We start from the raw sequence: 110791 nt of genomic DNA on the forward strand, positions 1-110791 counted from the left end.
GACAACACAGCCCACTCGGCATCCGAAAGCTCATGACGACGCACCATGACCAGCATGATCTCTCATCACCTGATCACCTTTGAAGACGATCTCTAGGACTTGTCGGGCACGCTCTTGAAGGTGTCCGGCACCGGCAGGGTGCTCCAGCGGCCGAGCGGCCAGGCGATGACGACGGCCCGGCCGACGACCTCGTCGACGGGGACCATTCCCTGGTTCGGGTCGTCCTGGTGGTAGCGGGAGTCCGCGGAGGCCTGGCGGTGGTCCCCCATCACCCAGACCTTGCCGTCGGGCACGGTGACCTTGAACCGGCCACCCTCGTCGTTGCTGCACGGGGTGTTGCCGGGGAAGACGTACGGCTCGTCCAGGGCGGTGCCATTCACTTTCACCGGCCCGTCGCCCGCGCACTCCACGGTGTCGCCTCCGACGCCGATGACCCGCTTGATGAGGTCCTTCTCCTCGGCGGAAGGCATCACACCGACGAAGCTCAGCACCTTCTGCACGGTGTTGGGCTCGTCCACGGGCACGCCCGCGAGCCAGTCCGCCGGGTCGTGGAAGACGATCACCTCGCCGCGCTCCGGCTCCGACCCGAACCACGGCGTCAGCTTGTCGACCAGGACCCGGTCGCCCTGCTGAAGGGTGTTCTGCATGGAGTCCGAGGGGATGGAGAAGGCCTGCACCAGGAACGTCTTGATCAGCAGCGCCAGCACCAGGGCGACGCCGATGAGGAGCGGCAGCTCCACCCAGAACGGCCGGTTCTTCCGCGTCCTCGACCGCCGTGTGCCCGCACGCCCCATTGCACCGCTCCTCGCCCCGTGTACCGCCCGCCCGTCCCTGGGGGAACGGATCAGGTGATCCACTCTATGGGGCGCGGTGGGCGGTGGGGGACGCCGGAGCCTAGGCGGATTCCGCTCCCACCGGTGGGACCGTCGCGCCCTCCCCGGCGCGGACGGCTTCGACCACGCTCTGGTGGAAGCGGCGGCTCTCCTCCTCGGAGGGGCACGGCACCGGACTTCCGGTGAGGGTGAACCAGTCGGAGGAGCCGCTGTACTGCACGGCCACCGACGCCTGTCCGTCGGACCAGGTCGTATGCACCGTGAGATCGCCGCTCAGGATGCCCGCTTCCACGGTGCGTACGCCACCGGTTCCCGCGTACACTCCGCTGGTCGTCCAAGATGCCCAGCTCATGACGGTCACCTTTCGGACGATGGCAAGCCTGTCCAGCCGACTCCTTCCGAGTATGGCACTGCCGCTGGGACTGTGCACGGGTGTGCGCGGGCCCTGTTCTGCCACCGGTTCTCAGGCGCGTTCCAGCATCCCTCGGACGTAGGCGGCCTGGCCCGCGTGCTGGAGATCCTCGGCGATGACGCTGATCAGCCGGACGCCCAGGGTCACCGGGGGCGACCAGCCCTCGTCGACGATCCGGTCCAGCGCGTGGCCCTCCAGTCCCGCGACGTAGTCCAGGGTCCGCTCGTGCACGGCGTCGAAGTAGCCGAGGAGGAGTTCGGCGGAGTCCACGCGGACGGCGGCGACCTCCTCGGCGGTGTGCCCGTAGCCGGTCGCCGTCCCCTCGAAGGGCAGCGCGAAGCGGTCGGCCCAGCCTTCGGTGAGCCAGATCTGTTCGATCCCGGCGGCGTCGGCGATGTGGTCGTCCTGGACGCGGGTGAGATGCCAGACCAGCCAGGAGATCGAGTTCGCCCCCGCGTCGACGCGGGCGTTGAGGTCCTCGGGCGGGAGTCCTTCGACCGCCGCGTGGACCGCTTCCCCGACCCGGTCGAACGCTTCGGCCAGCATGCCTGCGGTATTCATCCGTCCACCTTCGCCCGAGGGGCCCGCGGCCCCGGGGCACGACACACCGCCGGGCCGGCGGGAGTCGCCGTACGATCTCCTCATGGTCCGGAGCCGCGCGGAGAACGTCGATCAGTACCTGGCCGAGGCCCCGGAGGCCCGCCGGGAGGCTCTTACGGCGCTGCGCGCGCTGTGCCGGGAGGAGCTGACGGGGTTCCGCGAGGTGATGGCGTACGGCATGCCCGCCTATGAGCGGGAGGGGGCGGGGACGGGTGAGATCGCCTTCGCCGACCAGAAGCAGTACATCTCGTTCTACCTGCTGCGCACGGACGTCCGTGACGCGTTCGCGGACCGGCTGGCCTCCCACGACATGGGCAAGGGCTGTCTGCGTTTCCGTAACCCGCGGAAGATCGACTTCACGCTGGTCCGCGATCTGCTGCGGGCGACGGCGGCGACCCGCGGCACGCCCTGCTGACGCGGGGACGGTCCGCACCGGGCGTGCTCAGCGCAGGCCGTGCAGCCAGTCGGTCAGCAGCCGGTTGACCTCGTCGGGGCGTTCCTGCTGGATCCAGTGGCCGCAGCCTTCGAGGATGTGGGCGGCGGACAGGCCGGGCAGGGTCCGTGGGTAGGCGTCGATGGCGTCGGACATCCAGGTGGTGGAGGCGTCCAGGGCGCCGCCGATGAAGATCGAGGGCCGGGTGATGGGTGTGCCGTCCCAGGCGGCGAGGTCCTCCCAGTCCCGGTCGACGTTGCGGTAGCGGTTGAGCGCGCCGGTCAGGCCGGTGCGTTCGAACTCCTCGGCGTAGACGTCGAGGTCCCGCTCGTCGAGCCAGCCGGGGAGCTTGTCGGTGGGGAACCGGTCGGCCATGCGCGCGCCCGGCGGTACGAAGAAGAGGCTTCCGTGGTCGGCGGGGGCGAGCGTGTCGCCGGAGAGGCCCGCGTAGAAACCGGCGAGCCAGCCGCGCACGTCCGGTTCGATCTCCGCCTCGGCGCGCCCGGGCGTCTGGAAATAGCTGACGTAGAACTCCTCCTCGCCGCCGATGCCCGCGAATCCGTCGGTGGGGCGGGGGCCGCCGCGAGGTGCGTAGGGGACGCTGAGCAGGGCGACCGCGGTGAAGACGTCCGGCCGGAGCAGGGCGCTGTTCGCGGCGATGGGTGAGCCCCAGTCGTGTCCGACGACCGTGGCGGTCTCCTCGCCGAGGGCGCGGACGACGGCGGTGTTGTCGGCGACATGGGCGAGCATGCGGTAGGCGTCGGTGGCGGCGGGCGTCGAGGAGCGCCCGTAGCCGCGTACGTCGATGGCGACGGCCCGGTAGCCGGCGGCGGCCAGGGCGGGGAGCTGGTGGCGCCAGGAGTACCAGGACTCGGGGAAGCCGTGGACGAGCAGCACGAGGGGGCCCGTGCCCTGTTCGACGCAGTGGATCCGGCCGCCGGGGACCTCGACCGTCCGGTGCGTGGCGCCGGGAAGGACGGCGGAGGGGCGGGCGGCACGGCCCTGGAGCGGCGTGGTGGGTACGGGGGTGGACTCCGGCATGGCTTCTCCTCGGGCGCCCCGTGCGGGCGGGGCGGTCGTGACGCTTCGGCGGGCGGCCGGGCCGGGAGCCGCCCGGTCACGATCATTCGGCCGGTGCGGCCGCCCGGACAAGGATTTTTGCCGGTCCGGCAAAACCCCCGGTGCCGGGAGTGGTGTCAGACGAGCAGGCTCAGCAGGTGGGCGCAGGCGGCGGACTCGTCCGGGTGGTGGGCGAGGACTTCGTAGGTGCCGCGCTCGAACGCCCCGGTCTCCCAGCCGCCGTTACCGCCCCGCCGGACGAAGAGGAAGTCCGGCGGGGTGGGTACGGGCTCGTGGACGCCCTCGATCCGGTAGTAGCCGCCGGGGATCCGTGCCTCGACGAGTGCGGCGTGCAATGCCCGGCGGTCCATGGCGGGTTACGCGCCGACGGGCGTCAGGTAGGCGTTGTCCAGCAGCCACTTGACGTTGAGCCGCTGCCCCTCGCCCGGGTCGAGGAACACGGCGTCCAGCTTGATCTGCCGGCCGCCGCCGGGCTGCTCGAACCACGGGGCGATGCCGCCCTGCCAGACCCAGAAGGGCTTGGCGACCTTGTAGACGCGGTAGTCGCAAGGGGTGGCCGCTTCACGGGTGTTGAGGTTCTGCGGGGGCAGGGCGCGCTCGGCGTAGGCGTCGCCCGCGGGGGCCAGGTAGCCGCCGTACTCCGAACCGAAGCGGTCCAGGCGCTGGCCGGTGCGGAGCTTGACGGGCTCCTTGTCGATCTCGCCGTTCACCTCGGCGAAGCCGTCGTTGGGCGGGTACTTCCAGCTGCCGGTGTCCGCGGGGCCCTCCCAGTACTTCTTCAGGAAGTCCTTCGGCGTGAGGTCGCCGGTGCGCTGCCAGCCGTTCAGGAGCGGGCCGACCGGGGCGAGCCGCTTGTTCGGCAGCCACTTGGGGCCGAGGCGGGCGTCGCCGCGGAACTCTCCGGTGCAGGGTTCGTGGCGCTCGGCGGCGGGTGCGGGCTTGGCGGGCCCCGGTGCGGCGCTCGCCGCGGGGGCGGAGATCAGTCCGGCGGTGATGCCGAGCGCGGCGAGTACGGTACGCATGCGGTTCAATTCAGGAGTCCCCTCGAGCACTGATGATCCATCAGGACAGCTGACGTAGGGTAACCGCTCGACTACGTGAGGCTTACGCGCCATGCCGCTTTCCGGCCACCGGGAACAGCACCACGCCCCGGCCGCGCAAGGGCGCGACCGGGGCGTGGTGGGCGCGGGGGCATGGACCCCCGACCTGGGCGGTGCTAGCTGACGTTCACGTCGATGCAGGCGTAGAACGCGTTCGAGGTGTCCGCGATGTTCCAGACGGCCAGGATCTTCTGCTGGCCCGTCTTGTTGCCGAAGTCGACCTGGTGGGTCACGGTCGCGCCGGGCTGCGCGCCGCCGTCGTCGAACTCGGCGATCTTGTCACCACCCACGAAGTACTGCCAGGTGCTGGTCGAGTGGCGTGCGGTGATCTTCCACTCGAACTGCTGGGAGCGGTTCACCGGGGTGACCGACCAGCCCTTGGAGTCGTCGTCCAGCTCGGCGAAGCCGCTGTTGCCGCCGCTGCAGCTGGTGAGCCCCTTGGGGCCCTCGACGCTCTGCGGTTCGTACGTGATGGCGCCGCAGCTGACCGTGCCGGCGGCACACTGGGCCTGCCTGCTCGGCGGGTCGGAGATGTAGCCGTGGGCGCTGGCGGAGCTCGCCGGGAGGCTCAGGGCGAGGACCGGGGCGAGCAGGGCGCCGACGGCGAGTGCGGTCTTCCTTTTCGCGTGCATGCTTCTCCTTCACATGAGACCGCACCGCGCGGTGGCGGGCCGTGGGGGGCCCGGCTTCGACGGCGAGGCCTCGGGAGTGTGGGGCCAAGAGGCGCGAAGGGCTGCAAGTCCCTTGTCGGACAAGCCTGATGACAGGTGTCCGGAAAGGCCTTGCACTTGGACTAGACCATACCGACCGACGCGTTCACGTCAAGGGCGGTTCGCGGCGGGCGGCCCCCGCCGAACGCACCCGGGCGGCCGCACGCATCGAGCGCCGCACCCCGGGTGCCGCGATCACTCCTGGTCGTCGCCGTACCGGACCGTGACGCGCTCGAAGCCGAGTGATCCGAGCAGTCCTTTCAACATGGCGGCGGTGTTCTTCTCCGCGCGGGCGGTCAGTTCGCTCTCCTTGGCCGCCTCGGAGATGTGCTGGGCGGCGAGTTTGTTGACCGCCTGCTCGCTGCCGGGGTTGTCGGAGAAGAGGTCGCCCAGCCGGTCGAGGAGACCGCGCTGCTTGGACACCGCGTAGGAACGGTCGGGATCGAGCGCCGGTTTGCCCAGCACCGCGTGCGGCAGCCGGAGTTCGGCCGTGGTGCGGTCCTCGTCGACCACGACGCCGTCGCCGGTGACCTTGCCCAGGTCGACGGAGGCGCCGACGGTGCCCGCGCCGACGAACAGGGTGCGGGTGCCGCGCACCGCGTCGGGCAGGAACTTCGCGTCCTTCTCCAGATCGACGACGACCTGGAAGTTGCCCGAGGCGGCCTCGTACGCGCTCATGTCCTGGATGGACTTGAGCACGGCGGGGCCCGACCGGTCGTGGGTCTCCTCGCCGAAGAGGTCGTCGAGCCCCGGCAGCAGACTGATCCGGCTGCCGGCGAACAGCAGGACCAGTACGGCCGCGCCGATGCCGAGGACCTTCAGCCACCCTCGGGAGGGGCGGGCCTTCCGCTCGCCGTCGCCGTGCGGCGCGGGCTCTGGGGTTACGTCGCTGGACGTCATGTCCTGCGTGTGACCCGCGCCCGGCGCTTTCAGTCCCCCTCCGGCCGCCCGCCCTACGAACTCCCGCACAAAATGGGCCTGTTCCGGTACGGGCAGGCAGACGCCGACGTGCTCTCCCGGCGGCCGGAGCCGCTCAGCGCGGCGAGGCCGCCACCTGTACGCGGTCGCTCTCGCCGTCGGAGAGGAACGACGCCAGCTCCCGGCCCCGGTCGGCCACGGCGGCACGGTCGGCCCGGGTGAAGGTCCGCAGCGGATCCACCGTGACGACGTCTTCGGTGACGCTCCAGGTGGCGGCCACGCGGCCGTCGACCAGCACGACCCGCTCACCGGCGACCGAGAGGCCCCGGTGGGCGTCGTCGATGATGCGGCCGCGGTCCTGGTAGCCGAGGATCGCGTTGTCGAAGGCCGGCAGGAACCGTACCGGGGCGGGGGTGTCCGGATCCGGTCGCGGCGCGCCGGGCAGGTCGAGCAGCTCCCGCCCCCGCTCGTCGCGGAAGGCGACCAGCTCGTCGCGTACGGCGGCCACCGCGCCGGGCAGTCCGGCCAGGCCGGACCAGGCGCGCAGATCGGCCGTGGCGGCGGGACCGTGGGCGGCCAGATAGCGCCGGACCAGCGCCTGGCCGACCGGGTCGGAGCCGTCGGGAGCGGGCGGGTCGACCGGGCGGCCCAGCCAGGAGGAGAGCGCGACGTTACGCACCCCGCCCTTCGTGCGCCACAGCCCGCGCGGTGGCGCCTGGGCCATCGGGACAAGGGCGGCGACCACCAGCTCCCCCAGGGCCCGGGGCCCGGGGCCAGGGCGGCCCGGGGCGAGCGCCCGCACGATCTCGGCCGCGGTGCGGGGCTCCCCGTCGGCCATCAACTCACCTGCTTCTGAGGCGAGTTCGTCGAGATCGACCCCCTTCAGCTCGTCGCGGTAGACGCCGAGCACCCGTTGGCGCAGCATCGCGTCATGGCGGGATCGCCAGGCGAGGACGTCATCGGCGGCGACGAGATGGACCGTACGGCGCATGAGGTGGGTGCGCACCACGCTCCGACCGGACAGCAGATCCGAGAGCACCTTCGGCTCGAAGTCGGTCAGCCGGGACCAGAGCCCGACGAAGGGCTCCTGCGGCTCCTGCGCCTGGAGGCCGCAGAGGTGGGCCACCGCTTCCACGACCGGCAGGTCGGACCGGTCGAGCAGCAACTGCCGCGCGAGCATGGCGCGGTTCAGCGCCCGGTTGTCGAGGACGGTCATCGTGTCGCTCTCTCTCCCTCTCCGTCGTCCGCTGTCGGCTCCCCGTACATCCTCGCGTCCTCACGCGAGGATGTACGGCGCCCCGTCGGTCAGGTCGCCCGCCGCCCGTCGAGCGTCTCGCGCAGGATGTCCGCGTGGCCGGCGTGCTGTGCGGTCTCGGTGAGGACATGGGTCAGCACCCGCCGTACGCTCCACTCTCCCCCGGGTTCGCTCCAGGGCGCCTCGGGGAGCGGGTGCGCGGCCGAGAGGTCGGGGACCGTGAGGATGATCTTCTCGGTGCGGGCGGCGACCTGCTCGTAGGCGTGGAGGATCCCGGCCGTGGTCTCGCCGGGCAGCATCCGGAACTCCTTGTCCCGGTCGGTCATCCACTTCGGGAGCTCGCGTGCGGTACCGGCCGCCAGGTCGTCCCAGGTGACGCCGTCGGGCAGGGCGAAGGACATCGCCGACGGGCCCTCGGTCACAAAGCGCAGCCAGCTGTCCTCCATGGCCGTGACGTGCTTGACGAGGCCGCCCAGACACAGCGCGCTGACCGTCGGCCGCTCACCGGCCTGCTCGTCGCCGAGGCCTTCGGCCGAGCGGATCAGGGCGGCTCGCGCGGTGGCGAGAGCGGCGAGCAGGTCGGAGCGTTCGGCGTCGAGGGGCGCGGAGGCTGTGGTCATGATGATCGGGTCCTTCCGGTGTTTCCGTCGTGCGATCAGGTCGTGCGGTCACGTCGTGCGGTGCGGATCAACCCTCGCAAGGGAAGAGGCCAGGGTGTGACCTCTTCTCCGGTCATACTCGTGTCATGCCGAAGACTTCAGCGCGCCTGCTGGCGCTGCTCTCCCTGCTCCAGGCGCGCCGGGACTGGCCGGGCCGGCTGCTGGCCGAGCGGCTGGAGGTCAGTCCGCGCACGGTGCGGCGTGACGTCGACCGGCTGCGGGAACTGGGCTATCCCATCGCGGCCTTCAAGGGGCCCGAGGGCGGATACCGGCTGGACGCGGGCGCGCAGTTGCCGCCGTTGCTGTTCGACGACGATCAGGCCGTCGCGCTCGCCGTCGCCCTGCGGACCGCCGCCGGGACCGGAGCCGGGATCGGGGAGGCCGCGGCCCGCGCGCTCACCACCGTCCGGCAGGTCATGCCCGCCCGACTGCGCCATCGCGTGGACGCGCTCCAGGTCACCGCCGTCGAGCGCACGGGAGGACAAACGCAGCCGCAGGCCGATCCGCGGGTGCTCGTGACGCTCAGTGCGGCGGTGCACGCCCGCGAGGTGCTGCGCTTCGACCACTCCCCCGCGTACGTGCCGGCCACCGCCGACGCCGCGCCCGCGGTGCGAAGGGTGGAGCCGCACCGCCTGGTCACCTGGGGCGGGCGCTGGTATCTCGTCGCGTGGGACCTGGACCGCGAGGACTGGCGGACCTTCCGCGCGGACCGGATCACCCCGCGCACTCCCACGGGCCCCCGCTTCACGCCGCGCGAGGTGCCCGGGGGCGATGTGGCCGCCTTCGTCGCCGCCCGGTTCCAGGGCTCCGAATCCCCCGGGGAGTGGCCCTGCCGGGGCGAGGTGATCCTCGACGCGCCGGCCTCCGCGGTGGCCGGCCACGTCCGCAACGGCATCGTGGAGGAGTGCGGCCCGGACCGCTGCCGGGTGGTCCTGGGCGCCTGGTCGTGGCCCGGCCTGGCCGCCGAATTCGGCAGGTTCGACGTGGACATCGAGGTCGTCGGGCCGGACGGGCTCCGGGAAGCCTTCGCGCAGTTGGCCCGCCGCTACGCCCGCGCGGCGGGAACGAAGCCCGGAGACTAGCGCCCGACGAGGCGGGTGTCGGTGGTGTCGTCGCTCGTCGAGGTGGTCACGGACGTGGTGATGTGCCCCGCGAGACCCAGCACCAGGAACAGCACCACGAGCCACTTGGCGGCGCTGCTCAGGACCAGCGGGCGGGTGGCGGAGCGCGACCCCTCGCGGGCCACGGCGAGGTCGTCGTCGCCGAACAGGCCCTTGGGGTAGGCCGGGGTGAGCATCATGACGTACGCGGAGAACCGCATCCGGTAGCGCAGGGTGGCCGCCGTCGCCTCGAACAGCGGCCGGGGCATCCGGCCGAGGCACAGCGTGATCAGCCACCAGACGAAGGCCAGCGCCCACCACCCGTACACGGCGAGGCTCTGCACGATCGCCGCCGGGATCATCAGGAAGACGCGGAACAGCACCGCCAGCCGGTTGAGCGGGGTGGGCCGCACCTCGATCCGCACCGGGTAGTCGGCCGGCGGGGTCAGGGCGAAGGGCGGGTAGCGGTCGATGAGCAGCATGTCGCTCGCCGACACGCGCATGTCGTAGCCGAGGACGCCGGTCAGGAAGCGGAACACGGGGTCGGGCAGCCGCCCGAGCACCAGGGCCGCGAACCATCCCGCGATGACGGTGAAGAACGCCGCGATGTGCAGGACGAACAGCACGATGAAGTGCGGGATGAGCAGCAGGAGTCGCAGGAGGACGGTCAGCCGCCGTTGACGTGCCGGTTCGACGATGTCCAGAACGGGCCTGAACTCGTCCGCGTCCATGTCCTCGCGGCCCGGGCTCCACTGACCTTCGGCCATGTCGCTCCTCCTCGGCAGGGGATCCGTACGGCATCCGCGCGCAGGACGTGACCCCACCGTGCGTCCGGTCCCGGCCGCCCGCAAACGGCCCGGGCCCGAACGGGTGCCCGGCTCAGCGCCTGCGGAAGCGGTCGAGCAGGGAGCGGGCGGCCTTCGTCCGGGTGCCCTTCGCGCGGGCGGGCTTCGTCCCAGCGGCCTTCCTCGGCTTGCGCTGCGGCTCGACGGCCTCCGGCTCTCCCTGCCGTTCGGACGAGCCGGGAACGTCGGCGTACGTGTAGTAGCGGTGGCTGATCCGGCGGCCCAGCACGAAGTACCCCAGCAGCGCGCCCGCCGTGTTGAGGATGACGTCGTCGATGTCGAAGGCCCGGCCCGATACCAGCGCCCCCTGGATCAGTTCGACGACGGCCATGACGACGGCGGTCAGCAGCGTCATCCGGATCATGCGCAGGCGGCGCGGCACGAAGAACGGCAGGAGGAGTCCGAACGGCACGCCGAGCAGCAGGTTTCCGCCCGCCTGCTTGCACGCGGCGAGGAAGGTGTAGTCCTCGGCGTACTGGCGCAGCGAGCGGCCGGGGCGGAGATTCGAGGTCACGAGGTCCTCGGAGGCCGGCGAGGGCGTGAGCGTCACCTTGGCCAGCAGCACGGAGAACACCACCAGCCCCAGGAGCACCACCGTCAGGACCGCGCCGCGCACCAGCACACGTACCCATGTCCCCTGGCCTGTACGGGGATCCGCCTCTGCAGTCATGGCCGACGGATGCCCCCGACCGGCCGGAACACACGCCCCGGGCGGGGCGCGGAGCAAAAACTCACCCGGCCGTCCGCGAGCGCCTGCGACGATGTGCGCATGAACGCACCCAAGAAGAGGGACCTGCTGGACGAGGCCGACCGGTTGCGTACGGAGGGACGGCCCGAGGAGGCGCGCGAGCGGCTCCTCGCGCTGACCGCCCAGTACCCCGACGACGCGGAGGTGGCCTGCCGGACGGCGTGGATCCACGACGTGCTGGGGCTGGAGTCGGAGGCGGTGCCGTACTACGAGCGCGCCCTGGCGAATCCGGAGCTCGTCGTGGAGGACCGGCGCGGGGCGCTCCTGGGGCTGGGCAGTACGTACCGGATCCTCGGCCGGTACGGGCAGGCGGTGGAGACGCTGCGCCGGGGCGTCGAGGAGTTCCCGGACGACGGTGCGCTGCGGACGTTCCTGGCGATGGCCCTGTACAACACCGACGAGCGCCACGAGGCGATGCGGCTGCTGCTGGAGCTGACGGCCACGACCAGCCAGGACCCGTACGTACAGCAGTACCGGCGGGCGATCGAGCACTATGCGAAGGACCTCGACGAGACCGTGTGACCCCTGCGGGAGGACCGACGCGGCGCGCCGCGTCGCGGGCGGCGCGCCGGTCCGCGAGCGCCGGGTGCCGAGAATGCTCGGGTGTCCACCGCTCCCCCGGCTCCCCCGCCGTCACCGCCCTCCTCATCCTCTTCCTCCGTGCCCCGGGCCGGTGATGCGCCGTGGCGCGCCGAGGGGGCGCTGCTTCTCCTGTCCGCGGCCTCCGGGGCGGCGGACGCCTTCGTCTTCCTGTGCGTGGGGCAGGTCTTCGCCGGGGTGATGACCGGGAATCTGGTGCTGCTGGGGGCTTCGGCCGCCGGTACGGGCGAGGACGGTGCGGCGTGGAAGGTGGCCGTCGCGCTGGCGTCGTACGCCTGCGGGGTGGCGGCCGGTGCGCTGATGTCCGGGCGGCTCGGCCTTCGGTTCCCGGCGCTGCTGGGGGCGGAGGTCGTTCTGCTGGGGGCGGCGGCCGTGCTGTGGGGGCTGGAGCTGGTCACGTCGTACGGGGACCGGCTCGGGCTGCTGGCCCTGGTGGCGGTCGCGATGGGTGTCCAGGGGCGCGTACGGGTGACGCCGACGAACTACTTCACCGGGACGCTGACGTCGCTCGCGGGCCGTGCGGCGTTGCGGGAGCTGCGTCGCGGGGACGGCTGGGTGCTGGGGCGGCTGGCCGCGGTGGTGGCCGGGGCAGCGGTCGCGGCGCTGGCCGAGCGGTGGTGGAGCCCCGGGGCCGCGCTGGGCGCGGTGCTGATGGCCGCCGGTGCGCTGGCCCTGGAGACGGTCCCGCGCCGGGGCGGCCGGCCGCGGTCGGACAAGGGGAAGCCCCGGCCGGATCGGGGGAATCCAGCCGGGGCGGCTTGAGTGCGGGCGCGAAGGGCGGTCGCCTCTCGGCGGAGGGGTCCATGGGCTTCGGCGGTGCGATCTTCCCGATCTTCCCGATATTTCCCATGGGCCACAGGTGAGCCCGGGGACACTGTCCCCCTCACTCCCACGTATAGATGAACGATAAACCATCCAGGACCGTTCCCGGGAATCCGCCCCCGCGGATGTGATCCACGGCACGGAATCCCCGGCTTCTCCCCTGGTCAGGTCGCGTTCGGCCAGCTTCCGAACGCCTCGCCGGTGCCGTAGCGGCGCCGGAACTGCTCCACGCGGCCCGCCGTGTCGAGCACCTGCCGGCCACCGGTGTAGAACGGGTGGCTCGCCGACGAGGTCTCGACGTCGATGACGGGATAGGTGTTGCCGTCCTCCCATTGCACGCGCTCGCCGGAGTCGGCGGTCGAGCGGGTCAGGAAGGCGACGTCGGCCGCGCGGTCGCGGAAGACCACAGGACGGGACTCGGGGTGGATACGGGACTTCATCGATGCGTTCCTTCCTCACCGCGGGCAGCGGTGGCATACAGGGTCACGAGCCTCTTCCGGGGGTCAGCGGACCTCGCGGAACAGCACGTGGCGGCCGGCGGCGGAGTCGAACTTGCGGAGCTCCAGCCGGTCGGGGGTGTTGCGGCGGTTCTTCCGCGTCACATAACTCCGGCCCGTTCCGACGGTGGACCGGAGGGTGACGACGGGCCTGGTCTCGCTGCGCGCCATGGGCGCCTCCCGATACTTCTGCCGACCCCGCTCCCCTATCGGGAATGGGATTCGTTTTCGTTCTGGTGAGGTAACGCGAGCCACCCCCATGGCATTCCCGCCCCACCACACCCCCCGAACCGCGTGGTCAACTCGCCCCAAACGTAAGCCTGTTCGGATACTCACCGCCCCGGAGAGCCGCCGGCATATGCCAGACGCAAGAACGCATCGAGTGTTGCCAAATCCCTTACGGCCCGCCGCGGCCTGTGCGACAGTCGGTAGCGGTCCACCCTTCAGAACCGGCTAGGCCGCGCCTGTATCGGAGTACGAGATGCCGTCCCCCCTCTTCGCGGACCGCCCCGCACCACAGCTTCCCGCGCATGACGCCGTCGACGACCTGATCCATCGGACGCGCCGGCTGCGGGGGGACGTGGACGCCGTGCGGCGGGACGCCGTCGTGTTCGACGAGGACGACCCCCAGCTGCGCTGGCAGCGCGCCCTGTGCGAGCTGGCCGTGCACCACCTGGACAACCTCGACGAGCAGCTCGGCCAGCTCAGGGCGGGCCTGCCGGGCCCCCGCGCCGAGGACCCCGCCCCCCGGAGCGACGCGGCACCGGAGGGTCCGAGGGCCGGTTCCCTGCTGAACCGGGTGGGCAGCGCCGAGTGGAACCTCCTCACCGACGAGTCCAGCTGGTCCGACGAGCTGTACGAGATCTTCGGCAGGCCGCCCGGGTCGACCCCCCTCTCCCTGGACGACCTGCCGTCCGTACTGCTTCCCGAGGACCAGCCGCAGCTGACCGCCATGGTGACGGGCTGCCTCGTCGACGGCCGGCCGATGGACGGCGAGTTCCGCATCGTGCGCCCCGACGGCGGCACGCGCACCCTGCATATGACGGGCGAGCCGGTGCTCGACGCCGAGGGCTGCACCGCCTCGATGTGGGCGGTCCTCCGGGACGTCAGCGAGCTGCGCCGCAGCGAGCAGGCCGTGAGCAGGAGCCGTGCGTCGGTGCGGCGCGAGGAGCACATCGAGCGCACCGAGCACCGGATGGCCGTGGAGCTCCAGGAGACCGTCCTGCCGCCGTGGCGCGGATCACTGCGCCTCCCGCAGCAGGGCCCCGGCGCCCTGGACATCGCCGCGCACTACCTCCCTTCCGAGTCGAGCGGGCTGATCGGCGGCGACTGGTACGACGCGATGGAGCTCCCGGACGGGCGCACCCTCCTCACCGTCGGTGACCTCACCGGGCACGGCATTCCCGCCACCTCGGCGATGGCGATGATGCTGGGCGCACTGCGCGGCATGGCCGTCGCCGGCATCGAGCCGGGCGCGCTCCTCGGACACCTCAACCAGGTCCTCGAGACGTCGATACAGCCCGCGCTGGGCAGCGCCCTGTGCTGCCGCTTCGACCCCGCCACCTCCCTTCTGTCCTGGGCGCAGGCCGGACACCCCGCACCGCTGCTCTTCCGCGGCGGTTCGGGACGGCTCCTGCCGCCGCCGGACGGCATGCTGCTCGGCGCCGCGTCCCACGCCGTCTTCGAGCAGGACGAGGTACGGCTGTTCCCCGGCGACGTGCTCGTTCTGCACACCGACGGCCTGACCCGACGCGGCGACCGGGGTGCGGGCCCGGAGGCACTGCTCGCCCTCGCCCCCCGGTTCGCGGAGGCCCGAACGGCACAGGAGTGCGTCCGGAGCGTCGTCGAGGAGTTCGGCGGGACCGAACGGCCCGACGACGCGTGCGTGCTGGTCGCCCGTATCGGGGCGTGAGAAAGCGGACGTATCAGGGTGTGAGGGAGCGCGGAGCGGCGCGGCCGGGCCGGGTCAGATCTGCGTGCCCCTGGCCTTCTTCTGGCCCGGCGGCATCGAGAGCTCGATCTCCTCGCGCAGATCCTGGATCCCGGCGTATCCGGCGAACTGACCGGTGAGCCGGTACATTTCGCGGAGCCGGTCCCAGGTGCGGTGCGAGGAGGTCTCCCCCATCGACACCAGCGCGAGCCGGGCGTACCGGTCGGCCTGTTCGGGGTCGTTGGCGATGAAGCAGGCCGAGGCCAGCGAGATGTAGTCGAAGATCTTCGACCGCTGACGCCCGTTGATCCGCAGCTCCAGCGCCTGCTTGGCGTGGCGCTGGGCGATGATCGCGGCCCCCGGGTCGTGCTCGGCCAGCGTGCGGAAGGCGAGCGCCTGCATGCCGTGCATATCGGCCTCGTCGAACATCTGCATCCAACTCGGCGGCGGCACATCGCTCTTGTCCGAGACGAAGAGCTCCTCGGCCTCGCCGAGGGTGCGCCGCATGGCCTGGCCCCGGCCCATGGACGCCTGTGCCCAGGCCTCGATGGTGCGCAGCATGGCCTGCGTACGGGGCAGGGTCTCGTCGCCCGAGCCGGACTTGGCGAGCTTCATCAGATCGAGTGCGTCGTCGGGCCGGCCCAGGTGCACCATCTGGCGTGCCGCCCGGGAGAGCGCTTCTCCGGCGCGTGGCCGGTCGCCGCCCTCGCGGGCCGCGTGGGCGGCGATGACGAAGTACTTCTGGGCGGTGGGTTCGAGGCCGACGTCGTGGGACATCCAGCCCGCCAGGACGGCGAGGTTGGCGGCGACGCCCCACAGGCGGCGCTGGAGATGGTCGGGGTGACGGTAGGCGAGCATGCCGCCCACCTCGTTGAGCTGGCCCACGACCGCTTTGCGCTGCAGTCCGCCGCCCCGGGACGCGTCCCAGGCGCGGAACACCTCGACCGAGTGCTCCAGGGCCTCGATCTCCTCGGAGCCGACCGGAGCGGCCTCGTACCGGTCGAAACCGGCGGGATCGGCGTGCAGGGGATCGTTGGTACGTGGAACATCGGCCGCCAGAGCGGGGTCGCTGTGCAGCCAGTCGTGCATGGGGCCGGCGATGGTTGAGCCGGCGGCGAGCGCGGCGCCCGCACCCACCAAGCCGCGTCGGTTGAGCATGAGGTCCATTCCCGTGAATTCGGTGAGGACCGCTGCCGTCCGTTCGGGCGCCCACGGCAGTTGATCGGGATTGTGTTCCGTCCCGGAGTCACGCCGTTTCCCCACACGCCCGCGTCGGCCGAACCCGAGGTCCTCGATGGTCACGACACGGCCGAGCCGCTCGGTGAACAGAGCCGCCAGCACTTCGGGCACGGGATCACGGGGGGATTCCCCCATGTCGATCCAGCGCCTGACCCGCGAGGTGTCGGTGGCCAGCTGCGGGTGGCCCATGGCCGCCGCCTGCCGGTTCACCATTCTCGCGAGTTCGCCCTTGGACCAGCCGGCCAGGCCGAACAGATCAGAAAGGCGGGTGTTGGGTTCTCCGGTCACTTCAAGCCCCCAGGTTCTCGGCTGACTTGACACTAACCCCCTGTCAGATGCGCTGTGACTATTCGCCAGGGTTCGCCAGGGTCCGCCAGATGGTCTGCCACCCGCGCTCCGGTGTCAGGTAGGAAAGCGCCACCCCGCCCGGCAGCCCTAGGTACTCCCCAGGGTGCCGAACGGCCGTCGGCCGGGTTGGCGCACGCAACTTGTCGGCGCACGAAGGGATCTGTCTCGCCCATGTACACAGCATCGTCCTCCGTGTCCGCCCCGCCCCGTCCGCTCCGCCCGATGGGCGCGGGCGGCGGGCCCTATCTCGCTCCTCACGCCGGCGCACCGGCGCAGGGTCCGGGCCGGGCCCGACGGGCCCCGGGGCCGGGCGCCGGACCGCTCAGCGGAAGAATCGACCTGTCCGGGCCGCAGGGCGCGCAGGTGCGGATGGCCATCGCCTCCGTGCAGCGCATCTGCCCCGAGTTCAACCCGGTCCAGGTGCTGCGACGCAGCGGCCGTTCGGTCCTGATCGTCGGAACGACCGGGCGGGCCACCGCCGTGGCGAAGTGTTTACTGGACCATTCGCCGGCGTGGACCGAGCGGTTCCGGCACGAAATAGCGGCGTACCGCGCGTTCGTCCGGCACCGCCCCCCGGTTCGGGCGCCCCGGCTGATCGCGGCGGACCCGGAGAACTGCACGCTGGTGATCGAGCGGATGCCCGGCCGGGTCGCCGCCCTCACCCGGCATCCGGCGGAGGCGCCGCCGCGGGCCGACATCCGGGCCGCGCTGGGCGCGATCGCCCGGGTGAACGCCTGGCGGCCGCCGCCCGGACTGTTCGAGGCGCCGCTCGACTACGCCTCGCGGATCGCGCGCTATCACGAGCTCGGTCTGTTCACCGACCGTGACCTGGGTGACCTGCAGAAGCTGCTGCACGGCCTGGCGCACGCGGGTGGCCGACAGGGCATGGGGCAGTTCTGCCACGGGGACGCACTGCTCTCCAACATCCTGCTGTCGCCGACCGGTCCGGTGCTCGTCGACTGGGAGCACGCCGGCTGGTATCTCCCGGGGTACGACCTGGCGACGCTGTGGGCGGTGCTGGGCGACGCGCCGGTGGCGCGACGCCAGATCAGCCAGCTGGCCCAGGCCAGGGGCCCGGCCGCACGGGACGCGTTCCTGGTGAACCTGATGCTGGTGCTGACCCGCGAGATCCGCAATTACGAGACGGCGGTGCAGCGCACCATGCGGGAGGCTCCCCCGGTGGGTGCGGGGCAGGACCGGCCCGGTGCGCTCTCCTCGGGCGAGGAGCAGCGGCTGCTGCTGCGGCGGCTGCACGACGACTGCGCCATGGCGCGGCGGGCGGTGCGGGCGGCGGTCGGCACCCGCTGAGCTCGGCACCCGCTGAGCAGGGACGAAGACGAGCGGAGACGAAGACGCGGGCGAACGGCCGCCCCGCCTGCCGAGAACCACAGTGACCGGACCACTGTCCAGACCGCTGTGAAGACCACTGTGAAGAAGAAGCGCGTTGCGGGACCGGTGCCGACACACCGGTCCCGCAGCGCGCTGTTCTGCGTTCCGGGGCCCCTGCGGCGGGTCCGGAACCGCCCCTGTGGGCCCTGCCTCCCCGTGACGGGGTGGTGACCCTGTGCTGCCCCGGGGTCCCCGGCGGGTGAGGCCCGCCACGAGACCCACGTCACCTACGGCCTCCGGTAGTAGGCGTGAGCCCTCCCGTCCGGCGTAACGAGCCGCCCATATGGCTCATAAATTGGCATCTCACGATGAAGAGTAGTAAAGGCGGTCATTGCTTCCCATGTCGGACAGCGCTAACCATGGATCCCGGCAAGCACCGAGTACGAGCCGCGTCGATCGCCCACCGGCGACCGCGACCCGGACCACCCGGTACCTGCCGACGCGGCGCGAAGGCCGCGAAGCCCGTCCCCCATAGGAAGAGCTCACGCATGCCCCGCATCTCCACCCTGCGCATCACCCGCTCGCACAAGATCGCCACCGCCGTGCTCGTCGCGGCCGGTTCGGTCTCCGCCATAGCCGCCACCGGCGGCCCGAGCGAAGCGCAGACCACGGCTGCCCGGTCCTCCATCTCCGTGGAGCCGGTCGCCGCCGCGGGCATCCCGACGGCGAAGGACGCGGCGGCCAAGAAGGCCGCTCAGGAGACCGCCGCCAAGGAAGCCGCAGCGAAGAAGGCCGCCGCCGACCGCAAGGCGAGCGCGGCGAAGGACGCCGCCGAGGAGCGGTCCGAGAAGCAGGCCGCCAACCGCTCCACCGAGCGCAAGGCCGTCACGCCGAAGAAGTTCGCGAACAACCTCGACGGCTGGATCCGCGAGTCGCTCGACATCATGAAGAAGAAGAACATCCCCGGCTCCTACGAGGGGCTGCACCGCAACATCATGCGCGAGTCCAGCGGCAACCCGAACGCCGTCAACGACTGGGACATCAACGCGCGGAACGGCATTCCCTCCAAGGGTCTCCTCCAGGTGATCCAGCCCACCTTCGACGCCTACCACGTCAAGGGCACCCCGAAGAAGCTCACCGACCCGGTCGCCAACATCACCGCCGCCGCGAACTACGCCGCGGACCGGTACGGCTCGATCGACAACGTCGACTCCGCCTACTGAGCGACCGACTTCCGAGCACGCACAGGCCAAGCCGCGATTATGTGACTAATCGCCGTCGTGCGTGCTCCGTATGGCCGAAGGGTAGTGCTGCGCGGACACCACCGGTCCGCGCGTTTCCCCGCGCGGAGGCTTCCGAAAGGCCTGACGCACATGGCACAGCCCTTCTCACTGCCGGACTTCTATGTTCCGTATCCGGCGCGGCTCAACCCTCATGTGGAGGCGGCACGCACGCACACCCGGGCGTGGGCCCGCTCCATGGGGATGCTGGAGGGGTCCGGCATCTGGGAGGAGGAGGACCTGGAGGCGCACGACTACGCCCTCCTGTGCGCCTACACCCACCCCGACTGCTCGGCCGAGGCGCTCTCTCTGGTCACCGACTGGTACGTGTGGGTCTTCTTCTTCGACGACCACTTCCTGGAGCTGTTCAAGCGCACCCCCGACCGGGAGGGCGGCAAGCGGTATCTGGACCGGCTGCCCGCCTTCATGCCGATGGAGCGGGGCGCCCCGACGCCGGAACCGGAGAACCCGGTCGAGGCGGGGCTCGCCGATCTGTGGGCCCGTACGGTCCCGGCGATGACGGACGCCTGGCGGATCCGGTTCGCGGAGGCGACGGAGAACCTCCTCAACGAGTCCCTGTGGGAGCTCGCCAACATCCACGAGGGCCGCATCGCGAACCCCGTCGAGTACATCGAGATGCGCCGCAAGGTGGGCGGCGCGCCCTGGTCCGCCGGTCTGGTGGAGTACGCGGCCAACGCCGAGGTGCCCGCCTCCGTCGCCGACGCCCGCCCGCTGCGGGTGCTGCGGGACGCCTTCTCCGACGGGGTGCACCTGCGCAACGACCTCTTCTCCTACCAGCGTGAGGTGGAGGACGAGGGGGAGAACAGCAACGGCGTGCTGGTGCTGGAGAAGTTCCTCGGCTGCTCCACGCAGGAGGCCGCCGAGGCCGTCAACGACCTGCTGACCTCACGGCTGCAGCAGTTCGAGAACACCGCCCTGACCGAACTCGGCCCGCTCTGCGCCGAGAAGGGCCTGGACCCGACGCAGACCGCCGCTGTGCTGGCGTACGTCAAGGGGCTCCAGGACTGGCAGTCCGGTGGCCACGAATGGCACATGCGCTCCAGCCGCTACATGAACGGCGGCGGCGCGGGCGAGGCCGTGGCCGGCTTCGGCATGTCCGCCGCCTCCATCAGGTTCACGCTCCGCTCGGAGACCGCGCGGGCCCGCAGCCACAGCCATGTGCCGTATCAGCACGTGGGCCCCTCCCTGCTGCCGGACTTCGACCTGCCGTTCGGGACGACGCTGAGTCCCCATCTGGAGGGGGCACGCGTCCGGCTCGTCGACTGGGCGCGGCGGATGGGCATCCTGGAGGCCCAGCCGGGCGTGCCGGGTTCGCACATCTGGGACGAGCGGCGGATCATCGCGATCGACCTGCCGCTGTGCGCGGCGGGCCTGCATCCGGACGCGACCCCGGACGAGCTGGACCTGTCCTCGGGCTGGCTGGCCTGGGGGACGTACGGGGACGACTGGTTCCCGGTGGTGCACGGGCGGGCCCGGGACCTGGCGGGGGCGCGCCTGGCCAACGAGCGGCTGTCGCTGTTCATGCCGCTGGACGGCGAGGGGACGCCGGAGCCGGTGAACGCCCTGGAGCGGAGTCTGGCCGACCTCTGGCGCAGGACGGCCGCTCCGATGGACGTGAGCGGGCGGCGCACCTTCCGGACCGCGATCGAGTCGATGACCGAGAGCTGGCTGTGGGAGCTGGCGAACCAGGCACAGAACCGTATCCCCGATCCGGTGGACTATGTGGAGATGCGGCGGGCGACGTTCGGTTCGGACCTGACGATGAGCCTGTGCCGGCTCGGGCACGGCAGGAAGGTTCCGGACGAGGTCTACCGCAGCGGTCCGATGCGTTCCCTGGAGAACGCGGCGGCGGACTACGCGTGCCTGCTGAACGACCTCTTCTCGTACCAGAAGGAGATCGAGTACGAGGGGGAGGTGCACAACGGTGTCCTGGTCGTGCAGAACTTCTTCGGCGTGGACTATCCGACGGGCGTGGCGATCGTGCACGACCTGATGAACTCGCGGCTGCGGCAGTTCCTGCATGTCGCCGAGGTCGAATTCCCGGTGCTGTACGACGACTTCGGCCTGGACGCCGAGGCGCGGGAGGTCCTGGCGGGCTATGTGCAGGAGCTCAAGCACTGGATCGCGGGGATCCTGATCTGGCACCGGGGCTGCCGCCGCTACCGCGAGGAGGACCTGCGGAACGGCAACGACACCCCCTGGCATCTGAGCGGGCCCACAGGACTGGGCACGTCGGCGGCGCAGGTGACCCGGCTGATGGCCCAACTGGCGGGCAGCCCGGTCTAGGCCCGCAGGCGGCACCCGACCGGGAAACGGTCCGTCGTGGGATTCCCACGGCGGACCGTGGCCGAATTTCATCAGTATCTGACGCCCCTGACCGAAAGCCACCCCTCCGCGCGCCGATATGTCTCCCCGTGAAATGCATGAAGAGAAACATGAAGCGGGCGTGAACACATTCACGGCGGCGGCCGCGGTTCTTCCCCCGGTTCCATCGTCGGCGCTGCTCACACGGGTAGCGGTCCGGCCGGCCCGCATCGTTCGCCGACCCCTACCTATTCGAGTAGTGGTTTCGCCGATGGCCGGATGCCTATCGTTCCGGACGAATCGACCTGAGCGATGTGCGCCGGATCGCCGGCAAAGGGGAGAACCCATGAGTACGCACCACGAGATTTCCCTGACCTCCTATCAGAAAGACATCTGGGCCGCTGAATCCAGGGCCCCGGGCGACCCTCAGTTCAACGTGGTCCAGCACGAGCGACTGACCGGTCCCGTGGACACGGACGCGCTGCGCGACGCGCTGACCCGGACGCTGCTGGGCCACGAGGCGTTCCGGCTCCGGTTCGGCGAGCGGGACGGGGTTCCGTTCCAGTGGTCCGGCGATCCCGGGGAGTGGCCCGGTGTATGGGAACCGGACGAGGATCTCTCGGCCCGGGAGGACCCCGCCGCGGCCGTCGCCGCCCGGCTGGAGGACTTCCTGGCCGAGCCGTTCACCGTCCAGAACTCCCCGCTCGTCTCCGCGCTGCTGGTCAGGGAGAGCTCCGACACGGTCCACCTGGCGCTGAAGGCCCACCATCTCGTCGTCGACGGCTGGGCCCTGAACACCGTGAGCGGCCAGATGTGGGAGGCGTATGCCCGGGACGACGCGGCGGAAGCCGGACGGACCCCGCTCCCCCACAGCGTGGTGGTGGAGTCCGATGCCGCCTACCGGGCCTCGTCCGACCACGGACGCGACCTCGCCTTCCACCGGGACGCCCATCGGGACACGGTCCCCGTGCTCTTCCCGCGCTCGGCGGCCGCCGAGGCTCCCGGCGGCCCGGGGCGGGCGCGCCACGGCTTCTCCATCGACGCCGCGCTGGTGGACCGAATACGGGAGGGCGGCGGGTCGCCCTTCGGCGTCGTCGCCGCCGCTTTCGCCACCTACTTCGCGCGGGTGCACCGCAGTGAGCAGATCGTGCTCGGTGTGCCCTTCCGCAACCGGCGGGACGAGCGGACGCGCTCCGTCGTCGGGCAGTTCGCGAACAGCCTGCCACTGCGGGTGGACGTCCACCCGGACGCGTCCCTGCCCGACCTCGCCGAGCAGGTCAGGACGAGAACGGCCGAGCTGCGCGGCCATGAGCGCCTCGCGCTGGGTGACGTGCTGCGCACGGTCGGGGAGCTGCCGGGCGGTGTCCGCTCGCTCTTCGACATCACCCTGTCGTACGTGCGTTTCCCGGCCGTGGAGGTGCCGGCGGGGATCACCCGGGTGGCGTCGATCATGGCCCCCGTGCACCGGCAGGACGCGCTGGCGGTGACGGTCCACGCCGACGAGGGCGACGGCTCGCTGCGGGTGGCCCTCGACCACGCCCTGGACGTCTTCGACGAGGACTTCCCCGTCACCGGCGTGGCCGAGGGGATCCGCCGGCTGCTGGCGGGCGCGGTGGAGGCCCCCGAGCGGCCCGCCCTCGCGCTTCCCCTGGTCGGCGATGTGGAGCGGGCCGAGCTCGTACGGGCCGCGCGCGGGCCCGACGTCCCCCACCGCACGGACCGCACCCTGCACGAGCTGTTCGAGGAGCGGGCGGCGGCGCACCCCGGACGCACGGCGGTCGTGGACGAGGCCACCGGGGAACGGATCGACTTCGCGACCCTGGACGCGCGGGCCAATCAGATCGCCCGCGCGTTACGGGCCCGGGGCGTGGGCCCCGACGACCGGGTGGCCGTGCTGATGCGGCGTGGGCCGGACCTGCCGGCCGCGCTCCTCGGCGTACTGAAGGCGGGCGGCGCGTACGTGCCCGTCGACCCCGGATACCCGCAGGAGCGGATCGCCTTCCTGCTGCGGGACAGCCGGGCGGGCGTCGTTCTGACCTCGGGCGAGACGCCGCCGACGGCCGTGGACCCGGCCGTACCGGTACTGAACGTGCGGGACCTGCTGCACGGTCCTTCGGGTCCGGTGGAGCCGGCCGCCGGCCCGCACCACCTCGCGTACGTCATCTACACCTCCGGATCGACCGGTCGGCCCAAGGGGGTCATGGTCGAGCACCGCTCGGTGGTCAACCGGCTGGCCTGGATGCAGCGCCGCTACCCGATCGGGGCGGACGACGTCCTGCTCCAGAAGACCCCGATCTCCTTCGACGTGTCGGTGTGGGAGCTGTTCTGGTGGGCGGCCGAGGGGGCGTCCGTGGCGCTGCTGCCGGTCGACGGCGAGAAGGACCCGCGGGACATCCTGCGGACCGTGCGGTCGCGCCGGGTCACCGCCCTGCACTTCGTGCCGTCCATGCTCGGCCCCTTCCTCGATCTGCTGGAGGAGGACCCGGCCCTGCGCGCCGACGCGGCCTCGCTGAGCCGGGTCTTCTGCAGCGGCGAGGCGCTGCCGCCGGCCCGGGTGGACCAGTTCCACCGGGTCTTCGGACCGTACGCCGCCGGCTCCGGTCCGCTGCTGGTCAATCTGTACGGGCCGACCGAGGCCACCGTGGACGTCTCCTATCAGGACCTCCCCGGCGACCCGGCCGGGGCGCCGCAGGGCCGGGTGCCGATCGGCCGCCCCGTCGACAACACCCGGCTCCACGTCCTCGATCCGGCCGGGGCCCCGCAGCCGGCCGGGCTGGCGGGCGAGCTGTGCGTCGGCGGGGTGCAGGTGGCCCGCGGCTATCTCGGCCGTGAGGAGCTGACCGCCGAGAAGTTCGTCGCCGATCCCTTCTCCGGCGAGGGGCGGCTCTACCGCACGGGTGACCTGGCGCGGCTGCTGGCCGACGGGACGCTGGAGTACCTGGGCCGGATCGACGGACAGGTCAAGATCCGCGGCAACCGGGTGGAGCCGGGCGAGGTGCAGAGCGCGCTGGCCGCCGTGGACGGGGTCCGGGACGCGATCGTCGTGGACCGCGCGTCCGCGGACCGCTCCACCTATCTGGTCGGCTATTACGTCTCCGATCTCGCCCTGGACGACGCCGTGTTGCGGGCCGCCCTGGCCGTGACGCTACCCGGCTTCATGGTCCCCGCCCACTTCGTACGGATCGACGCCGTCCCGCTCACCCCGAACGGCAAGGCGGACCGGCGTGCGCTGCCCGAGCCGGCGGTGTCGGGCGCCTCGCCACGTACCGCGACCTCTCCACGCAACGACACCGAACGGCTGCTGGCCGGGGTGTGGGCCGAGCTGCTGGACGTGGCCGAGGTCGGCGTCCACGACAACTACTACGCGCTGGGCGGTGATTCGATCCAGATGCTGCGGCTGCGGGCCGCCGCCGAGAAGCGGGGGCTGCACTTCTCGCTCTCCGACCTGGTCCGCAACCCGACGGTCGCCGAGCTGGCCGCCGTGGTCACCGAGGGTCCGGCCGGGCAGGCGCAGAGCGGGTACGAGCCGTTCGCGCTGGTCTCCCGGGTCGATGTGGCCCGGCTGGAGGGAACGCCGGGCATCGAGGACGCGCAGCCGCTCTCCCGCCTCCAGCTCGGGCTGATCTACCACAGCCGCACCGAGGAGGCCTCCGCCGTCTACCGCGACGTCTTCCAGTACTCACTGACCCTCCCGTGGCGGGAGGAATCGTTCCGCTCGGCCTTCGACCGGCTGGTCGCCCGCCACCCGGCGCTGCGCTCCTCCTTCGACCTGGGGGCCTTCTCCGAGCCGTTGCAGCTGGTGCACGACACGGTGGAGCGCGGGCTCTCCGTCCGCGACCTGCGGGGGCTGCCGCAGGAGGCGGCGCGCGAGGAGATCGCGGCGTACGTCGCCGAACGGCGCTACCACCCGTACGTCTTCACCGATGCCCCGCTGTACCACTTCCGGGCCTTCGTGCTCGCGGACGACAGCGTGGAGTTGGTCCTCAACTTCCACCACGCGCTCCTGGACGGCGGCAGCGTGGCGAACACGGTCAGCGAGCTGCTCCAGGACCATCTGCACCTGACCGGGGCCGGAATCGATGCGGTGCCGGCCGCCGAACTGCCCTCGGCGGCCGGTCATGTGGCGGCCGAGCGCACGTCGTTGGAGTCCACGGAGAGCCGGGCGTACTGGTCGCGGCATCTGGAGGGATCCGCACTCCCCCAGTTCGACGGCTTCCGCCCGCACGAGGCCCCCGGCAGCGAGGAGCTCATCACGCGCCGGCTCGACCTGTCGGATGAACTGGCGTTTGCAGTGCGGGATTTCGCGCGGGAGCACGCGCTGCCCGTCAAGTCGGTGCTGTTCGCCGCCCACTGCCTGACCCTCGGTCTGTTCACCGGCGCCACCGATGTCACCACCGGCCTCGTCACCCATGGCCGACCCGACACGGACGGCGCCGAGCGCATCGTGGGGCTGTTCCTCAACACGCTGCCGGTGCGCCTGGACACCGACCGGGAGAGCCTGCTCGACGTGGCCCGGGAGGCGTTCCGGCAGGAGCAGCGGACCCACCCGCACCGGCGCTATCCGCTCAGCGCCATCCAGGAGGAGCTGGGCGCCACGGTGCTGGACACCGCGTTCAACTACATCCACTTCCGGCAGCTCGCCCCGGTCCTCGCCCTCCCCGGTGTGCGGATGGACGCCTTCCAGGCCTGGGAGGAGACCAACTTCAGCCTGCTGGTCAACGCGGTGGCCGACCCGGCGGACGGACATCTCTGGCTGCGGATGGACTACCGGGGCACCGTCTTCACCCCGGGGCAGGCCGCGCTGTACGCGGATCGGTTCCTGACGGTCCTGGACACGCTCGCCCACCACCCCCACCAGCCCCCGGGCACCGCGCTGCGGGCCGGAGTCCCCGGCCTGGCGCCCGCACCGGCCGAGGCCGCCACCGCGCCGGTGGAGGTGGTCACCGCCGTACGGGAGCGGGTGGAGAAGGCTCCGGACGCGGTCGCGCTGGTCTTCGGCGATGAGCGCTGGACGTACGCCGACCTCGGTCGGGCGTCCGACCGGGTGGCGCGCCGGCTGCTCGTGCTCGGGGCGGCGGCCGGTGACAGCGTCGGCATCGCCATGGACCGCTCCCCCGAGACCGTCGCCGTGATCCTGGGCGTGCTGAAGGCGGGGGCCGCCGCGCTGCCGCTGGACGCCGACTACCCGCAGGAACGGCTCGCGGCGATGCTGGAGCAGGCCCGTCCGCTGCGGGTGGTCGCCCGGCGGGCGCAGAGCGAACTGCTCCCCGAGGGCGTGCCCGTCCTGCTCGCGGAAGACGCCCTGGCCGGGCCGGACGACGGTGGGGAACCCGACGGCGTGCCGCTGCCCGCCATCGCGCCTCGGAGCACGGCCTACGTTCTCTTCACCTCCGGGTCCACGGGCCGGCCCAAGGGCGTGGCGATGCCGCACCGCTCGCTGGCCCAGCTGGTCGCCTGGCAGAACGACGTTCCCAGCGGGGCGGCCGGTGCGACGACCGTGCAGTACGCGCCGCTGAGCTTCGACGTCTCCTTCCAGGAGATCTTCTCCACGCTGTGCGGCGGCGGCACCCTGCTGCTGCTCTCCGGCGCCGAGCGGCGCGATCTGCCCGCGCTGCTGCGGCTGCTGGACCGGGAGCGGGTGGAGCGGCTGTATCTGCCCTACGTCGCCCTCCAGCAGCTCGCGGAGACGGCCGACGCTCTGGGGCTGGTCCCCCGCGCCCTGAGGACGCTGATCTCCTCCGGCGAGCAGTTGCGCGTCACGCCGGAGATCCGGCGGCTGTGCGCGGCGCTGCCCGGGGTACTGCTGGAGAACCAGTACGGCCCCACCGAGTCGCACGTGGTGACGCGTCACACGATGACGGGCGATCCCGCGTCGTGGCCGCCGCTGCCGCCGATCGGGAAGGCGGTGACCGGATCGCAGGTGCTGGTGCTGGACGCGGAGCTGCGGCCGGTCCCGGCGGGCGTCAAGGGGGAGATCCACCTCGGCGGCGTCTGCCTGGCCGACGGCTACCTCCACCAGCCGGAGCTCACCGCCGAGCGTTTCGTACCGCATCCGGACGGCACGCCGGGCCGCCGGCTCTACCGCACCGGCGACCTCGGGGTGGTGCTGCCGGACGGTTCGGTGGTCTGCCTCGGGCGGGCCGACGCCCAGGTGAAGGTGCGCGGCTTCCGGGTGGAGCCGGCCGAGGTGGAGCTCGCGGTGGCGCGGTTCGGCGCCGATCACCCCGGGCTCGCCGAGGTGGCGGTGGTCGCACGGCGGCGCGAGGGCAACGACTCCTTCCTCGCCGCGTTCCTGGTGGGCGACCGCGAGCACACCGATCTGGGCCAGCTCGGCAAGCAGCTGCGCACCGTGCTGCCGGACTACATGCTGCCCTCCCACTACGAGTGGCTGCCCGAGCTGCCGCTCACCCCGAGCGGCAAGCGCGACGACGCCGCCCTGCGCCGCATCGCCCTGACCGCCGGGCGGGCGGGCGACGACACACCCCCGCGCGACGCGTACGAGCACGCGCTGGCCGAACTCCTCGGCGAGCTGCTCCAGTTGCCGGTGCCCGGGGTCCACGACGACATCTTCGACCTGGGCGGCACCTCGCTGACGGCGATGCGGCTGGTGGTCCTCATCGAGCAGCGGTACGGAGTGACCGTCCCGCTCTCGGAGTTCATCGCGGCGCCCACGGTGGCCCAGCTCGCCGAGCGGCTGCGGTCGGGCGGGGTGAACGCGGCGTTCGACCCGCTGGTGCCGATCCGGTCCGGCGGCGACCGGCGGCCCGCGTTCTTCGTCCATCCGATGGGCGGCAACGTCCTGTGCTACGTCCGGTTCGCCAAGTATCTGCGCGACGACCAGCCGCTGTACGCGCTCCAGGCGGCCGGGGTCGACGCGGGGACCGAGCCGCTGCGCAGTGTGGAGGAGATCGCGGCCGGATACGTCGAGGCGATCCGGCGGGTGCAGCCCGAGGGCCCGTACGTCATCGGCGGCTGGTCCTTCGGCGGGTTCGTCGCCTTCGAGATGGCCCGTCAACTGCGCGCCAAGGGCGAGGAGGTGGCCCGTCTCGTGCTGCTGGACACCACCGCCCTCAACCCCGGACGGCGGCTGACCACCGACGACGACGCCCTGCTGGGCTGGTTCTTCTGGGAGCTGCTGTGGCTCCGGCGCGGCGGCGACTCCCCGCTGGAGGCCATTCCGTCCGGGCTCGGGTCGCTGGAGGAGAAGTTCGGCTTCATCGCCCGGCTCGCCGTCGAGGAGGGCGTACTGCCGGCGGGCAGCACGGGGGCGGTGGTGCGCCGGCTCTTCCATGTGTACGAGGCCAACTGGCGGGCCGCCTTCGCCTACCGGCCCGAACCGGTCGACCAGGACATGACGCTGGTGCACGCGTCCGAGCCGCTGCCCGAGGTCCTGGACTCGATGCACACGGCCATCGAGTCCCTGCACCGCGACCCGTCGAACGGCTGGCGGGAGCGGACCCGCGGTGAACTGACCGTCATCGACGTACCCGGCGACCACCTGACCATCATGGAGGAGCCCCATGTGGCCCACCTCGCCCAGGTCGTCACCGAACTGATCGGAGAGTGACATGACGCATGCGCGCCGCAAGGCGATCGTGATCGGTGCGGGCATCGGCGGTCTGACGGCCGCGGTGGCCCTGCGCCGGGCCGGACTGGACGTCGAGGTGTACGAGCGGGCGGCCGAGCTCGGCGCGGCCGGCTCGGGGCTCTCGGTGATGAGCAACGCGCTGGCCGCCCTGGACTCCGCCGGGATCGACCTCGGTCTGGAGAAGCGCGGCCAGGTCCTGGAGTCGTACCGGGTGAAGACGTCGAGGGGACGGCTGATCCGTGAGTTCCCCTTCCCCGAGATCATCGGGCGGCTCGGGGTGCCGAGCATCCTGATCACCCGTTCCGCGCTCCAGGCCGCCCTGTTGGAGGCGGCCGAGGGCATTCCCCTCGTGCTGGGGGCGCAGGCGGAGCGCTTCGATCCGGACCGGCCCGGGGGCGGAGTGAGCGTGCACTTCACCGACGGCACCCGGGCCGACGGCGACGTGCTCGTCGGCGCGGACGGCTTCAACTCGGCCGTACGACGCCGGCTGACCGGCCCGGGCGACGAGCCCTCCCAGGACAGCGGCTACATCTGCTGGCTGGCGCTCGTCCCGTTCGAGCACCCGAACTTCACCCCGGGCTCGGTGACCCACTTCTGGGGCAGCGGGCAGCGGTTCGGCCTGGTCGACATGGGCGACGGCACGCTGTACTGGTGGGGTACGAAGAACATGCCCACCGAGGAGTCGCACGACTGGAAGGGCGGCAAGGAGGATGTGCGGCGCGCCTTCGCCGGGTGGGCCGACGAGGTCCAGCAGGCCATCGCGCAGACCCCGCAGGAGTCGATCCTGGCCGTCCCCTCGCGTGACCGGGCCTTCCTGGAGCGCTGGGGCCGGGGACCGGTGACCCTGCTGGGCGACGCGGCCCACCCCATGCTGACCAGTCTGGGGCAGGGTTCCTGCATGGCGATCGAGGACGCCGTCGTCCTCGCCCGCCATCTCGCCGGGAGCGCCGACAGCACGGTGGCGCTGCGCCGGTACGAGGACGAACGTCGCGAGCGCACCCGGGGCATGGTCGCCGCCTCACGCTCCATCAGCACCTTCGAGCAGTCGGTGAATCCGGTCCGGCGCCCGGTCAGGGACGCCTACTTCAAGTTTCTGCCCACCGGGCGGCTCACCGCCGTCCTGGAAGGCGCACTCACCTTTCCCCGCACCGGACCCGTATCGGAGGACGTCCATGCCGGCCGGTAGGAAGCTCCCCATCACGCCGAACGGCCGCTCCGTTCTGGTCACCGGCGCCTCGTCGGGGCTGGGCGAGGCGTGTGCGCTGCGGCTGGAGCGGGCCGGGTTCGGCGTCTTCGCCGGCGTACGGAAGGAGGCGGACGGCGAGGCGCTGGCCGGGCGGTCAGGGCACGGCCGGATCACCCCGGTCCGCGTCGACGTCACGGACCGGGGCTCGATCACCTCAGCGGCACGGGAGATCGCCTCGCTCGGCGACGGCCGGCCGCTGTGGGGGCTGGTCAACAACGCGGGGATCTGTGTCTCGGGCCCGCTGGAGTGCGTGGACCCGGAGCGGCTGCGGCAGCAGCTCGACACCAATGTGGTGGGCCAGCTCGCGGTCACCCAGGCGTTCCTGCCGGATCTGCGGCGCAGCCGGGGCCGGATCGTCAATGTCACCTCGGGCCTGGGCAGCGTCGCGCTGCCCTATATGGGCGCCTACGCCGCCGCGCAGTTCGCGAAGGAGGCGCTGACCGATGTGCTGCGCCGGGAGCTGCGGTCCCAGCGCATCGGGGTGAGCGTGGTGCAGCCGGGCGCGATCATGACGCCGATCTGGAGCAAGGTGTCGACGGGCGGCGAGGCGGCTCTGGCCGGGGTGGAGAGTGAGGTCGCGGAGCTGTACCGGACGCCGTTCCTGCGGTTCCTGCGGCAGAACGAGGCGGGGGCCGCGGGCAGCGGGACCCGGCCCGAGGACTTCGCCGCGGCGGTGGTGAAGGCCCTCACGGCGGCGCGGCCCCGGTCCCGCTACCGGGTCGGGGACGACGCCCGCCGGGCCGGGTTGCTGGCCCGGGTGCTGCCGGATCCGGTGCTGGACCGCTATCTGCGGCCGCTCACCGCCTGACCGGTCCGCGCTGCCGTGGCCGCCGTCCGCGAGGGGCGGGCGGCGGCCCGGCGCCGGTGCGCGGCCGTCACGAGCGGACGCAACCCTGCCCGGCCGGGACGGCGCGGCCGGGCAGGACGCGCTGCTCGACCGCGCTGAGCAGGTCGATCCGCGAACGCACGCCGAAACTCCTGAACAGCCTGCGCAGGTGGTAGTTGACGGTGTGCGGCGAGACGTCGAGCCGGCGGGCGATCTGCTGGTTGGTCAGGCCCGCCTTGACCAGCCGGACCACGGCGGCCTGCCGGTCGTTCAGCAGGTCCCACGCCGTCGCCTCCGGAGAGTCGGCCGGGGCCGCGGTCCCGGCCGGACCGGGCGCGGGGGGCCCGGCGGCCCGTGCCGTGCGCAGCGCCTCCGCCTCCCGGCGCAGCGCCCGCTGGAGCGCGGCCGGCACGGCGTCGGCGAGGATCTCCCGCATCAGCTCGTTGCGGAACACCGTCCGCCCGCCGTCGCCCGCCACCGCGCCCATCGCACAGGCCTCCTCGCAGAGCGGGATCAGTGCGGAGGGGGCGGTGCGGAGCATCGGCGCGAGGATCTCGTAGTCCAGCTCCCGGCCCAGCACCGCGGCGACGCTGAGGAGTTGGCAGCAGGCCCGCGAGTAGCAGGCCATGGTCTCCTCGATCCGCCGGTGGAGCCGTTCGGGCAGCCGCGTGGACGTGGGGTGGGCCAGACCCGAGCCGGTCTCGACCGCGCCCTCCTCCTGGAGTCCGAGCAGCAGTTCGGCGGTGATCCGGGGGTGGCCTCCCGCCTTCTCGATCAGCCGCCGCAGCGAGGGCGACGGGGGCGCTCCGAGGGCCCCGGTGGCCAGGGCGGTGATGACGCCGGGGGCGAGCGGACCGAGCGTGAGCCGCTCCACGTATCCGCAGCGGGTGGAGAGCACGGCGGCCAGGCTCTCGCAGCTGCGCCCGGTCCGGTGGGCGACGACCCATACGGTGGGCACGCCGTGGGGCCCGCCCCCACGGGCGAGCAGGGCGTCCACCGCGTCGGCGCCCAGGTGGTCCGCCTCGTCGATCAGGACGAGGGCGGGCATGCGGCGCAGCCCCGGGCGGCCGATCCGGCCGGTGCGTCCGACGCCCGGCACCTTGCACCGGCCCAGGGAGGGCAGTTGGCCGCGTACGCATGTCTCGTCGGGGACGCGGAAGCCGAGCCGGGCGGCTTCCTGGGCGCAGGCCTGCAGCAGGCGGGTCTTGCCGGTCCCCGGTGGTCCTTCGACCACCAGGAGGGCGCTGCCGCCTCGCGACGCGTGGTCGAGCGCACGGCGGACGCGGGACAGTTCGTCGTCCCGGCCCCTGAACGGCAGGTCGAACGGGGCACGTAGCACGTGTGTCCTCTCTCTCGGATCGCTGGCTGGTTCCCGCCGCGGCGGCGCGTGCGCGGGCCGGTCACACACGGCGGCGGACCTCGACCGTGCGGAATCTGCGTGCCACGAACGCGCCGTCGCAGAAGGCGTGGTCGGACGCCGGGTTGGCTCCGGTGCCGTGCAGGTCGGAGTAGACGGCGCTCTGGGTCAGATACCAGTCGCCGGTCATGTTGAGGGACAGCATCACTCCGGCGTCCGCGCAGGCGCGGGTCACCGCGCGCTCCACGTCGTCGGATGCCGTCCAGGCTCCGACCGAGAGGGATCCGGCGGTGGTGGCGGTGCTGTGCAGCAGGGCGATGCCGTCGTCGGCCGAGTCGACGGCCACGGTGAAGAAGACGGGGCCGGGCCGGGCGTGTGCCAGTGCGGCCCGGTCCTGCGGCCGGGCCGCGTCCAGCGCGACGAGGGTCGGGGTGCGGACGGTGGCACGGGGGTGGCGGGGATGGTGCACGGTGCGGCCGGCCAGGACGACCGGGCCGAGGGCACCGGAGTCGGCCAGCTCCGCTGACGCCGCTTCCTCCGATCCGCAGAGTGCCCCGAGCAGATCGCAGGCGAAGGCGTCGTCGGTGAGCAGCCGGGTCACCGCGGCGGCGAGGTCGGCGACCACGTCGAGATGGCCCTTGCGCCCCCGGTCGGTCCGGATGCCGGCCCGTGGGATCAGGATGTTCTGGGGGCTGGTGCAGAGCTGGCCGCTGTAGAGGGCGAGGGAGAAGGCGAGATTGTCGAGCATGGCCGCGTAGTGCTCGGTGGACTCGATCAGCACGGTGTTGACGGCGGTGGTGGAGGTGAAGACCTGCGCGTGGCGAGCGTTGTCCCGCAGCCACCGCCCGAACGCGGTGGCGCCGGTGAAGTCGACGATCCGTATGTCCGTCCGGACGGCGAGCGTCCGGGCGAGCCCTTCGCCGGGGTGCTCGGCGGCCAGCGCGACGAGGTCGGGTGCGAAGCCCGCCGCGGTGAGGACGTCCCGGGCGACGGCCACGGTCAGGGCGAGCGGGAGTACGGCGGCGGGGTGGGGCTTGACGATGACCGGGTTGCCGGTGGCGAGCGAGGCGAAGAGACCGGCGTAACCGCTCCAGGCGGGAAAGATCCGATTGCCGATGAGCAGCGCGGTGCCGAGGCCGGCGGGTGTGAACGTCTTCTCCATGGCGCAGGGTTCGCCGGAGGGCAGAGGCTTGGTCCAGAGCGCCCGGGCGGGCAGCCGGGTCTGCTCGGTGTACGCGGCGGCCACGGCCTCCAGTCCGCGGTCCTGGGCGTGTACGGCTCCGGCGTGGAAGGCCATCACGGGCCCGTGGCCGCTGGTGTGCATGGCGGCCTGGGCGAACTCGGCGGACCGGGCGTTGATCCGGGCGAGGATCTCCAGGCAGACCGCCGCCCGGACGAGCGCTCCGGCCCGCCGCCAGTCGTCGGCCGCGGCCTCCGCGCCGGCGAGCAGCGCCTCGGGATCGCTGTGCGGGTAGCTGATGCCCAGGGCGAAGCCGTACGGGGAGACCTCGCCGCCCTCGGCGGGTAAAGGGCCCACGGTGCCGTCCCGGCCCGGCTGTTCCAGCGGGAAGGGCTTGTCCAGCAGGGCGCGGAAGGCCCGTTCGCCCTCGGCCTCGGCGTCCTTGCCGTAGGCGCCCGGGTCCTCGGGGTAGGGCGACCAGTGGGTGCGGGTGCGCAGGGTCTCCATCGCACGCTCCAGGGTGGGCCGGTGCGTTTCCACCAGCCGCTGCCTGGCCGCCGCACCGGGCGCGGCGGGCGCGATGGATTCGGGGAGAAGGGATTCCGGCACGGGGACGGAGTTCACACGTGCTCCTTGGATCGGAGGGGCCGATGAGGCGGACTCGGGGCGCCCCGGATGCGGGCATGCCGAAGCGGCCGGGGGCGCGGAACGGCCCGGAAAGGCGAAAGGTGGGCGGTGGACGGGGAAGGGCGCGGCGGTCGATCGGTCAGAGCAGGACGTGCCGCAGCACTGCCTCGAACTCCGCCGCCGTGGGCGGTGTGTCGGTCAGCAGTCCCTGGAGGAGCAGTCCGTCGACGACGCCCTTGAAGATCTGCACCCGGACCGGATCGTCGGTGTAGCACAGGGCGTATCCGGCGATGGCGTCCAGCCAGCGCCCGGTGGAGGTGCGCAGCTCCGGCCGACGGGCGGCGAGCAGATAGAGCTCGTACTCGGCGAGCAGCCGGCCGGGGCCGGCCATCACGTTCGCGAGCAGCTCGGCGAGGGCGGTGAGACCCTCGGGGCTGCCGTCGGCACTCTCGGCCAGGCGGCGCATCCGTTCGGCGTCCTGGTCCATACAGACGGTGAGGGCGGCGGTGAGCAGGTCGTCGATGCTCTTGAAGTAATAGGCGGCGGCGGTGGCGGGCTGGTTCGCCTCGCGTGCCACCGCCCGGTGGCTGACACCCGCGACGCCCTCGCGGGCGACCACCTGGAGGGTGGCCTCGATGAGTTCCTGCCGCCGGAGCTCGCCCTTGAGCAGGCGGCCGTCGGTCTGTGATGTGGTCATCGTGCCCTCCGGGCGTCGTGGTCGAGCGGGACGGGAGCGGCGTGCCGTTCCTCGCGGCTGCGGGGCGTCTACAGGACCGACTTGGCGTGCCCCTCGTCTGCGGGCGCCTCGGCGCGCACCCGCAGACTCCGGTTGAGCGGGCCCTGGGCGGTCAGCGCCAGCAGCACCGTCGCGCCGCCCGCGGCGATGGCCACGGCGAAGCCGCCGGAGGGGCCGAAGCGGTCGACCATACCGCCCGACACCGAGGCGCCGAGCGCGACACCGACGCTGAGACCGGTGATCGCCCAGGTCATCCCCTCGGTGAGCGCGGCCGGCGGCACCGTCTTCTCCACCAGTCCCATCACCACGATCATGGTAGGCGCGAAGAAGAGGCCGGAGAAGAAGACGGCTGCGGAGAGCGTGGCGATGTTCCCGACGAGCAGCAGGGGAAGCGTGGTCAGGGCGGTGCCGGCCGTGCTCAGGAGGAGCAGTCGCGGCAGCGGGACGGTGAGCCGGAGAGCGCCGAAGACCAGCCCGGCGCCGGCCGAGCCGATCGCGTAGACGGAGAGGACGATGCCCGCGCTGGCCGGTGATCCCTGGTCTTCGGCGAAGGCGACGCTCACCACGTCGACGGTGCCGACGATCGTGCCGCCCGCGACGAGGGTGAGGGCCAGCAGGACGAGTGGTCCGCCGCGCAGCGCCGAGACGCTCGGGGCGTCGTCGGCGGCCGGCCGGAGCACCGGCGGTTCGGTGCGCTTCTGCGGCACGAACATGAGGACGCCGAGGGCGAGCAGCACCGCCGCCACCAGGGGCCCGGCCTCCGGGAAGAGCGCGGTGCTCAGCGCGACCGAGAGCGCGGGGCCCACCACGAAGGTGAGTTCGTCGACGACCGATTCCAGCGAGTAGGCGGTGTGCAGGCGGTCCGAGCCCCGGTAGACGTGGGTCCACCGGGCGCGGACCATCGCGGCCATGTTGGGCATGGTGCCGGCCACCACCGCGCTGACGAAGAGCGTCCAGACGGGGGCGTCGTAGCGGGCGCAGAGGAGCAGCACGCCCATGGCGATGACGCTGAGGCCGGTGGCGGGCAGCAGGACCTTGCTCTGCCCCCGGCGGTCGACCACGCGGGAGATCTGGGGGCCGCAGAGGGCCATGGACAGCGTGAAGGTGGCGGAGACGGCCCCTGCCAGGCCGTACTGCCCGCGCATCTGGGACAGCATCGTGATGATCCCGATGCCGGCCATCGACAGCGGCATGCGGGCGACGAAGCCCGCGGCGGAGAAGGCTACGGAGCCCGGCGCCTTGAAGAGAGCGCCGTAGGGGTTGGCCATGGGGACGGACCTCCGAACTGGGGGGAAACGGTGAACCTGAACGACCGTTACACATTGAACGGTCGTTACATTTTTTCACCGTAGTCGCTCCCCCGCCATCGGTGTCAACGCGCATTTCCGGACGTCGTACAGGGCGAGAATCGGCCCGCCGGGGCGCTCCGGGCATGAAAAATAGGCCGCCCGGCATATGCGGGCGGCCTATGGAGATACGTTTCAGCCTTGCTGGAACAGCTCCGCGGGCAGGGGCTTGAGCAGGGTGTACAGGTCGTCGGTGATCGGCCGGTCCCAGCTGGCGATGGTCACGAGGACGCCGTCGCTGCGGTCGAACTGGACGCAGGCGATACGGCTCTCGGAGAGCTTGACGCGGCGGACGATCAGCAGATTGTCGCCCTGCATGACGGGGACGTCCTCGGAGCTGACGACCTCGATCGGCTCGTCGTTCTCCAGGGCGAGGAGCAGCTGGGCCACCTCGAAGGGGACCTGACCCTCCTCGGTCTCGCGGGCGGGCGAGCCTTCCGGGAGATTGCCGATGATCATCGCCGGGCCCCGGCCGCCGTACAGGTCGTAGCGGAGGAAGACGCCCTGGCAGCTGCCGTCGGGGGCGGGGAGCAGACCGGCGCCGAGGTTGCCGGGCCAGTCCCCGGGGTCCATGGCCAGGACGTCGAAGTCCGGGCCCGCGGGTGTTGCGGCGCTACGGCGGCGGAGGAAGGACATGCCTGCCATGTTACGTGTCCCGGCTCACGTTGCGGAGCCGGGCCCGGGCCCCGTGGGACCGGGCCCGCCGCGCTCCCTCAGCCGGGCGGGGGCTCCGCTCCCACGAGCCACATGGCGAAGAACTGCGCCCCTCCGCCGTAGGCGTGGCCGAGTGCCCGGGTGGCCCCCTCGATCTGGTGCTCGCCGGCTCTCCCCCGCACCTGGAGGGCCGCCTCGGCGAAGCGGATCATGCCGGAGGCGCCGATGGGGTTGGTGGACAGCACGCCGCCCGAGGGGTTGACGGGGAGGTCTCCGTCGAGTTCGGTGACGCCCGCCTCGGTGAGCTTCCAGCCCTCGCCCTCCTCCGCGAAGCCGAGGTTCTCCAGCCACATCGGCTCGTACCAGGAGAACGGCACGTACATCTCGACGGCGTCGATCTCCCGGCGCGGGTCGGTGATCCGGGCCTGCCGGTAGACGTCGGCGGCGCAGTCCTTGCCGGCCTGCGGGGAGACGAAGTCCTTGCCCGCGAACAGGGTCGGTTCGCTGCGCATCGCCCCGCCGTGCACCCAGGCGGGCGGGTGGGGCGAGCGTGCCGCGCCGTCCCGGTCGGTGAGGATCATGGCGCAGGCCCCGTCGGAGGAGGGGCAGGTCTCGGAGTAGCGGATCGGGTCCCAGAGCATGGGGGCGGCCCGGACCTTCTCCAGGGTGATGTCGTGGTCGTGGAGGTGCGCGTAGGGGTTCTTCAGCGCGTTGCGGCGGTCCTTGTACGCGACGAGCGAGCCGACCTCGTCGGGCGCTCCGGTGCGCCGCATGTACGCGCGCACGTGCGGGGCGAAGAAGCCGCCCGCCCCGGCCAGCAGCGGCTGCTGGAAGGGGACGGGCAGGGAGAGTCCCCACATGGCGTTGGACTCGGACTGCTTCTCGAAGGCGAGGGTGAGGACGGTGCGGTGCACGCGGGCGGCGACGAGGTTGGCGGCGACCAGGGCGGTGGAGCCGCCGACCGAGCCCGCCGTGTGGACGCGGAGCATGGGTTTGCCGACAGCTCCCAGCGCGTCGGCGAGGTAGAGCTCCGGCATCATGACGCCCTCGAAGAAGTCGGGCGCCTTGCCGATCACGACGGCGTCGATGTCGCTCCAGGTCAGCCCGGCGTCCTCCAGGGCCCGGACGGCGGCTTCCCGGACCAGTCCGGCGATGGACACGTCGTGCCGGGCGGCGACGTGTTTGGTCTGGCCGATGCCGACGACGGCGACGGGCTCCTTAGCCATGAGCGCTCTCCCCTTCCAGGACGGCGACCAGGTTCTGTTGCAGACAGGGGCCGGAGGTGGCGTGCGCGAGGGCCCGGTCGGACTCGCCGCGGTGGATGCGGGCGGCGGCCTCGCCGAGCCGGATCAGTCCGGCGGCCATCACGGGGTTGGCGGCGAGTGCCCCGCCGGAGGGGTTGACGCGGACGTCGTCGCCGAGCCCGAGGGCCTTGCGCAGGACGACCTCCTGCGAGGTGAACGGGGCGTGCAACTCGGCGGTGTCGACGGGGCGTTCGAAGGCTCCGGCACGTTCTGCGGCGAGCCGCGCGGAGGGCGAGTCGGTCAGGTCGCGGACGCCGAGGCCGTGCGCCTCGATGCGGTGGTCGATGCCCCGGATCCAGGCGGGCCGTTCGCACAGGGCGCGGGCGGTGTCCCCGGCGGCGAGGATCACGGCTGCGGCGCCGTCGCCGATGGGCGGGCAGTCGCCGGTGCGCAGCGGCTGGACGAGGTAGTCGCCGGCGGGGACGTCGCCGGTGAGCTGGGCGTGCGGATTGTCGGCGGCGGCGGTGCGGTTGCGGGCGGCGACCTCGGCGAGGGCGGGTTCGTCGGTGGCGCCCGCGTCGATGAGGGCCTGCGCCTGGAGGGCGGCGAGGGCGACGGAGTCCGGCCAGAGCGGGGCGAGGTAGTAGGGGTCGAGCTGGCGGGTCAGGACGTCGCGGACCCGGCCGGGCGAGGACTTGCCGTAGGAGTAGACGAGCGCGGTGTCCGCCTCGCCGGTCTGGATCTTCACCCAGGCCTCGTACAGCGCCCAGGCCCCGTCCATCTCGACGTGGGACTCGGAGATGGGCGGGTGGGCGCCGACGCCGTCGAGCGCCATGGTGAAGGAGAAGGCCCGCCCGGCGAGGTAGTCGGCGGAGCCGGAGCAGGTGAACCCGATCTGGTTCGCCTTGAGGCCGGTCGCGCCGAGGACCTCGTGGAGGACGGGCATCAGGAGGTCGACCTCGGAGAGTTCGTCGGTGCGCCGCCGGTGCGTGGTCTGGGCGAAGGCGACGATGGCCACGTCCCGCATCTACACCAGCTCCTTGTACGTGTCGTAGTCGGCGTCGGGCTCCCCGGTGGGCCGGTAGTGGTCGGGGTGACGTGCGCCTTCGGCCCAGACGGGCTCGACGCGCAGACCCATGCGCACCTGGTCGTACGGGATTCCGGCGATGCGTCCGTGCAGCGCGAGATCGGCCCCGTCCAGGGCGATGTGGGCGTATACGTAAGGGACTTCGATGTCGAGGTTCTTCGCTTTGATGTTGACGATGCAGAACGTGGTGACCGTGCCGCGCGGGCCGACCTCGACCTGTTCGGCGGTGGCGACCCCGCAGGTGGGGCAGGCTCCGCGCGGCGGGACGTAGACCTTGCGGCAGGCGGGGCAGCGTTCGCCGACGGTCCGGTGTCCTTCGAGGGCGGCGAGGTAGGCGCTCTGGGCGCGGCCCGGGGTGTGGACGTAGTCGAGGCGGGCCGGGGTGACGATGCCGGTGACGGGGTCGGCGAACTCCCCGCTGTGCGGCGCGGGTTCGTCGGGGACGGGCTCGCCTTCGTACGGCTCGAAGCAGGCGATGTCGGTGATGGTGCCGGACCGCTCGGCGGCCCAGCGGATCCGGACGCGCATCCCGGTGCGCACGGCGTCGGGGCCCGGTGCGTCGAGGGCGTGCAGGAGCGCGGTGCCGGCCCCGTCGAGGCGGACGAGGACCCAGGCGAAGGGGGTGTCGAGCGGCTGGTCGCGGCGGGGGGCCGGGTTCCAGGCCCAGGTGGTGACGGTGCCGGTGGGGGCGACCTCGACGAGGTCGCGGATCTCGTTCGCGGTGACGGGGTCGTATTCGACGGGCGGCACGAGCACCGTGCCGTCCTCCGTGCGGACGCCGAGGACGGTGCGTTCGCGCAGTCCGGTGAGGAAGGCGCTCTGGACGGGCCCGAGCGAGCGGGTGAAGGGGAATGCGACCACCAGCGGGGCGCTGAGGACGTCGGTCATGGCTCTCTCCTGGGGTCAGGCGCGCCGGTAGACGGGCGGGCGCTTCTCGGCGAAGGCGCGCGCGCCCTCCTTGGCGTCCTCGGTGGCGAACACGGGCCAGCCGCGCTTGAGTTCGGCGGCCAGGGCCTCGCTCTCGGTCAGCTCGCCGCCCTCGTAGACCGAGGCCTTGACGGCCTCGACGGCGAGCGGCCCGCAGGCGTTGACCCGCTCGGCGACGGCGAGGGCCTCCTCCAGTGCGGTTCCGTCGGGCACGACCCTGCCGATAAGCCCGATGGCGGCGGCCTCGTCGGCGGTGTACGCCCGGCCGGTGAGAAGCATTTCGAGGGCGTGGGTGCGGGGGATCTGGCGGGGCAGCCGGACGGTGGAGCCGCCGATCGGGAAGAGGCCCCGGCGGACCTCGAAGAGCCCGAAGGTGGCGCCCGCCCCGGCGATGCGGATGTCGGTGCCCTGGAGGATCTCGGTGCCGCCCGCGACACAGGGGCCCTCCACGGCGGCGATCACCGGTTTGCGCGGCCGGTGGTGGCGCAGCATCGCCTTCCAGTGGAGGTCCGGGTCGGCGGTCATCCGCTCCCGGTACTCCTCGCCCTCCATTCCGCCGCCCGCCAGCGCCTTGAGGTCCATGCCGGCGCAGAACGCGCCGCCCGCGCCGGTCAGGACGACGGAGCGGACCGTGTCGTCCGCGTCGGCCGCGAGCCAGCCGTCGTACAGGCCGACGAGCATCGGCAGCGAGAGCGCGTTCCTGGCCTGTGGTCTGTTCAACGTGAGCACCAGCGTGGCGTCTTCGCGCCGCACGGTGAGGTGTTCCGTACTACCGCCCATGACCGACTCCTGTCTCCAGACCTGGAACAGGTTGCAGGAGGAGGGGTCGCAGTTCAATAGTTTTCTGACAGCTCGTCAGATTGTTTCGACGCCACCCCTTCCCACTTGTGCCGCCCGGCGCTCTAATGACGGCCGAGTCGCCAGTCACCCGGGGTCAGGAGGAACGGTGGAGTACAACCTTGCCGACCTGTTCGAATCGGTCGTCGACGCGGTGCCCGACCGCGAGGCGCTCCTGTACGTCGACCATCCCGGTACGGGCGCGGAGCGGCGGCTCACCTACGCGGAGCTGGACGCCGCCGCCAACCGGATCGCCCACCACCTGATCGACGCGGGCATCCGGCCGGGCGAGCATCTGGGGCTGCACCTCTACAACGGGGTCGAATACCTCCAGACGGTCCTGGGAGCCCTCAAGGCCCGGATCGTGCCCGTCAACGTCAACTACCGGTATGTCGAGGAGGAGTTGGTCTACCTCTACCGGGACGCGGACCTGGCGGCGCTGGTCTTCGACGGCGAGTTCGACGAGCGGGTCGCGGCGGCCGCCCCGCAGGCCCCCGGCCTGCACCATCTGGTCCGGGTGGGGCCTGCCCCGGCGGCCGTTCCGGGCCCGGCGGCCGTCCCCTTCACCGAGGCCGAGGCGTCCGGCTCCGCCGCCCGGGGCTTCGCTCCCCGCTCCGCCGACGACCAGTTCATCATCTACACCGGCGGTACGACCGGCATGCCGAAGGGGGTGATGTGGCGTCAGGAGGACCTGTTCTTCTCGGGACTGGGCGGCGGAGCGCCGACGGGCGATCCGGTGAAGTCTCCGCAGGAGCTGGCGGAGCGGGTCGCGGCCGGCGGCGACGGGATCACCTTCTTCCCCACCCCGCCGCTGATGCACGGCACCTCCACGCTGACCGCGTTCATCGGCTTCAACTTCGGCCAACGTGTCGTCGTGCACCGCAAGTTCGTGCCCGACGAGGTGCTGCGGACGATCGAGAAGGAGAAGGTCACCAGTGTGTCGCTGGTCGGCGACGCGATGCTGCGCCCGCTGATCGACTGCCTGAACGGCCCCCTGCGCGGGACGGACTGCTCGTCGCTGTTCTCCGTCTCCAGCTCCGGGGCGATCATGTCGGACTCGGTGCGGGCGGAGTTCCAGGCGCTGGTGCCGACGGTGATGCTGCTGAACAACTTCGGCTCCTCCGAGTCCGGCTTCAACGGCACGGCCACCGCCGACTCGGGACCGGAGAAGGGCTTCCGGGTGCAGGTCAACGCCCGTACGGCCGTGGTCGATCCGGTGACGTACGAGCCGGTGGCCCCCGGCGAGCCGGGCCGCATCGCCCAGCGCGGGCATGTCCCTCTCGGCTACTACAACGACCCGGCCAAGACCGCCGACACCTTCTTCCGCAGGGGCGAGGAGCGGTGGGTACTGCTGGGCGACATGGCCACCGTGGACGCGGACGGCATCGTCACCGTGCTCGGCCGGGGCTCCCAGTGCATCAACACCGGGGGCGAGAAGGTGCATCCGGAGGAGGTCGAGCAGGCGCTCAAGTCCCATCCGGACGTGTACGACGCGCTCGTCGCGGGCGTCCCCGACGAGCGCTGGGGCAACCGAGTGGCCGCCGTGGTGCAACTGCGCGAGGGAGCGGAGGCGTTGACCCTGGAGGCGGTGCAGACGCACTGCCGGACGCGGCTCGCCGGTTACAAGATCCCCCGCGCGCTGGTGCTCGCCGACCGGATCCAGCGCTCGCCGAGCGGCAAGGCGGACTACCGGTGGGCGAAAGCGGTGGCGGCGGGGGCCGTTCAGCGGTGAGGGACCGCCCGTTCGGGCCCGGGCGCTGATCGTCAACGCCCCGTCGCCGATCGTCAACGACAGGGCGGGGAGCGGTCCGCAGACTGGTGGACGTCGGGGTGCCCGGCGCCACGGGGGTGCGCCGAGCGCCCCGCCCCGCGTTCCTCAGCGCGCCGGCTCCGCTCCCTCCCGGAGCCTGACGTGCCGGTAGTCGCTGGGGGACATGCCGTGGGCGGCCCGGAACACCCGGCTGAAGTGGGCGGGCGCGCCGAAGCCGCACCGGGCGGCGATCGTGTGCAGCGGTGTGTGGGCCAGGGCGGGGTCGGCGAGATCCCGGCGGGCCCGTTCGAGGCGTCGGTCGCGGATGAGGGCGGCCACCGTGGTGTCCTCCTGCCGGAACAGCCGGTGCAGATGCCGGGTGGAGATGTGGTGCGCGGCGGCGACGGCCGCCGGGGTGAGCCCGGGGTCGTGGAGGTTGCCGCCGATGAAGGAGCGGATGGTCAGGACGAGATTGCGGGTCCGGGTCTCCGGCGACAGGGCCGTATCCCGGTCGAGCCCGCTGGCGAGCAGTCCGGCCGCCAGATCGAGCAGGATCCGGTGCAGCCGGGGCCCGTCGGCGGGACCGTAGGAGTCCGACTGGTCCACCAGATGCGTGACGAACTGGCTGAACAGCGCGCCGAAGCCGTGTCGGCCGGAGAGGCGCCGGCCGAGCACGTCGTCCAGTGAGGTGCTCATCGGCAGGGGCAGCAACGACCGGGGGAAGTCCACGCCCACCCCCACGATCGGCTCGTCGTCGGTCCCGACGTCGCAGGGTCTGGACACGTCGAGGACATAGAGGTCGTACGGTCCGACGGCGCTGTGCGGCCCGCCGTGCTCGACGAGCACGGTCCCGCTGCCGGGCCGGACCAGCGTCATGTGGAGCAGCCCCGGGTCGGACTGCCGGATCAGCCGGGGTGTGCGCCGGTAGCGGGACGCGTGCAGACGGGTGGGCCACAGCCAGGTGTCCTCGATGCGCAGGAGCCGGTGATCGGCCCAGAAGTCGTCGGCGTACGGGCTGGTGATCTCCATGGGCGCGACGACGTCGGTCATGCACTGCTGCCAGCCGGCGAACCGGTCGCTCGGAGCAAGGGCATCGGTCCGGAATTCCGCCTCGGTCAGCACGCGCCGCCTCTCCCTTTCGGTCCGCGCGGCCTCGTCCCGTACCGCTGCTCTCTCCATGATCTTTCATCGTTGCCGGTTCAACAACGCCCGTCGCCAGTTGACTTGGCCACCATGACCGGGTCAGGCGAGACCGAACGCCCTGATCGCCGCGAGGAATTCCTCCGGCCGGTCCGTGTGGATCAGATGCCCGGCGTCGATGGTGACCAGCTGGGCGTCGGCCATGGCCCCCGCCATCAGGGCGAGTTGGCCCTGGTCGATGTGGCTGGCCGGGCCGCCGCCGATGACGAGCGTGGGCGCGGTGATCTCCGGGAACCGCTCCCGGACGGCCGGGTCGGGGTCGTTCAGCTGGGCGTCGATGTCGGGGACGACGGGCCAGTCGAAGTCGAGGTCGCCCTCCGGGCGGACGGAGCGCGGCCGGGGCGGGTCGAGCGGGAGGAGGGGCGGCGCGTCCTCGATGACCAGCCGCCCGATCAGGCCCGGTTCCCGCTGGGCCAGGAGGTAGGCGGCCACGCCGCCCATGGAGTGCCCGACGACGGTCGCGCCGGCCAGGTTGCGGGCCTCCAGGAAGGCGTGCAGGTCGTCGCGGAACATCTCGAAGGAGTAGCGGCCGGGCCAGTCGCTCAGCCCGTGGCCCCGGAAGTCCGGGGCGTACACCCGGTGGTCGGCGGCCAGGTCCTCCGCGATCCGGGTCCAGGTCGCGCCGGAGCCCGCCCGACCGTGCAGCAGGACGACGGGCGGGGCCGTCTCCTCCCCCCACACCCGGTACGCGAGCCGGACGCCGCCCGCCTGCACGTTCAGGACCTCCGGGTCGAGGAAGGCCGCGACCGCCCGGGCGAAGGCGCCGGGGTCGTCCAGCCACGGGAAGTGCCCCGCGCCGCGCTGGACGACGAACTCGGCGCCCGGGAAGAGGGCGGCGAGCTCGGTGGCCCGGTCCGGGCTCGGGTGACCGTCGTACTCCCCGGCGAGCACGAGCACCGGCACGGTCACCTCGCGCAGGGCGGCGGCGGTAGCGGCGGGGTCGAACGCGCCGTCCCCGGCGTAGTGGCCGCGCGCCTCGGCGTTGGTCTGTCCGGCGGAGGCTTCGGCATGGGCGCGGGCCGCCTCGTCCCAGCGGCCGTAGGTGAGCGGCCGGACGGCGGGCCACAGCTCGGCGAACGGCCCGCCGGCGAGCAGCGCCTCCTGGGCGGCCCGCGCCTCGGGGTACCAGGGCTCCTCCCGCCGCAGCTCGGCGGCCTCGCGCAGGTCCTGGTCACTCACCTCGATGCCCACGGCCCGGGTGCTGGGCGTGATCAGGGTCAGGGTGCGCAGTCGTTCCGGGTGGCGGGCGGCGTACAGCAGGGCGAGGTCCGTGCCCGCGGAGTGGGTCAGCACGTCGATCCGGTCGAGGCCCAGGTGTTCGCGCAGCGCCTCCACGTCGTCGACGAGGCGGTCGCAGCGGTACGTCGACGGGTCGTCGGGCACGCCGGAGTCGCCGGTGCCGCGCAGGTCCGGCAGGACGAGCTGCCGCCGGGCGGCGAGCCCTCCGAGGTCCCCGAGATACGCGCTCGCCCGCATCGGCCCGCCGGGCAGACAGATCAACGGCGCCCCCTCCCCCACCAGGTGATAGGCGAGCGTGGTCGTGTCGTACGCGGAGAAGATCGGCATACGCCCCATCAAAACAGGAACACGCGAACGGGCGCACCGGACTTCGCGGGGAGCTGATCCGGAGCGATGCGTGCGCCCCTCTTGCCAGCGCCCCCGACCTCCTGCATTACTGCTCCCAGGAAGATCGACCGAATGATCGGTCGCCCGGTTCGGGAGAGGAAGGGTCCTTATGACGGCCATGCTGGACGCGGCGGAACGGCTCGGCCGGGGCGAACTGGAGACCCTGCAACTGGAGCGGCTCCGGACCACGCTGCGGCACGCGTACGACAACGTCCCCTTCTACCGCGCCGCCTTCGACCGCGCGGGGCTGCTGCCCGACGACTGCCGTACGCTCGCCGATCTGGCCCGGTTCCCGTTCACCGCGAAGACGGATCTGCGGGACAACTACCCCTTCGGGATGTTCGCCGTACCGGAGCACGAGGTGCGCAGGATCCACGCCTCCAGCGGCACGACGGGCCGTCCGACGGTCGTCGGGTACACCGAGCGGGACCTGGACACCTGGGCGGACGTGGTGGCCCGTTCGATCCGGGCGGCGGGCGGCCGGCCCGGCCACAAGGTCCATGTGGCGTACGGGTACGGGCTGTTCACCGGCGGGCTCGGGGCGCACTACGGGGCGGAGCGGCTCGGCTGCACGGTGATTCCGGCCTCCGGGGGCATGACCGCGCGCCAGGTGCAGCTGATCCAGGACTTCCGGCCCGAGATCATCATGATCACGCCGTCGTACATGCTGACGCTGCTGGACGAGTTCGAGCGGCAGGGCGTCGATCCGCGCTCCACGTCCCTGAAGGTCGGGATCTTCGGCGCGGAGCCGTGGACCGAGGGGATGCGCCGGGAGATCGAGGACCGGTTCGCCATCGACGCGGTCGACATATACGGGCTCTCCGAGGTGATGGGCCCGGGGGTCGCGCAGGAGTGCGTGGAGACGAAGGACGGGCTGCACATCTGGGAGGACCACTTCTATCCGGAGGTCGTGGACCCGTTCACCGGTGAGGTGCTGCCCGACGGCGAGGAGGGGGAGCTGGTCTTCACCTCGCTGACCAAGGAGGCGATGCCGGTGATCCGCTACCGCACCCGGGACCTGACGCGGCTGCTGCCGGGGACGGCGCGGACGTTCCGCCGGATGGAGAAGGTCACCGGCCGCAGCGACGACATGGTGATCCTGCGCGGGGTCAACCTCTTCCCCACCCAGATCGAGGAGATCGTGCTGCGTACGCCCGCCGTCGCCCCGCACTTCCAACTGCGGCTGACCCGGCAGGGGCGGCTCGACGCGCTCACCGTCCGGGCGGAGGCACGGGCGGACGCCACGGCGGCCGACCGGGAGAAGGCGGCGCTGGCCATCGCGGCGGCGGTGAAGGACGGCGTCGGGGTGTCGGTGGGGGTCGAGATCGTGGATCCGGAGTCGCTGGAACGCTCGGTGGGCAAGATCCGGCGGATCGTGGACCTGCGGGAGTCCGGCACGGGGTGAACAGCGCCGGTGACCGGCCTGTTCACACCCCCGCAACACCCGTTCCCACTATGCGGACAGCTGCGTGAATATCTCGACAGAGGGGGCCGGGCACTGCGAGTCTCCCGCTATGCATCTCGCCAACCGGTCCCTGGTCACCGCCCTGTGCTCCGCCGTAACCCTCTGCGCCGTCCTCACGGGCTGCGCCCCGCAAGCGGGCAAGCAGGAGGAGGCGTCGGGCCAGGCCGGTGCGACGACGTCCTGCGCACCCGGAGAGCTCGCCACCCAGGTCACCGGGAAGCTGACCGTCGGCACCGACAAGCCCGCGTACGCCCCGTGGTTCTCCGACGACGAGCCGTCCAACGGGAAGGGCTTCGAGTCGGCGGTGGCCTACGCCGTGGCGAAGGAGCTCGGCTACGACCGCGACGCGGTGGTATGGCAGCACACCCCGTTCAACAGCGCGTTCGCGCCCGGTGCGAAGAAGTTCGACTTCGACATCAACCAGGTCTCCATCAGCGAGGAGCGGAAGAAGGCCGTCGCCTTCTCCTCCGGCTACTACGACGTGCGCCAGGCCGTCGTCGCCCTGAAGTCGTCCAAGGCCGCGAAGGCGACGAGCGTGGCCGACCTCAAGGACGTGAAGCTGGGCGCGCAGGTGGGCACCACCAGCCTGGACTTCATCACCGATCTGGTGAAGCCGGGCGAGAAGCCCGCCGTCTACCAGCGCAACGACTTCGCCAAGTCGGCGTTGAAGACCGGCCAGGTGGACGCCATCGTGGTGGACCTGCCGACCGCCTTCTACATCACCGGGGCCGAGGTGCCCGAGGCGAAGGTGGTGGGCCAGTTCGCCGACTCCCCCGGTGACCCGGAGCAGTTCGGCCTGGTCCTCGACAAGGAGTCCGCGCTGACCTCCTGCGTGAGCGGTGCGGTGGACGCCCTGCGGAAGGACGGCACGCTGGCCGCCCTGGAGAAGGAGTGGCTCTCCGACGCCGTCGACGCGCCGGTGCTCAAGTGACGCTGCACAAGACGCCGGCCGCCGTCGAGGACGGCTACGTCCCCTCCGAGCGCCGGCTCGCCCGCGAGCGGTACCGGCGGGGCCGCACCCGGCGGGCCACCGCGATCGCCGCGACCAGCACGCTGGTGACGGGCGCGCTGCTGTTCCTGCTGATCACAGGCTCGCCGGGCTGGACCCGTACCAAGGAGACGTTCTTCAGCGCCCATTACGCGCGCGTCGCCTTCCCCCAGGTCATGGAGGGCCTGTGGCTGAACCTCCGGCTGCTGGCCGTGTGCGGTGCGGCCGTCCTGGTGCTCGGCCTGCTGCTGGCGGTGGCGCGCACCCTGCGCGGTCCGGTGTTCTTCCCCGTACGGGCGCTGGCGACCGCGTACACGGACTTCTTCCGGGGGCTGCCGCTCATCATCTGCCTGCTGATGGTGGTCTTCGGGGTGCCCGCCCTGCGGCTGGAGGGGGTGACCACCGATCCGGTGCTGCTGGGCGGCGGCGCGCTGGTGCTGACGTACTCGGCGTACGTCGCGGAGGTCTTCCGGGCGGGCATCGAGTCCGTGCATCCCTCGCAGCGGGCGGCGGCGCGTTCGCTGGGGCTGAGCAGCGGGCAGGCGCTGCGCTTCGTCGTACTGCCGCAGGCGGTGCGGCGGGTGGTGCCGCCGCTGCTGAACGATCTGGTGTCGCTCCAGAAGGACACCGGCCTCGTCTCGATCGCCGGGGCGGTGGACGCCGTGTACGCGGCGCAGATCATCGCGAGCAAGGACTTCAACTACACCCCGTACGTCGTCGCGGGTCTGGTCTTCGTGGCGCTGACCATCCCGATGACCCGGCTCACCGACTGGGTGACGGCCCGGATGGACCGGCGGCGGGCCCAGGGAGGACTCGTATGAGCAACGCTCCGGTGCTGCGGATGGAAGCGGTCCGCAAGTCGTTCGGTATGTCGCTGGTGCTGCGGGACGTGGACCTGGAGGTCGCCCCGCACACGGTGACCGCGCTGATCGGGGCCTCCGGCTCCGGAAAGTCGACGCTGCTGCGCTGTGCCAACCTCCTGGAGGAGATCGACGACGGGGCGATCTGGCTGGAGGGCGAGGAGATCACGGACCCCCGGGCCGACGCGGACGCGGTGCGCCGCCGGATCGGCGTGGTGTTCCAGGCGTACAACCTCTTCCCGCATCTGACCGTCCTGCAGAACATCACGCTGGCCCCGCGCCGGGTCCACGGGCTGTCCCGGTCCCGGGCCGAGGCGGAGGCCCGCGAGCTGCTGGAGCGGCTGGGTCTCGGGGCGAAGGCGGACGAGTATCCGGACCGGCTCAGCGGCGGACAGCAGCAGCGGGCGGCGATCGTCCGGGCACTGGCGGTACGCCCCCGGCTGCTGCTCCTCGACGAGATCACCGCCGCCCTGGACCCGGAGCTGGTGGGCGAAGTGCTGGGCCTCGTACGGGAGGTGAAGGAGGACGGCATGACGATGGTGATCGCCACGCACGAGATGGCGTTCGCGCGCGAGGTCGCCGACCAGGTGTGCTTCCTGGACGCCGGGGTGGTGCTGGAGCGCGGCACGCCCGAGGAGGTGTTCGGCGCGCCCCGCGAGGAGCGCACCCAGCGCTTCCTGCGGCGGATCGTGGAGGCGGGGCGCTTGTAATCGTCCTCAGGCCAGCTCGTCCCGCAGTCGCCGCTTGAGGATCTTCCCGCTGGCGTTGCGCGGCAGTGAGTCCACGAACACCACGCGCTTGGGCGCCTTGAAGGCGGTGAGCCTCTCGCGGGCGTGAGCGATGAGTTCGCTCTCGTCCACGCTCGCCTCGCCCCGCAGGACGACCACGGCGGTGACGGCCTCGATCCAGCGGTCGTCGGGGAGGCCGATGACGGCGGTCTCGGCGACGGCGGGATGGGTGTAGAGGGCGTCCTCGACCTGGCGGGAGGCGACGAGGACGCCGCCGGAGTTGATGACGTCCTTGACCCGGTCGACGACGGTGAGGAAGCCCTCGGCGTCGCGGACCGCGAGGTCGCCGGAGTGGAACCATCCGTCGCGGAAGGCCGCCGCCGTCTCCTCGGGCTTGTCCCAGTAGCCGGAGCACAGTTGGGGCGATCGGTAGACGACCTCGCCGGGGGCGCCGTCGGGGGTGTCCTCGCCCTTCTCGTCGACGACGCGGGCCTCCACGAAGAGGACCGGACGGCCGCAGGACTCCATCCGGCCCTCGTGCTCGTCGGGGCCCAGCACGGTGGCCAGCGGGCCGATCTCGCTCTGGCCGAAGCAGTTGAAGAAGGCCAGGTGCGGGAGGCGTGCGCGCAGCCGTTCCAGGACGGGCACGGGCATGATCGAGGCCCCGTAGAACGCCTTGCGCAGGCCGCCGAGGTCGCGGGTGGCGAACTCCGGGTGGTTGGCGAGGCCGATCCAGACGGTGGGCGGGGCGAACAGGCTGTCGGCCAGGCCCGCTTCGACGAGGTCGAAGATCCGGGCGGCGTCGGGCGCGTCCAGGATGGTGTTCTCCGCGCCCACCGCCAGATAGGGCAGCAGGAACACATGCATCTGGGCCGAGTGGTAGAGCGGCAGGGAGTGCAGGGGCCGGTCGGCGGCGGCGAGGCCGAGCGCGGTGATCGCGCTGACGTACTCGTGGACCAGGGCCCCGTGCGTCATCATCGCGCCCTTGGGCAGCGCGGTGGTCCCGGAGGTGTACAGCAGCTGCACCAGGTCGTCGGAGGCGGGCGGGCGCTGCGGGGTGAAGGACCGTTCCGTCTCCAGGGCGTCGAGCAGCGAACCGGGGGCGTCGCGCAGCGCGCGCACCGGGAGTCCGGCGGGGAGCCGCCCGGCGAGGTCCGGGTCGGTCAGGACGAGGGAGGAGCCGGACTGGTCGAGGAGGTAGGTCAGGTCGTCGCCGGTGAGGTTCTGGTTGACCGGTACGTGGACGAACCCGGCCCGGGCGCAGGCGAGGAAGCCGATGAGATAGGCGTCGGAGTTGTGCGCGTAGGCGGCCACCCGGTCACCGGGGGCCAGGCCGTGTTCCTCGGTGAGGACGGCGGCGGCCGTGGAGACGGCGGCGTCCAGGGAGCGGTAGGTCCAGGCCCGGTCGGCGTACCGTACGGCGGTCCGGGCGGGGGCGCGCCGGGCGCTGCGGGTGAGGACGCCGTCGACTGTGCTGCTGCGTACACCTGTCATGGCGTGATCCTGTGCGGCCCGGGCCCCGGGGGTCAAGAGGCTGGATACCGACCAGACGGTTGACAGTTCGCGGGGCTGCCTGGCTGAGTGGCGCGTGGCTGTCCGGACGGTCCGGAGCGGCCGCCGTGCCACCCGTATCGCTGGGAGGAACACCGTGACGTTACGCAACCGTCTGAGACTGCTCGGGGTCGCCGGTCTCGCCCTGTTCACCGTGTCGGCCTCGCTGCCGCCGGCCACCGCGTCCGGGTCCGGGCAGGAGCGGCGCCCGTCCGGCGGCGGGCTCTCCGCCGTCATCCGGTACACGGAGTACGGCATTCCGCACATCGTGGCCAAGGACTACGCACAGCTCGGCTTTGGCACCGGCTGGGCGCAGGCCGCCGACCAGGTGTGCACGCTGGCGGACGGCTTCCTCACGGTGCGCGGCGAACGGTCGAGGTTCTTCGGCCCGGACGCCGCAACGGACTTCTCACTCTCCTCGGCGGCGACGAACCTCTCCAGCGACCTGTACTTCCGGGGCGTCCGGGACAGCGGCACGGTGGAGAAGCTGCTGAAGGTCCCCGCGCCGGCCGGGCCGAGCCGGGACGCCAAGGAGACGATGCGGGGGTTCGCCGCCGGGTACAACGCGTGGATCAAGCAGAACCGGACCACCGACCCGGCCTGCCGGGGCGCGTCCTGGGTGCGCCCGGTGACGGCACTGGACGTGGCGGCGCGCGGCTACGCGCTGGCCGTGCTCGGCGGCCAGGGGCGCGGGATCGACGGCATCACGGCCGCGCGGCCGCCGGCCGCCGCTCCCCCGGCGCCCGGGGTCACGCCCGAGGAGGCGGCGAAGGCTGCCGAGCGGCTGCTGTCGGCGCAGAACGCGGACATGGGTTCCAACGCGGTGGCGTTCGACGGCTCCACCACGGCGAACGGGCGCGGGCTGCTGCTCGGCAACCCGCACTACCCGTGGCAGGGCGGCCGCCGCTTCTGGCAGTCGCAGCAGACGATTCCCGGTGAGCTGAACGTGTCGGGCGCGTCCCTGCTGGGCTCGACGACGATCTCGATCGGGCACAACGCCGATGTGGCGTGGAGCCATACGGTCGCCACGGGCGTCACGCTGAATCTGCATCAGCTGACGCTGGATCCGGCCGACCCGACCACGTATCTGGTGGACGGGAAGCGGGAGCGGATGACGCAGCGGACGGTGAGCGTCCCGGTGAAGGGCGGGGCCGAGGTGACCCGGACCCAGTGGTGGACGCGCTACGGCCCGGTCGTCGACTCCATGGGCGCGGCGCTGCCACTGCCCTGGACGGCGAGCACGGCGTACGCGCTCAACGACCCGAACGCGACGAACCTGCGGATGGCGGACACCGGTCTGGGCTTCAGCAAGGCCCGTTCCACGGCGGACGTCGAGCGTTCGCTGCACCGGAACCAGGGCATGCCGTGGGTAAACACGATCGCGGCGGACCGGGCGGGGCACTCGTTCTTCGCCCAGTCGCAGGTACTGCCGAGGATCACGGACGAGCTGGCCGAACGCTGCTCGACCCCGCTGGGTCAGGCCACGTATCCGGCTTCCGGACTGGCGGTGCTGGACGGTTCGCGGACGGACTGCGCGCTGGGCAGCGACTCGGACGCGGTGCAGCCGGGCATCTTCGGTCCGAGCCGGATGCCCACGCTGAAGAACCGGCCGTACGTGGAGAACTCCAACGACAGCGCGTGGCTGACCAACGCCGACCGGCCGCTGACCGGGTACGAGCGGGTCTTCGGCACGGTCGCGACGCCCCGGTCGATGCGGACCAGGGGCGCGATCGAGGATGTCGCGGCGATGGCGGACCAGGGCCGTCTCCGGGTCGCGGATCTCCAGCGGCAGCAGTTCGCCAACCGGGCGCCGGCCGGTGACCTGGCCGCGTCCGAGGCGGCGAAGTGGTGCGCGGCGCTGCCGGGCGGCACGGCTGTGGGCACGGACGGCACGCCGGTCGATGTGTCGGCGGCCTGCCGGGTGCTGCGGCGCTGGGACCGGAGCGTGGACAGCGCCAGCCGGGGCGCGCTGCTCTTCGACCGGTTCTGGCGGAGGGCGTCGTCGGTGCCCGCCGCCGAGCTGTGGCGGACCCCGTTCGACCCGGCCGACCCGGTGCGCACCCCGCGCGGTCTGAACACCGCCGCGCCCGGCGTGGGCACGGCCCTGGCCGACGCGGTGGCGGAGCTGCGGGCGGCGGGCATCGCACTCGACGCGCCGCTGGGAAAGCACCAGTTCGTCGTACGGAACGGCAAGCGGCTCCCGATCGGCGGCGGGACGGAGTCGCTGGGCATCTGGAACAAGACCGAGCCGGTGTGGAACGCGGCGGCGGGCGGCTATACGGAGGTGTCGTCGGGCTCCAGCTACATCCAGGCGGTCGGCTGGGACGACAGCCGCTGCCCGGTGGCCCGGACACTGCTGACGTACTCCCAGTCGGAGAACCCGAAGTCACCGCACTTCAGCGACCAGACCCGGCTGTACGCGGGTGAGCGCTGGGTGACGTCCCGGTTCTGCGAGAAGGACATCGCCCGCTCGCCGGCCCTGCGGGTGGTGCGGGTGCACGAGCGGCGGTAGCGCGGTGGGCAGGTGGGTGCGCCCATCCGCGGTGAGTAGGGCGTCCGCCTCGGCGGGCGCCCCGCTCACCCGGCGCGTCGTGATCTGCGGGGAGTTACGGAAGCTTCCCGCAGACGCCGTCGCTCGCCCGCCACGTCAGCTTGTCGCGGGTCTTCGGGCCGTACATGCCGTCGTCATCGAGCTTCAGAGCACGCTGCACGATCTCCAGTTGCGTTTCGGTGATCTCCCCGAAGTGGCCGTCGACCTCCACGCTGCTCCGCCCGTGGCAGTAACGCAGCGAGCGCTGGATCGCCTTCACGTGCGAACCGGAGGCTCCCCGGCCGGTGATGCAGCTGAAGCTCGTGTTGTAGGCGGGGATCTGGGCCAGGCTGTGGTCGCCGCCGCTGACGAAGTTGCCCAGTGTGGTGTTGCACCAATTCGCCGCCGCGGCCGGAGTCGCCGTGCCGACCACACCCAGTCCGGACAACAGCAGCATTCCCGCTACCGCGCCCGCCTTGGCCCGTGTGGTGGTGTTCCTCTTCATACGTGGGTCTCCTCGTTGGCTGTCCACGGGCTCGGTCCGGAGTGCTCGGCGTTCACGCGCGAGCGCGGGGCGGTGCTCAGATCGACCCACAGCCTTGGAAGCTGCCGTCCAGCTTCTTGTGACGCGGCCACTTCAGCGCGTCGCGGGTGTTGGGGCCGTAGATGCCGTCCTGCTTGGTACCGGCCTTGCCCTGCGCGGCCCACAGAGCCGAGTAGGTCTTCGGGCCGAAGATCCCGTCGACGTCCTTCTCCGCTTCCAGCCCCACGTTGTAGCAGTCCTTCAACGCCTGCTGCAGCGCCTTGACGTGGTTGCCGGTGGCGCCCTGGGCCATGGTGCAGCCGGTGCTGGTGCCGTTGGCCGGAACGAAGATGTGGTTGTAAGTGCCCTTCATGATCGACTTGCCGGTGTTGCAGTAGCCGGCAGCCGCCGCCGGAGCGGCCGTAGCGACCATTCCCGCTCCGGCGACCAGCATGAACCCAGCCGTGACGCCCGCCTTGGCGCGCAGCGTGTGAACCCGCTTCATAAGTTGCTCCCCCTTGACCTCGGTCCGCGTGGGCCGGAGGGCACAGGCGATGGGCCCTCCGGCCCACGACAAGTCTCAGGGACAGGCGCGCACGCGCATACCTAGAACGTTTCAGGTTGCGCCGCGCCCGGGATCACCCCTGAGCGGCTCCGTCCTCCGCCCGCACGCAGGCCAACTGCGCGTCGCTCAGTGGCGGGTCGAACCCTTCCGGGAACAGCAGCATGCGCGGCTGCGGCCACATGTTCTCCGGTCCGTGCTCCTGACAGTCCAGGGCGACGAGGTGCGGCCCGTCCCCGCAGGACTCGTGTCGGTAGGGGCGGTCATGCGTCTGGCAGAAGTACCCGAACACGGAGCAGTGGTCATCGCTGACCGGTTCGTGGAAGCCGGGGTCGCTGACGATCACGGTCACCGGCTCCTGCCGGTTGAGCCGAGGGATGGGCCGGGGATCACACCACAGCAGTCGAGGAGGGAGCACATCCTCATCCTGCACCGAGGCCGAGCGGCAAAGGCAGCACCCCTCTGCCCCACAGGACCCCGGTGCGCCTTTGGCTGACGCGGCCCGCCTCAAAGGGATCGCTCGAAGCCCTCCCAGTACGGTTCGCGCAGCCGTCGTTTGTAGAGCTTGCCGTTGGGGTCGCGGGGCATGGCGGTGATGAAGTCGAGGGAGCGGGGGCGCTTGTATCCGGCGAGCCGCTCCTCGCAGTGGGCGAGGATCGCGGCGGCGAGCTCGTCCGACGGCTCGTGGCCCTCGGCCGGTTCGACGACGGCCTTGACCTCCTCGCCCCGGTCGGCGTGCGGGATGCCGAAGGCGGCGGCGTCCGCGACGGCGGGGTGGGTGAGCAGGGCGGACTCGATCTCGGCGGGGTAGATGTTGACGCCGCCGGCGATGATCATGTCGATCTTGCGGTCGCGGAGGAAGAGGTAACCGTCCTCGTCCAGCACACCCAGGTCGCCGACGGTGAAGAAGTCGCCGATGCGGTTCTTCCGGGTCTTGGTCTCGTCCTTGTGGTAGCTGAAGCCGCCGGTGCTCATCTTCATGTAGACGGTGCCCAGTTCGCCCGCCGCGAGCCGGTTGCCGTCGTCGTCGAAGACGGCCAGTTCGCTGATCGGCCAGGCCTTGCCGACAGTGCCGGGCTTCTTCAGCCAGTCCTCGGCGGTGGCGAACGCTCCGCCTCCCTCGCTGGCCGCGTAGTACTCCTCGACGCAGCTCCCCCACCAGTCGATCATGGCGCGTTTGACGTGGTCGGGGCAGGGGGCAGCGCCGTGGATGGCGTGCCGCATGGAGGTGACGTCGTAGCGGGCCCTGACCTCGTCGGGGAGTGCGAGCAGGCGGTGGAACTGCGTCGGGACCATGTGGGTGTGGGTGCAGCGGTGGGCGTCGATGAGGCGCAGCATCTCCTCCGGGGCCCAGCCGTCCATCAGGACGAGCGGATGGCCGATGTGGAGTGCGGCGCCCGCGAATTGGAGCACGGCGGTGTGGTACAGCGGCGAGCAGACCAGGTGGACGTTGTCGTCGAACGGCCGGATGCCGAAGATGCCGAGGAAGCCGCCGAGGTAGGTCTCCTCGGGTCGCTTTCCGGGCAGCGGGCGCCGGATGCCTCGCGGGCGTCCGGTGGTGCCCGAGGTGTAGTTCATGACCCAGCCGAGGGTCCGGCCGTCCGGTGGGGTGCCGGGGTGGCCTTCGAGGAGTTCGGCGTAGGGGCGGCAGCCGGTGACCGTGCCGACGCCGTAGCGGTGGGTGGCGGGCAGGTCCGCCTCGTCGGCGGCGGCCGTCGCGGTGGCCGCGAAGCGTTCGTGGGCGATCAGGACGCGGGCGCCCGAGTCGGCGACGATCCAGGCGATCTCGGGGCCGACGAGGTGGTGGTTGACCGGGACGAGGTAGAAGCCGGCCTGCGAGGCGGCGAGGTAGGCGGTGAGGAGTTCGACGCCGTTGGGGAGTACGACGGCGAACGCGTCGCCCTCGCGCAGTCCCGCCGCGCGCAGTCCGTGGACCATGCGGTTGACGTCGGCGTGCAGGCGGTCCGCGCTCCACTCCTCGCCGTCGGGGGCGATCAGGACGGTGCGGTCGGGGTCGGCGGCGGCCTGGGCCCAGAAGCCGTTGGGCGGCTGGTTCACGTGGCGCTCCTTCCGGCGATGCGGTTCATGCGGGTGACGGCCCGTTCGAAGCCGCGGGTGAGGTCGTCGACGACGGCCTGGACGCTGCGTTCGCTGGTCATCCGGCCGACGATCTGCCCGACGGGCGTGCCGAGCAGTTCCCCGACCTCGTACTTCTGGATCCGCGAGACGGCCTCGGCGACCAGCAGCCCCTGGAGCGGCATGGGCAGGGGCCCGGGTCCGGCCCCGTCCTCCCAGGCGTCGGTCCATGCGGTACGGAGCTGGCGTGCGGGCTTCCCGGTGAGGGCGCGGGAGCGGACGGTGTCGCCGGAGCCGGCGGCGAGCAGCTTGGCGGTCAGGGCCTCGGAGTGCAGGTCGGCCTCCTCGGTGGTGAGCCAGAGGGAGCCGAGCCAGACGCCCTGCGCGCCGAGGGCGAGTCCGGCGGCGACCTGTTCGCCGCTGCCGATGCCTCCGGCGGCTAGCACGGGCAGCGGGGCGACGGCCTCGACGACTTCGGGGACCAACACCATGGAGCCGATCTCGCCGGTGTGACCGCCCGCCTCGTACCCCTGGGCGACGACGACGTCGATGCCCGCCTCCGCGTGCCGCCGGGCGTGCCGGGCGCTTCCGGCCAGGGCGGCGACGAGGACCCCGTGGTCGTGGGCCCGTTCGATGACGTCGGCGGGCGGGGAGCCGAGGGCGTTGGCGAGCAGCTTGATCGGGTAGTCGAAGGCCACGTCGAGCTGCCCCCGGGCGACCTCCTCCATCCAGCCGGTGATGCGCCAGCCGGACGCCTCTCCTTCGGCGAGTTCGGGCACGCCGTAACGGGCCAGGAGCTCTTGGACGAATCCGCGGTGTTCGTCCGGGATCATCGCCTCGACGTCCGCCTCGGTGACGCCCTCGACCTTCTTGGCCGGCATCACCACGTCCAGGCCGTAGGGCTTGCCGTCGGCGTGCTTGTGCAGGCGGTCCAGGTCACGCGCGAGGTCCTCGGGGGCGGTGTAGCGGACCGCACCGAGCACGCCGAAGCCGCCGGCTCTGGTGATGGCCGCTGCGACCTCGGGAAACGGCGTGAAGCCGAAGATGGCGTGCTCGATTCCCAGTTGCCGGCTCAGTTCCGTCTCCATGGGCGGCAGGATGCCGCAGCCGGGCGACCGAGGGAAGAGGTTTTCTGATGCAGTGTCAGATTCTTTGCGGGCCGGGACGCGCACGGGAGCGCGGGGGTGACAGTAATCTCTGCGGCGGCAGGAACTTTCACTGCTCGGCGAGATTTCGGAAGTTACTTTCGCGCGGGCGCCGGAACACGGCCACCACGGCCCGGTGACCGGACGTCAGGCGCGGGAAGGAGTTGCGGATGACCGGGGACACGCAGGGGAACGGACGGGCGGCGAGCGCCCGGGGCGGTCATGACGGCCGGGGCACGCGGGGAGGCGGGGAACAGGCAGCGATCCGTGACTCCGCGACCGGCGCGGGCACGGCCGGCGCGGGCACGGCCGGGGGTCAGGCCCCAGCGACCGGCTCCCGCTCGACCGGGAGCGGCATCGCCCGGCGGCGGCTGGGCGGCGGGATACTGGCGCTGGGTGGTGCGCTCGCGCTGACGCCGATCCCGCTCGCGGGCGCGGCCGCCCGGAGCGGACCGGGCGCGGGGGTGACGGACAGAGCGGCGAACACGGGAGCGGGCATGGAGTCAGGGACGCACCGGCCCACGCTGCGGCGCGGGAGCGCCGCACGCGCCGGGCTGCTCCAGGGGCCGCTGGACCAGCTCGTACGGGACGCCGAGGCCTACCTCGCCGACTCCCCCGAGCACCCCTGGTACGCGGGCGCGGTGCTGCTCGCCGGGCGGGGCGGCACGGTGGCGCTGCACCGGCCGATCGGCAAGGCCGTGCGCTATTCCGCGTACGACGAGAAGACCGACACCGGAGTGGAGTTCCCGGCGGAGCAGCAGATCGCGATGGCCGAGGACACCGTCTTCGACCTGGCCTCGATCTCCAAGCTGTTCACCTCGCTCCTGGCGGTCCAGCAGATCGAGCGCGGCGAACTGGAGCTGGAGGCGACGGTCGCCTCGTACCTCCCGGACTTCGCGGGCGGCGGCAAGCAGGACATCACGGTCCGTCACCTGCTCACGCACACCTCGGGTTTCCGGGCGTGGATCCCGCTGTACGAGGAGCCGGCCCGGGAGGGCAAGCTCCGGATGCTGTGGGAGGAGGTTCCCGCGAGCACCCCGGGCAGCGCCTATCTCTACTCCGACCTCAATCTGATCTCGCTGCAACTGATCCTGGAGAAGATCACCGGCCGCCCGCTGGACACCCTGCTCCGCGAGGAGATCACCGACCCGCTCGGGATGCGCCGCACCCGCTACAACCCGCCCGCCTCCTGGAAGCCGAAGATCGCCGCCACCGAGGACGCCCGGCTGCCCTGGTCCGGGCTCGATCGCGGTCTTGTCTGGGGCGAGGTGCACGACGAGAACGCGTTCAGCCTGGACGGGGTGGCGGGTCACGCCGGGGTGTTCTCCTGCGCCTGGGACCTCGCGGTGCTCGCCCGGACGCTCCTCAACGGCGGGGTGTACGGCCGCTCCCGCATTCTGTCCGAGGACTCCGTCGACCTGCTGTTCACCGACTTCAACACCGCGTTCCCGGGCGACGAGCACGGCCTCGGCTTCGAGCTCTACCAGCACTGGTACATGGGGGCGATGGCGACTCCGCGCAGTGCGGGGCACACCGGATTCACCGGGACCAGCCTGGTGCTCGACCCGTCGACCGACACCTTCCTCATCGTGCTGGGCAACTCCGTCCATCCCGTACGGAGTTGGCGCTCGGGCAGCGCGCCCCGGGTGGCGGCCGCCAACCAGCTGGCACGGGCCGTTCCGGTCCGGCCCGAACGGGGGCGCACCGCCTGGTTCTCCGGGATGGCGAGCGCGTCCACCGCCACCCTCGCCCTGCCCGCCCTGCGGCTGAACTCCGCGCGGGCGCGCCTGGAGTGCGCCCTGTGGTGGGACACCGAACCGGCCGCCGACGGCTTGTTCCTGGAGGCGTCGGCGGACGGCCAGGAGTGGCAGCCGGTGCCGTTCACCACGCTCGCGCCGGGCCCCGGCCACCACCGCCCGGACCCGCGGCCGCACCCGACGGGCTCGGCGACCGGCTGGTCGGGGCGCGCCTGGCACCGGCTGGAGGCGGACCTGACGGCCTGGCGCGGCCGGGACGTCCGCCTGCGCTGGCGATACACCACCGATCAGCTGTACGTGGGACGCGGCGCGTACGTGGACGGCCTGCGGGTCCGCGACGGCGTCCGCATGGCCTTCGACGCGGAACGGCCCCGGGACGCCGGCCGGATCGACGCGACGGGCTGGGTGCCGTCGGCGGACTGACCGGCACGGGCGGTGTGAGCGGCACGGGCGATGCGGGCCGCGCAGGCGGTGCGGGCCGTCGGGGTCAGTCCCTGGCGGCCCGGACCGTCGGGCCGGGCCTGGTCACCGCCCCAGCGCCGCCATCGCCGCGTTGTGGCCGGGGACTCCGCTGACCCCGCCGCCGCGCACCGCGCCCGCCCCGCAGAGCAGCACGTTGGCGTGCGCGGTCTCCACGCCCCAGCGCCCGGTGCCCTCGTCCGCGTACGGGAAGGAGAGGTCGCGGTGGAAGATATGGCCGCCGGGCAGCCGCAGATCGCGCTCCAGGTCGAGCGGGGTCTTGGCCTCGATACAGGGCTCGCCCCTCTCGTCGAGGGCCAGGCAGTCGGTGACCGGCTCCTCCAGGTGGGCGTCCAGTTCGGCCAGGGTCGCCTTCAGCAGGGCCGCGCGGGCGGCGTCGTTGTCGGCGGCGAACAGCCGGGCCGGGGCGTGCAGCCCGAAGAGGGTGAGGGTCTGGTAGCCGCGCGCCGCGAGGTCGGGGCCGAGGATCGAGGGGTCGGTCAGCGAGTGGCAGTAGATCTCGGACGGCGGGGCCGCGGGCAGTCGGCCCGCCGCCGCGTCCCGGTAGGCGTCGGCGAGCTGCCCGTACCCCTCGGCGATATGGAAGGTTCCGGCGAACGCCTGCCGGGGGTCGACGGACCGGTCACGGAGCTTCGGCAGCCGGGTGAGCAGCATGTTCACCTTGAGCTGGGCGCCCTCCGCGGGCGGGGGCGGGGTGTCTCCGAGGAGGGCGGCGAGCGCCTGCGGGGAGGCGTTGACGAGCACCCGGCGGGCGGCGACGACGTGTTCGCCGTCCGGGGTGCGGACGGTGACCTCGGCGGCCTCGCCGTCGGTCTCGATCCGGGTCGCCTCGTGCCGTACGCGGATCTCGGCGCCCGCCGCACGGGCGGCGGCGGCCAGCGCGTCGGTGAGCGCGCCCATGCCGCCGACGGGGACGTCCCAGTCGCCGGTGCCGCCGCCGATCACGTGGTACAGGAAGCACCGGTTCTGGAGGAGCGAGGTGTCGTGGGCGTCGGCGAAGGTGCCGATCAGGGCGTCGGTGAGGACGACTCCGCGCACCAGGTCGTCGGCGAAGTTCTCCTCGACGGCCACTCCGAGCGGTTCCTCGAACAGCATCCGCCAGGCGTCGGGGTCGTCGATCCGCTCGCGCAGCGCGTCCCGGGCGGGCAGTGGTTCGGTGAGCGTCGGGAAGACGCGCTCGGCGACCCGCTGGGTCATCCCGTAGAACCGCTGCCAGGCCGCGTACTCGCGCTCGCCGCCGGTGAGTGCGGCGAAGGACTCCCGGGTGCGGTCGCCCGCGACGAGCAGCCCGGTGGGGCGCCCGTCGCGTACGGCGGGGGTGTAGGAGGAGACGGTCCGCTTGCGTACGGCGAAGTCGAGGCCGAGGTCCCGGACGATCTTGTCCGGCAGCAGGGACACCAGATACGAGTAGCGCGAGAGCCGGGCGTCGACCCCGGCGAAGGGGCGGGTCGAGATCGCCGCTCCCCCGGTGGTGCCGAGACGTTCCAGGACGAGGACGGACTGTCCGGCGCGCGCGAGGTAGGCGGCGGCGACCAGGCCGTTGTGACCGCCGCCGACGATCACGGCGTCGTAGCGGTCCCGGGCGGCGGGCTGATGACCTGCGGATGTCCGGGGTGCGGGTGACTGGGGTGCGGGCATGCACCTTCGTAACACGCCGCTGTCCGTCCCGGCCAGAGGCGGCGGGAGGGACGTGCGGGAGGGGCGTGCGGGAAGGGGGCAGGCACGCGGGCCGGGCAGGATCGGCGCACGGGCGACGCGGGCGCGCAAGCGCCGGTTCGCGGGCGCTTGGGCGGATCGGCGCGGCGACACGCCCCTGTTCACACCCGGTGGGTCGACGAACCGGGCCCCCTCGCCGGGCGTCGGCCTTCTCGCCGGGCGTCGCCGCCGGGCCACGTTCCGCGCGGTGGGCGGCCGGAGCGCGTCCGGCGAATCCGCGGGGATCAGCGGGGATCAGCGGGGATCAGCGGGGATCAGCGGCCGGCGTCCGCCGACCGTCCGAGCCGCTCCAGGCAGTGCGCCTCGTCGTCGCGGGCCGCCAGCGTCTGGGGGTGGTCGGGTCCCAGCACCCGGGCGCGCGCTTCGGCGACCTGCCGGTACGCCACCAGGGCCTCGGCCCACCGGCCGAGCCAGCCGAGCCCCGCGGCGACTTCCCGGCGACTGATCACCGTGTCCGGGTGATCGGGTCCCAGGGTGCGTTCCCGCAGCGCGCAGACGTCGCGCGCCTCTGCGAGCGCCTCCTCCCAGCGGCCCGTCCGCCCCAGGTTGACGCCGAGGCCGTGCCGGGCGCGCAGTGTTTCGGGGTCGGCCGCTCCCGCGGTGCGGGTGCGGTCGGCGACCAGGGATCGGTACAGCTCCAGGGCCTCCGCGTCACGGCCTAGCCGGCCGAGGCTGATGCCGGCCTCGTAGCGGGCGGCGAAGGTGTCGGGGTGGTCGGCCCCGAGCGTGCTCGCGCGGGCCCGGGCGACGTCCTGGTAGGTCTCCAGCGCCTCGGCCCAGCGGCCCAGCCTGCCCAGGGTGTACGCCACCTCGTAGCGGGTCGCGAGGGTGTCGGGGTGGGTCGGGCCGAGCAGCCGGGCGCGGGCGTCGGCGACGTCCCGGGCCAGTCGCCAGGCCTCCTCGGGCCGCCCGAGCCGGCTGAGGTTGAACGCGAGGTTGTGGCGGCAGCGCAGGGTGTCGGGGTGGTCGGGGCCCATGACGCGTTCGCGGACGGCGAGGACCGCCTCGTACACCTGGTGGGCCTCGGCGTGCCGGCCGAGGCGGCCCAGGGCGTGGGCGGTCGCCTGGCGGGCGGCGAGCGTCTGCGGATGGTCGGCGCCCAGGGCCCGTTCGCGGCCCTCGGCGACCCGGGTGAACTCGCGCAGCCCTTCCTCGGCCCGGCCCGTACGGCTGAGGGTGAGGCCGATCTCGTAGCGGCTGGCGAGGGTGTCGGGGTGGTCCGGGCCGAGCAGGCGGCCGCGCTGGGCGGCGACCTCGCGGTGCACCTGAGCCGCCTCCTCCCAGCGGCCCAGGCGGCCGAGGTCGATGCCCGCGCTGTGGCGGCCCTCCAGCGTGGCGAGGAGGTCCGGGGCGGGGGGCGGCCCGGCCGACACGGAGACGAAGGTGTGGGAGTGCGGAGCGGCGGCGGTGGCGGTCGCGGTGGTCCATTGCCCCGTCAGCCCGGCGGCCGGGTCGGGCCGTTCGGCGACGGGGCCGCTCGCGCCGGCCGCCCGGTGCCCGGCGGTCATGGACCGGGTCCAGGCGGGCAGGGCCCTCTCCAGCGGCGCCGGCCCGGAGAGCGCGAGCGGTCCCGGGCCGAGCGCGGGCTGTTCCCCGGTGCGGCCGAGGACGATGCGGCGGCGCAGATCACCCGCGTCCACGGGCCGCTCCTCGGGGGCCTTGGCGAGCAGGTCGAGGACGACGCGGTCGAAGAAGCCGGGTAGCTCGGCACGGTGGGTGCGCAGCGGTTCCGGCGGGGTGTCGCGGTGCCCGACGAGCACCGCCCAGGCGTCCTCCTGGTCGAACGGCGGTACACCGGTGGCGATTTCGTACAGCACACAGCCCAGTGAATAGAGGTCGCTGCGGTGGTCGACCTCCTTGCCGCTGATCTGCTCGGGCGACATGTAGTGCGGGGTGCCCATGGCGAGGCCGGTGGTGGTGAGCCGGGAGGTCATGCCGATGTCGTGGCCGAGGCGCGCGATGCCGAAGTCGCAGATCTTCACCGTGCCGTCGGTCAGCCGCATGATGTTGGCGGGCTTGAGGTCGCGGTGGACGATGCCCTGCCGGTGGGTGTAGCCGAGGGCGTCGGCGACCTGTTCGGCGATGTCGACGACATGGTCGACGGGCAGCGGATGCTGCTGGTTCTCCGCCAGGAGCTGGCTCAGGTTCTGCCCGTCGAGCAGCTCCATGACGAGGTACAGCACGCCCTCGTACTCGCCGAAGTCGTGGACGACGGTGACGCCCCGGTGCTGGAGCGATGCGGCCACCCGGGCCTCGCGCCGGAAGCGTTCGCGCAGGATCCGGGTGAACGCCCGGTCGTGCTGGGGGCCCATGGGTTTGAGGCATTTGACGGCGACCTGACGGCCCAGCGACTCGTCGCGGGCGCGCCACACCTCGCCCATGCCGCCGCGCCCGATCAGTTCGAGCAGCCGGTACCGGCTCTGGATCAGCCTGGTGTCCGCCATCTGCCGCTTCCCGCCCCCGTTGTTCCCCGCTACTGGTGCTGCGCCCTCCCCGGCCCGTCCAGTATGGCTGCAGGTCCGCGGAGTTTGTACGCGGCGGGGCGGCTGTCGGGCCCGAGGCGTGCCATCGCCCCGAGAATGTGACCGGGCGGCAGCTGCCAGCGCACCCGGTCCGGGATCGCGCGCAGGACGGCGCCGGTGGCGCGCAGTCGCCGGTCGACGGTGTCCCGCGGCGGGGCCGGCCTGCCGTACAGGGCGTGGGCGTACGGCGGCAGCGACTGGTAGGCGAGTGCCGCCACGCGCCGCCACACCAGGGCGCGCGCCGGAACGAGCCAGGGGCGCACGGGCGGGCTGCGGAGGAAGTCGTCGACGTCGGCCGCCTCGGCTCCGGCGGCGAGTTCGGGCCGTACGCGGTCGAAGTAGGCGGCGAGTGCGGCGGTGGTGGCGGGCACCCGGTCCGGGTCGAGGCCGACGAGGCGGGCGCCGGTGCGGTGTTCGTCGATGTACCGGTCGGCCTGGGCGTCGGTGAGGGGGAAGCCGGAGCGGCGCTGGACCTGGAGGTAGGAGTCGGCCTCGGCGCAGTGCACCCAGAGCAGCAGCTCCGGTTCGCCGACTCCGTACGTCTCCCCGGTCTCCGGGTCGGTGGCCTTGAGCATGCGGTGGATCCGGCGGACCCGGGCGCCTGCCTGTTCGGCGGCGTCGGTGGTGCCGTAGGTGATGGTGCCGACGAAGGACGCCGTACGCATGAGCCGGCCCCAGGCGTCCCGGCGGAAGTCGCTGTTCTGGGTGACTCCGCGCACGGCGCGCGGGTGGAGTGCCTGGAGGTAGAGGGCGCGGATGCCCGCGATCCACATCATCGGGTCGCCGTGCATCTGCCAGGTGACCGACCGGGGCCCGAAGAGCCCCGGATCGGGGCGTACGGGAGAGGCGTCGTTCATCCGCGGGTACCTCCGGCTCTGCGGTGCACGGGGGCGGTGCCGGTACGCGTACAAGATCGGGAACAATGGTACGCCGGGGAAGGGCGCTTCCGGCAGGGTGGGGCGGACGACGATCGGGGGGACGATGCCCAGGTGGGGGCTGCTCGTGGAGCAGAATCTCGGGCTCGGGGGTCAGCGCCGGGTGTGGTCGGCCGACGTGCTGGGCCATGTGGACGGCACGCGCGAGGAGGCGTTGGAGGTCCTGCGGGCGCGCGCCGAGACCTTCGCGCCGGCCCATCCCTTCCATCCCCGGCGTCGGCGGCTCTACCAGGCGCACGACGGCTTCCTGCTGGTCCTGGACGGGGTCGTGCACAGCTTCCACTGCCGGTTCACGGTCGCCGAGCAGCTCATGGACAGTGCGGCCCCGGAGCCATCGCCCGAGCCGGACCCCGCCCCGCCGGCGGAACCGGAACCACCCGCGCCGGCCCCGGTACGCCGGAGGCCGCCGCCGCCGCCACCGCCCGAACCGCCGAAGGCGTGGGACGCCGATGTGCCGGAGGTTCCTTCGTGGTTGGGCCGCGAGGACCTGTCCTGACACCTGGTCCGGCCGTGCCCGAGCGTGCTCCTCCGCTTCCCGCGCGCCGGATCACGCGATGTGGGCGGGGAGCGACACCCCGGTCAGCCGTTCCGACACGGCCCAGAGCCGGGCGTTGGCGGCCGGGTCGAGGGCCCGGCGGGTGACACGGGCGGGGGCGGTGGGGCCGACGAGCCCGAAGCGTCCGCCCGGTCCGAAGTAGCTGCCGGGGGTGACGCCGGCGGCGGTGGCCGCGTACAGCAGGGGCTCCGCGCCCTGCTCGGGGAGCTGGGACGGCAGCATGCTCATCGAGTTGAGCATCGAGCGCTTGGGCTTGTCCCGGCCCAGACTCGCGCCCGCCGCCTGGAGATTGGTGCGGGTGTACCCGGGGTGGGCGCCGGTGCTCAGCAGGTCCCAGCCGCGCTCGGCGGCCACGTCCGCCAGGTGCCGGGTCATCATCAGGTCGGCGAGCTTGGACTGCGCGTAGGACTGGTTGGCGCTGTAGCGGCGGCGCTCCCACTGGAGGTCGTCGAAGCGGATCCGGCCGTAGGTGGCGGTGCCGCTGCTCATCGTGGCGACCCGGGGCGCGGGGGCCGCCAGCAGCAGCGGGAGCAGCCGGACGGTGAGCGCGAACGGGCCGAGGTAGTTGCTGCCGAACTGCAGCTCGAAGCCGTCGACGGTGGTCATCCGGGTCGGCGGGGCCATCACTCCGGCGTTGTTGAGCAGCAGGTCGACCGGGACGCCGTCGGCGGTCAGCCCGTCGGCGAACGCCTCGACGGAGGCCAGGTCCGCGAGGTCGACGCGGCGGACCTCGATCCGCGCCCCGGGGTGCTCGGCGAGGATCTCGGCGCGGGCCCGCTCGCCCTTGGCGGGGGTGCGGACCGCCATCACGACGTGCGCTCCGGCCCCGGCGAGGCGGCGGGCGGCTTCCTTGCCGGTGCCGCTGTTGGCTCCGGTGACGACGGCGGTCTTCCCGCTCTGATCCGGAACGGCGTACATGGCGAACTCCTTCACGACAGGCTGACCCCGGACCGTAAAGAACCGGCGGTCTCTTGATGAAAACGCTAGCAGACCACCGGTCCGATAACAACAGACCGAGGGTCTGTAAGGTGTCCGTATGACAGAGACGCCCTTCCAGCGCGCCCGCAGCGAGGAACAGCGCGCGGTGCGCCGCCGAGCGATCCTCGACACCGCGGCGGCGATGCTCACGGAGCTGCCCGTGGCGCAGGTGAGCCTGAACGAGCTGAGCCGGCGGGTGGGGCTGGCGAAGTCGAACGTGCTCCGCTACTTCGAGTCCCGCGAGGCCGTGCTGCTGGAGCTGCTGGGCAGCGCCCAGCGCGACTGGCTGGCCGGCCTGGACGCGGAATTCGCGGCGACGGTGGACGCCGGGGCCCCGGCCGCCGAGCGCACGGACCGGGTGGCCGCGACCCTGGCCGCATCACTGGCCGCCCGCCCGGTGCTCTGCGATCTGATCAGCGCCCAGGCGGCGGTCCTGGAACGCAACGTGTCCCCCGAGGTGGCCGCGACCTACAAGCGCGCCGCCCTGGCGAACGTCGCCGAGCTGGCCCGCCTCGTACGCGAGCCCATGCCGGAGCTGGACGAGCACCGGGCGGGGCGGTTCGCCGCCGGAACCCTCCTGGTGACCGGCGCGATCTGGACGCACGCCCAGCCCTCGGCCGCGATGCTGGCGGCCTACGAGGCCGATCCTTCACTGGCGGTGATGCGGCTCGACTTCACCGCGACACTCGAGGAGACGCTCGCCGTCCTGCTCACCGGGGTGCTCGCCCGCCCCTGAACGGGACACCCGCAGTACCCACACTGCCCGGCGCGCGTGAACGAACTTGTTCGTCACGAACATGTTCGTTACGGTGATGGCATGACACCTTCTCCCCCTCCCGCACCACGGAGCCGTCGGGAGCGTCCGGCCAAGCCCGCCCTCAGCCACGCGGCGATCGTCACGGCGGCCGTACGGATCATGCGGTCCGAGGGGCTGCGGCGCGTCACCGTGCGACGTCTGGCGAAGGAGCTCGACACCGGTCCGGCCTCGCTGTACGTCTACTTCTCCGGCACCGCCGACCTGCACGCGGCGATCCTGGAGGAGTTCCTCGGCGCGGTCGACCTGCGCCCCGTGACCGGTCCCGGCGACTGGCGCGACCGGCTCGCCTCGGTGCTCATCTCGTACACGGGCGTCCTGTTCGAGCATCCGAGCCTCGCGCACTCCGCGTTGGTGGTGCGCCCGTCCGGCGCCCACTACCTCGCGGTGGTCGAGGGGGTCCTCTCCCTTCTCCACGAGGGAGGCGTCCCCGACGGGCAGGCGGCGTGGGGGGTCGACCTGCTGCTCCAGGTGGCCACCGCGACCGCCGCCGAACACTCCGCACGCGACGAGAACGCCGCGGCGGGCGAGGAGTGGAGCGCCCTGGTCGAGGCCCTGCGCGGAGCACCGGCCGACACCCATCCCCGGATCGCGGCCCTCGGCGACGACCTGATGTCCGGCACCCCGCGGCAACGCCTGCGCTGGCTGTTCCGCGCGGTCGTCAACGGCGCACTCACCACCCCGCGCGACCCCGCCTGACCCGGTTCTCCCACCGGACGGCGGTCGCCCCCGCGAAAGGACCGACACCATGGCAACCACCACCTCCCACCACCCGATCACCGTCGTCGGCGGCGGACTCGGCGGTCTCACACTCGCCCGCGTCCTGCACGTTCACGGCCTCGAGGCCACCGTCCTCGACCTGGAGGCGTCCCCGCGGGCGCGGACCCAGGGCGGCATGCTCGACATCCACGAGGAGACCGGCCAGGCGGCCCTGCGCGAAGCCCGTCTGTACGAGGAGTTCACGGACCGGGTCCACCCCGGCGGCCAGGCGATGCGCGTCCTCGACCGGCACGGCGTCGTCCGGCGCGAGGAGCCCGACGACGGCAGCGGCGGCCGCCCCGAGATCGACCGCGGAGACCTGCGGGAGCTGCTGCTCTCCTCGCTCCCGGGCGGGGCCGTGCGCTGGAACGCCAAGGCGGTGTCCTGCCGTCCGCTGGGCGGGGGCGGGCACGAGGTCGAGCTGGCCGACGGCTCGGTGTTCACCACGGACCTGCTCGTCGGCGCCGACGGTGCCTGGTCGCGCGTCCGCCCCCTGGTGTCCCCCGCGATCCCCGCGTACACGGGCATCTCGTTCGTCGAACTCGACCTGAACGACGCGGACGTACGCCATCCCGAGGCGGCCGAGCTGATCGGCGGCGGCATGTTCTTCGCGCTCGGCGAGGAGAAGGGCTTCCTCGCCCACCGCGAGACGGACGGCAGCCTGCACATCTATGCAGCCCTGCGCGCGGACGAAAGCTGGCTGGGGACCGTCGACTTCACCGACGCCGACGCGGCGAAGGCGATCCTGGTGAAGCACTTCGACGGCTGGGCACCCGCCCTGCGCGACCTCGTCTCCGCGGCGGACGGCCCGCTCGTGCCCCGCCACATCCACGCCCTGCCGGTTGGACACCGCTGGCCCCGCACTCCGGGCGTCACGCTCCTCGGCGACGCGGCCCACCTGATGTCGCCCTTCGCCGGCGAGGGCGCCAACCTGGCCCTGATCGACGGCGCGGGCCTCGGACGCTGCCTGGCCGCGCACCCGGGCGACACCGAGGCGGCGCTGACGGCGTACGAGGAGATCCTGTTCCCCCGCGCGGAGGACACGGCCCGGGAGTCCGCCGAGGGGCTGGAGGTCATCTTCGACCCCCGCGCCCCGCAGCCGCTGGTCGACATGTTCGCGCGGTTCGACGGCGAGCGGCACTGACCACGACGAGCCCTTCGCGGGGCCGGCCGGGCCTCGGGGGCATGGATCGAAACCGGCTTCGTTGTTGCTGCGGCGCGGACGCACGGGGAGACTCGGGGATCTGCTCGGAGTCGACGGGGGAACGTTCATGGGCATGCCGATGGGATACGTGGCGACGACGGCGATCTTCGCCTGGTGCACCTTCTTCGCCGTGGTCGCGCCGCGCCGGCCCCGGCCGCTGGCGAGTATGAGCTTCTGGTTCGGCCTGGGCCTCAACGAGGTGCCGTTCGTGGGGCTCTACGTCCTGGTGGGCTCCACGGTGCTGGCCGCCGCCCAGGGCGATCTGCGGTCACCGGGCGCCAAGGCGACGGCCGCCGTCGCCGCTGTCACGGCCGCCGGGCTGGTGGTCTCCGCCTGGCGGGGCGTGCGGACGGACCAGGCCGTCGGGCGGGCGCTCCGGCAAGGCCTGGGGGCCGACTGGCGGGACCATGTGAACGTATCGCTGCGCCGCCACCGGCCCTGGGCCCGCATCCTGCTGCTACCGGCCCTCATGTGGCGGCATGACGTGGAGCGGATCCCCAACATCCGCTACGGGCCCGCCGGGCGGCGGAATCTCCTGGACGTCTACCGCCACCGCGACGCGCCCCGGGGCGGGCCGGTCCTGATCTACTTCCACGGCGGCCACTTCACCGGCGGGGCGAAGAACCGCGAGGCACGGCCCCTGCTGTACCGGCTCGCGAGCCAGGGATGGGTGTGCGTCAGCGCCAACTACCGGCTGCGGCCCGAGACCACTTTCCCCGGCCACCAGATCGACGCCAAGAAGGTCATCGCCTGGGCCCGCGAGCACGCCGCCGCCCACGGCGCCGATCCGTCGAAGCTGTTCGTGGCGGGCAGTTCCGCCGGATCCAACCTGGCGGGCCTGTGCGCGTTCACGCAGAACGCCCCGGAGTTCCAGCCCGGATTCGAGTCCGCCGACACCTCGGTCACCGGCGCGATCTGCCTGTACGGCTACTACGGCCACTATTTCGGTGACTCGCCCGACGACGCGCCGTCCCCGAACCAGCCGCAGGGGTACCTCCGCCCCGGTGCGCCGCCGATGTTCGTCGTCCACGGCACCAAGGACGCGCTGGCGACCGTCGAGGCCGCCCGCAACTTCGCCGGCCGGCTGCGCCAGGTCTCGGACGACATCGTGGTCTACGCCGAACTTCCCGGTGCGCAGCACGCGTTCGACCTCTTCCACTCCCCTCGCTCCGAGGCGGTCGTGGACGGCGTCGAAGCCTTCGCCGCCCGGGTGCTGGCCGCACCACGGACGAGAAGGTGACATCAGGAATCAGGGGACCCTCAACTGCACGCGGCTGCTGAAAACCCTCACAGGTCGTCGGCCACATCGAGCAGGACGCCCTCGTAGGCGAGCCACTGGGCGAACGCGTGCAGCCCGTGGCCCATGCCCGTCGCGGGCGTCCAGCCGGGAACCCGAGGGGCGTCGGCCGGGACGCGCCACCGCGATGGGCCGTCCGGCGCCGCCCGTACCGGTACGGGGCGCACGGAGTCGTGAACGGCTTGGGCCAACTCCAGGGCCGTGCAGGGCTTCTCGGGTGAGACCACCAGGTTCCGCCGGGACGGTCGGGTGCGCAGGACGGCCTCGATCGCGTCGGCCAGGTCGTGGACGTAGACGGGGTGGACTGCGGCGTCGGGGTCGCCCTCGACGGTGACGGGGCGGCTGCGCAGCGCGTCCCACACCATGCGGCCGATCGCGGTGCGGGGTGAGCAGCCGGGGCCGTAGACCTCGCCGGCGTCCAACGTGTACGTGGTGGGGGCGTTCCGCGGACGGATGGTCACCTTCGCTTCGGCGGAGTGGAGGCGCGTCAGGTCGATCACGGCGTCGGATCGCACGCCTCGGTCGGCCAGCCTGCGTACGAGATGTTCGCCGAGCGGGGTCGCCGCCCCGCGCCAGACCGGGCCTCCTTGCAGTCGAGCGCGTGGGCGGCGCTCGGAAGCGGCCTCGCGCCCGGCCAGGAGCGCCCGCCGCGCCACCTCGGCCAGCGGTTCACGGCGCTCCGCGATGTGCTCCTCCGTGCTGGTGTTGCTGATGCCGCCCGGACCGATCGTCGCGAGCGCCTCCGCGTACGCCTCCGATGTCGCGGGCGGCTCGGGCAGTCCGGCGCGGGCCGCCTCGAACCCCATGGCGAGGGCCGTGAGCCAGGTGCCCCGGACGTCCGGCCCGACCGGGCCGCGGCTCGGCGGGCGCAGAAGAGCGGCCGGTAGTCCCGCCCCTTGGAGGTACTGCTCCGCGTCCAGGTGCAGCCAGCGTTCGGGTCCCGGGCCCGGGACCCGGACCGCGCAGCGTGCGGCACCGTACTTGAAGAACGGGAGTACCGTCAGGCCGTCGAGGGACTGCCCTTCTTCCCCGGCGCGGTCGCCCGGCAGGAAGCAGACCGAGCGGCGCGGGCCGCGGAAGGCGTTGCCGGAGATCGAGCCGCGGTCCTCGTGCTCCGTGAGGTTGGGTACAGCGACGTAGCGTGGTACTCCCTCGGCCCGCAGATAGCGGTGCATCAGGATGTCGTCGGGCCAGCCGCCGAGTCGTTCCCTGCCGTACGCGACGAACCCTTCGGCGACCGGGCGCGGCAGTACGATGGCCACGCACGGGAAGTACTCGTTGACGGCGCCGACCCAGCGGGCGCCTGCCAGCGTGCCGAACCGCACGGCCGCCCCGTTGCGGGAGTCCCAGAGCGCGAACAGGGCGAGCGCCGCGTCGGGATGCTCCTCGATCGCGGCCCGGACCCGCTCGAAGAAGGATTCGGACAACCTCATGTCGTCCTGTACCACCAGTTGATGCGTGGCCCCCTCCTCGATCGCCGACCATGCGGTGAGCGCGGTGCGCAGGACCGAGGGGGTGCCGGTGGGGTCGGGGTCCATGACGACCCTCAGTAACCCGAAAGGGGCGTTCAGGGCCAGCTCCTCGGCTGCCTCACGGCGCCTGGGATGGGTCATGACCACCGCGCTGAGTCGTTGACGTGCCATATGTCCTCCCTCGGTCCGGATCCGCCGGTCCCCGTCGGGCATCCGTCCGGAGCCCCTGCCCGGCGGCCGGATCCGGACAGTACGGAGGGTGTCGGCAGCCCGCAAGAGTGCCGAAATGGCCCTCTGGCAGACGGGTGACGTGCCCGTGGATGCTTGCCTGGCGCGCCACGGTCCCCGACCGGTCGGCAGGCCACTCCCTCGATGCCCGAAAGGGGCTTTCATGCCCGCGTCACCCCGCTCGACCGCAACCACCGCCGATGCCACGGAGGAGACCGTCCGGTCCCGGCTCGACAAGCTCCGCGATGCCCGCGTCGTCGTGACCGGTGGAGGTGGCCTCGTCGGCAGCAGGCTGACCGCACTGCTGCACGGAGCGGGCGCGTCCGTCACGGTCCTGGACCGAATGGACGCCTACCCCGAGGCCGGGCACGAGACCTTCGGGGTGGCACGCGGTGGTGCCCGGCTCGTCGTCGGCGACGTGCGCGACGCCGATACCGTGGGCCGGCTGTTACGTGAGGCCGACTTCGTGGTCCACGCGGCCGCCTACGCGGATGTGGCGGCCTGCACCCGACGCCCCGACATCGCCTTCCGGGCCAATGTGGAGGGGACGCAGGTCGTCCTGGAACAGGTGGCACGGCACCCGGTCCGCCGACTGGTGATGGTCTCCTCGGCTTCCGTGTACGGGGATGGCGTGCCCTCCGCCGGCGGGCCGCAGGTGTTTCACGAGGACCAGCCGCTCCACCCGGTGTCCGTGTACGCGAACTCGAAGCTCTGGGCCGAGCACCAGACCCGGCTGATGCTCGGTGCCTCCAGCGGCTCCGAATACGCGGTGGTGCGCTACTTCTCCGTGTACGGCGAGCCCCAGATCCCGAAGCCGGGCAGCCACTCCTGGATGGTGCCCTGGCTCTCCCTCCAGGCGCGCCTGGGCCGTCCGATGAGGCTCAACGGAGGGGGGGACCAGGTCCGCGACCTGGTCCACGTCGACGACGTCGCCGAGGCCACCGCGCTGGCCCTGATCGAGGAACGGATGGCCGAACAGACCGTCAACGTGGGTACCGGCCGGCCCACATCGGTCCGCGAGGTCGCCGACCTGATCGCCCCGTACTTCCCCGGCGCACGGCAGATCACCACCCCGCGGCCCGATGGAGACCCGCTCGGCGGCTACGCGTCGACCGAACGATCCCGCGAACTGCTGCGCTGGCAGGCGGCCATCGAGGTCCGGGAGGGTGTGGACCGCTACGTGCGATGGCTGCTCGCCACGCCCGAGGCCATGCCGAGCTGGCTGGCCGGCCCGGCCGGTGCGGAGTGACACGCTGCGCACCGACGGGCCCGCGGCGAGCGGGACGCGCGGGACGACGAAGAGGACGCGTACGGGAATGAGTTACATCGGTTCATACATCTGGTCGTTGCGCCAGAAGGTCGGCTCCAGGACGCTGCTGGTGCCTGGCGCCCAGGTGCTGCTCCTCGACGCCGAAGGCCGGGGGCTGTTCCAGCAGCGGGTGGACAACGGGGTCTGGGAGCTTCCGGCCGGCGCGTGCGAGGAGGGCGGCGACTTCGCCGACGCCGCCGTGCGAGAGGTCGCGGAGGAGACGGGTCTGCGGGTGGAGAGGGAGGACCTGGTGGCGTTCGGGTCGCTCTCCGATCCACGCGTGCACACCCTGACCTACCCGAACGGCGATGTGACCCACTGCTTCGCCCTCTGCTTCGTCACCCGACGCTGGTCGGGAGCGCTCGCACCCGGGGCCGACGAGGTGCGGCAGGCCCGGTTCCAGCCGCTCGACGCCCCGCTCCAGCCACTGCACCCGCCGACAGCGGTGGTGCTCTCCATGTACGAGAGGTTCCGCACAGAGGGGAGGTTCCAGGCCCGGTGAATGCCATGCACGCGATACGAGCGACGGTGCCGTGCCGGGCCTGCCTGTCCGGCGAGGACCTGGACTGGCTCGGCGGAGGCCGCTCGGTCTGCGTCGCGCTCGGCCTGATGACGACGGTGGAGGCGGGGCCCGGTCCCGCGCCGGACGACGGGGCGACGGACGGCTGGCCGCGGGAGGTGTGGGCGTTCCTGCGCGAGCGGCTGCCCGGGCTCCCTCCGAAGCCGCCGGCCGTCACCGTACGCAGCGAGGCTCCGGCGGCGAGCGGCCTGTCGTCCTCCACGGCCCAGATAGTGGCGCTGTTCCGGGCGTTCACCGACCGGTCGTTCACCGGTCGGCACATCGGTGACCGCACGATCGCCCAGTGGGCGTACGAGTTCGAGTTCGCCGTGTTCCACGGCGGCGGCATGGACCATCTCGCCGTCGTCGAGGGCGGCGCCCTCCTCCTCGACGGCCGCGAGCGCGGGCTGCCGGCCGTGCGCGAGCGGCTGGAGTTCCCGGCCGAGTGGCGGGTTGTCGTCGTGGACTCCGGCACCCGCAAGGACACCCGGCACCATATTCGGGACGTACGGGCGCAGCTCGCGGCCGGCGATCCCGCGCTCGCCGTCTACCGGAAGGTGGCCGACGAGGCGTCGCAGCGCGTATGGGGCGCGCTGCGAGGCCGGGACCTGGAGGCGCTCGGGGCCGCGATGGTCCGCGCCCACGAGGCCATGCGGGACCACCAGGGGATGTCGACGCCACTGTTGGAGGAGGTGCGCACGGTCTCGCAGCGCGCCGCCGGCCTGCCGCTGAAGCTCAGCGGCGCCGGTGGCGGCGGTGCGCTGGTGGGCGTGTGCACGGCCGGCGCGGTACGGGAGACGGTGGCGCGGCTCGCCCGGGCGCTGCGTGTCTCCCACCCGCAGGCCCGGGTTGTGCCCGCGCCGGCGGCCCCGAGCACGGTCGTGGAACCGGTCCCGGCCGAGCTAGGCCCGGGAGTGTCCGGCGGATCGGGGCCGCACGCCTAGAGGGTGTTGTCACACTGCCGCCTGCCGGGCGGCAGTGTGACAACACGCCCTAGAGGAACGGGTCGTAGTCCTCCGCGAGCGGGAGCTCGCCGGCTCCCCGGTCGATGCGTTCCAGTTCCAGGTTGGAGCGATGGCGCGCGCAGTGGAACCGGCAGTCCCGGCTCGGGTCGATCATCCCCCGGTCCGAGTCCCGCCAGATGTCGGCGAGGTTGTCGGTCACGGCGTCGCCGATCCTGGCGAGCGGATTGCCCCGGTGGTAGGCGCAGACGTACACCCCGGAGGGGGTGACGAGGGTGCGGAGTTCGGAGACCCGGCAGCGGTCGTACTCCTTGGGCTGGACAGGTCCCACGTGGCCGCGCAGGGCGGTGAGGGTGGAGGAGTTGACGAGCTGGAAGGTCTCGCTCTCCAGGTGGGCGGCCTCGGCCAGCTGCCGGTCGACGGATTCCACCACCGCATCGGGGACCTGAACGATGTGGTGGTCGTCGTCGAACATGGCCTTGGTCTCGAAGTAGTCGCAGCCGATGTCGTGGGCGAGTTCGGCGGCGCGCAGCACCTCGTGGTGGTTGGTGACGGTCCGCCCGTCGGCTTCCTGTCGAGACATCACCAGGAAGGAGTAGCCCAGCGACCCGGTCTTCTCGGAGGCGAGCAGCCGCATGTTCTCGACCACCTTGTCGAAGACACTGCGGCCCTTGCGGTCGGGCCGGAACAGACCGTAGGTCTCGGCGGTGCCGGCGTCCATGGAGACGCGGACCCAGGAGGCGTACCGGGCCAGCTCGGTGAGGTTCTGCCGGATCATGGTGCCGTTGGTGACGACTCCGATGGACAGGCCCGCTTCGCCGAGTATGCGCAGGACGCGACGTGTGCCGCGATGGGCCAGGGGCTCCCCGCCGCCGATGAGGACCACGCCCCGTACGGACATGGTGACGAGTTCCTCGGCGAGCGCGGCGAGCCGTTCGGGGGTGAACCGGCCCTGGTTGAGGAGCTTTCCGCTGATGCACTCCGGGCAGGCCAGGTCGCAGAACGTGGTCGGGTCGAGGTCCACGACGAGCGGGGCGCCGGAAGGTTTGCCGGAGGCGGCCTCAAGGACCCGGGGCCAGTCCGTGGGCTGGTACAGCTTGGATACGAGGTCGAGGCGGTCGTGCGTCACAGGGTTCTCCTCTGTGGGTGAACAGGGTTGTGCCGCCAGGTCGTTCCGGTCCGGGGCAGACATGTTCTTCAGCCCTTGACCGCTCCGGCGGCGAGTCCTGCGGCGATCTTGCGATGGACGGCCAGAAAGAACACGACGACGGGCAGGGCGGTGAGCGTGGCACCCGCCATCAGCCCGCCGTAGTCGGTGCCGAAGCTGGTCTGGAAGGAGACCAGCCAGATGCTGAGGGTCTGCTTCTCCGGGGTGGAGAGCAGCACGTAGACGAGGACGTACTCGTTCCACGCCTGGACCATCGCGAAGACGGAGGTGGCGACGAGCCCGGGGGCGAGCAGCGGCAGGACGACGCGGACGAACGCGTTGATCCGGCCGCAGCCGTCGACCATCGCGGCCTCTTCGAGCTCCACCGGGATCGTGGCGATGAAGCCGTGCAGCATCCACACGGTGAACGGCAGGGTGAAGACGAGGTAGACGAGGATCACGCCGCCGAGGCTGTCGGTGAGCCCGGCCTCGTTGAGAAGCAGGTAGACGGGGATCACCAGGGCGGCGAGAGGGATCATCTGCACGGTGAGGATCACGACGACGAACGCCTTGCGGCCGGCGAAGCGGAAGCGGGCGAGGGCGAACGCGGCGAGGGTGCCCACCACCAGGGAGACGATGACGGTGCCGAGGCCGATGACGGCGCTGGAGCGGACGTTGGCCCAGAAGGTCTCGGTACTCATCGCACGGGTGAAGTTGGCGAAGGTGGGGTTGCTCGGCCAGAACTCCGGCGGAAGGCTGAGGATCTCGCTCGCCGGCCGGAACGCGGTGAGGAGCATCCAGTAGACGGGGAAGCCGACGACAGCGGCCACGAGGAGCGTGAGGAGATCGTAGCGGCGCCGGTGCCGGGGGTTCTTCCTGTGCCTGCGTCCCTGGCTCATTCGGTCTCTCCCAGTTTCAGCATCTGCCGCAGGTAGACCACGGCACCCGCGAGCATCAGGACGACGGTGACCAGGGCGATGGCGGCACCGGTGCTGTAGCGGTTGACCGCGAACGACTCGATGAAGGCGTGCACGCCGAGCAGGTAGTACTCGCGCTCGGGCTGGCCGCCGCGCATCAGCCAGATCTGGTTGAAGACGCCGAAGTCCCAGATCGCCATGAGGGTGGTGACCATCACGAACAGCGGTTTGACCACGGGGAAGGTGACGTGGCGGAAGACCTGGGACGGGCTCGCCCCGTCGATGACGGCGGACTCCTCCAGCTCCGGGGGAACCTGGGCGAGCGCCGCGTGCAGACTGATCGCGGCGAACGGCAGCGCGCCCCAGACCACCACCCCGGTGATCACCGCGAACCCCTGCCACGGGTCGGTGAACCAGTTGTGCCGGGCGAGGTCGATCCCGGGCAGGGACGAGAGAAGCCAGTTCACGACGCCGTAGTCGGCGTCGAAGAGCCAGCGGAACACGGCCGCCGCGACCATCACCGGCATGGCCCACACGGCGACGAGCACCCCGGCGAGGACTGCCCGGGCCCACGGCGCGGCCCGCCGCATCAGCAGGGCGACGAGGAGGGCGCACACCATCGTGAGGGTCACGCAGACGACGGTGAACAGGGCCGTGCGGCCCGTCACGATCCAGAAGAATCTGTCGCCGAGGATCGTGCGGAACTGATCGAGGCCGGCCCAGGGCGGGGCCTCGCCGCTGAACAGCTCCTTACGCGTCATGTCCTGGAAGGCCAGGGTGACCATGTCGACCAGCGGGTAGCCGAGAACGACGAGGAGCGCGATCAGGGCGGGGGCGATCAGAAGGTAGGGCAGGACGGGGCGCCGTGAGCGCCGGACCCGATCAGCGCTCATTGATCACGGCGTCGATCCTGCTGTCGGCCTCACGGGCGGCGTCCTGGACGGACGACTTTCCGGTGGCGATGCGTTCCAGCATCTCGGGCAGGATGTTGGACTTCTCCACCGAGGTCCAGCCGGGAGCGAGAGGCGTGACCCAGCCGCGGGCGGCGGCTTGGGCGGCCGGGCCGTTGATGCCTCCCGCGGCGACGTCACCGAGCTGGTCGGTGTTGTTGGGGAGGGTGTTGGCGGCGACGAGCTGCTGCTGCGACTTCCGGTCGGTGAAGAGGCGGATCCAGTCGGCGGCCAGGTCCTGGTTCCGTGACTTGGCGGGTACGGCCAGGGTGGAGCCGCCGAGGAACGGCGGAAGCAGCTCTCCGGACGGGCCGGGGAAGGCGAAGGTCGCGAACTTGCCCTTGAGCCGCGGATCGCCGCCGGAGCGGGCGTCGGCGGCGGCCTCCGCCTCCCAGGTGTTGCCGTAGAAGACGCCGACCTTGCCCTGTCCGACGACCGCCGGCTGATCGCCGTTGTCCTTCGCCCGGTCGCCGACGTAGTAGTCGTCCAGGAGCTTCTTCCAGGCGGTGAGCCCCGCGACGGACTTCGGTGAGGAGAGGTCGCCGTGCCAGTGGCCGTCCTTCTCGACCGCCATCTCACCGCCGGCGTCCTTGACGAAGCCCATGGCGGCGTACCAGTAGCGGCCGGGCATGTAGAGCGCGGAGAAGCCGGAGTCCTTGGCGCCGTACTCCTTTTTGAGCCGGTCGAGGGCGGCGATCAGCTCGGGGTACGTGCGCGGGGCGGCGGTCAGGCCGACGTTCCGGAAGTAGTCGGTGCGGTAGACGCCGACGCGCGCTCCCACGTAGTACGGCACGCAGTACGTCCTGCCGTCGAGCCGGCAGGCGTCGGCGAGCGCCGGCAGCCACTGCTCGGACCGGTCGAAGGTCTTCGGGTCCACTGCGGCGAAGGTGTCGTTGACGATGTAGTTGGTGGTCTCGCTGTTCCCCATCTCCACCACGTCGGGCACATTGCGGCCCGCGAGGACGGCGTCGAGCTTCTGGTTCTTCGTCGTCCACTGCTGGTACTGGACATCGACCTTCACACCGGGGTGCTTCTTCGTGAACCGCGTGTTGGCGGAGGCGACCAGCTCCGGCCAGCTCTCGCGCGCGTCCACCATCAGCCACACCGTCAGCTTGCTGTTGCCCTCCGCCCGTTCACCCGATGTGTCCGGTCCACCCGAGCCGCATCCCACCGCCGTGAGAAGCAGCAGGGCTCCCAGGGCCACGGATCGGCGAGATCGGGTCAGTGCCATGAATTCCTCCGGACGTGGTGCGTCAAGGCGTACCGGGCTTCGGCGACGGTCTTCTCACTACCCCGCGGACCACGCCACTCAGCGGCGACTCGGAGTTTCGGCCGGAAGGCGACGGTGGGCGCCCACCCGAAGAATGCGGTGCGCACCCGCTGCGCTGCGCGGATGCCGTTCGCAGCCGAATCGGCGGCGGACGGACTCAGGCCACGCTGACGCGAACACCACGGTGGGTAGCGAAGGGACTCTTGACGGTGACGGCTCCATACCCGCAGTTTGGGCCCCTGCGGCACTCCACGACCCCGATCGAAGGGCTTGTACGTGACCGAGCAGAGGACGACCACCCCCGCCGAATCCGAACGCCCCGTGCGGGTCAGCTCCTGGAACGGCTGGGACCCGCTGCGCCATGTGATCGTCGGCCGTGCGGAGGGCACGGTGGTGCAGGCCCCCGAGCACGCGGTGCGCCGCGCCTACCCGGACGACGGCTTTCCCCTGGGGACGTACGGGCCCATGCCGGCGGACATGGTCGCCGAGGCCGAGCAGCAACTCGACGACTTCTCCGACATGCTGCGGCGGCGCGGCATCCGGGTGGATCGCCCCACCCCGATCGACTTCTCCCGTGAGGTGTCCACGCCGGAGTGGACGCACGAGTCGATGTTCGGCTGCATGCCACCCCGGGACCTGCTGCTCACGGTCGGCAACGAAGTCCTCGAAGCGACCATGTCGTACCGCAGCCGCTGGTTCGAGTACCTCTGCTACCGGCCGGTGCTCCAGGAGCTCTTCGATCACGACCGGCGGATGCGCTGGGAGGCGGCGCCCAAGCCGCGGCTCACGGACGCCTCGTACAACACCGGGTTCTGGGACACGTACAACGACCTTCCGACGGCGGAGCAACTGGCCCGGGTCCGCGACTACGACCTGGTGCTCACCGAGGCCGAGCCGCTCTTCGACGCCGCCGACGTGGCGCGTTTCGGCAAGGACCTCTTCGTGCAGCTGTCGTTCGTCACCAACAGGAGCGGTTACGACTGGCTGCGCCGCCACTTCCCCGACCACCGGGTGCACGCGGTGACCTCGACCAACACCCACCCGCTGCACATCGACGCGACCTGGGTGCCGCTGCGTCCCGGGCTGGTGCTGCACTGCGGTGAGCGGCTCGCGGACGCCGAGCTGATGGAGTTCTTCAAGCTCAACGACTGGGAGATCGTCGAGGCGGTCCAGCCGGCCAGCTGGGACCATCCGCCGAAGCTGTCGTTCTGCAGCCCCTGGCTCGCCGGGAACATGCTGAACCTCGACGAGAACACGCTGTGCGTCGAGGAGAACGAGGTGCGTCTCGCCGAGCAACTGTCCTCGTACGGCTTCGAGATCGTGCAGGTGCCCTTCCGGGCGGTCGGGCCGTTCGGCGGCGGGCTGCACTGTGCGACCGTCGACATCGAACGGGACGGCGCCCTGCAGGACTACTTCCCCCGCCGGTACGGCCGGTTCTAGAGGCTCCCGTGACGATGCTGCCGGACGGGATCGAAGCGGTCGTCTTCGACTTCTACGGGACGCTCGTACGGATGGTCCGGCCGCTGCCGCCCGACCACCGCGGCATCTTCGTACGCCGCGGCCTCGAAGCCCAGGGGGAACTCTGGGGAGACCAGTGGTCGGTGGGGCTCGCGGAGGGTACGGAGCACTCGGCGCAATCAGTGGACGAGGCCACGTACGTGACGTGGGAGCGGGACCGGTTGAGGCGCCGTGCGCGGGCCTGTGGTGTGCCGGAGTCGGAGCTCGGCGGCCTGGTCACCGAGCTCGACCGGGCGATGAAGGCGGTCAGGCTCGACCTCTACGCGGACGTGCCCGGGGTGCTCGCCGCGCTCCGGGCGCGGGGCCTGCTCGTCGGGGTGTGCTCCAACTGGTTCTGGAACCTGGAGGAGTGCGTCGCGGCGGTCGGGCTCGCCGGGGCCGTGGACGTGGTGGTGGGCTCCGCGCGCACGGGCGCGCGCAAGCCGCATCCGCTGATCTACCGGGCGCTGCTCGACCGGTGCGCGCTGCCGGCGGAGCGGGTGCTGTTCGTCGGGGACATGTGGGCGCCCGACGTGCTCGGTCCGCTGGCGGCGGGAATGCGGGCGGTGCATCTGCGCCGCCCCGACCGGGCGGTCGAGGGTGCCGCGCCGCCCCTGCCGGAGCGGGCGGCGCGGATCTCCGGCCTGCGGGAGCTCATCGCTGCGGATGAGCCCGGCGACCTCGATGGCGCAGTCGGTCGAGGAGGTTTCGGGTGACGCGGACGACGGCCGGATCCTGTTCGTGTCCGCAGACCACGGGCCAGTCCGTGGTGCCCGCGGTGAAGACGGTGCCGCCGGCGGTGTAGATGCCCATGGTGGCGGCGCGCGGGCTGGAGATGCTCTTCTCCCGCACAACGGCGTTCCAGTGTCCCCACTTGAAGTGGTGGAAATCCTCGTGCACCGGTTCGAGGACGTGAATTCCGAGAATGAGAAAGGATTCCGGAGTTCCGTCCTCCCCGGTGGCGCGGGCTGTTCCGTCCGCGTCGTAGGAGAACGCGGCACCGTCGCATTCATATCCGATGAGGGGTGTTCCGGCCCCCAGTCGGTCCGCTTCTCCGCCGCCGGATCCGTCGCGCAGGCCGGCGCCTTCGTAGATCCAGTGGTCGGCATGCTGCACGGTGTATCCGACCCGGGGCCGGTCTCCGGGCCATTCGGTGGCGGCCCACATTCCGCCGTTGCGGAAACTTACGCCGGTGAGCGCGTTCTCCGGAATTCCGACGCCATCGGGCGCCGGCGCCCACCATTGATCGGTTGCGGGAAGGTGGGGGTACTCCTCACCGACGTGATGGTCGGTGTCGGACACGAATGCCGTGTTGTCGTCCGTCGGATGCACCCGCCACCAGCAGGTGTTGGCGCTGAGAAAGGCGATGTTTCCGCCGTCGCGGACGAACCGTTCCGCCTGGTCACGCATCGCGGCGCTCCAGTACTCGTCGTGCCCGACGCTGAGGAGGAGGTCGTACGAGGAGAGAAGTTCGGGGTCCTCGTGCAGATCCAGGTCGGTGCAGTACTCGACGGGATACCCGTGGCGGTCGAGCCAGGCGATGAAGGGGGCGTCCCAGTACGCGAGATCGATGACGCCGCCGGGGCGGTGGAGGCTGACCTTGTGGCCCCGGGGCGCATCGGTGGCGCCGGTGCGGTGGACGGGGTGGTCGTAGAGGCTGACGGCGCGCTCCAGGCCGGGCCGGTCGGAGCGGTTGTAGGCGTGCCGCGTGAAGGTGGACTTCTTGTAGAGGACGCGGGAGTGGCCGCCGGCGACGCGGGGGCGCACGATGAAGAACTCCCGTCCGTGCCCTTCCAGGTGCTCCGTGTCGAGCGGAGGCGGATTCCCGGCGCGCCCCGGTCCGCATTCGACGAATTCGACCAGATGGACTCCCGGCCGCCAGCCCTCCGGTACGGCATGGGAGAGCGGCGGCCAGTTCCAGTCGTCGGAGGGCGAGGCGCGGCCGGTCAGTCCATCGGGGTGGTCGGGCGGGGCGTGCTCGGCACCCGGGTACTCCCCGGTTTCTCCCACGAGTACGAGTTCTCTGCCGAGCCGGTAGAAACGGAGACGGAATCGGGGGGCATCGGTCGAGACATGGACCGTTAATTCATCGCCGACAGTGACGCTTTCACGTCCGAGATAGCCTTCTATCATGGCGCTCATGCTAGGCAGCCGTCCGACGGGCGACAACAGCGCCTCCAACCAGCCATTCATGCTCGGTTTTCGGACGCGGCAGGTGGGTTCGGAATTCCTGTCCCGACTTCCGGGTAGTGCGGCATCCGACATGGACACCGGACCGTCCGCCGATCGGTGAGGGGCTCGCATGAGCGGTGAATTCCGCGGTGAATTCCGCGTACGGGAACTGGTATTGGGGATCGAGGGGCTCGCGCTGCTGCGCCATGCGGTCGACGGGGACGAGGCGTTCCTCAAGGAACGCGTGGCGGAGATACGCCGTTTCGCCCACGCGGACTTCACCGACCTCACGGACTCGGGGGTGGAGAAGCTGCCGGACGGAGGGGCCCTGGTCAGCGAGCTCGACGCGGCGGCGGGCTACGCGTCCTGGTCAGCGGTGTACGACTCGCTGCCCAGCTCCTACATCGAGGTGGAGGAGCCGGCCGTCCACGCGATCCTCGACGGGCTCACGCCGGGAGTGGCACTCGACGCCGCCTGCGGCACCGGCAGGCAGACCCGCGCCCTGACCGCGCGCGGCCACCGGGTCATCGGTGTGGACCAGTCACCGGAGATGCTGGCGAAGGCCCGCGAGCACACTCCGGAGGCCGACTTCCGGGTGGGGCACCTGGAGCGGCTGCCGCTGGGGGACGACTCCGTCGACCTCGCGGTCTGCTCCCTGGCCATGACGCACCTTCCGGACCTCGCGCCCGGCGTGGCGGAGCTGGCGCGGGTGGTCCGGCCGGGCGGGCGGATCGTCGTCACGGACATGCATCCGTTCGTGATCGCCCTCCAGGGGCAGTGCCTCTTCGTCCGTGACTCCGACGAGCTCGCGTTCGTACGCAACCACGTCCATCTGCCCGGCCGTTACCTGGAGGCGTTCGGACGGGCCGGGCTCCGGGTGCGCGGCTGCCAGGAGCCGCTGTTCAACGGGCGTCTGGCACCCGGAGGTTATGAGGAGTTCATCGCGGACGCGGCCCGCGCCGCCTGGAACGGTCTGCCGATCGTCGTCGTCTGGGACGTCGAGGTCCCCGCCTAGAGAGAAGACCCGATGGCCCTGGCACTGGTACGTCACTCGGAGCGGCCCGAGCTGTGGGACCGCATCCCCGAGCGGTTCGCGGGTGTGGTGCCCGAGTACAACCTGCACGGAGACATCAACGGCGACTACTGGAACCGGCTGTTCGAGGACTTCCCGGAGTTCCAGTTCGTCCTGTACGACGACGAACGCGACGTGATCGCGGGCGCCGGGCGTTCGCTGCCCCGCACCTGGGACGGCACCACGGCGGACCTGGGACCGGGCCTCGACGACTCGATCGCGCGGGCCTTCGCGGACCGCGACGCGGGGCGCGCCCCGGGCGCGCTCTGCGCGCTCGGCATCGAGGTCGCCGAGGACCACCGGGGCCGTGGCCTGTCCAAGGTGCTGCTCGACGCGATGGCGGAGACGGCACGGAACGCCGGGCTCCCGACGGTCCTGGTGCCGGTACGGCCCACCTGGAAGGACCGCTATCCACTGGTCCCGATCGAGCGGTACGCGGCGTGGACCCGGGACGACGGCACCCCGTTCGACCCATGGATCCGGACCCAGGTGAGCGCGGGCGGTACGGTCGCGGCGGCGTCCGAGCGGTCCTCCCGGATCACGAGCACGGTCGCCGAGTGGGAGCGCTGGACGGGGCTCGCCTTCCCGGAGGACGGCGCGTACGTCTTCCCCGGCGGACTCGCCCCTCTCCACGTGGACCGAGCGCGGGACGTGGCCGCCTACTGGGAGCCGGGGGTGTGGCTCACGCACCAGGCCTGACCAGGAGATTCCCCGCGTGGATCGCGGTCCACGCGAACGCGGCCATGGTGCGGACCTCGTCCGGCCCCGCCTCCGGGCGGCGTTCCGGCGGGAGTCCGGCGAGCCCGGCGGTGGCGACGGCGGAACACCGCAGTCGGTCGAGTACGTCGACGGGTATCTCCCCCGGTGCCGGGCCGAGGCGCCGGGAGGCGAGGGCGGCCTGCCGGCCGAGCAGCAGGCAGTGGGTCCACAGCTCCTCCGCGAACGCGTCGCCGAAGGCCCGGGCCACCTCCGCCGCGAGCTCCGGCGGCAGGTGCGCCTCCCGCGCGGCGAGCACATCCCCCTCCGTGAGCCCGGTCGAGGGCAGGGCCTCACGCCAGCGGTGGTGGCCGCGGCCGGCGTCGGGGCCGTGCTCCTGCCCCACGAGCCGGACGTAGCCCTCTCCGTACCGCATGTACGGGATCCAGCCCGGCTCCTCCAGGACGCGCCCCCGGCTCAGCAGCGGGGCCGCGTCGGCGGCGGAGGTGGGGCAGACGGCACGCCGAATGCCCTGAGCGGCGTGACCGTTGATACTGCTGGTGCCGATGTGCTCGACGATGTTCGGTACGGCGAGCAGGCTCATGCGGCCGCGTCCGCGGAAGAAGACGGAGAGCAGCTCGTCGTCATGGCGTTCGGCACTCTCACGGGCATCCGCCCGGAAGGCGGCGGCCGTCCCGGCCGGAAGGCAGACACCCAAGGACGGCGTGAACTCGTCCGGCACCGCCCGGACCCAGGCGGCGCCTGCGAGTGCGGCCAGTCGAGCGGCCGCGCCGTTGCGTGCGTGCCAGTTGGTGTAGAACACGAGTGCCTCGTCGGGGAACCGGGCGGCGGCCCGGGCGACGATCTCCAGGAGCTCGACAGGAGCGTCGACGTCGTCCTGGACAACAAGGTGGTGGCTGGCCTCGGGGGCCGCGGCCGACCACGCGACCTGCGCGGTGCGCAGAGCGGAAGGCGGGCCCTCCGGGTCCGGGTCGATCGCCAGGCCGTCGAGCCGAAGGCGGGCCGCGAGCCGCTGGGCCTGGGCGAGACGTACGGGATGCGTCATGACGGACGAACTCACAAGAATATCGCTGACGTCGGGCACGTTGCGCTCCTCAGCAGAGGTGGTCGCCGGCCATCGTCGCAAAGCATGGGCCAACGGGGCAGGACGCACCGCGAGTTTGGCCGGATCAGCGGCGGTGGCGGGTGCCCCGGTGGGAACGAGCGAGAGGCTCGCCGTCGGTGGAGTACCGTACGGCGCGATGGTCGCGGGGGCCGGGAGCATCTTCGCCGCCCGTGTTCGCTCCGGTGTCCGGGGCCCGGCGACTGCGAAGGAGCAGCGTGGCGGCCGCGAGCCAGCACAGACCGAGGACGACATCGGCATACACGGCGACGGCGAGCGGCAGGGTGGCGGCGCCATGTACGGCGATCACCGCGAGGGCCGAGAGCCCGGCCCCGATCGCGAGCAGCAGGTACCGCAACGTTCGCCGCACTGTGAGCACCTCTCGTCCGTTGTTCCGTTTCCGAGAAGTGAACGGCAGACCACCGCGTTCTGTGACGGGCCGTTCCGGTCAGATTGGCTGGGCAGCGATCGAGGCCTCCATCAGACCCGGAACTCGTCACAGACGTTCACCGCCGCACGCGCGGCATCCCCAGCCCGATCCACGCGATGATCTCCCGCTGGATCTCGTTGTTGCCGCCGCCGAAGGTGAAGATCACGGCCGAGCGGTAGCCGCGTTCCAGTTCGCCGTGGAGCACCGCGCCGGCCGAGCCCTCCTTCAGCGCGCCCGCGGAGCCGACGATCTCCATCAGCCAGGCGTAGGCGTCCCTGCGGGCCTCGGAGCCGTAGACCTTGACCGCCGAGGCGTCCTGGGGGGTGAGCGTGCCGTCGTGGAGGGCTGCGACCATCTGCCAGTTGAGCAGTTTCATCGCGTCGAGGCGGGTGTGGGTGCGGGCGAGCAGGGCGCGGACCCAGCCGAGGTCGATGACCCGGCGGCCGTCGGCGAGCTTGGTGTCGGCGGCCCAGCGCTGGACGTTGTGCAGGGCGCGGACCGCCATCGTGCCGTGGGCGGCGAGCGTGACGCGTTCGTGGTTGAGCTGGTTGGTGATGAGCCGCCAGCCCTTGTTCTCCTCGCCCACGCGGCGGGAGACCGGGACGCGGATGTTCTCGTAGTAGCTGGTGGTCGTGTCGTGCGAGGCGAGGGTGTTGATCAGGGTGCAGGAGTAGCCCGGGTCGCTCGTGGGGACCAGGAGCATGGTGATGCCCTTGTGCGGCGGGGCGTCGGGGTCGGTGCGCACGGCGAGCCAGACCCAGTCGGCGGTGTCGCCGTTGGTGGTCCAGATCTTCTGGCCGTTGACGAGGTACGTGTCCCCCTCGCGGACCGCGCGGGTCTTGAGGGCGGCGAGGTCGGTGCCCGCGTCCGGTTCGCTGTAGCCGATCGCGAAGTCGATCTCCCCGGCCAGGATTCCGGGGAGGAAGTGGGCCTTCTGCTCGTCGGTGCCGAACTGCATGATCGTGGGCCCGACGGTGTTCAGGGCCATGAGCGGCAGCGGTACGCCGGCCTGGGCGGCCTCGTCGAAGAAGATGAACTGTTCCATCGGGGTCAGTCCCCGGCCGCCGTACTCCTTCGGCCAGCCGACCCCCAGCCAGCCGTCGGCGCCGAGCCTGCGGACCGTATCGCGGTAGAAGCGCTTCTGGGCGGCGGGTTCCGCGTAGCGGGCGTAGGCGTTGTCGGGCACCAGGGTCGCGAAGTAGGTGCGCAGTTCGGTGCGCAGCCGCTGCTGCTCAGGCGTGTATTCGAGGTGCACGGCCCCTCCAGAGTCTCGCTCGGCGTCGTCCGTGTGCGGCGGCGCACACAGTAGAACGTGTTGCAAGAATCCGGAAGGGCCGGAGAGCGTCCGGCAGTTGCGGCCCCGGGTCAGCGCTTGACGGCGCGCAGCACCACGAACTTCGCGTCGCCCGCGACCGTGGTGCAGTTCCCGAAGATCCGGCGCAGGTGGGTGTGGTACGAGAGGTGCCGGTTGCCGACGACCCAGAGTTCGCCGCCCTGGCGCAGCGCGGTCCGTGCGCCGACGAACATCGTGCGGGCCGTGGCGTCGGTGGTCGCCATGTGCGAGTGGAAGGGCGGGTTGTTCAACACCAGGTCCACGCTGCCCGGATCGAGGTCGCCGAGTCCGTCGCCGACCAGGAAGTCGGCCTTCGTGCCGTCCGGCGCACCGGCCCGGAAGGTCTCCTCGGCGGAGGCCACCGCCCCGTAGGACTCGTCGACGAAGGTGACGTGCGCGTCGGGGTTGGCGATGGCGGCGGAGAGCCCGAGGACGCCGTTGCCGCAGCCCAGGTCGACGACCCGGACGGCCCCGCCGCGGGTGGGCAGGTGCTTGAGGAAGAAGCGGGTGCCGATGTCGAGGCGCTCGGCGCAGAAGATCCCCGCGTGGTTCACGGTGGTCAGGCCCGACACGGGGCCGACGTCGGCGGGCAGCTCGTAGCGGTACGGCCACGGGCTCGGCGTACGCGGCAGCGCGGGGTCCGGGGTGCAGAAGACGAGCCGCGCCTTGCGCACCGCGAGGGAGGTGCGGGTCGGGCCGATGATGCGCTCGAAGAGCTTGAGCGTGGAGGTGTGGATCTCCTTGACCATGCCGGTGCCGATGACCACGGTGCCGGCGTGGACGGCGGGGGCGATCCGGTGGAGCTGGTCCTCCAGGAACGCCAGGGACTTGGGCACCCGGACGATCAGGACGTCGATCCGGTCCGGCGGGGTGTCGCGCGAGGACAGCAGCCGGACCGCGTCCTGGTCGATGCCGTTCCGGTCGAGGTTGGCGAGGGTGGCGCGCCGGGCCAGGTAGGAGTCGCTGATCTGGACGGGCCGGTGCTCGGCCAGCGCGGTGGCGAGCGCTCCCCACCGGTCCCCCACGACGGCGACCGTCCCCGAGAGGTCGACCGGGCCCGTCTCGGGGTCCGTCAGCTGCCGGAGCAGGTATTCGTCGGCGGCGTCCCACGCCCGGAAGGGATCGCGCGGGTGCTCGGGGAAACGGGCGAGCTCGAAAGCGCCCTGTGAGGTCGTCAAACGGTTCATATGTCACTCAGGCTAGCCGAGGGAACCGGGGGGCGCCCCACACGCTCCCCGGTCCCCGGCCGCCGTCACCTCGGCGTACGGCTCCGGGCACCGCCCGCCGGGTGTTCGCGCGGGCTCCGCCGGGCCGTCAGGGCAGTTGTTTGTCGAGGGCCGACCGCCCCTCGGCGGCCAGCTTGCGCCGCGCCCATTCCAGGGTCTCCGGCGTCAGGTCCCGCCCGGAGGCCAGCACCAGGTCCTCCGCGCTCGGCCGGTCGCTCGCGCCCGTGTGCAGGAGCCGGTCGGGCGTGATGCCCCCCGGCCCGGGCACGGCCGCGGATACGGATTCGGACTCTTCGCTCATGCCGCCTCCTCGTCCTTGCGGCAATTCTCGCCCCCCACGGACCCGGCCGCATCCGAGGGACCCGCGCACGCCTACCCGGGAGGGTGAATCAGCCCTTGGCGGACCCGGGGAGTGGGCAGGAGACGGAATGCCGTTGCCCCTTCTCCCTTTTCCGAGGCGGTGCCCATGCTCCACGGTGTCGATGTCAGCGCCTATCAGCCCTCCTACGACACGGACGGTCTCGACTTCGTCCTCGTCAAGTCCACCGAAGGCCGCACCTACGTCAATCCGCGCCTGGACGCGCAGGTCAAGCGGGCCCGGGACGCCGAGTGCGTCGTCGGCTTCTACCACTTCCTCTGGCCGGGGGACATCGCGGACCAGGTCGCGTACTTCCTGAGCGAAACCCCGGAGAAGGCGGGCGATCTGCTCGCGGTCGACTGGGAACAGACCGGCGGCGGGACGCGGGCGAGCAACGCGGACAAGGACCGGTTCCTCCGCGCGGTGAAGCGGGAGCGGCCCGACCACCGGGTCCTGCTGTACTGCAACCGCTCCTTCTGGCTCAACCACGACACCACCTCCTACGCGGGCGACGGGCTGTGGATCGCCGACTACGTCGCCGCGGGCAAGCCCCGCATCGAGGCGGACTGGCGGATCCACCAGTACACCGACGATCCGCTCGACCGGAACGTGGCGGACTTCGCCTCGGTCCGCGCCCTGCGCGACTGGGCCGCCGGGTAGCGCCGGACGGCGCCCCGTCGAGGACGTCCTCGACGGGTCCCGGCACACCGATTCTTGACCTGCACATGATAGGTACAGAGTGTTCACTCGTGGAACACGGTGCGTGTGGAAGGCTCCCGGCTGACCACCTACCGCACGGCCGCCGCAGGAGCGCCCCCACCCAGGGTCCTCGTCGCGACGCCCGCGTTTCGGAGAGGACACCCCACATGTCCCGTCGTCATTCGTTCTACGCGCGTCCACTGCTGGCCGCTGCAGCGGCCGTCACCGTGCTCGCCGGCACCGCCGCCGCGACCCCCGCAGACGGCTCGCCCGACCTTCACACCGCTACCACTGCCGCCACCGCCCTCGACGACACGTACTACCAGGACGCGCTCGGCAAGACCGGCGCCGAGCTGAAAGCCGCCCTGCACACGATCATCAGCGACCAGACCAAGCTCTCCTACAGCCAGGTGTGGGACGCCCTCAAGGCCACCGACGAGGATCCCGCCAACTCCTCCAACGTCGTCCTGCTGTACACCGGGCGCTCGCAGTCCAAGAACGACAACGGCGGCAACTCGGGCCAGTGGAACCGGGAGCACGTCTGGGCCAAGTCGCACGGCGACTTCGGCACCGCGACGGGTCCGGGCACCGACGTCCACCATCTGCGGCCCGAGGACGTCCAGGTCAACTCCACGCGCGGCAACAAGGACTTCGACAACGGCGGGAGCGAACTGGGCAACGCACCCGGCAACTGCACCGACGGCGACTCCTTCGAGCCGCGCGACGCGGTCAAGGGCGACGTCGCCCGCATGATCCTCTACATGGCCGTGCGCTACGAGGGCAACGACTCCTTCGCCGACCTCGAACCCAACGACCAGGTGAGCAACGGGTCCGCGCCGAAGATGGGCAAGCTGTCCGTCCTCAAGCAGTGGAGCCAGGAGGACCCGCCGGACACCTTCGAGAAGCGCCGCAACGACGTCATATTCGAGCAGTTCCAGCACAACCGGAACCCGTTCATCGACCACCCCGAGTGGGTCGGGTCCATCTGGTAGTCCCGGCCCACCCGTCAGCCCCCGCTCAGCCCTCCCCGGCCAGGGCCCGCGCGCAGCCTTCGACGGCACCCTCACGGGTGGCGTAGCGCGGCAGGTCCTGGCCGGTGCGTTCCCGTACGAGGTCGGGCGGGCCCAGCAGATCGTTCGGATCGACGACCGCCGCGCGCCGCCCGTCGCTGGCGAGCCGGGCGAGCCCGGTGTGCAGCATCGCCAGGGCCACCGAGTCGACGGAGGTGACGTCGTGCAGGTCGAGCACCACCGAGCCGCCGTCGGGCCCGGACTCGTCCAGGGCGTACAGCACACGTTCGGCGGCCGTGAAGTCGATGGACCCCTGGGCGACGACGACGCCGACCTGTTCGTGCAGGACCCGTTCGTGCTCGGTCGAGGGCGCGGAGGGCAGATCGTCCGCGGTCGTGACGAGGCTGACGGTGGAGCCCGGCAGCGCGGGGTTGAGCATGAGGTGGAGCCCGTAGCGCTTCGACATCGTCTCCAGTGCGGCGTGGCCGCGTACCGAACCGCCGGTGGCGTCCAGCGGCGGGCTGTACGTGGCGACCCCGAAGCGGGCGGGGCCCACCGCGATGAGGCCCCCGGACACCCCGCTCTTGGCGGGCAGCCCGACGCGCAGCAGCCAGTCGCCGGAGCCGTCGTACATGCCGCAGGTCGCCATGACGGCGAGGACCTGGGCGGCGACCTCGGCGGAGACGACCCGCGTGCCGGTGACCGGGTTCACGCCGCCGTAGGCGAGCGTCGCGGCCATCGTGGCGAGGTCGACGGCGGTGACGCGGATCGCGCACTGGCGGAAGTAGCGGTCGACCGCCAGGACCGGGTCGACGGGCATGGTGCCGGTGGAGCGGATCAGGTACGCCAGCGCCCGGTTGCGGTCCCCGGTCACCGACTCGGAGCTGAACACCTCTTCGTCGACGTCGAGTTCGCGCCCGGCGAAGTGGCCGAGGCAGTGCAGGATCCGGTCGAAGGCGGGTTCGTCCGGGGCGTCGGGGATCAGGGCGGTGGTGACGATGGCGCCGGCGTTGACCATGGCGTTGGCGGGCCTGCCCGTGCCGGGTTCGAGGCTGATGGCGTTGAACGCCTCGCCGCTCGGCTCGGCGCCCACCCAGCGGCTCACCTCGTCGAGGCCGAGGACGGAGAGCGCGAGGGCGTAGATGAACGGTTTGGAGACGGACTGGAGGGTGAAGGGGACTTCGGCCTCGCCCGCGCTGTAGCGGTGTCCGTCCATGCTGACCAGCGCGAGCCCGAAGGCGTCCGGGTCGGCGAGGGCCAGCTGGGGGATGTAGTCGGCCGGTTTCCCCTCCCGTACGTCGACGAACTGGGCGCGCAGGGTCTCGAGCGAGTCGGTCACCGCGTCTGCGGCACTCATGTACGCCGCCCCCCTCAGCCGCGCTCGGCCTGGGCGACCCGCGGGAAGGTCTTCACCCCGGCGGCCTTGCGGCTGTTGGCCTGGACGTTGACCGTGCGGTCCGGCGGCGCGTCCTCGACGCCGACGACGACGGTGTCGAGGACCTTGTCCTCGGCGTCGACGAACTCCACCTTCACGGCGTAGAACGCGGCCTCGTCCGTGGGGTTGGTGACCCGGACGAGCGCGCTGCGGACCTCCTCGGACGCGGTGAGCGGCAGTCCGTTGACCGAGACGTCGCCGACCGCGTTGCCCCGGCCCTCGACCTCGTCCAGCCGCTTGGCCGCCTCCTGTCGTACGCGTTCGGACTCGGCGGACACCGAGGCCGCGAAGCTCTCCTGGGTGCGCGGGCTCGGGGACTCGGACGGCGATTCCTCCGGCTCGGGCGTGAGGGTGTGGACGCCCCGGTCGGTGCCTTCGCTGCTGGTGTCGGAGTCGCAGGCCGCCGCGCCGGCGAACAGCAGGGCTGCCGCCGCGAGGGGGGCCAGGGTGCGGGCGGCGCGGCGGCCGCGTGCCCGGTGCGCGGGGAGGTTCGCTTTCACGGACGGTCCGTCCAATCCAAGAGAGGGGTATCCAGCTGGGGATCCGGGTGAGGAACGGGGGTGTGCGCGGGTCACGCCGTCTCGTCGCCGAAGATGTCGCGGAGCTTCGCCTCACGCTCGGTGTCGAGATTGCTGTGGAGGAGTTCGGCGCCGTCGCCGGGCAGCTGCGCGCCGATCCGCTCCGGCACCTCGTTCATGGTCAGCAGGAACAGCGCCGAGGTTCCGGGCGTCACCTTCTCCTTGACCTCGGCGATGAAGTCGTCGTCGATGCCGACGTCCGCGAGTTTCCCGCCGAGCGCTCCGGCGGCCGCCCCGATGGCCGCGCCCAGCAGCGGCATGAGGAAGATCAGCCCGAAGAGCATGCCCCAGAAGGTCCCGCTGAGGGCCCCGGCGCCGACGAGGTTGAGCAGCTGTTTCGTGCGCGGCTTGGACCGGTCGGCGGGCCAGCTCACCACCGCCGCGTCAAGAATCTTGATCAGCCCTTCCTTCTGAAGGGATTTCAGCGCCTCCTCGACACTCTCCGCACCGTCGGCCGTCCGGAACTTCCAGACCGTGAGCGTGGACATCGCGCGACCTCCCGCACTCCAGGAGCAACAACTCGCTCATATTAGGATCAAAAGGTATGAATTGACTCGTCGAAGGATCGCTTCACACGGGAGCGGATCCGAGCCCTGGGAGGGAACGATGGATACGGACGCCCTGACCGCCGACCTGTTGCGGGAGCTGCGGGCGACCCGGCCCTATCCGGCCCTGTCCCTGACCATGCCGACCCACCGCACGGCTCCGGACAACGCCCAGGACCCGGTGCGGCTGCGCAATCTGGTGGCCGAGGCCGGACACCGTCTGGACGCGGACGCGCAGGTCAGCCGCGAGGTCGCGGCCGCTCTCCGGGCCCAGCTGGAGCGGGCGGCCGACGAGGTGGACCCGCGCGGGGCGCTGGACTCCCTGGTCCTCCTGACCACCACCGACGCGTACTGGATCTGGCAGCTTCCGCGCACCGCACCCGAACGGGTGGTGCTCAGCGACACCTTCCTCACCCGCAACCTGGTCGCCGCCAAGGCCCAGACGCGGCCGTTCCGGGCGCTGACCGTCGCGGCCGACCACGCCACCCTGTGGATCGGCACGGGCGACGGCATCCGGGCGGAGGAGACGGGCGGCTTCCCGCTGACCGCGCCGAAGGAGCCGCCCAACCCGCAGCGCGAGCAGCGGATCGGGGACACCCCGAGCCTCTTCACCGACGAGGAGACCCGGAACTTCTTCCGTGACGTCGACGAGAAGCTGCGCACGGTACTCGCCGACGACCCGCGGCCGGTCTATCTGATGGGCCAGGCCCCCGCCCTCGCTCTGCTGGACGAGGTCGGCACCGCCTCCGGGTCCGCGGCCGGCCGGGTCACCAAGGGCGCACCGGCCGATCTGCCGCCCGCCGAGGTCCTCAAAGAGCTGCGGCCGGCCCTCGACGAGGGCACGCACCGGGCGGCGGCGGAGGTGCAGACCCGGCTCGACAACGCTCGCAGCGCCCACACCTTCGCCGCGGGGCTCGACGAGGTGTGGGCCGCCGTCCGGGAGGGCCGGGCGGGACTGGTCGCGGTGGAGGAGCACTTCCAGACGACCGTGCGGGTGACCGGCGAGCACCTGGAGCCGGCGCCCGAGGGGGCCACCCAGAGCGCCGACGGAACGGTCCGCGAGGACATCGTCGACGAACTGGTCGAAGCGGCGCTGGACAGCGGCGCCGACGTGGCGTTCGTCGAGGACGGTTCGCTGGCGGACCACGGCCGGATCGCGGCGGCGCTGCGCTACTGACCGAACCGCCGCAACAGCCGCTCCGCCGTCAGCCCAGACGGCGGAGCGGCTGCCCGTCGAGGAACGCCCTGATGTTCTCCACGGCCTGGCCGTAGTAGGTCTCGTAGTTGGCGCGTGACACATAGCCCAGGTGCGGGGTGGCCAGCAGGCGCGGCGCCGTGCGCACCGGGTGGCCGGCCGGGAGCGGCTCGACGTCGAAGACGTCCGTGGCCGCGCCGGCGATGGAGCCGTCGTGCAGGGCGGCGAGCAGGGCGTCCGTGTCGACGATGGCCGCCCGGGAGGTGTTGATCAGATACGCGGTCGGGCGCATCCGGGCCAGTTCGGCCGCGCCGACCAGGCCCCGGGTCCGCTCGCCGAGCGCCAGGTGTACGGAGACGAAGTCGCTGGTGGCCAGCAGTTCTTCCTTGGACGCGGCCAGGGTCGCCCCGACCTCGTCGGTCCGTTCCTTCGTGAGGTTCTGGCTCCAGGCCACCACGTCCATGCCGAAGGCGAGGCCCACCCGCGCCACCCGGGCGCCGATCTTCCCGAGCCCCAGCAGACCGAGCCGCCGGCCGTGCAGATCGGCGCCGAGGGTGGACTGCCAGGGCCCGCCCGTGCGCAGGGCCTCCGCCTCGGGGACGATCCCGCGCGCCAGGCCCAGCAGCAGCGCCCAGGTGAGCTCGACGGGCGGGGTGGAGGAGCTGGCGGTGCCGCAGACGGTGACGCCGTGCCGCTCGGCGGCGTCGAAGTCGATGACGGAGTTGCGCATGCCGGAGGCGATCAGCAGCCGCAGCCGGGGCAACCGGGCGAACAGCTCCGCCGGGAACGGCACCCTCTCGCGCAGGGTCACCACGATGTCGAAGTCGGCGAGGGCCGCGGCCGCTTCGTCCTCGGTGGCGAGGTGCTCACTGAACGACACGACCTCGACGTCGGCGGTGACCGGCGACCAGTCGACGACGGTGGTGGCCACGGACTGGAAGTCGTCGATCACAGCACAGCGCAGCTTCATGGCAGCCTCTCTCCGGCCCGGCAGGTTCGCCGCCCATGATCGCGCATCGGCCGTTCCGGAGGGCCGGAGGGCCGGTGAACGCCCGCGTCAGCCGCCCCACGTCCAGTCCACGACCTCCGGCAGGTCCGTGCCGTGCTCGCGGATCCAGGCGTGGTGGCGGGTGCGGATGTCCGCCATTTCCTGGCGTACGGCGACGGCGCGGACGCCGAGCCCCGGCACCCGGTCGATGACGTCCATGACCAGTCGGTAGCGGTCGAGATCGTTGCGGACGACCATGTCGAACGGGGTGGTCGTGGTGCCCTCCTCCTTGTAGCCGCGCACATGGAGGTGGGCGTGGCCGGTCCGGCGGTAGGCGAGCCGGTGGATCAGCCACGGATAGCCGTGGTACGCGAAGATCACCGGCCGGTCGCGGGTGAACAGGGCGTCGTACTCGGAGTCCGGCATGCCGTGCGGGTGCTCCGAGTCGGGCATCAGGCGGGCGATGTCGACGACGTTGACCACACGCAGCGCCAGCTCCGGCAGATGGCGGCGGATCAGGTCGGCGGCGGCCAGCGTCTCCTGGGTGGGTACGTCCCCGGCGCAGGCGAGGACCACGTCCGGTTCCCGGCCGCCGTCCTCGGTCCCGGCCCATGCCCAGGCTCCGGCCCCGCGCGCGCAGTGGGCGCGGGCCTCCTCGGGGGTGAGCCAGTCGAAGGTCGGCTGCTTCCCGGCGACGATGACGTTGACGTAGTCGCGGCTGCGCAGCACGTGGTCGGCGACCGCGAGCAGGGTATTGGTGTCCGGCGGGAGGTAGACGCGGACGGCCTCGGGGCTCTTGTTGAGGATGTGGTCGACGAAGCCGGGGTCCTGGTGCGAGAAGCCGTTGTGGTCCTGGCGCCAGACGTGCGAGGTGAGCAGGTAGTTGAGCGAGGCGATGGGCCGCCGCCAGGGCAGCCGACGCGAGGTGCGCAGCCATTTGATGTGCTGGTTGACCATGGAGTCGACGATGTGGGCGAACGCCTCGTAGCTGGAGAAGAGCCCGTGCCGTCCGGTGAGGAGGTAGCCCTCCAGCCAGCCCTGGCAGAGGTGTTCGGAGAGCACCTCCATCACCCGGCCGTCGTGGGCGAGGTGTTCGTCGGTGGGCAGGGTCTCGGCCTGCCAGGCCTTGCCGGTGGCCCGGTAGAGGGCGTCCAGCCGGTTGGAGGCGGTCTCGTCGGGGCCGACCACCCGGAAGTCCCTGCGGCCGGCGGTGGCGGCCATGACGCTCTCCAGCAGGTCGCCGAGCACCTTGGTGGGCTCGTGGAGCGTGGTGCCGGGCCTGTCGACCCGTACGGCGTGGTCCGCCGGGTCGGGCAGCGGGAGGTCGCGCAGGAGCAGCCCGCCGTTGGCGTACGGGGTGGAGCCGAGCCGGGCCTCGCCCTCGGGCACACAGGCGAGGACCTGTTCGGTGGGGCGGCCCTCGGCGTCGAAGAGTTCGGCGGGCCGGTAGGAGCGCAGCCAGGCTTCCAGCTGCCGCAGGTGCTCCGGGTGGTCGCGGACGCCGGAGAGCGGGACCTGGTGGGAGCGCCAGGTGTTCTCGACGGGCAGTCCGTCGACCTCTTCGGGTCCGGTCCAGCCCTTGGGGGTGCGCAGCACGATCATGGGCCAGCGGGGGCGTTCGGTCGCGCCGTCCTCGCGGGCCGCCCGCTGGTACGCGCCGATGCGGTCCAGGGCGGTGTCCAGGGCGGTGGCGAGCGCCCGGTGGACGGCGGCCGGGTCGTCGCCGGTGACATACAGGGGGTCGTGCCCGTAACCGCGCAGCAGGTGGTCGAGCTCCTCCTCGGGGATCCGGGCGAGGACCGTCGGGTTGGCGATCTTGTAGCCGTTGAGGTGGAGGACCGGCAGGACGGCTCCGTCGTGGACCGGGTCGAGGAACTTGTCTGCGTGCCAGGAAGCGGCGAGCGGTCCCGTCTCGGCCTCGCCGTCGCCGATCACGCAGGCCACCAGCAGGTCCGGGTGGTCGAGGGCGGCCCCGTAGGCGTGGCCGAGGGCGTAGCCGAGTTCGCCGCCCTCGTGGATGGATCCGGGGACCTCGGGGGCGACATGGCTGGGCACGCCCCCGGGGAAGGAGAACTGCTTGAAGAGCAGTCCCATGCCGTCGGCGTCCCGTCCGACGTCGGGGTAGGTCTCGGTGTAGCTGCCTTCCAGCCAGGAGTTGGCGAGGACGGCGGGTCCGCCGTGGCCGGGGCCCCAGACGCACAGGGCGCTCAGGTCGCGGGCCTTGATCACCCGGTTGAGGTGGGTGTGGACGAGGTTGAGCCCCGGAGAGGTGCCCCAGTGGCCGAGCAGCCGGGGCTTGATGTCCTCGGGAACGAGGGGCCGGGTCAGCAGGGGGTTGGCCATCAGGTAGATCTGGCCGACGGCGAGGTAGTTGGCCGCGCGCCAGTGCGCGTCGAGCGCGGCGAGTTCGTCGTCGGGGAGGACGGAAGGAGCGGATGCGGTACGGGTGTCGCTCACGGGGCGGATCTCCTCGTCGGGTGACGGCGCACGGGCGGTGGTGGGTCGTCAGGACGCCTCGGGGCCGTACCAGAGCGTGGTGGCGTTGCAGAACTCGCGGATGCCGTGTCCGGCCAGCTCACGGCCGTATCCGGAGCGTTTGATCCCGCCGAAGGGCAGCGCGGGGTGCGAGGCGGTCATGCCGTTGAAGAAGACCCCGCCCGCCTCCAGGTCGCGGGCGCAGCGTTCCTGCTCGCCCGGGTCGCGGGTCCAGACGTTGGAGCTGAGGCCGAAGGGGGTGTCGTTGGCCAGGTGGATCGCCTCGTCGAGGTCGGCGACCCGGTAGAGGGTGGCGACCGGTCCGAAGGTCTCCTCTCGGTGGATGCGCATGGCGGTGGTGATGGAGGCGAGCACGGTGGGCTCGTAGAACCAGCCGTTCTCCAGGCCGCCGCCGAGCTTGTCGGGGCGGCGTCCGCCGCACAGCGTCCGCGCGCCCCGTTCGACGGCGTCGTCGACGAGCTCCTCCAGGTCGGTGCGGCCCTGTTCGGTGGAGAGGGGGCCGATGTCGGTGGCGTCCTCCAGCGGGTCGCCGACGGTCAGGGCGCGCATGCCCGCGGTGAAGTGCTCGGCGAACGTGTCGTAGACGTCGGCGTGCACGATGAAGCGCTTGGCGGCGATGCAGGACTGGCCGTTGTTCTGGACGCGGGCGGTGACGGCGGTGGCCGCGGCCTTCTCCACGTCGGCCGACGGCAGGACGAGGTAGGGGTCGCTGCCGCCGAGTTCCAGCACGGTCTTCTTCACCTCGTCGCCGGCGGTGGCGGCGACGGCGCGCCCCGCCGGTTCGCTGCCGGTGAGGGTGGCGGCGACGACACGCGGGTCGCGCAGGACCGCCTCGACGGCGCCCGAGCCGATCAGGAGCGTACGGAAGCAGCCCGCGGGGAATCCCGCCCGGTGGAAGAGGTCCTCCAGGTAGAGGGCGGTCTGCGGGACGTTCGACGCGTGCTTGAGGAGTCCGACGTTGCCCGCCATCAGCGCGGGGGCGGCGAAGCGCACCACCTGCCAGAGCGGGAAGTTCCACGGCATCACGGCGAGGACCACGCCGAGCGGGCGGTAGCGGACCAGCGCGCGGGAGGCGCCGGAGTCCTTCACGTCGTCGGGGTCCGGGTGTTCGTCGGCGAGCAGGCGCTCGGCGTGGGCGGCGTACCAGCGCATCGCCTTCGCGCACTTGGCCGCCTCCGCGCGGGCCGCCGTGACGGGTTTGCCCATCTCGACGGTCATCGTGCGGGCGATGGTGTCGCGGTCCTCGTCGAGGAGGTCGGCGGCCCGGTTCAGCCAGGCCGCGCGCTGTTCGAAGGGGGTGGTGCGGTACTGGCGGAAGGTCTCCGCGGCGGCGGTGATCCTCCGCTCGGTCTCCTCCTCGCCGAGGGCGTCGAAGGACCTGATCAGTTCGCCGTTCGCGGGGTTGACCGTCGCGATGGGCATGGCAGTGGCCTCCTTGCGTGGGTACTCCGACCGTGCCGCGCCGCACCGGTCCGCGCAACGCGGCCCTCCCCTCCCCCGCACGTACCCGGCCGACGCGGATCATGCGTACCGGGGGCAGCATGTTCCGCGTCGGCCGGGGATTCGGGCCGCCTTTCCGGGCGGTTACACGAGCGCCGCGAGGGGGGTGCGGCGGGCGGTGCGGACGCCGGGCAGCGGGGCGTACGGGAGCAGTCCCGCGAGCTGCGGCGCCTCGGCGTAGCGGGTGAACCAGACCACTTTGCCGTCCGTGGTCCGGCAGGTGCCCCAGCTGTCGCTCAGGGCCATCACCCGGCTCAGCCCGCCGCCGGCCGGCAGCAGCCGGGGCATCCGGGCGCTGTTGTCCGCGACGGACACGGTCACGTGCCGTCCGGTCCAGCGGAGTTCGAGGACGCAGGTGTTGCCGTCGCCGACATGCCGGTGGACGTTGGTCAGGAGTTCGTCCAGGGCCCGGCACACCGGCCGGACGTGCAGGTCGAGACTCCAGTGACGAAGGTGTGCGGCGACGATCCGCCGCAGCTGGGAAACGCGCTCTGCCGACACCTGCAGTTCGACCGAGTAGTGCCGGTCGAGTGGAACGGTCATCGTCGAGGCTCCTCACCACGAGGCCCACGTGCTTCCCCGTCGTACTTTCACCCCGTCGTACGAACAACCCCCGAACACGAAGCGTGAGCACTGATCACTTCTGGGTCACTCATTAGGGTGCGCCGCATCCGCCGGACGCGCAACAGCTGGGCCGTCCGTGCTGGTGGGGGGGCGGTGTCCGGTCGCAGGGCGGTCACAGCAGGTAGGGCAGCAAGGCGTCCGGGGTGAGGGGCAGTTCGCGCAGCCGGGCGCCGGTGGCGTGGCGGACGGCGTTCCCGATGGCGGCGGCGGTGCCGACGATCCCGATCTCGCCGATGCCCTTGGAGCCCATCGGGTTGAGGTGGCGGTCGTCCTCCTCGATCCAGTGCGCCTGGATGTCGGCCGTGTCGGCGCAGACGGGCACGTGGTAGGAGGCGAGGTCCTTGGCGGTGAAGTCGCCGAAGGCCGGGTCGAGGTCGCAGCCCTCGGTGAGGGCCATGCCGATGCCCATCACCATACCGCCGGTGAACTGGGAGCGTGCGGTGCGGGCGTTGAGGATCCGCCCGGCGGCGTACACGCCGAGGAGGCGTCGGACGCGCACCTCGCCGGTGACGGCGTCGACGGCCGTCTCGGCGAAGTGGGCGCCGAAGGCGTGCCGGGCGTACGGGGACTCCTCGCCGGTCTCCTGTTCGGTGTCGGCGGTGGTGGTGATCCCGCCGGCGGGCAGCGGTCCGGCGTGTTCGGCGAGGCGGGCGGCCAGGTCCGCGGCCGCCTTGTGCACGGCCCAGCCCCAGGAGGCGGTGCCGGAGGAGCCGCCGGCCAGCGGGGCGGCGGGCAGGTCGGTCGAGCCGATGTCGACGTGGACGGCCCCGGGGTCGACGCCGAGCGCGTCGGCGGCGATCTGGGCCAGCACGGTGCGGGCCCCGGTGCCGATGTCGGTGGCGTTGACCGCGATGCGCAGGGCGCCGTCCGGTGCGGCGTGGGCGCTCGCGGTGGACCGGGAGACGAGGACGGGGTACGTCGCGGAGGCCACGCCCGTACCGATGAGCCAGCGGCCCTCCTGGTGGGCGGCGGGCCGGGGGTCGCGGTCGTGCCAGCCGAACCGCGCCGCGCCGTCGCGCAGGCAGGCGGTGAGGCCGCGGCTGCTGAAGGGGCGGCCGCTGTCCGGTTCGGTCTCCGGTTCGTTGCGCAGCCGCAGCTCCACGGGGTCCAGGCCGAGCGCGGAGGCGAGCTCGTCCATGGCGGACTCCAGGGCGTACATCCCCGAGGCCTCGCCCGGGGCGCGCATCCAGGAGGGGCTGGGGACGTCGAGCGCGGTCACCCGGTGCGCGGTCCGGCTGTACGGCGAGGCGTACATGGTGCGGGCGGGCACGGCGGCCTGCTCGACGAACTCCTTCACGGTGGAGGTCTGGGTGACGACCTCGTGGCTGACCGCGGTGAGCACCCCGTCCAGGTCCGCGCCGAGCCGGACCCGCTGGATCGTGGGGGCCCGGTGGCCGACGACCTCCGCCAGCTGGGCCCGGGGGAACACCAGCTTGACCGGCCGCCCGGTGTGCCGGGCGGCCATCGCCGCCAGGACCGCCTGGGGGCGGGTGGTGCCCTTCGAGCCGAAGCCGCCGCCGATGTGCTCGGAGACCACGGTGATCCGGTCCGGGGCCAGGCCGAACGCCTGGGCGAGGCTGTCGCGCACCTTGTTCGACCCCTGGCTGGAGTCGTGCACGGTGAGGTGCCCGTCCGCCCAGACGGCGGTGGCGCCGTGCGGTTCCATGGGGTGGTTGTGCAGGGCGCCCATCCGATACGTCGCGTCGATCTGGACGCGCGCCCCGGCCAGGGCCCGTTCCACGTCGCCGCGCACCCGGACGGCGGGGAAGCCGCCGTTGGCATCCTCGGGCGTGTAGAGGCCGGGGTGGTCCTCGGTGAGGGTGACGTCGTGCGGGTCGCGTTCGTACTCGACGTGGAGTTCCCCGGCCCCGGTGCGGGCGGCTTCGAGGCTGTCGGCGAGCACGAGGGCGATCGGCCAGCCATGATGCGGGACCCGGTCGTCCTGGAGCACGGCGAGGATCGGGTCGTCGGGCTCCTGGAGCCGGGGCGCGTTGTCGTGGGTGAGGACGGCGTGGACACCGGGTACGGCGAGGGCGTCGACGGCCCGTACCGCGGTGACGCGGCCGGCCGCGACGGTGGCCGGGACGGTCCAGGCGTACAGACAGCCGGAGGGGGTGCGGTCGGCCGCGTAGCGGGCGGTGCCGGTGACCTTGTCCCGGGCCTCTCTGCGGACGACGGGCGCACCGGGGAACTGCGGGGCTCGGGTGGTCATGGCGATGGGTCCTCGGGGGTCGGTGGTACGGGAGGGCGCGGGCGCGTGGGCGGGTGCCCCGGAGTGGTTCAGCCGGTCCGGGCGGGCTGCCGGGTGGTGAGTTCGCCGAGCACGTCGAGGGCGAGCCGGCGGGCGAGGTCCACCTTGAACGCGTTGTCGCGCAGCGGCCGCGCCTCGGCCAGTTCGGCGATCAGGGCGTGCTGGAAGACGGCGGGCGTGGCCGGGGCGCCGCGCAGTTCGGCCTCGGCCCTGCGGGCCCGCCACGGCCGGTGGGCGACGCCGCCGAACGCGAGCGTGGCGTGCTCGACGCGGCCGGCGTCCACCCGGAGCGTGGCGGCGACGGAGACCAGCGCGAAGGCGAACGAGGCGCGGTCGCGGGCCTTGCGGTAGCGGGAGGCCGTCCCGGGCGCGGGCGGCGGGAGCACCACCTCGGTGATCAGCTCGCCGGGCCTGATCACGGTGTCCTGGTCGGGGTTCTCCCCCGGCAGTCGGTGGAATGCGGTGACGGGGACGGTCCGTTCGCCCTCGGGGCCGAGCAGCGTCACGGTCGCGTCGAGGGCGGCGAGGGCCACGGCCATGTCGGACGGGTTGGTGGCCACGCACTCCGGCGAGTGCCCGAGGATCGCGAGGTCGCGGTGGGTCCCTTCGCGCGCGGGGCAGCCGGAGCCGGGGAGTCGCTTGTTGCAGGGCTTGGAGACGTCCTGGAAGTAGCGGCACCGGGTGCGCTGGAGCAGGTTGCCGCCGGTGGTGGCGCTGTTGCGGAGCTGGCCGGAGGCCCCGGCCAGCAGCGCCTGGGACAGGGCGGGGTAGCTCTCCGTCACGTCGGGGTGGGCGGCGAGGTCGCTGTTGCGCACGGTGGCGCCGATGCTCAGGCCGCCGCCGGCCGTCCGGGTCACCCGGTCGAGCGGCAGCCCGGCGACGTCGATGAGGACCTGGGGCGTCTCCACGCCGAGCTTCATCAGGTCCACGAGATTGGTGCCGCCGCCCAGGAAGCGGGCGCCGGGACCGGCCGCGCAGAGCCGGACGGCCTCGTCGGTGGAGGCGGGGCGCACATAGCCGAACGGTTTCACTCGATCACGTCCTCGATGGCTTCGACGATCCGGGGGTAGGCCCCGCACCGGCACAGGTTGCCGCTCATCCGTTCCCGGATCTCGTCGGCGTCGAGCACGACGGCTCCGGCGGCGGGGCTGTCCGGTTCGGTGGCGTGCGAGGGGTGGCCGTCGGCGGCCTCGCGGAGCATGCCCACGGCCGAGCAGATCTGGCCCGGGGTGCAGAAGCCGCACTGGAGGGCGTCCCGCTCGACGAACGCTTCCTGCACCGGATGCAGGCTCTCGCCGTCGGCGAGCCCTTCCACGGTCGTGATCGTGGCCCCGTCCTGGGCGACCGCGAGCAGCAGACAGCTGTTGACCCGCCGCCCGTCGACGAGGACCGTGCAGGCTCCGCACTGGCCGTGGTCGCAGCCCTTCTTGGCCCCGGTGAGGCCGAAGCTCTCCCGCAGCGTCTCCAGGACCGTGGTGCGGTGGTCGACGGTCAGCGTCGTCGCCTCGCCGTTGACGTGCAGCGTCACGGTGGAGTGCGCGTCGACGACCGGTTCCGGTTCGAGGTCCGCTCCGAGAGCGAGGGAATCCATGCGTACGCCTTTCGCTTCGCCGCGGGGCGGGTGTCACCCCGGTCGTGTTCCCTTCCGGGCCGTCAGCGGCTCTCGAGCCGCAGCCTGACCTCCTGCTCCTGGTCCCCGGCGGCCGTGCCGACGACGCTCACCGCGAAGGCTCCGGTGAGGTGGTTCCGTAGCCGGTCGACGGCCCAGTAGCCCCCCTGGGCGTCCACCGTGACCGGTGCGGTGAGGCGGGCGGGGGTGGCGTCCGCCCTCGGTTCGGACACGTCGACGGTGGTGACCCAGACGGTCGGGCGGGGGCCGGAGGCCGACGTGGGGGTCTCGCCCATCGGGTGGTCCGAGGCGAAGGCGGTGGCGAGCACGTCGAACACGGTCCGCGCGTCCTGGGTGTCGCAGCGGCTGAGCGAGACCACCACCTCCCGACCCGCCGGGTGATCCTCGCCGTTCTGTTCGGGGGTGCTGTTCACCGTGGTTCCTTCCGCTGGGGTGCCGGCCTTCGGGACCACTCCAGGCTGACCCCGTATCCGGCCGACGGCGACACGGGAAGCGCCCGAAAGAGGTCTACAGCTCCCGGAGGGCGGGCAGGAGAGCTGCTCTCGCCCACGGTCTTGAAACGCGTTTCCCGCGAGATACCCATAAAACATGAATTGATGTGAATAGCTGACTGATGCCCTCCTCCCGGGGTATGCGGGTTGTATGGATGTTCTGAATGGAGTCAATGCGGTCGAGGTGTCCGCCGAGGTCCCGCTCGCGGCGACCACGGGGGCCCTCGGGATCGTTCTGCCCATCGTGGCGCTGGCCGTCGTCGCCCTGCTGATCGGTGGCTTCATGCTCAGCAAGCGCAAGCACGACGCCGAGCCGCCGCCGCCCCGGCCCCAGGACCAGCCGGAGAAGCCCGAGCGGCGCACCCACGTCGAGCAGCACGACCCGCATTCCTCCGACCAGTTCCCCGAGGATGGTCACGCCCTGTCTCCGTACGAGCTGAAGGACCACGGCAACGGGCCGCTGCCGCCCGACGAGGAGCGGCCGAGCAGCTGACCGCCCCGTCCCGCGGGGGCGTCGCCTCGGCCCCCTCTGCTCAGGAGGTTGTGATGGCCGGCTCGGCCGCCGACCGGCGTACCCGTCTCACGGTCCTGGTGGCGCTCGGGGCCAACCTCGTGATCGCGGCGGCCAAGACCGTGGGCGGACTGGCCTCCGGCTCCCCCGCTCTGTTGTCCGAGGCCGCCCACTCGGTCGCCGACAGCCTCAACGAGGTCTTCCTCCTCGCCGCGCTCCGGCGCAGCCGCCGTCCCGCCGATGCCCGTCATCCGTTCGGATACGGCAAGGAGCGCTACTTCTGGGCGCTGCTCGCCGCGGTGGGGATCTTCGTGATGGGCGGCTGTTTCTCGTTCTACCAAGGGCTCTCCGCCCTCCGCCGGGGCGACCACGAGTCCCCCGAGGGCTACACGGCGGGGCTGATCGTGCTCGGCGTGGCCTTCGTCGCCGAGGCCACCTCCCTGACCCGGGCCCTGCACCAGGCGCGCGGCGAGAAGCGCGGGGCCCTGGACCCGGCGCTGCGCACCGTCATCGCGGAGGACAGCACGGCGGTCATCGGCGTCACCCTGGCGATGGCGGGCATGGCGCTGCATCTGGCCACCGGCAGCGTGGTCTGGGAGGCGGCGGCCTCGCTGGGGATCGGGCTGCTGCTCGTCTACGTGGCCTTCCGGCTCGGCCGGGACGCCCGCGACCAGCTGATCGGCGAGGCCGTCGATCCCGGGCTGCGCCGCGATCTGGTGGGCTTCCTGATGCGCCAGGGCGAGATCGACAATGTCGCCGAGCTCCTCACGATGCGCCTCGGCATGGACTCCGTCCTGGTGGCCGCCCGGATCGACCTCGCCCCCGGCATCGACAGCGAGCGGGTGGAGGAGGTCTCTATGCGCATCAGGCAGGCGATGGCCGACCGGTGGCCGCAGGCCGACCAGATCTTCCTCGACATCACGAACGCCCCGCCGCGCACCGGTCTGTGAGCGGGGGCGTGTCCGGCGGGCCGGGGCCGGAGACGCCCCGGCCCGCGTTGCGGGACCGGGCGGGCCGGTCGACGCTGGTTGCTGGACCGCAGCGGCCGGGCAGGACGCCGCTCCCCGAAGAAGGCAGTGGACCCATGACCGGAAGCGACCCCCGTACGGCCCCATCGGCGGCACCGCTGACAGGGCCGGCCGCACCGTGCTGGGTCACCCTCATGACCCGGAACCTGGAGACCGCCGAGCGGTTCTACACCCAGGTCCTGGGCTGGTCGTTCCGCCCCGGGCGGCTCGGGGCCGACTACGCCGTGGCCTACCGCGGCGAGGTGCCGGTGGCCGGTGTCTTCGCCGTCTCGTCGGCGTACCAGGTCGCGGTGGCCTGGACGCCGTACTTCGCGGTGGAGGACGCGAACGTGGCCGCCGCCCGGGTCCGCGAGCGCAGCGGGACCGTGGCGGTGGGCCCGCTGACGCTCGGCAAGGGGCGCGGGGTGCTGGCGTCGGACCGGGACGGGGCGTCGTTCGGCCTCTGGGAGCGCACCGAAGCCTCCGCCTCACCGCCGGCCCCGGCCGATCACGCCCACGCCTGGCTGCGGCTGCGGACCCGCAACGCCTTCGACGCGGCGATCTTCTACGGCGAGGTACTCGACTGGGCGAGCGGGCGGCCGGGATGCTGCGATGTGGCGTACGAGGGCGACGAGGTCATCGTGCGGTGCGAGGGACATCCGCTGGCCCGGATCAGCTCCGGCGCCGTGGAGAGTGCGGTCGACCCGGTGGTGCGCCCGCACTGGCAGGTCCAGTTCCCGGTGGCGGATCTCGCGGGGACGGTCTCCGCGGCCGGACGGCACGGCGGCTCCCTCGTCGAGGAGCGCACCGGCTTCGGGGGCACCGAGGTGACGCTGCGGGATCCGGACGGCGCGTTGTTCGCGGTGACGGATGTGCGCAGCCCGGCCTGAGGGGTTCTAGGAGCCGCCACTCCCCCGGTCGGGCGACTCGGCCCCGCCCCCTCCCTCGCCACCCTCTTCCTCTCCCTCTTCCTCTTCCTCGCGCCGGGCGGAGCGCCCCCGGGCCAGCGCCCATACCGGGAAGATGAACCAGCAGGCCAGGAACCACAGCGCCATCGCGCCGACCAGCCACAGAGCCAGTTGGTTGTGCAGGGCGACGCGCAGGATCAGCAGGAGCGCCGAGCACATCGTGCAGAAGAGCAGCACCAGGCCGAGAACGGTCATCCTGGACGCCCAGATGACCGTCTCGGGCTTCATCCGACGGCCGGTGAGGAGCCGGTGGTACGACACGGGGCCGATGAGCGCGGCGGCGGTCGCCGCCCCCAGCATGACCGTCACGACGTAGATGTTCCGGTCGGTGTTCCCCAGGTCCTCGAAACGCGACTGGAAGACCACCGCGAGCAGGAAGCCGAAAAGGACCTGCACCCCGGTCTGTGCGACGCGCAGCTCCTGGAGGAGTTCGGACCACTGCCGGTCCGCCCGCTCCTCCTGGGTCTCCTGACGGCCTCTGCTGGATGTCACGTGACCTGCCTTCCGCCTCGCCGGACGCGTTCATGGCCGGATCCCACGGGTTCCCCGCGGTCACGGGCGTAACCGCGTGGACCGGTGCGCGCGGTCCGTTTAGGATCACCGCAGGGCATCGCGCGTCGGTCACCGGCCGGGTGAGGCGTGGAGGTAGCCCGTGAGATGCCCGTTGGAGGCATTCCACCGTGTCAGTCGAGTTGAACCACACCATCGTCCATTGCCGGGACAACCGCGAGTCCGCCGAATTTCTGGCGGATCTGCTGGGCCTGACGGTCGGAGAGGAGTGGGGGCCGTTCATCCCGGTCGTTCTCGCGAACAGCGTCACGCTGGATTTCGCGACGATTCCCGCCGCTTCGATCACTCCGCAGCACTACGCCTTCCTCATCTCGGAGGCGGAGTTCGACACCGCGTTCGCGAAGATCCAGGAGCGGGGAATCGACTATTACGCCGATCCCCATCAGAAGCTTCCCGGCGAGATCAACCACAACGACGGCGGGCGGGGCGTGTACTTCCCCGATCCGAGCGGTCATGGGATGGAGCTGATCACCCGCCCGTACGGCGGCTGATCGCCACCCGTAGCACCCCGTCACGTCCCGGAGCCCGGCCGCGCATCGCGGCCGGGCTCCGGTCGTGCCCGGGACAGCGCGGCTCAGCCGGTGCGGAGCAGCAACTCGGGGCGGTCCCACATCACGGCCGGCGGATTGGCCCGGACGGTGCCGACGGGTTCGGCGCCGATGCTCCGGTAGAACCCCTCGGCGGGCGGGTGGGAGACGATCCGGACGCCCGTGAGGCCGGCGCTCCGGGCCTCCTCGCGCAGATGGTCGGCGAGCAGCCTCCCGATGCCGAGCCCCTGGGCGGAGTCGGCGACGAACATCAGGTCCAGTTCGGGCGGGTCGAGGAGCAGCGCGTAGAAGCCGAGGATCCGACCCGTGCCGCCGTCCGCGGCGACGAAGACCCGGTGCGCCTCGATGTAGTCGGGCCCGATCCGGTAGCCATCGACCATCGGTGCGTACGGGCCTTCGTAGGCGCGTGATGTGCGCACCAGCCGGGTCAGCCGGCCCGCGTCGCCCGGCGCGGCCCGGCGGACCACCACGTCGGTGCGCCGTGGGGCGCGTCCGCGCCGTCGCCCTGCACTGTCCGATCCCATACGGCGATTATGCGGGACGGCGTCGGCTTCAGGCCGGGCGGTGTTCCTCGCGCCAGCGGCGTACGGTCGCGTCCACGTCGAAGGGCTTCAGTTGCAGCGGCGGGCCCTCGGGAGGCATCCGGATCGCCCGATCGATCTTCTCGTTCACCTCGGTCAGGATGCGCCGCACCTCGGCCTCGGTGCGGGCCGCGGAGACCGCGCCGGGGACGTCTTCCGCCTCTTTGCGGAGGGCCAGCGCGGGCGGCAGCATCGACACGCCCTCCCGCTGCATCTTCTGCTTGATCCACCAGGCCTCGTCGTACGGGCGTTCCAGGCCGGCGATCGGCTTGCCGAACCCGGGGAGCGCGGAGAAGTCGCCGCGCTGTTCCGCCTCGTGGATCTGTCGGTCGACCCAGGATTCGAAAGTGACTCCCGGTGGTTTGCGCTCCGTCATCGCGTGTCCCTCCGCCTGCCGCCGATCCGACTCTTTTCACCCTACACAGAGCGTCGCGCGGAGCCTTCCGCCGGAGGGCAGCTGCCTCGAACCGGGATCCGGGGGTACACGAACTCCTGCACACCGCCCGGCGATTGACGCCGGGCCCGGACCGGAAGGGGTTGACCACTGTGCGACAGCAGAGCTACGTACCGGCCGATGAACGTTGGGGGCGGTAGCCATGACGACAGCGATCATCATCATCGCCGTGGTCGTCGTGGTGGCCATCGCCGCGTTCTTCCTGCTTCGTGGGCGTCCGGCCGGTGGCCGGGGACTGCGCAGCCGCTTCGGACCCGAGTACGAGCGCGTGGTCGCCCGGCACGACGGCGACACCAAGGCGGCCGAGCAGGAGCTCGGCGATCGGGTGAAGCGGCACGGGCACCTGGAGGAGCGCCCGCTGACCGAGGAGGCCCGCGCGGGCTACGCCGCCCGCTGGGCGAGCGCCCAGGAGTTGTTCGTCGAATCGCCGGAGCGCTCGCTCACCGAAGCCGACGCGCTGCTGGCCGATCTGTCGCGCGAGCGCGGCTTCCCGGCCGGCGAGGACTTCGAGGAGCGTACGGACGCGCTCTCCGTCCACCACGCCGCGCACGTCGACGGCGCTCGACGGGTGCACACCGCACGACGCGGAGACGCGAGCACCGAGGAGATGCGCGAGGCCCTGATCGCGGCCCGCGGGCTCTTCGACGCCCTCCTCGCGGACGGCCCGTCGGGGCGTGAGCACGGCAACCGGCACCTGGTGAAGGGAAGCGGCACATCATGACGCGGACATCGAACGGAACGACGCCCCTGCCCGGCGGCACGGACCACGTCGAGCGCACCGAACGCGCCGAACCGGGTCCGGCCGTCGCACAGGGCCCCGCCGAGGACGGCCCGCACCCCGGACGTCCGCTCTTCGCCCCCGAGGAGCAGGAGGCGTTCACCGTCCGGATCCAGCAGGCGGTGACCGTGTTCGTCGAGGATCCGCACCGGGCGGTGCGGGAGGCCGACGCCACCTTCGACGAGGTCGTCGCGGGCCTCGGGGCCGCCCTGGAGGAACGCGGGCGGCGACTGCGCGCGGGGAAGGGCGAGAGCGGTCCGGCCACCGGGGCGGAGACCGAGGATCTGCGGATCGCCCTCCAGCACTACCGCGACCTCACCGAACGCCTCGTACGCCTGTAGCCCGAAGCGCGTATCCAGGGGCCGGGGGGGGGGGGGCCCCCCCCCCCCCCCCCCCCCCCCCCCCCCCCCCCCCCCCAAAACCCCCCCCCCCCCCCCCCCCCCCGCCGGCCGCCCCCCCCCCCCCGCGCGG

The 110791-nt window shown here is 72.1% G+C and carries 99 protein-coding genes and 2 pseudogenes; 39 read left to right on the forward strand and 62 right to left on the reverse strand.

Features of this window, described 5'->3' with window-relative positions:
- Window positions 1-92 precede the first annotated feature (92 nt).
- The 3 genes from lepB to ACIQPT_RS32255 all read right to left on the reverse strand — a co-directional run bounded on the left by lepB (window position 93) and on the right by ACIQPT_RS32255 (window position 1806).
- Window positions 93-794: a signal peptidase I gene (gene lepB, locus ACIQPT_RS32245; protein WP_401161079.1), complete on the reverse strand. Its 702-nt coding sequence runs from the start codon at window positions 792-794 to the stop codon at window positions 93-95.
- A gap of 100 nt (window positions 795-894) precedes the next feature.
- On the reverse strand, window positions 895-1185 hold the full coding sequence (locus ACIQPT_RS32250) for a hypothetical protein (protein ID WP_401161081.1): 291 nt from the start codon (window positions 1183-1185) through the stop codon (window positions 895-897).
- A 111-nt stretch (window positions 1186-1296) separates the two neighbouring features.
- Complete coding sequence (locus ACIQPT_RS32255) at window positions 1297-1806, reverse strand: DUF664 domain-containing protein (RefSeq protein ID WP_401161083.1); 510 nt, start codon at window positions 1804-1806, stop codon at window positions 1297-1299.
- An 82-nt stretch (window positions 1807-1888) separates the two neighbouring features.
- Between ACIQPT_RS32255 and ACIQPT_RS32260 the strand changes: the two genes are divergently transcribed.
- Window positions 1889-2260, forward strand: coding sequence for an iron chaperone (locus ACIQPT_RS32260; RefSeq protein ID WP_401161085.1), 372 nt, complete (start codon window positions 1889-1891; stop codon window positions 2258-2260).
- Window positions 2261-2287: 27 nt separating this feature from the next.
- On the opposite strand, the gene ACIQPT_RS32265 is transcribed toward ACIQPT_RS32260, so the two are convergent.
- The 7 genes from ACIQPT_RS32265 to ACIQPT_RS32295 form a co-directional block, all read right to left on the reverse strand.
- A complete protein-coding gene (locus ACIQPT_RS32265; RefSeq protein WP_401161087.1) occupies window positions 2288-3319 on the reverse strand; it encodes an alpha/beta fold hydrolase in 1032 nt (343 codons plus the stop codon).
- A gap of 155 nt (window positions 3320-3474) precedes the next feature.
- Window positions 3475-3708: a hypothetical protein gene (locus ACIQPT_RS32270; protein ID WP_401161089.1), complete on the reverse strand. Its 234-nt coding sequence runs from the start codon at window positions 3706-3708 to the stop codon at window positions 3475-3477.
- Between the two features lie 6 nt (window positions 3709-3714).
- On the reverse strand, window positions 3715-4389 hold the full coding sequence (locus ACIQPT_RS32275) for a TNT domain-containing protein (protein WP_401161091.1): 675 nt from the start codon (window positions 4387-4389) through the stop codon (window positions 3715-3717).
- Window positions 4390-4574: 185 nt separating this feature from the next.
- Window positions 4575-5090: a lytic polysaccharide monooxygenase auxiliary activity family 9 protein gene (locus ACIQPT_RS32280; protein WP_401161093.1), complete on the reverse strand. Its 516-nt coding sequence runs from the start codon at window positions 5088-5090 to the stop codon at window positions 4575-4577.
- Window positions 5091-5363: 273 nt separating this feature from the next.
- Entirely contained in the window at window positions 5364-6068 is a 705-nt protein-coding gene (locus ACIQPT_RS32285; RefSeq protein ID WP_401161095.1) for a DUF4230 domain-containing protein, read from the reverse strand.
- Window positions 6069-6201: 133 nt separating this feature from the next.
- The gene (locus tag ACIQPT_RS32290; protein WP_401161097.1) at window positions 6202-7302 is read right to left on the reverse strand and encodes a winged helix DNA-binding domain-containing protein; all 1101 of its coding nucleotides are present in this window, start codon (window positions 7300-7302) and stop codon (window positions 6202-6204) included.
- A gap of 89 nt (window positions 7303-7391) precedes the next feature.
- Window positions 7392-7961 carry a DinB family protein gene (locus tag ACIQPT_RS32295; RefSeq protein ID WP_401161099.1) on the reverse strand — a complete coding sequence of 190 codons (570 nt, stop codon included), beginning with the start codon at window positions 7959-7961 and terminating at the stop codon, window positions 7392-7394.
- Between the two features lie 125 nt (window positions 7962-8086).
- Between ACIQPT_RS32295 and ACIQPT_RS32300 the strand changes: the two genes are divergently transcribed.
- Entirely contained in the window at window positions 8087-9082 is a 996-nt protein-coding gene (locus tag ACIQPT_RS32300) for a helix-turn-helix transcriptional regulator (RefSeq protein WP_401161101.1), read from the forward strand.
- On the opposite strand, the gene ACIQPT_RS32305 is transcribed toward ACIQPT_RS32300, so the two are convergent.
- Together ACIQPT_RS32305 and ACIQPT_RS32310 are read right to left on the reverse strand one after the other, a co-directional pair.
- Entirely contained in the window at window positions 9079-9867 is a 789-nt protein-coding gene (locus tag ACIQPT_RS32305; RefSeq protein ID WP_401161103.1) for a DUF4389 domain-containing protein, read from the reverse strand. The genes ACIQPT_RS32300 and ACIQPT_RS32305 overlap by 4 nt on opposite strands.
- Window positions 9868-10119: 252 nt before the next feature.
- Window positions 10120-10567 (reverse strand): annotated as a pseudogene (locus tag ACIQPT_RS32310) (VanZ family protein); the annotation flags it as partial.
- A 147-nt stretch (window positions 10568-10714) separates the two neighbouring features.
- Here ACIQPT_RS32310 and ACIQPT_RS32315 point away from each other — a divergent pair.
- Together ACIQPT_RS32315 and ACIQPT_RS32320 are read left to right on the forward strand one after the other, a co-directional pair.
- Window positions 10715-11215, forward strand: coding sequence for a tetratricopeptide repeat protein (locus tag ACIQPT_RS32315; protein WP_401161105.1), 501 nt, complete (start codon window positions 10715-10717; stop codon window positions 11213-11215).
- A 138-nt stretch (window positions 11216-11353) separates the two neighbouring features.
- Entirely contained in the window at window positions 11354-12055 is a 702-nt protein-coding gene (locus tag ACIQPT_RS32320; RefSeq protein WP_401161107.1) for a YoaK family protein, read from the forward strand.
- A gap of 224 nt (window positions 12056-12279) precedes the next feature.
- Here the strand turns inward: ACIQPT_RS32320 and ACIQPT_RS32325 are convergent, their stop codons facing one another.
- Window positions 12280-12555 carry a type B 50S ribosomal protein L31 gene (locus tag ACIQPT_RS32325; RefSeq protein WP_401161109.1) on the reverse strand — a complete coding sequence of 92 codons (276 nt, stop codon included), beginning with the start codon at window positions 12553-12555 and terminating at the stop codon, window positions 12280-12282.
- A gap of 63 nt (window positions 12556-12618) precedes the next feature.
- Window positions 12619-12783: a 50S ribosomal protein L33 gene (rpmG, locus tag ACIQPT_RS32330; RefSeq protein ID WP_401161111.1), complete on the reverse strand. Its 165-nt coding sequence runs from the start codon at window positions 12781-12783 to the stop codon at window positions 12619-12621.
- Window positions 12784-13093: 310 nt separating this feature from the next.
- On the opposite strand from rpmG, the gene ACIQPT_RS32335 reads away from it, so the two are divergent.
- Window positions 13094-14524 carry a PP2C family protein-serine/threonine phosphatase gene (locus tag ACIQPT_RS32335; protein ID WP_401161113.1) on the forward strand — a complete coding sequence of 477 codons (1431 nt, stop codon included), beginning with the start codon at window positions 13094-13096 and terminating at the stop codon, window positions 14522-14524.
- Window positions 14525-14578: 54 nt separating this feature from the next.
- Here the strand turns inward: ACIQPT_RS32335 and ACIQPT_RS32340 are convergent, their stop codons facing one another.
- Window positions 14579-16069, reverse strand: coding sequence for a hypothetical protein (locus tag ACIQPT_RS32340; RefSeq protein WP_401161115.1), 1491 nt, complete (start codon window positions 16067-16069; stop codon window positions 14579-14581).
- A gap of 231 nt (window positions 16070-16300) precedes the next feature.
- Between ACIQPT_RS32340 and ACIQPT_RS32345 the strand changes: the two genes are divergently transcribed.
- The 6 genes from ACIQPT_RS32345 to ACIQPT_RS32370 all read left to right on the forward strand — a co-directional run bounded on the left by ACIQPT_RS32345 (window position 16301) and on the right by ACIQPT_RS32370 (window position 30705).
- Window positions 16301-17437, forward strand: coding sequence for an aminoglycoside phosphotransferase family protein (locus ACIQPT_RS32345; RefSeq protein WP_401161117.1), 1137 nt, complete (start codon window positions 16301-16303; stop codon window positions 17435-17437).
- A gap of 569 nt (window positions 17438-18006) precedes the next feature.
- Window positions 18007-18681, forward strand: a complete 675-nt coding sequence (locus ACIQPT_RS32350) for a transglycosylase SLT domain-containing protein (RefSeq protein WP_401161119.1) — start codon at window positions 18007-18009, stop codon at window positions 18679-18681.
- 150 nt (window positions 18682-18831) lie between these two features.
- Window positions 18832-21045 carry a germacradienol/geosmin synthase gene (locus tag ACIQPT_RS32355; RefSeq protein WP_401161121.1) on the forward strand — a complete coding sequence of 738 codons (2214 nt, stop codon included), beginning with the start codon at window positions 18832-18834 and terminating at the stop codon, window positions 21043-21045.
- Window positions 21046-21409: 364 nt separating this feature from the next.
- Window positions 21410-28630, forward strand: a complete 7221-nt coding sequence (locus tag ACIQPT_RS32360) for an amino acid adenylation domain-containing protein (protein WP_401161123.1) — start codon at window positions 21410-21412, stop codon at window positions 28628-28630.
- Window position 28631: 1 nt separating this feature from the next.
- The gene (locus tag ACIQPT_RS32365) at window positions 28632-29837 is read left to right on the forward strand and encodes an FAD-dependent monooxygenase (RefSeq protein WP_401161125.1); all 1206 of its coding nucleotides are present in this window, start codon (window positions 28632-28634) and stop codon (window positions 29835-29837) included.
- Window positions 29824-30705, forward strand: coding sequence for an SDR family oxidoreductase (locus tag ACIQPT_RS32370; RefSeq protein ID WP_401161127.1), 882 nt, complete (start codon window positions 29824-29826; stop codon window positions 30703-30705). Before ACIQPT_RS32365 ends, ACIQPT_RS32370 begins: the two co-directional genes overlap by 14 nt.
- Window positions 30706-30772: 67 nt before the next feature.
- Here ACIQPT_RS32370 and ACIQPT_RS32375 read toward each other — a convergent pair whose 3' ends face one another.
- The 9 genes from ACIQPT_RS32375 to ACIQPT_RS32415 form a co-directional block, all read right to left on the reverse strand.
- Window positions 30773-32062 carry a LuxR C-terminal-related transcriptional regulator gene (locus ACIQPT_RS32375; protein ID WP_401161129.1) on the reverse strand — a complete coding sequence of 430 codons (1290 nt, stop codon included), beginning with the start codon at window positions 32060-32062 and terminating at the stop codon, window positions 30773-30775.
- A gap of 61 nt (window positions 32063-32123) precedes the next feature.
- Window positions 32124-33842: a phenylacetic acid degradation protein PaaN gene (gene paaN / locus ACIQPT_RS32380; RefSeq protein WP_401161263.1), complete on the reverse strand. Its 1719-nt coding sequence runs from the start codon at window positions 33840-33842 to the stop codon at window positions 32124-32126.
- Between the two features lie 184 nt (window positions 33843-34026).
- A complete protein-coding gene (locus ACIQPT_RS32385) occupies window positions 34027-34584 on the reverse strand; it encodes a TetR/AcrR family transcriptional regulator (protein WP_401161131.1) in 558 nt (185 codons plus the stop codon).
- Window positions 34585-34652: 68 nt separating this feature from the next.
- Window positions 34653-35891, reverse strand: a complete 1239-nt coding sequence (locus ACIQPT_RS32390; protein WP_401161133.1) for an MFS transporter — start codon at window positions 35889-35891, stop codon at window positions 34653-34655.
- A 213-nt stretch (window positions 35892-36104) separates the two neighbouring features.
- Window positions 36105-36605 carry a hypothetical protein gene (locus ACIQPT_RS32395; protein WP_003971159.1) on the reverse strand — a complete coding sequence of 167 codons (501 nt, stop codon included), beginning with the start codon at window positions 36603-36605 and terminating at the stop codon, window positions 36105-36107.
- Between the two features lie 77 nt (window positions 36606-36682).
- Window positions 36683-37849 (reverse strand): thiolase domain-containing protein, encoded by a 1167-nt coding sequence (locus ACIQPT_RS32400; RefSeq protein ID WP_401161135.1) that lies wholly within the window; start codon window positions 37847-37849, stop codon window positions 36683-36685.
- Window positions 37842-38894 (reverse strand): thiolase domain-containing protein, encoded by a 1053-nt coding sequence (locus ACIQPT_RS32405; protein WP_401161137.1) that lies wholly within the window; start codon window positions 38892-38894, stop codon window positions 37842-37844. Before ACIQPT_RS32405 ends, ACIQPT_RS32400 begins: the two co-directional genes overlap by 8 nt.
- Window positions 38895-39842, reverse strand: a complete 948-nt coding sequence (locus ACIQPT_RS32410) for a Zn-ribbon domain-containing OB-fold protein (RefSeq protein ID WP_401161139.1) — start codon at window positions 39840-39842, stop codon at window positions 38895-38897. It lies immediately after the preceding gene.
- Window positions 39843-39857: 15 nt separating this feature from the next.
- Window positions 39858-40661 (reverse strand): crotonase/enoyl-CoA hydratase family protein, encoded by an 804-nt coding sequence (locus tag ACIQPT_RS32415; RefSeq protein ID WP_401161141.1) that lies wholly within the window; start codon window positions 40659-40661, stop codon window positions 39858-39860.
- 166 nt (window positions 40662-40827) lie between these two features.
- Between ACIQPT_RS32415 and ACIQPT_RS32420 the strand changes: the two genes are divergently transcribed.
- Window positions 40828-42450, forward strand: coding sequence for an acyl-CoA synthetase (locus ACIQPT_RS32420; RefSeq protein WP_401161143.1), 1623 nt, complete (start codon window positions 40828-40830; stop codon window positions 42448-42450).
- 144 nt (window positions 42451-42594) lie between these two features.
- Here the strand turns inward: ACIQPT_RS32420 and ACIQPT_RS32425 are convergent, their stop codons facing one another.
- On the reverse strand, window positions 42595-43590 hold the full coding sequence (locus tag ACIQPT_RS32425; RefSeq protein ID WP_401161266.1) for an AraC family transcriptional regulator: 996 nt from the start codon (window positions 43588-43590) through the stop codon (window positions 42595-42597).
- Between the two features lie 120 nt (window positions 43591-43710).
- Window positions 43711-45234, reverse strand: coding sequence for an alpha/beta fold hydrolase (locus tag ACIQPT_RS32430; RefSeq protein WP_401161145.1), 1524 nt, complete (start codon window positions 45232-45234; stop codon window positions 43711-43713).
- A 169-nt stretch (window positions 45235-45403) separates the two neighbouring features.
- Between ACIQPT_RS32430 and paaK the strand changes: the two genes are divergently transcribed.
- From paaK to ACIQPT_RS32450, 4 genes are all read left to right on the forward strand, one after another.
- Window positions 45404-46699 carry a phenylacetate--CoA ligase PaaK gene (gene paaK, locus ACIQPT_RS32435; protein WP_401161147.1) on the forward strand — a complete coding sequence of 432 codons (1296 nt, stop codon included), beginning with the start codon at window positions 45404-45406 and terminating at the stop codon, window positions 46697-46699.
- Between the two features lie 109 nt (window positions 46700-46808).
- Window positions 46809-47690, forward strand: coding sequence for an ABC transporter substrate-binding protein (locus tag ACIQPT_RS32440; protein ID WP_401161149.1), 882 nt, complete (start codon window positions 46809-46811; stop codon window positions 47688-47690).
- Window positions 47687-48568 (forward strand): amino acid ABC transporter permease, encoded by an 882-nt coding sequence (locus ACIQPT_RS32445; protein WP_401161151.1) that lies wholly within the window; start codon window positions 47687-47689, stop codon window positions 48566-48568. Before ACIQPT_RS32440 ends, ACIQPT_RS32445 begins: the two co-directional genes overlap by 4 nt.
- Window positions 48565-49317 carry an amino acid ABC transporter ATP-binding protein gene (locus tag ACIQPT_RS32450; protein ID WP_401161153.1) on the forward strand — a complete coding sequence of 251 codons (753 nt, stop codon included), beginning with the start codon at window positions 48565-48567 and terminating at the stop codon, window positions 49315-49317. The genes ACIQPT_RS32445 and ACIQPT_RS32450 overlap by 4 nt, the downstream gene beginning before the upstream one ends.
- A gap of 6 nt (window positions 49318-49323) precedes the next feature.
- On the opposite strand, the gene ACIQPT_RS32455 is transcribed toward ACIQPT_RS32450, so the two are convergent.
- Window positions 49324-50829: an acyl-CoA synthetase gene (locus tag ACIQPT_RS32455; RefSeq protein WP_401161155.1), complete on the reverse strand. Its 1506-nt coding sequence runs from the start codon at window positions 50827-50829 to the stop codon at window positions 49324-49326.
- Between the two features lie 154 nt (window positions 50830-50983).
- Here ACIQPT_RS32455 and ACIQPT_RS32460 point away from each other — a divergent pair, with 154 nt between their 5' ends.
- Complete coding sequence (locus tag ACIQPT_RS32460) at window positions 50984-53398, forward strand: acylase (RefSeq protein WP_401161157.1); 2415 nt, start codon at window positions 50984-50986, stop codon at window positions 53396-53398.
- 94 nt (window positions 53399-53492) lie between these two features.
- On the opposite strand, the gene ACIQPT_RS32465 is transcribed toward ACIQPT_RS32460, so the two are convergent.
- The 5 genes from ACIQPT_RS32465 to ACIQPT_RS32485 form a co-directional block, all read right to left on the reverse strand.
- Window positions 53493-53921: a peptidoglycan-binding protein gene (locus ACIQPT_RS32465; RefSeq protein ID WP_401161159.1), complete on the reverse strand. Its 429-nt coding sequence runs from the start codon at window positions 53919-53921 to the stop codon at window positions 53493-53495.
- Window positions 53922-53997: 76 nt separating this feature from the next.
- Complete coding sequence (locus ACIQPT_RS32470; RefSeq protein WP_401161161.1) at window positions 53998-54444, reverse strand: peptidoglycan-binding protein; 447 nt, start codon at window positions 54442-54444, stop codon at window positions 53998-54000.
- A 133-nt stretch (window positions 54445-54577) separates the two neighbouring features.
- Window positions 54578-54847 (reverse strand): hypothetical protein, encoded by a 270-nt coding sequence (locus tag ACIQPT_RS32475; RefSeq protein WP_401161163.1) that lies wholly within the window; start codon window positions 54845-54847, stop codon window positions 54578-54580.
- A 161-nt stretch (window positions 54848-55008) separates the two neighbouring features.
- Window positions 55009-56559: an acyl-CoA synthetase gene (locus tag ACIQPT_RS32480; RefSeq protein ID WP_401161165.1), complete on the reverse strand. Its 1551-nt coding sequence runs from the start codon at window positions 56557-56559 to the stop codon at window positions 55009-55011.
- Window positions 56556-57665, reverse strand: coding sequence for an NAD(P)H-dependent flavin oxidoreductase (locus ACIQPT_RS32485; RefSeq protein WP_401161167.1), 1110 nt, complete (start codon window positions 57663-57665; stop codon window positions 56556-56558). Before ACIQPT_RS32485 ends, ACIQPT_RS32480 begins: the two co-directional genes overlap by 4 nt.
- Before the next feature lie 227 nt (window positions 57666-57892).
- On the opposite strand from ACIQPT_RS32485, the gene ACIQPT_RS32490 reads away from it, so the two are divergent.
- Window positions 57893-59902: a serine hydrolase gene (locus ACIQPT_RS32490; RefSeq protein ID WP_401161169.1), complete on the forward strand. Its 2010-nt coding sequence runs from the start codon at window positions 57893-57895 to the stop codon at window positions 59900-59902.
- Between the two features lie 102 nt (window positions 59903-60004).
- Here the strand turns inward: ACIQPT_RS32490 and ACIQPT_RS32495 are convergent, their stop codons facing one another.
- From ACIQPT_RS32495 to ACIQPT_RS32505, 3 genes are all read right to left on the reverse strand, one after another.
- Entirely contained in the window at window positions 60005-61597 is a 1593-nt protein-coding gene (locus ACIQPT_RS32495; RefSeq protein WP_401161171.1) for a phytoene desaturase family protein, read from the reverse strand.
- A gap of 332 nt (window positions 61598-61929) precedes the next feature.
- Entirely contained in the window at window positions 61930-64119 is a 2190-nt protein-coding gene (locus tag ACIQPT_RS32500) for a tetratricopeptide repeat protein (RefSeq protein WP_401161174.1), read from the reverse strand.
- 29 nt (window positions 64120-64148) lie between these two features.
- On the reverse strand, window positions 64149-65054 hold the full coding sequence (locus ACIQPT_RS32505) for an oxygenase MpaB family protein (RefSeq protein WP_401161176.1): 906 nt from the start codon (window positions 65052-65054) through the stop codon (window positions 64149-64151).
- Window positions 65055-65178: 124 nt separating this feature from the next.
- Here ACIQPT_RS32505 and ACIQPT_RS32510 point away from each other — a divergent pair, with 124 nt between their 5' ends.
- Window positions 65179-65628, forward strand: a complete 450-nt coding sequence (locus tag ACIQPT_RS32510; RefSeq protein ID WP_401161178.1) for a hypothetical protein — start codon at window positions 65179-65181, stop codon at window positions 65626-65628.
- 51 nt (window positions 65629-65679) lie between these two features.
- Here the strand turns inward: ACIQPT_RS32510 and ACIQPT_RS32515 are convergent, their stop codons facing one another.
- The gene (locus ACIQPT_RS32515; RefSeq protein ID WP_401161180.1) at window positions 65680-66606 is read right to left on the reverse strand and encodes an SDR family oxidoreductase; all 927 of its coding nucleotides are present in this window, start codon (window positions 66604-66606) and stop codon (window positions 65680-65682) included.
- Window positions 66607-66724: 118 nt separating this feature from the next.
- On the opposite strand from ACIQPT_RS32515, the gene ACIQPT_RS32520 reads away from it, so the two are divergent.
- From ACIQPT_RS32520 to ACIQPT_RS32535, 4 genes are all read left to right on the forward strand, one after another.
- Entirely contained in the window at window positions 66725-67402 is a 678-nt protein-coding gene (locus tag ACIQPT_RS32520; protein ID WP_401161182.1) for a TetR/AcrR family transcriptional regulator, read from the forward strand.
- 81 nt (window positions 67403-67483) lie between these two features.
- Complete coding sequence (locus tag ACIQPT_RS32525; protein ID WP_401161184.1) at window positions 67484-68179, forward strand: TetR/AcrR family transcriptional regulator; 696 nt, start codon at window positions 67484-67486, stop codon at window positions 68177-68179.
- Between the two features lie 49 nt (window positions 68180-68228).
- Window positions 68229-69383, forward strand: coding sequence for an FAD-dependent oxidoreductase (locus ACIQPT_RS32530; protein ID WP_401161187.1), 1155 nt, complete (start codon window positions 68229-68231; stop codon window positions 69381-69383).
- A gap of 133 nt (window positions 69384-69516) precedes the next feature.
- The gene (locus ACIQPT_RS32535; RefSeq protein ID WP_401161188.1) at window positions 69517-70683 is read left to right on the forward strand and encodes an alpha/beta hydrolase; all 1167 of its coding nucleotides are present in this window, start codon (window positions 69517-69519) and stop codon (window positions 70681-70683) included.
- A gap of 47 nt (window positions 70684-70730) precedes the next feature.
- Here ACIQPT_RS32535 and ACIQPT_RS32540 read toward each other — a convergent pair whose 3' ends face one another.
- Entirely contained in the window at window positions 70731-72383 is a 1653-nt protein-coding gene (locus ACIQPT_RS32540) for a hypothetical protein (RefSeq protein ID WP_401161190.1), read from the reverse strand.
- Window positions 72384-72603: 220 nt separating this feature from the next.
- Here ACIQPT_RS32540 and ACIQPT_RS32545 point away from each other — a divergent pair, with 220 nt between their 5' ends.
- The 3 genes from ACIQPT_RS32545 (at window position 72604) to ACIQPT_RS32555 (ending at window position 75252) form a co-directional block, all read left to right on the forward strand.
- A complete protein-coding gene (locus tag ACIQPT_RS32545; RefSeq protein ID WP_401161192.1) occupies window positions 72604-73689 on the forward strand; it encodes an NAD-dependent epimerase/dehydratase family protein in 1086 nt (361 codons plus the stop codon).
- Between the two features lie 67 nt (window positions 73690-73756).
- A complete protein-coding gene (locus ACIQPT_RS32550; RefSeq protein WP_401161194.1) occupies window positions 73757-74251 on the forward strand; it encodes an NUDIX domain-containing protein in 495 nt (164 codons plus the stop codon).
- 5 nt (window positions 74252-74256) lie between these two features.
- Window positions 74257-75252, forward strand: coding sequence for a mevalonate kinase (locus tag ACIQPT_RS32555; protein ID WP_401161196.1), 996 nt, complete (start codon window positions 74257-74259; stop codon window positions 75250-75252).
- A gap of 49 nt (window positions 75253-75301) precedes the next feature.
- Here ACIQPT_RS32555 and ACIQPT_RS32560 read toward each other — a convergent pair whose 3' ends face one another.
- The 4 genes from ACIQPT_RS32560 to ACIQPT_RS32575 form a co-directional block, all read right to left on the reverse strand.
- Window positions 75302-76399 (reverse strand): radical SAM protein, encoded by a 1098-nt coding sequence (locus ACIQPT_RS32560; protein WP_401161198.1) that lies wholly within the window; start codon window positions 76397-76399, stop codon window positions 75302-75304.
- 68 nt (window positions 76400-76467) lie between these two features.
- Entirely contained in the window at window positions 76468-77316 is an 849-nt protein-coding gene (locus ACIQPT_RS32565; protein ID WP_401161200.1) for a carbohydrate ABC transporter permease, read from the reverse strand.
- Window positions 77313-78227: a carbohydrate ABC transporter permease gene (locus ACIQPT_RS32570; protein WP_401161202.1), complete on the reverse strand. Its 915-nt coding sequence runs from the start codon at window positions 78225-78227 to the stop codon at window positions 77313-77315. The genes ACIQPT_RS32565 and ACIQPT_RS32570 overlap by 4 nt, the downstream gene beginning before the upstream one ends.
- Complete coding sequence (locus ACIQPT_RS32575; protein ID WP_401161204.1) at window positions 78217-79515, reverse strand: extracellular solute-binding protein; 1299 nt, start codon at window positions 79513-79515, stop codon at window positions 78217-78219. The genes ACIQPT_RS32570 and ACIQPT_RS32575 overlap by 11 nt, the downstream gene beginning before the upstream one ends.
- Window positions 79516-79830: 315 nt before the next feature.
- Between ACIQPT_RS32575 and ACIQPT_RS32580 the strand changes: the two genes are divergently transcribed.
- Window positions 79831-80994, forward strand: coding sequence for a serine/threonine protein kinase (locus ACIQPT_RS32580; protein ID WP_401161206.1), 1164 nt, complete (start codon window positions 79831-79833; stop codon window positions 80992-80994).
- 14 nt (window positions 80995-81008) lie between these two features.
- A complete protein-coding gene (locus ACIQPT_RS32585; RefSeq protein ID WP_401161267.1) occupies window positions 81009-81767 on the forward strand; it encodes an HAD family hydrolase in 759 nt (252 codons plus the stop codon).
- On the opposite strand, the gene ACIQPT_RS32590 is transcribed toward ACIQPT_RS32585, so the two are convergent.
- Window positions 81706-83184 (reverse strand): N,N-dimethylformamidase beta subunit family domain-containing protein, encoded by a 1479-nt coding sequence (locus ACIQPT_RS32590; protein ID WP_401161208.1) that lies wholly within the window; start codon window positions 83182-83184, stop codon window positions 81706-81708. The two genes, ACIQPT_RS32585 and ACIQPT_RS32590, sit on opposite strands and share 62 nt — an antisense overlap.
- A gap of 169 nt (window positions 83185-83353) precedes the next feature.
- On the opposite strand from ACIQPT_RS32590, the gene ACIQPT_RS32595 reads away from it, so the two are divergent.
- Window positions 83354-84238: a class I SAM-dependent methyltransferase gene (locus tag ACIQPT_RS32595; protein ID WP_401161210.1), complete on the forward strand. Its 885-nt coding sequence runs from the start codon at window positions 83354-83356 to the stop codon at window positions 84236-84238.
- A 12-nt stretch (window positions 84239-84250) separates the two neighbouring features.
- Window positions 84251-84994 carry a GNAT family N-acetyltransferase gene (locus ACIQPT_RS32600; protein WP_401161212.1) on the forward strand — a complete coding sequence of 248 codons (744 nt, stop codon included), beginning with the start codon at window positions 84251-84253 and terminating at the stop codon, window positions 84992-84994.
- Here the strand turns inward: ACIQPT_RS32600 and ACIQPT_RS32605 are convergent.
- The 5 genes from ACIQPT_RS32605 to ACIQPT_RS32625 all read right to left on the reverse strand — a co-directional run bounded on the left by ACIQPT_RS32605 (window position 84978) and on the right by ACIQPT_RS32625 (window position 89404).
- Window positions 84978-86096, reverse strand: a complete 1119-nt coding sequence (locus ACIQPT_RS32605) for a hypothetical protein (protein WP_401161214.1) — start codon at window positions 86094-86096, stop codon at window positions 84978-84980. The genes ACIQPT_RS32600 and ACIQPT_RS32605 overlap by 17 nt on opposite strands.
- Before the next feature lie 85 nt (window positions 86097-86181).
- The gene (locus ACIQPT_RS32610; protein ID WP_401161216.1) at window positions 86182-86484 is read right to left on the reverse strand and encodes a hypothetical protein; all 303 of its coding nucleotides are present in this window, start codon (window positions 86482-86484) and stop codon (window positions 86182-86184) included.
- 136 nt (window positions 86485-86620) lie between these two features.
- Window positions 86621-87799 (reverse strand): acyl-CoA dehydrogenase family protein, encoded by a 1179-nt coding sequence (locus ACIQPT_RS32615; protein ID WP_401161218.1) that lies wholly within the window; start codon window positions 87797-87799, stop codon window positions 86621-86623.
- A gap of 110 nt (window positions 87800-87909) precedes the next feature.
- Complete coding sequence (locus ACIQPT_RS32620) at window positions 87910-89064, reverse strand: methyltransferase (RefSeq protein WP_401161220.1); 1155 nt, start codon at window positions 89062-89064, stop codon at window positions 87910-87912.
- 127 nt (window positions 89065-89191) lie between these two features.
- The gene (locus tag ACIQPT_RS32625; protein WP_401161222.1) at window positions 89192-89404 is read right to left on the reverse strand and encodes a hypothetical protein; all 213 of its coding nucleotides are present in this window, start codon (window positions 89402-89404) and stop codon (window positions 89192-89194) included.
- Window positions 89405-89569: 165 nt separating this feature from the next.
- Here ACIQPT_RS32625 and ACIQPT_RS32630 point away from each other — a divergent pair, with 165 nt between their 5' ends.
- Both ACIQPT_RS32630 and ACIQPT_RS32635 read left to right on the forward strand, forming a co-directional pair.
- Window positions 89570-90121 carry a GH25 family lysozyme gene (locus tag ACIQPT_RS32630; RefSeq protein ID WP_401161223.1) on the forward strand — a complete coding sequence of 184 codons (552 nt, stop codon included), beginning with the start codon at window positions 89570-89572 and terminating at the stop codon, window positions 90119-90121.
- A gap of 206 nt (window positions 90122-90327) precedes the next feature.
- Window positions 90328-91152: an endonuclease I family protein gene (locus tag ACIQPT_RS32635; RefSeq protein WP_401161225.1), complete on the forward strand. Its 825-nt coding sequence runs from the start codon at window positions 90328-90330 to the stop codon at window positions 91150-91152.
- Between the two features lie 25 nt (window positions 91153-91177).
- Here the strand turns inward: ACIQPT_RS32635 and glsA are convergent, their stop codons facing one another.
- The 3 genes from glsA to ACIQPT_RS32650 form a co-directional block, all read right to left on the reverse strand.
- Entirely contained in the window at window positions 91178-92527 is a 1350-nt protein-coding gene (gene glsA / locus ACIQPT_RS32640; RefSeq protein WP_401161227.1) for a glutaminase A, read from the reverse strand.
- A 14-nt stretch (window positions 92528-92541) separates the two neighbouring features.
- Window positions 92542-93105, reverse strand: a complete 564-nt coding sequence (locus ACIQPT_RS32645) for a hypothetical protein (RefSeq protein WP_401161229.1) — start codon at window positions 93103-93105, stop codon at window positions 92542-92544.
- Window positions 93106-93176: 71 nt separating this feature from the next.
- A complete protein-coding gene (locus ACIQPT_RS32650) occupies window positions 93177-93671 on the reverse strand; it encodes a DUF1269 domain-containing protein (protein WP_401161230.1) in 495 nt (164 codons plus the stop codon).
- A 118-nt stretch (window positions 93672-93789) separates the two neighbouring features.
- Here ACIQPT_RS32650 and ACIQPT_RS32655 point away from each other — a divergent pair, with 118 nt between their 5' ends.
- Window positions 93790-94905, forward strand: coding sequence for a chemotaxis protein (locus ACIQPT_RS32655; protein ID WP_401161232.1), 1116 nt, complete (start codon window positions 93790-93792; stop codon window positions 94903-94905).
- Window positions 94906-94933: 28 nt separating this feature from the next.
- On the opposite strand, the gene ACIQPT_RS32660 is transcribed toward ACIQPT_RS32655, so the two are convergent.
- The 9 genes and pseudogenes from ACIQPT_RS32660 to ACIQPT_RS32700 form a co-directional block, all read right to left on the reverse strand.
- Window positions 94934-95893 carry a D-2-hydroxyacid dehydrogenase family protein gene (locus tag ACIQPT_RS32660; protein WP_401161235.1) on the reverse strand — a complete coding sequence of 320 codons (960 nt, stop codon included), beginning with the start codon at window positions 95891-95893 and terminating at the stop codon, window positions 94934-94936.
- 87 nt (window positions 95894-95980) lie between these two features.
- Window positions 95981-98368 (reverse strand): phosphoketolase, encoded by a 2388-nt coding sequence (locus tag ACIQPT_RS32665; RefSeq protein ID WP_401161236.1) that lies wholly within the window; start codon window positions 98366-98368, stop codon window positions 95981-95983.
- 48 nt (window positions 98369-98416) lie between these two features.
- Window positions 98417-99829 carry an NADP-dependent succinic semialdehyde dehydrogenase gene (locus ACIQPT_RS32670; protein WP_401161238.1) on the reverse strand — a complete coding sequence of 471 codons (1413 nt, stop codon included), beginning with the start codon at window positions 99827-99829 and terminating at the stop codon, window positions 98417-98419.
- 162 nt (window positions 99830-99991) lie between these two features.
- Window positions 99992-100450, reverse strand: coding sequence for an ATP-binding protein (locus tag ACIQPT_RS32675; protein WP_401161240.1), 459 nt, complete (start codon window positions 100448-100450; stop codon window positions 99992-99994).
- Window positions 100451-100643: 193 nt separating this feature from the next.
- Window positions 100644-101633 carry a xanthine dehydrogenase family protein molybdopterin-binding subunit gene (locus ACIQPT_RS32680; RefSeq protein WP_401161269.1) on the reverse strand — a complete coding sequence of 330 codons (990 nt, stop codon included), beginning with the start codon at window positions 101631-101633 and terminating at the stop codon, window positions 100644-100646.
- Window positions 101625-102743, reverse strand: a pseudogene (locus ACIQPT_RS32685) (xanthine dehydrogenase family protein molybdopterin-binding subunit); the annotation flags it as partial. The gene ACIQPT_RS32680 and the pseudogene ACIQPT_RS32685, both read right to left, overlap by 9 nt.
- 68 nt (window positions 102744-102811) lie before the next feature.
- On the reverse strand, window positions 102812-103813 hold the full coding sequence (locus ACIQPT_RS32690; RefSeq protein ID WP_401161242.1) for an FAD binding domain-containing protein: 1002 nt from the start codon (window positions 103811-103813) through the stop codon (window positions 102812-102814).
- Window positions 103810-104373 carry a (2Fe-2S)-binding protein gene (locus ACIQPT_RS32695; RefSeq protein WP_401161244.1) on the reverse strand — a complete coding sequence of 188 codons (564 nt, stop codon included), beginning with the start codon at window positions 104371-104373 and terminating at the stop codon, window positions 103810-103812. Before ACIQPT_RS32695 ends, ACIQPT_RS32690 begins: the two co-directional genes overlap by 4 nt.
- A 62-nt stretch (window positions 104374-104435) precedes the next feature.
- Window positions 104436-104825 (reverse strand): hypothetical protein, encoded by a 390-nt coding sequence (locus tag ACIQPT_RS32700; protein WP_401161245.1) that lies wholly within the window; start codon window positions 104823-104825, stop codon window positions 104436-104438.
- A gap of 229 nt (window positions 104826-105054) precedes the next feature.
- Between ACIQPT_RS32700 and ACIQPT_RS32705 the strand changes: the two genes are divergently transcribed.
- The 3 genes from ACIQPT_RS32705 (at window position 105055) to ACIQPT_RS32715 (ending at window position 107311) form a co-directional block, all read left to right on the forward strand.
- Entirely contained in the window at window positions 105055-105396 is a 342-nt protein-coding gene (locus ACIQPT_RS32705; protein WP_401161247.1) for a DUF6479 family protein, read from the forward strand.
- A 53-nt stretch (window positions 105397-105449) separates the two neighbouring features.
- Entirely contained in the window at window positions 105450-106364 is a 915-nt protein-coding gene (locus ACIQPT_RS32710) for a cation diffusion facilitator family transporter (RefSeq protein WP_401161249.1), read from the forward strand.
- Window positions 106365-106498: 134 nt separating this feature from the next.
- Entirely contained in the window at window positions 106499-107311 is an 813-nt protein-coding gene (locus ACIQPT_RS32715) for a VOC family protein (protein WP_401161250.1), read from the forward strand.
- Between the two features lie 6 nt (window positions 107312-107317).
- On the opposite strand, the gene ACIQPT_RS32720 is transcribed toward ACIQPT_RS32715, so the two are convergent.
- Window positions 107318-107881, reverse strand: coding sequence for a DUF6328 family protein (locus ACIQPT_RS32720; RefSeq protein ID WP_401161252.1), 564 nt, complete (start codon window positions 107879-107881; stop codon window positions 107318-107320).
- Window positions 107882-108069: 188 nt separating this feature from the next.
- Here ACIQPT_RS32720 and ACIQPT_RS32725 point away from each other — a divergent pair, with 188 nt between their 5' ends.
- Window positions 108070-108450, forward strand: a complete 381-nt coding sequence (locus tag ACIQPT_RS32725) for a VOC family protein (RefSeq protein WP_401161255.1) — start codon at window positions 108070-108072, stop codon at window positions 108448-108450.
- Window positions 108451-108533: 83 nt separating this feature from the next.
- On the opposite strand, the gene ACIQPT_RS32730 is transcribed toward ACIQPT_RS32725, so the two are convergent.
- Entirely contained in the window at window positions 108534-109031 is a 498-nt protein-coding gene (locus tag ACIQPT_RS32730; protein ID WP_401161257.1) for a GNAT family N-acetyltransferase, read from the reverse strand.
- A 28-nt stretch (window positions 109032-109059) separates the two neighbouring features.
- Window positions 109060-109464 carry a DUF1992 domain-containing protein gene (locus tag ACIQPT_RS32735; protein ID WP_401161258.1) on the reverse strand — a complete coding sequence of 135 codons (405 nt, stop codon included), beginning with the start codon at window positions 109462-109464 and terminating at the stop codon, window positions 109060-109062.
- A gap of 220 nt (window positions 109465-109684) precedes the next feature.
- Between ACIQPT_RS32735 and ACIQPT_RS32740 the strand changes: the two genes are divergently transcribed.
- On the forward strand, window positions 109685-110263 hold the full coding sequence (locus tag ACIQPT_RS32740) for a hypothetical protein (protein ID WP_401161260.1): 579 nt from the start codon (window positions 109685-109687) through the stop codon (window positions 110261-110263).
- A complete protein-coding gene (locus ACIQPT_RS32745; protein ID WP_401161262.1) occupies window positions 110260-110661 on the forward strand; it encodes a hypothetical protein in 402 nt (133 codons plus the stop codon). The genes ACIQPT_RS32740 and ACIQPT_RS32745 overlap by 4 nt, the downstream gene beginning before the upstream one ends.
- Window positions 110662-110791 lie beyond the last annotated feature (130 nt).

It is taken from the genome of Streptomyces sp. NPDC091289, from assembly GCF_044757365.1.
In the GTDB taxonomy this organism is placed as follows: Bacteria; Actinomycetota; Actinomycetes; order Streptomycetales; family Streptomycetaceae; genus Streptomyces.

Bases quoted from the DNA above. Each gene is read 5' to 3' on its own strand.
- lepB (WP_401161079.1), bottom strand. From the start codon at position 794: ATGGGGCGTGCGGGCACACGGCGGTCGAGGACGCGGAAGAACCGGCCG.
- ACIQPT_RS32250 (WP_401161081.1), bottom strand. From the start codon at position 1,185: ATGAGCTGGGCATCTTGGACGACCAGCGGAGTGTACGCGGGAACCGGT.
- ACIQPT_RS32255 (WP_401161083.1), bottom strand. From the start codon at position 1,806: ATGAATACCGCAGGCATGCTGGCCGAAGCGTTCGACCGGGTCGGGGAA.
- ACIQPT_RS32260 (WP_401161085.1), top strand. From the start codon at position 1,889: ATGGTCCGGAGCCGCGCGGAGAACGTCGATCAGTACCTGGCCGAGGCC.
- ACIQPT_RS32265 (WP_401161087.1), bottom strand. From the start codon at position 3,319: ATGCCGGAGTCCACCCCCGTACCCACCACGCCGCTCCAGGGCCGTGCC.
- ACIQPT_RS32270 (WP_401161089.1), bottom strand. From the start codon at position 3,708: ATGGACCGCCGGGCATTGCACGCCGCACTCGTCGAGGCACGGATCCCC.
- ACIQPT_RS32280 (WP_401161093.1), bottom strand. From the start codon at position 5,090: ATGCACGCGAAAAGGAAGACCGCACTCGCCGTCGGCGCCCTGCTCGCC.
- ACIQPT_RS32285 (WP_401161095.1), bottom strand. From the start codon at position 6,068: ATGACGTCCAGCGACGTAACCCCAGAGCCCGCGCCGCACGGCGACGGC.
- ACIQPT_RS32290 (WP_401161097.1), bottom strand. From the start codon at position 7,302: ATGACCGTCCTCGACAACCGGGCGCTGAACCGCGCCATGCTCGCGCGG.
- ACIQPT_RS32295 (WP_401161099.1), bottom strand. From the start codon at position 7,961: ATGACCACAGCCTCCGCGCCCCTCGACGCCGAACGCTCCGACCTGCTC.
- ACIQPT_RS32300 (WP_401161101.1), top strand. From the start codon at position 8,087: ATGCCGAAGACTTCAGCGCGCCTGCTGGCGCTGCTCTCCCTGCTCCAG.
- ACIQPT_RS32305 (WP_401161103.1), bottom strand. From the start codon at position 9,867: ATGGCCGAAGGTCAGTGGAGCCCGGGCCGCGAGGACATGGACGCGGAC.
- ACIQPT_RS32315 (WP_401161105.1), top strand. From the start codon at position 10,715: ATGAACGCACCCAAGAAGAGGGACCTGCTGGACGAGGCCGACCGGTTG.
- ACIQPT_RS32325 (WP_401161109.1), bottom strand. From the start codon at position 12,555: ATGAAGTCCCGTATCCACCCCGAGTCCCGTCCTGTGGTCTTCCGCGAC.
- rpmG (WP_401161111.1), bottom strand. From the start codon at position 12,783: ATGGCGCGCAGCGAGACCAGGCCCGTCGTCACCCTCCGGTCCACCGTC.
- ACIQPT_RS32335 (WP_401161113.1), top strand. From the start codon at position 13,094: ATGCCGTCCCCCCTCTTCGCGGACCGCCCCGCACCACAGCTTCCCGCG.
- ACIQPT_RS32345 (WP_401161117.1), top strand. From the start codon at position 16,301: ATGTACACAGCATCGTCCTCCGTGTCCGCCCCGCCCCGTCCGCTCCGC.
- ACIQPT_RS32350 (WP_401161119.1), top strand. From the start codon at position 18,007: ATGCCCCGCATCTCCACCCTGCGCATCACCCGCTCGCACAAGATCGCC.
- ACIQPT_RS32355 (WP_401161121.1), top strand. From the start codon at position 18,832: ATGGCACAGCCCTTCTCACTGCCGGACTTCTATGTTCCGTATCCGGCG.
- ACIQPT_RS32360 (WP_401161123.1), top strand. From the start codon at position 21,410: ATGAGTACGCACCACGAGATTTCCCTGACCTCCTATCAGAAAGACATC.
- ACIQPT_RS32365 (WP_401161125.1), top strand. From the start codon at position 28,632: ATGACGCATGCGCGCCGCAAGGCGATCGTGATCGGTGCGGGCATCGGC.
- ACIQPT_RS32370 (WP_401161127.1), top strand. From the start codon at position 29,824: ATGCCGGCCGGTAGGAAGCTCCCCATCACGCCGAACGGCCGCTCCGTT.
- ACIQPT_RS32385 (WP_401161131.1), bottom strand. From the start codon at position 34,584: ATGACCACATCACAGACCGACGGCCGCCTGCTCAAGGGCGAGCTCCGG.
- ACIQPT_RS32390 (WP_401161133.1), bottom strand. From the start codon at position 35,891: ATGGCCAACCCCTACGGCGCTCTCTTCAAGGCGCCGGGCTCCGTAGCC.
- ACIQPT_RS32395 (WP_003971159.1), bottom strand. From the start codon at position 36,605: ATGTCCTTCCTCCGCCGCCGTAGCGCCGCAACACCCGCGGGCCCGGAC.
- ACIQPT_RS32400 (WP_401161135.1), bottom strand. From the start codon at position 37,849: ATGGCTAAGGAGCCCGTCGCCGTCGTCGGCATCGGCCAGACCAAACAC.
- ACIQPT_RS32405 (WP_401161137.1), bottom strand. From the start codon at position 38,894: ATGCGGGACGTGGCCATCGTCGCCTTCGCCCAGACCACGCACCGGCGG.
- ACIQPT_RS32410 (WP_401161139.1), bottom strand. From the start codon at position 39,842: ATGACCGACGTCCTCAGCGCCCCGCTGGTGGTCGCATTCCCCTTCACC.
- ACIQPT_RS32415 (WP_401161141.1), bottom strand. From the start codon at position 40,661: ATGGGCGGTAGTACGGAACACCTCACCGTGCGGCGCGAAGACGCCACG.
- ACIQPT_RS32430 (WP_401161145.1), bottom strand. From the start codon at position 45,234: ATGCCGATCTTCTCCGCGTACGACACGACCACGCTCGCCTATCACCTG.
- paaK (WP_401161147.1), top strand. From the start codon at position 45,404: ATGACGGCCATGCTGGACGCGGCGGAACGGCTCGGCCGGGGCGAACTG.
- ACIQPT_RS32440 (WP_401161149.1), top strand. From the start codon at position 46,809: ATGCATCTCGCCAACCGGTCCCTGGTCACCGCCCTGTGCTCCGCCGTA.
- ACIQPT_RS32450 (WP_401161153.1), top strand. From the start codon at position 48,565: ATGAGCAACGCTCCGGTGCTGCGGATGGAAGCGGTCCGCAAGTCGTTC.
- ACIQPT_RS32455 (WP_401161155.1), bottom strand. From the start codon at position 50,829: ATGACAGGTGTACGCAGCAGCACAGTCGACGGCGTCCTCACCCGCAGC.
- ACIQPT_RS32465 (WP_401161159.1), bottom strand. From the start codon at position 53,921: ATGAAGAGGAACACCACCACACGGGCCAAGGCGGGCGCGGTAGCGGGA.
- ACIQPT_RS32470 (WP_401161161.1), bottom strand. From the start codon at position 54,444: ATGAAGCGGGTTCACACGCTGCGCGCCAAGGCGGGCGTCACGGCTGGG.
- ACIQPT_RS32485 (WP_401161167.1), bottom strand. From the start codon at position 57,665: ATGGAGACGGAACTGAGCCGGCAACTGGGAATCGAGCACGCCATCTTC.
- ACIQPT_RS32490 (WP_401161169.1), top strand. From the start codon at position 57,893: ATGACCGGGGACACGCAGGGGAACGGACGGGCGGCGAGCGCCCGGGGC.
- ACIQPT_RS32495 (WP_401161171.1), bottom strand. From the start codon at position 61,597: ATGCCCGCACCCCAGTCACCCGCACCCCGGACATCCGCAGGTCATCAG.
- ACIQPT_RS32500 (WP_401161174.1), bottom strand. From the start codon at position 64,119: ATGGCGGACACCAGGCTGATCCAGAGCCGGTACCGGCTGCTCGAACTG.
- ACIQPT_RS32505 (WP_401161176.1), bottom strand. From the start codon at position 65,054: ATGAACGACGCCTCTCCCGTACGCCCCGATCCGGGGCTCTTCGGGCCC.
- ACIQPT_RS32510 (WP_401161178.1), top strand. From the start codon at position 65,179: ATGCCCAGGTGGGGGCTGCTCGTGGAGCAGAATCTCGGGCTCGGGGGT.
- ACIQPT_RS32515 (WP_401161180.1), bottom strand. From the start codon at position 66,606: ATGTACGCCGTTCCGGATCAGAGCGGGAAGACCGCCGTCGTCACCGGA.
- ACIQPT_RS32520 (WP_401161182.1), top strand. From the start codon at position 66,725: ATGACAGAGACGCCCTTCCAGCGCGCCCGCAGCGAGGAACAGCGCGCG.
- ACIQPT_RS32525 (WP_401161184.1), top strand. From the start codon at position 67,484: ATGACACCTTCTCCCCCTCCCGCACCACGGAGCCGTCGGGAGCGTCCG.
- ACIQPT_RS32530 (WP_401161187.1), top strand. From the start codon at position 68,229: ATGGCAACCACCACCTCCCACCACCCGATCACCGTCGTCGGCGGCGGA.
- ACIQPT_RS32535 (WP_401161188.1), top strand. From the start codon at position 69,517: ATGCCGATGGGATACGTGGCGACGACGGCGATCTTCGCCTGGTGCACC.
- ACIQPT_RS32540 (WP_401161190.1), bottom strand. From the start codon at position 72,383: ATGGCACGTCAACGACTCAGCGCGGTGGTCATGACCCATCCCAGGCGC.
- ACIQPT_RS32545 (WP_401161192.1), top strand. From the start codon at position 72,604: ATGCCCGCGTCACCCCGCTCGACCGCAACCACCGCCGATGCCACGGAG.
- ACIQPT_RS32550 (WP_401161194.1), top strand. From the start codon at position 73,757: ATGAGTTACATCGGTTCATACATCTGGTCGTTGCGCCAGAAGGTCGGC.
- ACIQPT_RS32555 (WP_401161196.1), top strand. From the start codon at position 74,257: ATGCACGCGATACGAGCGACGGTGCCGTGCCGGGCCTGCCTGTCCGGC.
- ACIQPT_RS32565 (WP_401161200.1), bottom strand. From the start codon at position 77,316: ATGAGCCAGGGACGCAGGCACAGGAAGAACCCCCGGCACCGGCGCCGC.
- ACIQPT_RS32570 (WP_401161202.1), bottom strand. From the start codon at position 78,227: ATGAGCGCTGATCGGGTCCGGCGCTCACGGCGCCCCGTCCTGCCCTAC.
- ACIQPT_RS32575 (WP_401161204.1), bottom strand. From the start codon at position 79,515: ATGGCACTGACCCGATCTCGCCGATCCGTGGCCCTGGGAGCCCTGCTG.
- ACIQPT_RS32585 (WP_401161267.1), top strand. From the start codon at position 81,009: ATGCTGCCGGACGGGATCGAAGCGGTCGTCTTCGACTTCTACGGGACG.
- ACIQPT_RS32590 (WP_401161208.1), bottom strand. From the start codon at position 83,184: ATGATAGAAGGCTATCTCGGACGTGAAAGCGTCACTGTCGGCGATGAA.
- ACIQPT_RS32595 (WP_401161210.1), top strand. From the start codon at position 83,354: ATGAGCGGTGAATTCCGCGGTGAATTCCGCGTACGGGAACTGGTATTG.
- ACIQPT_RS32600 (WP_401161212.1), top strand. From the start codon at position 84,251: ATGGCCCTGGCACTGGTACGTCACTCGGAGCGGCCCGAGCTGTGGGAC.
- ACIQPT_RS32620 (WP_401161220.1), bottom strand. From the start codon at position 89,064: ATGAACCGTTTGACGACCTCACAGGGCGCTTTCGAGCTCGCCCGTTTC.
- ACIQPT_RS32625 (WP_401161222.1), bottom strand. From the start codon at position 89,404: ATGAGCGAAGAGTCCGAATCCGTATCCGCGGCCGTGCCCGGGCCGGGG.
- ACIQPT_RS32630 (WP_401161223.1), top strand. From the start codon at position 89,570: ATGCTCCACGGTGTCGATGTCAGCGCCTATCAGCCCTCCTACGACACG.
- ACIQPT_RS32635 (WP_401161225.1), top strand. From the start codon at position 90,328: ATGTCCCGTCGTCATTCGTTCTACGCGCGTCCACTGCTGGCCGCTGCA.
- glsA (WP_401161227.1), bottom strand. From the start codon at position 92,527: ATGAGTGCCGCAGACGCGGTGACCGACTCGCTCGAGACCCTGCGCGCC.
- ACIQPT_RS32650 (WP_401161230.1), bottom strand. From the start codon at position 93,671: ATGTCCACGCTCACGGTCTGGAAGTTCCGGACGGCCGACGGTGCGGAG.
- ACIQPT_RS32655 (WP_401161232.1), top strand. From the start codon at position 93,790: ATGGATACGGACGCCCTGACCGCCGACCTGTTGCGGGAGCTGCGGGCG.
- ACIQPT_RS32660 (WP_401161235.1), bottom strand. From the start codon at position 95,893: ATGAAGCTGCGCTGTGCTGTGATCGACGACTTCCAGTCCGTGGCCACC.
- ACIQPT_RS32670 (WP_401161238.1), bottom strand. From the start codon at position 99,829: ATGCCCATCGCGACGGTCAACCCCGCGAACGGCGAACTGATCAGGTCC.
- ACIQPT_RS32675 (WP_401161240.1), bottom strand. From the start codon at position 100,450: ATGACCGTTCCACTCGACCGGCACTACTCGGTCGAACTGCAGGTGTCG.
- ACIQPT_RS32695 (WP_401161244.1), bottom strand. From the start codon at position 104,373: ATGGATTCCCTCGCTCTCGGAGCGGACCTCGAACCGGAACCGGTCGTC.
- ACIQPT_RS32705 (WP_401161247.1), top strand. From the start codon at position 105,055: ATGGATGTTCTGAATGGAGTCAATGCGGTCGAGGTGTCCGCCGAGGTC.
- ACIQPT_RS32710 (WP_401161249.1), top strand. From the start codon at position 105,450: ATGGCCGGCTCGGCCGCCGACCGGCGTACCCGTCTCACGGTCCTGGTG.
- ACIQPT_RS32715 (WP_401161250.1), top strand. From the start codon at position 106,499: ATGACCGGAAGCGACCCCCGTACGGCCCCATCGGCGGCACCGCTGACA.
- ACIQPT_RS32730 (WP_401161257.1), bottom strand. From the start codon at position 109,031: ATGGGATCGGACAGTGCAGGGCGACGGCGCGGACGCGCCCCACGGCGC.
- ACIQPT_RS32735 (WP_401161258.1), bottom strand. From the start codon at position 109,464: ATGACGGAGCGCAAACCACCGGGAGTCACTTTCGAATCCTGGGTCGAC.
- ACIQPT_RS32740 (WP_401161260.1), top strand. From the start codon at position 109,685: ATGACGACAGCGATCATCATCATCGCCGTGGTCGTCGTGGTGGCCATC.
- ACIQPT_RS32745 (WP_401161262.1), top strand. From the start codon at position 110,260: ATGACGCGGACATCGAACGGAACGACGCCCCTGCCCGGCGGCACGGAC.